The organism is Streptomyces sp. 840.1, from assembly GCF_003751445.1.
Classification (GTDB): Bacteria; Actinomycetota; Actinomycetes; order Streptomycetales; family Streptomycetaceae; genus Streptomyces.
Window position 1 is genome coordinate 3,183,870 of record NZ_RJUU01000001.1, and the last position, 114,340, is coordinate 3,298,209.

96 protein-coding genes, 2 tRNA genes, 2 pseudogenes and 1 riboswitch (1 of these 101 running past the window's edge) are annotated in these 114,340 nt (G+C 71.2%); of the genes and pseudogenes, 55 read left to right on the forward strand and 45 right to left on the reverse strand.

Annotated features, from left to right (window positions below):
• Window positions 1-339, forward strand: the 3' portion of a protein-coding gene (galE, locus tag EDD93_RS14620; protein ID WP_123525561.1) for a UDP-glucose 4-epimerase GalE. 642 nt of this gene lie to the left of the window's left edge; only the last 339 of its 981 coding nucleotides appear in the window; its start codon lies beyond the left edge, outside the window; it ends in the stop codon at window positions 337-339.
• A complete protein-coding gene (galK, locus tag EDD93_RS14625) occupies window positions 336-1,541 on the forward strand; it encodes a galactokinase (RefSeq protein ID WP_123525562.1) in 1,206 nt (401 codons plus the stop codon). Before galE ends, galK begins: the two co-directional genes overlap by 4 nt.
• A gap of 15 nt (window positions 1,542-1,556) precedes the next feature.
• Here the strand turns inward: galK and EDD93_RS14630 are convergent, their stop codons facing one another.
• Window positions 1,557-2,000: an N-acetyltransferase gene (locus EDD93_RS14630; RefSeq protein ID WP_123525563.1), complete on the reverse strand. Its 444-nt coding sequence runs from the start codon at window positions 1,998-2,000 to the stop codon at window positions 1,557-1,559.
• Between the two features lie 283 nt (window positions 2,001-2,283).
• Here EDD93_RS14630 and EDD93_RS14635 point away from each other — a divergent pair, with 283 nt between their 5' ends.
• The gene (locus EDD93_RS14635) at window positions 2,284-3,078 is read left to right on the forward strand and encodes a response regulator transcription factor (protein WP_123525564.1); all 795 of its coding nucleotides are present in this window, start codon (window positions 2,284-2,286) and stop codon (window positions 3,076-3,078) included.
• Here the strand turns inward: EDD93_RS14635 and EDD93_RS14640 are convergent.
• Genes EDD93_RS14640 through EDD93_RS14650 form a run of 3 tightly spaced genes read right to left on the reverse strand, consistent with a single transcriptional unit; the run spans window position 3,071 to window position 5,656 of the window.
• Window positions 3,071-3,685 (reverse strand): sugar O-acetyltransferase, encoded by a 615-nt coding sequence (locus EDD93_RS14640; RefSeq protein ID WP_123525565.1) that lies wholly within the window; start codon window positions 3,683-3,685, stop codon window positions 3,071-3,073. The two genes, EDD93_RS14635 and EDD93_RS14640, sit on opposite strands and share 8 nt — an antisense overlap.
• A complete protein-coding gene (locus EDD93_RS14645; RefSeq protein WP_260255737.1) occupies window positions 3,678-4,958 on the reverse strand; it encodes an RNA polymerase sigma factor in 1,281 nt (426 codons plus the stop codon). Before EDD93_RS14645 ends, EDD93_RS14640 begins: the two co-directional genes overlap by 8 nt.
• On the reverse strand, window positions 4,955-5,656 hold the full coding sequence (locus tag EDD93_RS14650) for a YciI family protein (protein WP_123525566.1): 702 nt from the start codon (window positions 5,654-5,656) through the stop codon (window positions 4,955-4,957). The genes EDD93_RS14645 and EDD93_RS14650 overlap by 4 nt, the downstream gene beginning before the upstream one ends.
• Before the next feature lie 223 nt (window positions 5,657-5,879).
• Between EDD93_RS14650 and EDD93_RS14655 the strand changes: the two genes are divergently transcribed.
• Entirely contained in the window at window positions 5,880-7,529 is a 1,650-nt protein-coding gene (locus EDD93_RS14655) for a cellulase family glycosylhydrolase (RefSeq protein WP_123525567.1), read from the forward strand.
• A 51-nt stretch (window positions 7,530-7,580) separates the two neighbouring features.
• On the opposite strand, the gene EDD93_RS14660 is transcribed toward EDD93_RS14655, so the two are convergent.
• Window positions 7,581-8,078: a MarR family winged helix-turn-helix transcriptional regulator gene (locus EDD93_RS14660; RefSeq protein ID WP_123459812.1), complete on the reverse strand. Its 498-nt coding sequence runs from the start codon at window positions 8,076-8,078 to the stop codon at window positions 7,581-7,583.
• A gap of 104 nt (window positions 8,079-8,182) precedes the next feature.
• Here EDD93_RS14660 and EDD93_RS14665 point away from each other — a divergent pair, with 104 nt between their 5' ends.
• A complete protein-coding gene (locus tag EDD93_RS14665) occupies window positions 8,183-8,983 on the forward strand; it encodes a trans-aconitate 2-methyltransferase (RefSeq protein WP_123527774.1) in 801 nt (266 codons plus the stop codon).
• A gap of 150 nt (window positions 8,984-9,133) precedes the next feature.
• On the opposite strand, the gene EDD93_RS14670 is transcribed toward EDD93_RS14665, so the two are convergent.
• The 3 genes from EDD93_RS14670 to EDD93_RS14680 form a co-directional block, all read right to left on the reverse strand.
• Window positions 9,134-10,873, reverse strand: coding sequence for an FG-GAP-like repeat-containing protein (locus EDD93_RS14670; RefSeq protein ID WP_123525568.1), 1,740 nt, complete (start codon window positions 10,871-10,873; stop codon window positions 9,134-9,136).
• Window positions 10,874-11,073: 200 nt separating this feature from the next.
• Entirely contained in the window at window positions 11,074-11,760 is a 687-nt protein-coding gene (locus EDD93_RS14675) for a TetR/AcrR family transcriptional regulator (protein ID WP_123525569.1), read from the reverse strand.
• Window positions 11,757-12,731, reverse strand: coding sequence for a fatty acid desaturase (locus tag EDD93_RS14680; RefSeq protein ID WP_123525570.1), 975 nt, complete (start codon window positions 12,729-12,731; stop codon window positions 11,757-11,759). The genes EDD93_RS14675 and EDD93_RS14680 overlap by 4 nt, the downstream gene beginning before the upstream one ends.
• Before the next feature lie 344 nt (window positions 12,732-13,075).
• Here EDD93_RS14680 and ppc point away from each other — a divergent pair, with 344 nt between their 5' ends.
• Complete coding sequence (gene ppc, locus EDD93_RS14685; protein WP_123525571.1) at window positions 13,076-15,805, forward strand: phosphoenolpyruvate carboxylase; 2,730 nt, start codon at window positions 13,076-13,078, stop codon at window positions 15,803-15,805.
• 26 nt (window positions 15,806-15,831) lie between these two features.
• On the opposite strand, the gene EDD93_RS14690 is transcribed toward ppc, so the two are convergent.
• The 6 genes from EDD93_RS14690 to EDD93_RS14715 form a co-directional block, all read right to left on the reverse strand.
• Complete coding sequence (locus EDD93_RS14690) at window positions 15,832-16,302, reverse strand: hypothetical protein (protein WP_123525572.1); 471 nt, start codon at window positions 16,300-16,302, stop codon at window positions 15,832-15,834.
• Window positions 16,303-16,424: 122 nt separating this feature from the next.
• The gene (pth, locus tag EDD93_RS14695; RefSeq protein WP_123525573.1) at window positions 16,425-17,018 is read right to left on the reverse strand and encodes an aminoacyl-tRNA hydrolase; all 594 of its coding nucleotides are present in this window, start codon (window positions 17,016-17,018) and stop codon (window positions 16,425-16,427) included.
• A gap of 114 nt (window positions 17,019-17,132) precedes the next feature.
• Window positions 17,133-17,723 (reverse strand): 50S ribosomal protein L25/general stress protein Ctc, encoded by a 591-nt coding sequence (locus EDD93_RS14700; RefSeq protein ID WP_123525574.1) that lies wholly within the window; start codon window positions 17,721-17,723, stop codon window positions 17,133-17,135.
• 197 nt (window positions 17,724-17,920) lie between these two features.
• The gene (locus EDD93_RS14705; RefSeq protein ID WP_024490433.1) at window positions 17,921-18,895 is read right to left on the reverse strand and encodes a ribose-phosphate diphosphokinase; all 975 of its coding nucleotides are present in this window, start codon (window positions 18,893-18,895) and stop codon (window positions 17,921-17,923) included.
• 120 nt (window positions 18,896-19,015) lie between these two features.
• The gene (gene glmU, locus EDD93_RS14710; protein ID WP_123525575.1) at window positions 19,016-20,464 is read right to left on the reverse strand and encodes a bifunctional UDP-N-acetylglucosamine diphosphorylase/glucosamine-1-phosphate N-acetyltransferase GlmU; all 1,449 of its coding nucleotides are present in this window, start codon (window positions 20,462-20,464) and stop codon (window positions 19,016-19,018) included.
• Between the two features lie 108 nt (window positions 20,465-20,572).
• Window positions 20,573-20,644, reverse strand: a tRNA-Gln gene (locus EDD93_RS14715).
• Window positions 20,645-20,865: 221 nt separating this feature from the next.
• On the opposite strand from EDD93_RS14715, the gene EDD93_RS14720 reads away from it, so the two are divergent.
• On the forward strand, window positions 20,866-22,194 hold the full coding sequence (locus EDD93_RS14720; RefSeq protein ID WP_123525576.1) for a sensor histidine kinase: 1,329 nt from the start codon (window positions 20,866-20,868) through the stop codon (window positions 22,192-22,194).
• 42 nt (window positions 22,195-22,236) lie between these two features.
• Here the strand turns inward: EDD93_RS14720 and EDD93_RS14725 are convergent, their stop codons facing one another.
• Complete coding sequence (locus EDD93_RS14725; RefSeq protein ID WP_123525577.1) at window positions 22,237-22,770, reverse strand: SUKH-3 domain-containing protein; 534 nt, start codon at window positions 22,768-22,770, stop codon at window positions 22,237-22,239.
• Between the two features lie 10 nt (window positions 22,771-22,780).
• On the reverse strand, window positions 22,781-23,314 hold the full coding sequence (locus EDD93_RS14730) for a YwqJ-related putative deaminase (protein WP_123525578.1): 534 nt from the start codon (window positions 23,312-23,314) through the stop codon (window positions 22,781-22,783).
• Between the two features lie 305 nt (window positions 23,315-23,619).
• Between EDD93_RS14730 and EDD93_RS14735 the strand changes: the two genes are divergently transcribed.
• From EDD93_RS14735 to EDD93_RS14745, 3 genes are all read left to right on the forward strand, one after another.
• On the forward strand, window positions 23,620-24,597 hold the full coding sequence (locus EDD93_RS14735; RefSeq protein WP_123527775.1) for an SMI1/KNR4 family protein: 978 nt from the start codon (window positions 23,620-23,622) through the stop codon (window positions 24,595-24,597).
• A 5-nt stretch (window positions 24,598-24,602) separates the two neighbouring features.
• Window positions 24,603-27,158 carry an SUKH-4 family immunity protein gene (locus EDD93_RS14740; RefSeq protein WP_123525579.1) on the forward strand — a complete coding sequence of 852 codons (2,556 nt, stop codon included), beginning with the start codon at window positions 24,603-24,605 and terminating at the stop codon, window positions 27,156-27,158.
• Window positions 27,159-27,368: 210 nt separating this feature from the next.
• Entirely contained in the window at window positions 27,369-28,262 is an 894-nt protein-coding gene (locus EDD93_RS14745) for a cellulose-binding protein (RefSeq protein ID WP_185092319.1), read from the forward strand.
• 25 nt (window positions 28,263-28,287) lie between these two features.
• On the opposite strand, the gene EDD93_RS14750 is transcribed toward EDD93_RS14745, so the two are convergent.
• On the reverse strand, window positions 28,288-28,743 hold the full coding sequence (locus EDD93_RS14750) for a MarR family winged helix-turn-helix transcriptional regulator (protein ID WP_123525580.1): 456 nt from the start codon (window positions 28,741-28,743) through the stop codon (window positions 28,288-28,290).
• 296 nt (window positions 28,744-29,039) lie between these two features.
• Between EDD93_RS14750 and EDD93_RS14755 the strand changes: the two genes are divergently transcribed.
• Complete coding sequence (locus EDD93_RS14755) at window positions 29,040-30,494, forward strand: MFS transporter (protein ID WP_123525581.1); 1,455 nt, start codon at window positions 29,040-29,042, stop codon at window positions 30,492-30,494.
• 78 nt (window positions 30,495-30,572) lie between these two features.
• Here the strand turns inward: EDD93_RS14755 and EDD93_RS14760 are convergent.
• Window positions 30,573-30,992, reverse strand: a pseudogene (locus EDD93_RS14760) (MFS transporter); the annotation flags it as partial.
• A gap of 659 nt (window positions 30,993-31,651) precedes the next feature.
• On the opposite strand from EDD93_RS14760, the gene EDD93_RS14765 reads away from it, so the two are divergent.
• From EDD93_RS14765 to mfd, 3 genes are all read left to right on the forward strand, one after another.
• Window positions 31,652-32,440: an ABC transporter ATP-binding protein gene (locus EDD93_RS14765; RefSeq protein ID WP_123525582.1), complete on the forward strand. Its 789-nt coding sequence runs from the start codon at window positions 31,652-31,654 to the stop codon at window positions 32,438-32,440.
• Complete coding sequence (locus EDD93_RS14770; RefSeq protein ID WP_123525583.1) at window positions 32,437-35,016, forward strand: ABC transporter permease; 2,580 nt, start codon at window positions 32,437-32,439, stop codon at window positions 35,014-35,016. The genes EDD93_RS14765 and EDD93_RS14770 overlap by 4 nt, the downstream gene beginning before the upstream one ends.
• 316 nt (window positions 35,017-35,332) lie before the next feature.
• Window positions 35,333-38,890, forward strand: a complete 3,558-nt coding sequence (gene mfd, locus EDD93_RS14775) for a transcription-repair coupling factor (protein WP_123525584.1) — start codon at window positions 35,333-35,335, stop codon at window positions 38,888-38,890.
• An 80-nt stretch (window positions 38,891-38,970) separates the two neighbouring features.
• Here mfd and EDD93_RS14780 read toward each other — a convergent pair whose 3' ends face one another.
• Entirely contained in the window at window positions 38,971-39,198 is a 228-nt protein-coding gene (locus EDD93_RS14780) for a hypothetical protein (RefSeq protein ID WP_123525585.1), read from the reverse strand.
• A 26-nt stretch (window positions 39,199-39,224) separates the two neighbouring features.
• Between EDD93_RS14780 and EDD93_RS14785 the strand changes: the two genes are divergently transcribed.
• Together EDD93_RS14785 and EDD93_RS14790 are read left to right on the forward strand one after the other, a co-directional pair.
• Window positions 39,225-39,941: a helix-turn-helix transcriptional regulator gene (locus tag EDD93_RS14785; RefSeq protein WP_123525586.1), complete on the forward strand. Its 717-nt coding sequence runs from the start codon at window positions 39,225-39,227 to the stop codon at window positions 39,939-39,941.
• Window positions 39,938-41,254 carry an MFS transporter gene (locus EDD93_RS14790; protein ID WP_123525587.1) on the forward strand — a complete coding sequence of 439 codons (1,317 nt, stop codon included), beginning with the start codon at window positions 39,938-39,940 and terminating at the stop codon, window positions 41,252-41,254. The genes EDD93_RS14785 and EDD93_RS14790 overlap by 4 nt, the downstream gene beginning before the upstream one ends.
• 78 nt (window positions 41,255-41,332) lie before the next feature.
• On the opposite strand, the pseudogene EDD93_RS14795 reads toward EDD93_RS14790, so the two are convergent.
• Window positions 41,333-41,722: pseudogene (locus tag EDD93_RS14795) on the reverse strand (ATP-binding protein); the annotation flags it as partial.
• 161 nt (window positions 41,723-41,883) lie between these two features.
• Here EDD93_RS14795 and EDD93_RS14800 point away from each other — a divergent pair.
• A complete protein-coding gene (locus EDD93_RS14800) occupies window positions 41,884-42,426 on the forward strand; it encodes a GntR family transcriptional regulator (RefSeq protein WP_123527777.1) in 543 nt (180 codons plus the stop codon).
• On the forward strand, window positions 42,423-43,202 hold the full coding sequence (locus EDD93_RS14805) for a GntR family transcriptional regulator (RefSeq protein WP_123525589.1): 780 nt from the start codon (window positions 42,423-42,425) through the stop codon (window positions 43,200-43,202). The genes EDD93_RS14800 and EDD93_RS14805 overlap by 4 nt, the downstream gene beginning before the upstream one ends.
• A gap of 48 nt (window positions 43,203-43,250) precedes the next feature.
• Here the strand turns inward: EDD93_RS14805 and EDD93_RS14810 are convergent, their stop codons facing one another.
• Window positions 43,251-43,826 (reverse strand): TetR/AcrR family transcriptional regulator, encoded by a 576-nt coding sequence (locus tag EDD93_RS14810; protein ID WP_123525590.1) that lies wholly within the window; start codon window positions 43,824-43,826, stop codon window positions 43,251-43,253.
• A gap of 101 nt (window positions 43,827-43,927) precedes the next feature.
• Between EDD93_RS14810 and EDD93_RS14815 the strand changes: the two genes are divergently transcribed.
• Together EDD93_RS14815 and EDD93_RS14820 are read left to right on the forward strand one after the other, a co-directional pair.
• Entirely contained in the window at window positions 43,928-44,794 is an 867-nt protein-coding gene (locus EDD93_RS14815; RefSeq protein ID WP_123525591.1) for an SCO6745 family protein, read from the forward strand.
• Between the two features lie 135 nt (window positions 44,795-44,929).
• A complete protein-coding gene (locus EDD93_RS14820) occupies window positions 44,930-45,682 on the forward strand; it encodes an HNH endonuclease family protein (protein ID WP_185092320.1) in 753 nt (250 codons plus the stop codon).
• Window positions 45,683-45,870: 188 nt separating this feature from the next.
• On the opposite strand, the gene EDD93_RS39395 is transcribed toward EDD93_RS14820, so the two are convergent.
• Window positions 45,871-46,341, reverse strand: a complete 471-nt coding sequence (locus tag EDD93_RS39395; protein ID WP_148083866.1) for a hypothetical protein — start codon at window positions 46,339-46,341, stop codon at window positions 45,871-45,873.
• Window positions 46,338-54,116: a ricin-type beta-trefoil lectin domain protein gene (locus tag EDD93_RS14825; protein WP_260255920.1), complete on the reverse strand. Its 7,779-nt coding sequence runs from the start codon at window positions 54,114-54,116 to the stop codon at window positions 46,338-46,340. Before EDD93_RS14825 ends, EDD93_RS39395 begins: the two co-directional genes overlap by 4 nt.
• Window positions 54,117-54,610: 494 nt before the next feature.
• Here EDD93_RS14825 and EDD93_RS14830 point away from each other — a divergent pair, with 494 nt between their 5' ends.
• Window positions 54,611-57,787 (forward strand): DNRLRE domain-containing protein, encoded by a 3,177-nt coding sequence (locus EDD93_RS14830; RefSeq protein WP_123525594.1) that lies wholly within the window; start codon window positions 54,611-54,613, stop codon window positions 57,785-57,787.
• 129 nt (window positions 57,788-57,916) lie between these two features.
• Here EDD93_RS14830 and EDD93_RS14835 read toward each other — a convergent pair whose 3' ends face one another.
• Window positions 57,917-58,744 carry a DUF4352 domain-containing protein gene (locus tag EDD93_RS14835; RefSeq protein WP_123525595.1) on the reverse strand — a complete coding sequence of 276 codons (828 nt, stop codon included), beginning with the start codon at window positions 58,742-58,744 and terminating at the stop codon, window positions 57,917-57,919.
• Between the two features lie 227 nt (window positions 58,745-58,971).
• On the opposite strand from EDD93_RS14835, the gene EDD93_RS14840 reads away from it, so the two are divergent.
• The 16 genes from EDD93_RS14840 (at window position 58,972) to EDD93_RS14915 (ending at window position 77,765) form a co-directional block, all read left to right on the forward strand.
• The gene (locus tag EDD93_RS14840) at window positions 58,972-61,176 is read left to right on the forward strand and encodes an N-6 DNA methylase (RefSeq protein ID WP_123525596.1); all 2,205 of its coding nucleotides are present in this window, start codon (window positions 58,972-58,974) and stop codon (window positions 61,174-61,176) included.
• A 122-nt stretch (window positions 61,177-61,298) separates the two neighbouring features.
• Entirely contained in the window at window positions 61,299-61,922 is a 624-nt protein-coding gene (locus EDD93_RS14845) for a hypothetical protein (protein WP_123525597.1), read from the forward strand.
• Window positions 61,919-63,460, forward strand: coding sequence for a serine/threonine-protein kinase (locus EDD93_RS14850; protein WP_123525598.1), 1,542 nt, complete (start codon window positions 61,919-61,921; stop codon window positions 63,458-63,460). The genes EDD93_RS14845 and EDD93_RS14850 overlap by 4 nt, the downstream gene beginning before the upstream one ends.
• A 92-nt stretch (window positions 63,461-63,552) precedes the next feature.
• Complete coding sequence (locus EDD93_RS14855) at window positions 63,553-64,521, forward strand: glycosyltransferase family 2 protein (RefSeq protein WP_123525599.1); 969 nt, start codon at window positions 63,553-63,555, stop codon at window positions 64,519-64,521.
• Window positions 64,518-64,919 carry a GtrA family protein gene (locus EDD93_RS14860; protein ID WP_123525600.1) on the forward strand — a complete coding sequence of 134 codons (402 nt, stop codon included), beginning with the start codon at window positions 64,518-64,520 and terminating at the stop codon, window positions 64,917-64,919. The genes EDD93_RS14855 and EDD93_RS14860 overlap by 4 nt, the downstream gene beginning before the upstream one ends.
• A 137-nt stretch (window positions 64,920-65,056) precedes the next feature.
• On the forward strand, window positions 65,057-65,713 hold the full coding sequence (locus EDD93_RS14865) for a SurA N-terminal domain-containing protein (RefSeq protein ID WP_123525601.1): 657 nt from the start codon (window positions 65,057-65,059) through the stop codon (window positions 65,711-65,713).
• Between the two features lie 31 nt (window positions 65,714-65,744).
• The gene (locus tag EDD93_RS14870; RefSeq protein ID WP_123525602.1) at window positions 65,745-66,713 is read left to right on the forward strand and encodes a nucleoside triphosphate pyrophosphohydrolase; all 969 of its coding nucleotides are present in this window, start codon (window positions 65,745-65,747) and stop codon (window positions 66,711-66,713) included.
• A 9-nt stretch (window positions 66,714-66,722) separates the two neighbouring features.
• Entirely contained in the window at window positions 66,723-68,036 is a 1,314-nt protein-coding gene (locus EDD93_RS14875) for a cytochrome P450 (protein WP_260255738.1), read from the forward strand.
• A 105-nt stretch (window positions 68,037-68,141) separates the two neighbouring features.
• Window positions 68,142-69,128: a transglycosylase family protein gene (locus tag EDD93_RS14880; RefSeq protein ID WP_123525603.1), complete on the forward strand. Its 987-nt coding sequence runs from the start codon at window positions 68,142-68,144 to the stop codon at window positions 69,126-69,128.
• Between the two features lie 370 nt (window positions 69,129-69,498).
• A riboswitch (cyclic di-AMP (ydaO/yuaA leader) is annotated at window positions 69,499-69,670 on the forward strand.
• A 4-nt stretch (window positions 69,671-69,674) separates the two neighbouring features.
• A complete protein-coding gene (locus EDD93_RS14885; protein WP_123525604.1) occupies window positions 69,675-70,439 on the forward strand; it encodes a transglycosylase family protein in 765 nt (254 codons plus the stop codon).
• A gap of 308 nt (window positions 70,440-70,747) precedes the next feature.
• Window positions 70,748-72,028: a phosphopyruvate hydratase gene (eno, locus tag EDD93_RS14890; RefSeq protein ID WP_024491435.1), complete on the forward strand. Its 1,281-nt coding sequence runs from the start codon at window positions 70,748-70,750 to the stop codon at window positions 72,026-72,028.
• A gap of 98 nt (window positions 72,029-72,126) precedes the next feature.
• On the forward strand, window positions 72,127-72,597 hold the full coding sequence (locus tag EDD93_RS14895) for a septum formation initiator family protein (RefSeq protein ID WP_123525605.1): 471 nt from the start codon (window positions 72,127-72,129) through the stop codon (window positions 72,595-72,597).
• An 80-nt stretch (window positions 72,598-72,677) separates the two neighbouring features.
• Window positions 72,678-73,217: a DUF501 domain-containing protein gene (locus tag EDD93_RS14900; RefSeq protein WP_123525606.1), complete on the forward strand. Its 540-nt coding sequence runs from the start codon at window positions 72,678-72,680 to the stop codon at window positions 73,215-73,217.
• A gap of 55 nt (window positions 73,218-73,272) precedes the next feature.
• Complete coding sequence (locus EDD93_RS14905; RefSeq protein ID WP_123525607.1) at window positions 73,273-74,214, forward strand: Ppx/GppA phosphatase family protein; 942 nt, start codon at window positions 73,273-73,275, stop codon at window positions 74,212-74,214.
• 496 nt (window positions 74,215-74,710) lie between these two features.
• Complete coding sequence (locus EDD93_RS14910; RefSeq protein ID WP_123525608.1) at window positions 74,711-76,096, forward strand: NAD(P)/FAD-dependent oxidoreductase; 1,386 nt, start codon at window positions 74,711-74,713, stop codon at window positions 76,094-76,096.
• A 364-nt stretch (window positions 76,097-76,460) separates the two neighbouring features.
• A complete protein-coding gene (locus EDD93_RS14915; protein WP_123525609.1) occupies window positions 76,461-77,765 on the forward strand; it encodes a cyclopropane-fatty-acyl-phospholipid synthase family protein in 1,305 nt (434 codons plus the stop codon).
• A 70-nt stretch (window positions 77,766-77,835) separates the two neighbouring features.
• Here the strand turns inward: EDD93_RS14915 and EDD93_RS14920 are convergent, their stop codons facing one another.
• Window positions 77,836-80,364: an ABC transporter permease gene (locus tag EDD93_RS14920; RefSeq protein ID WP_123525610.1), complete on the reverse strand. Its 2,529-nt coding sequence runs from the start codon at window positions 80,362-80,364 to the stop codon at window positions 77,836-77,838.
• A 107-nt stretch (window positions 80,365-80,471) separates the two neighbouring features.
• Window positions 80,472-81,242, reverse strand: a complete 771-nt coding sequence (locus EDD93_RS14925; RefSeq protein WP_123525611.1) for an ABC transporter ATP-binding protein — start codon at window positions 81,240-81,242, stop codon at window positions 80,472-80,474.
• Window positions 81,243-81,871: 629 nt separating this feature from the next.
• Between EDD93_RS14925 and EDD93_RS14930 the strand changes: the two genes are divergently transcribed.
• A tRNA-Leu gene (locus EDD93_RS14930) sits at window positions 81,872-81,954 on the forward strand.
• A gap of 1 nt (window position 81,955) precedes the next feature.
• On the opposite strand, the gene EDD93_RS14935 is transcribed toward EDD93_RS14930, so the two are convergent.
• Complete coding sequence (locus tag EDD93_RS14935; RefSeq protein WP_185092321.1) at window positions 81,956-82,696, reverse strand: hypothetical protein; 741 nt, start codon at window positions 82,694-82,696, stop codon at window positions 81,956-81,958.
• A gap of 106 nt (window positions 82,697-82,802) precedes the next feature.
• Between EDD93_RS14935 and EDD93_RS14940 the strand changes: the two genes are divergently transcribed.
• Both EDD93_RS14940 and EDD93_RS14945 read left to right on the forward strand, forming a co-directional pair.
• Window positions 82,803-83,465 carry a TetR/AcrR family transcriptional regulator gene (locus EDD93_RS14940; RefSeq protein WP_123525612.1) on the forward strand — a complete coding sequence of 221 codons (663 nt, stop codon included), beginning with the start codon at window positions 82,803-82,805 and terminating at the stop codon, window positions 83,463-83,465.
• 77 nt (window positions 83,466-83,542) lie between these two features.
• Window positions 83,543-83,740, forward strand: coding sequence for a superinfection immunity protein (locus EDD93_RS14945; protein ID WP_260255739.1), 198 nt, complete (start codon window positions 83,543-83,545; stop codon window positions 83,738-83,740).
• 242 nt (window positions 83,741-83,982) lie between these two features.
• Here the strand turns inward: EDD93_RS14945 and EDD93_RS14950 are convergent, their stop codons facing one another.
• Both EDD93_RS14950 and EDD93_RS14955 read right to left on the reverse strand, forming a co-directional pair.
• The gene (locus EDD93_RS14950; protein WP_123525614.1) at window positions 83,983-84,456 is read right to left on the reverse strand and encodes a carboxymuconolactone decarboxylase family protein; all 474 of its coding nucleotides are present in this window, start codon (window positions 84,454-84,456) and stop codon (window positions 83,983-83,985) included.
• 145 nt (window positions 84,457-84,601) lie between these two features.
• Window positions 84,602-85,249: a hypothetical protein gene (locus tag EDD93_RS14955; protein ID WP_148083867.1), complete on the reverse strand. Its 648-nt coding sequence runs from the start codon at window positions 85,247-85,249 to the stop codon at window positions 84,602-84,604.
• A gap of 116 nt (window positions 85,250-85,365) precedes the next feature.
• On the opposite strand from EDD93_RS14955, the gene EDD93_RS14960 reads away from it, so the two are divergent.
• Window positions 85,366-86,193 (forward strand): class I SAM-dependent methyltransferase, encoded by an 828-nt coding sequence (locus EDD93_RS14960; RefSeq protein ID WP_123525616.1) that lies wholly within the window; start codon window positions 85,366-85,368, stop codon window positions 86,191-86,193.
• A gap of 40 nt (window positions 86,194-86,233) precedes the next feature.
• Window positions 86,234-86,839, forward strand: a complete 606-nt coding sequence (locus tag EDD93_RS14965) for a DinB family protein (protein ID WP_123525617.1) — start codon at window positions 86,234-86,236, stop codon at window positions 86,837-86,839.
• A 36-nt stretch (window positions 86,840-86,875) separates the two neighbouring features.
• On the opposite strand, the gene EDD93_RS14970 is transcribed toward EDD93_RS14965, so the two are convergent.
• On the reverse strand, window positions 86,876-88,171 hold the full coding sequence (locus EDD93_RS14970; protein WP_123525618.1) for an MFS transporter: 1,296 nt from the start codon (window positions 88,169-88,171) through the stop codon (window positions 86,876-86,878).
• A gap of 92 nt (window positions 88,172-88,263) precedes the next feature.
• Between EDD93_RS14970 and EDD93_RS14975 the strand changes: the two genes are divergently transcribed.
• Both EDD93_RS14975 and EDD93_RS14980 read left to right on the forward strand, forming a co-directional pair.
• Window positions 88,264-89,247 carry a helix-turn-helix transcriptional regulator gene (locus EDD93_RS14975; RefSeq protein ID WP_123525619.1) on the forward strand — a complete coding sequence of 328 codons (984 nt, stop codon included), beginning with the start codon at window positions 88,264-88,266 and terminating at the stop codon, window positions 89,245-89,247.
• A 144-nt stretch (window positions 89,248-89,391) separates the two neighbouring features.
• The gene (locus EDD93_RS14980; protein WP_123525620.1) at window positions 89,392-90,252 is read left to right on the forward strand and encodes a Bax inhibitor-1/YccA family protein; all 861 of its coding nucleotides are present in this window, start codon (window positions 89,392-89,394) and stop codon (window positions 90,250-90,252) included.
• A gap of 91 nt (window positions 90,253-90,343) precedes the next feature.
• On the opposite strand, the gene EDD93_RS14985 is transcribed toward EDD93_RS14980, so the two are convergent.
• Window positions 90,344-90,571, reverse strand: a complete 228-nt coding sequence (locus EDD93_RS14985) for a DUF4287 domain-containing protein (RefSeq protein WP_123527779.1) — start codon at window positions 90,569-90,571, stop codon at window positions 90,344-90,346.
• A gap of 102 nt (window positions 90,572-90,673) precedes the next feature.
• On the opposite strand from EDD93_RS14985, the gene EDD93_RS14990 reads away from it, so the two are divergent.
• Window positions 90,674-90,991 carry a hypothetical protein gene (locus EDD93_RS14990; RefSeq protein ID WP_123525621.1) on the forward strand — a complete coding sequence of 106 codons (318 nt, stop codon included), beginning with the start codon at window positions 90,674-90,676 and terminating at the stop codon, window positions 90,989-90,991.
• Window positions 90,992-91,072: 81 nt separating this feature from the next.
• On the opposite strand, the gene EDD93_RS14995 is transcribed toward EDD93_RS14990, so the two are convergent.
• The 3 genes from EDD93_RS14995 to EDD93_RS15005 all read right to left on the reverse strand — a co-directional run bounded on the left by EDD93_RS14995 (window position 91,073) and on the right by EDD93_RS15005 (window position 94,647).
• Window positions 91,073-91,918, reverse strand: a complete 846-nt coding sequence (locus tag EDD93_RS14995) for a hypothetical protein (RefSeq protein WP_260255740.1) — start codon at window positions 91,916-91,918, stop codon at window positions 91,073-91,075.
• 276 nt (window positions 91,919-92,194) lie between these two features.
• Window positions 92,195-93,415, reverse strand: a complete 1,221-nt coding sequence (locus EDD93_RS15000; protein ID WP_073738500.1) for an acetyl-CoA C-acetyltransferase — start codon at window positions 93,413-93,415, stop codon at window positions 92,195-92,197.
• 122 nt (window positions 93,416-93,537) lie between these two features.
• Window positions 93,538-94,647, reverse strand: coding sequence for an SGNH/GDSL hydrolase family protein (locus tag EDD93_RS15005; protein ID WP_123525623.1), 1,110 nt, complete (start codon window positions 94,645-94,647; stop codon window positions 93,538-93,540).
• Window positions 94,648-94,856: 209 nt separating this feature from the next.
• Here EDD93_RS15005 and EDD93_RS15010 point away from each other — a divergent pair, with 209 nt between their 5' ends.
• Window positions 94,857-96,266 (forward strand): cystathionine beta-synthase, encoded by a 1,410-nt coding sequence (locus EDD93_RS15010; protein ID WP_123525624.1) that lies wholly within the window; start codon window positions 94,857-94,859, stop codon window positions 96,264-96,266.
• A gap of 327 nt (window positions 96,267-96,593) precedes the next feature.
• Here EDD93_RS15010 and EDD93_RS15015 read toward each other — a convergent pair whose 3' ends face one another.
• Window positions 96,594-97,424 (reverse strand): helix-turn-helix transcriptional regulator, encoded by an 831-nt coding sequence (locus EDD93_RS15015; protein WP_123525625.1) that lies wholly within the window; start codon window positions 97,422-97,424, stop codon window positions 96,594-96,596.
• A gap of 148 nt (window positions 97,425-97,572) precedes the next feature.
• On the opposite strand from EDD93_RS15015, the gene EDD93_RS15020 reads away from it, so the two are divergent.
• The gene (locus tag EDD93_RS15020; RefSeq protein WP_123525626.1) at window positions 97,573-98,334 is read left to right on the forward strand and encodes an SDR family oxidoreductase; all 762 of its coding nucleotides are present in this window, start codon (window positions 97,573-97,575) and stop codon (window positions 98,332-98,334) included.
• Between the two features lie 22 nt (window positions 98,335-98,356).
• Here the strand turns inward: EDD93_RS15020 and EDD93_RS15025 are convergent, their stop codons facing one another.
• The 3 genes from EDD93_RS15025 to EDD93_RS15035 form a co-directional block, all read right to left on the reverse strand.
• A complete protein-coding gene (locus EDD93_RS15025; RefSeq protein WP_123525627.1) occupies window positions 98,357-98,782 on the reverse strand; it encodes a hypothetical protein in 426 nt (141 codons plus the stop codon).
• A gap of 89 nt (window positions 98,783-98,871) precedes the next feature.
• Window positions 98,872-99,201: a YrdB family protein gene (locus tag EDD93_RS15030; RefSeq protein ID WP_123525628.1), complete on the reverse strand. Its 330-nt coding sequence runs from the start codon at window positions 99,199-99,201 to the stop codon at window positions 98,872-98,874.
• On the reverse strand, window positions 99,198-99,581 hold the full coding sequence (locus EDD93_RS15035; protein WP_185092322.1) for a hypothetical protein: 384 nt from the start codon (window positions 99,579-99,581) through the stop codon (window positions 99,198-99,200). The genes EDD93_RS15030 and EDD93_RS15035 overlap by 4 nt, the downstream gene beginning before the upstream one ends.
• 59 nt (window positions 99,582-99,640) lie before the next feature.
• Here EDD93_RS15035 and EDD93_RS15040 point away from each other — a divergent pair, with 59 nt between their 5' ends.
• Window positions 99,641-100,087, forward strand: a complete 447-nt coding sequence (locus tag EDD93_RS15040) for a MarR family winged helix-turn-helix transcriptional regulator (RefSeq protein WP_260255741.1) — start codon at window positions 99,641-99,643, stop codon at window positions 100,085-100,087.
• A 43-nt stretch (window positions 100,088-100,130) separates the two neighbouring features.
• Here EDD93_RS15040 and EDD93_RS15045 read toward each other — a convergent pair whose 3' ends face one another.
• Together EDD93_RS15045 and EDD93_RS15055 are read right to left on the reverse strand one after the other, a co-directional pair.
• The gene (locus EDD93_RS15045; protein ID WP_123523424.1) at window positions 100,131-101,087 is read right to left on the reverse strand and encodes an IS481 family transposase; all 957 of its coding nucleotides are present in this window, start codon (window positions 101,085-101,087) and stop codon (window positions 100,131-100,133) included.
• A 385-nt stretch (window positions 101,088-101,472) separates the two neighbouring features.
• Window positions 101,473-102,396 (reverse strand): immunity 49 family protein, encoded by a 924-nt coding sequence (locus tag EDD93_RS15055; protein WP_260255742.1) that lies wholly within the window; start codon window positions 102,394-102,396, stop codon window positions 101,473-101,475.
• Window positions 102,397-102,764: 368 nt separating this feature from the next.
• Between EDD93_RS15055 and EDD93_RS15060 the strand changes: the two genes are divergently transcribed.
• Window positions 102,765-103,610, forward strand: a complete 846-nt coding sequence (locus EDD93_RS15060) for a MurR/RpiR family transcriptional regulator (RefSeq protein ID WP_123525630.1) — start codon at window positions 102,765-102,767, stop codon at window positions 103,608-103,610.
• A gap of 70 nt (window positions 103,611-103,680) precedes the next feature.
• On the opposite strand, the gene EDD93_RS15065 is transcribed toward EDD93_RS15060, so the two are convergent.
• From EDD93_RS15065 to EDD93_RS15080, 4 genes are all read right to left on the reverse strand, one after another.
• On the reverse strand, window positions 103,681-104,055 hold the full coding sequence (locus EDD93_RS15065; RefSeq protein WP_123525631.1) for a hypothetical protein: 375 nt from the start codon (window positions 104,053-104,055) through the stop codon (window positions 103,681-103,683).
• A 70-nt stretch (window positions 104,056-104,125) separates the two neighbouring features.
• Entirely contained in the window at window positions 104,126-104,599 is a 474-nt protein-coding gene (locus tag EDD93_RS15070) for a roadblock/LC7 domain-containing protein (protein WP_123525632.1), read from the reverse strand.
• Between the two features lie 38 nt (window positions 104,600-104,637).
• Entirely contained in the window at window positions 104,638-105,435 is a 798-nt protein-coding gene (locus tag EDD93_RS15075; protein WP_123525633.1) for a transcriptional regulator, read from the reverse strand.
• On the reverse strand, window positions 105,432-105,854 hold the full coding sequence (locus EDD93_RS15080) for a hypothetical protein (protein WP_123525634.1): 423 nt from the start codon (window positions 105,852-105,854) through the stop codon (window positions 105,432-105,434). Before EDD93_RS15080 ends, EDD93_RS15075 begins: the two co-directional genes overlap by 4 nt.
• Window positions 105,855-106,153: 299 nt before the next feature.
• Here EDD93_RS15080 and hutU point away from each other — a divergent pair, with 299 nt between their 5' ends.
• From hutU to hutI, 4 genes are read left to right on the forward strand one after another with little or no spacing between them, the layout of a single operon-like run.
• A complete protein-coding gene (hutU, locus tag EDD93_RS15085) occupies window positions 106,154-107,815 on the forward strand; it encodes a urocanate hydratase (RefSeq protein ID WP_123525635.1) in 1,662 nt (553 codons plus the stop codon).
• Between the two features lie 41 nt (window positions 107,816-107,856).
• Complete coding sequence (locus EDD93_RS15090; protein ID WP_123527781.1) at window positions 107,857-109,068, forward strand: allantoate amidohydrolase; 1,212 nt, start codon at window positions 107,857-107,859, stop codon at window positions 109,066-109,068.
• A complete protein-coding gene (locus tag EDD93_RS15095; RefSeq protein ID WP_123527782.1) occupies window positions 109,065-110,468 on the forward strand; it encodes a formimidoylglutamate deiminase in 1,404 nt (467 codons plus the stop codon). Before EDD93_RS15090 ends, EDD93_RS15095 begins: the two co-directional genes overlap by 4 nt.
• A 50-nt stretch (window positions 110,469-110,518) precedes the next feature.
• A complete protein-coding gene (gene hutI, locus EDD93_RS15100) occupies window positions 110,519-111,706 on the forward strand; it encodes an imidazolonepropionase (protein ID WP_123525636.1) in 1,188 nt (395 codons plus the stop codon).
• Between the two features lie 90 nt (window positions 111,707-111,796).
• Here hutI and EDD93_RS15105 read toward each other — a convergent pair whose 3' ends face one another.
• Window positions 111,797-112,777 (reverse strand): RNA polymerase sigma factor SigF, encoded by a 981-nt coding sequence (locus EDD93_RS15105; RefSeq protein ID WP_123527783.1) that lies wholly within the window; start codon window positions 112,775-112,777, stop codon window positions 111,797-111,799.
• Between the two features lie 283 nt (window positions 112,778-113,060).
• Here EDD93_RS15105 and EDD93_RS15110 point away from each other — a divergent pair, with 283 nt between their 5' ends.
• Window positions 113,061-113,429, forward strand: coding sequence for an STAS domain-containing protein (locus EDD93_RS15110; RefSeq protein WP_123525637.1), 369 nt, complete (start codon window positions 113,061-113,063; stop codon window positions 113,427-113,429).
• Window positions 113,430-113,659: 230 nt separating this feature from the next.
• Window positions 113,660-114,208, forward strand: coding sequence for an ATP-binding protein (locus tag EDD93_RS15115; protein ID WP_123525638.1), 549 nt, complete (start codon window positions 113,660-113,662; stop codon window positions 114,206-114,208).
• Window positions 114,209-114,340: the final 132 nt, after the last annotated feature.

A 114,340-nucleotide genomic window follows, 5' to 3' on the forward strand; every position in this document is an offset into this window, starting at 1 on the left:
GACGGCACCTGCGTCCGCGACTACATCCACGTCGCCGACCTGGCCGAGGCGCACCTGCTCGCCCTCGAAGCCGCCACCGCGGGCGAGCACCTGATCTGCAACCTCGGCAACGGCAACGGCTTCTCGGTCCGCGAGGTCATCGAGACGGTCCGTGAGGTCACCGGCCACCCGGTCCCCGAGACCCCGGCCCCGCGCCGCGGCGGCGACCCGGCCGTCCTCGTCGCCTCCGCCGCCACCGCCAGGGAGCGCCTCGGCTGGCAGCCGGTCCGCGCCGACCTGGCCGGAATCGTCTCCGACGCCTGGACGTTCGCCCGCCGAGAGGAGCCCACCGCACCATGACCGACACCGCTGAGCCCACCGTCGCCACCGAGCCGGCCGAGTCATCCGCCGAGCTCACCGCCTCCTTCACCGAGCTGTACGGCACCGCCCCCGAGGGGATCTGGGCCGCCCCCGGCCGGGTCAACCTGATCGGTGAGTACACCGACTTCAACGACGGCTTCGTGATGCCGCTCGCCCTGCCGCACACCGCGCGGGCCGCCGTCGCGCGGCGCACCGACGGTGTGCTGCGGCTGCACTCCACCGATGTGCCGGGCGGCGTCGTCCAGCTCCGCGTCGACGAGCTGGCCCCGCATTCCGGCCACGGCTGGGCCGCCTACCCGGCCGGCGTGCTCTGGGCGCTGCGCGAGGCCGGCCACCCGGTCACCGGCGCCGACATCCAGCTGACCTCCACCGTCCCCACCGGCGCCGGGCTCTCCTCGTCCGCCGCCCTCGAAGTGGTCACCGGCCTCGCCCTGAACGACCTGTTCGGGCTCGGGCTCAGCCACGCCGAACTGGCGGTGCTGGCCCAGCGCGCGGAGAACGCCTTCGTCGGCGTCCCCTGCGGGGTCATGGACCAGATGGCCTCGGCCTGCTGCACCGAGGGCCACGCCCTGCACCTGGACGCCCGCGACCTCACCCAGCGCCAGATCCCCTTCGACCTGGCCGCCCACGGCCTCCAGCTCCTCGTCGTCGACACCCGCGTCAAGCACGCGCTCGGTGACGGCGCCTACGCGGAGCGGCGCGCGGCCTGCGAGGAGGGCGCCCGGCTGCTCGGCATCGGCACGCTGCGCGAGCTCCCGTACGAGGGGCTGGGCGCCGGGCTCGACACGCTGGCCGCCGCCGGCGCGGACGAGGCCGTCGTGCGCTGCGTGCGCCACGTGGTCAGCGACAACCAGCGCGTCGAGCAGGTCATCGCGCTGCTCGACGCGGGTGACGTGCGCGCGGCCGGCCCGGTCCTCACACAGGGCCACGTCTCCCTCCGGGACGATCTGCGGGTCTCCTGCGTGGAGCTGGACCTGGTGGTCGAGGCGGCGAACGCGGCCGGGGCGCTCGGTGCGCGGATGACCGGCGGCGGCTTCGGCGGCTCCGCGATCGTGCTCCTGGAGGAGGCGCAGGCGGACACCGTCACCAAGTCGGTTCAGGAGGCGTTCACTTCGGCGGGTTACGCGGCCCCCCGCGTCTTCCCCGCCGTCCCGTCGGCGGGCGCCCACCGGATCGTCTGATCCGGACGAAAGGCCTTAGCCGAGCCGCTTGGTGAGGGTGAACTCCGTGACGCCCGGCGGGTAGTCCTCGACCCGCCCGGTCACCTCGTAACCCCGCTCCCGGTAGAAGTCCGGAGCCTGGAAGTCCCAGGTCTCCAGCCGGGAGCGGGTGCAGTCCCGGTCGGTGCGGGCCACCCGTTCCGCCTCGGCGAGCAGCCGTGAACCGAGGCCGAGACCCCGGTGCTCCGCGTCGACCCAGAGCAGGTCCACATGGAGCCAGTGCGCCCAGGTCCGCCCGGTCAGCCCGGCGGCGACCTGCCCCCGCTCGTCCAGCGCCCATACCTCCAGCGGGAGTTCGCGCCCGGCGGGACCGGTGCGCAGCGCGCGGATCTCCGCGGAGCCGGCCGTGTTGTCCTCGCGGAGCCGCCTGCTCAGCAACTGACGTCGTTCCCTGTCCACTTCTGTCTCAAAACGGAACATGCACAACACCCTAGGTCTGTCTGAGCCCCCACTTCTGCGAATCGCCTCCCGCTCCGGTCGGCCGCCCGTACGCTGAGGCACAGCACCGGTGGGGGCCGGTGCTGATTCAGGGGTACGAGACAGCCGGGTGCGACACCCGGGTGGGGGGTGGCAGTCGGTGCACGGCGGCGGCCGTGGCACCGCGGTCCGGTTCCCCGTTCCGGGTGTCGCACCCGTGCCTGTCCGTCGCTGACGGGGGGCGCACGCTACGGGGCGCCCCAGAACGCACAGCATGGGGGTGCCTGTGGTCCGTATCCGGGTTCTCGTGGTCGACGACCACCGCATTTTCGCCGAATCGCTCGCCGCGGCGCTCGCTGCCGAACCCGACGTCGACGTCGCGGCGGCGGGCAGCGGCCCGGCCGCCCTGCGCTGCCTGGAGCGCGCGGCCGCCGAGGGGCGCGGGTACGACGTGATGCTGGTCGACGCCGAGCTGGGCATCCTGGCCCCGGCGGGCGGCCGCAGGACCACCGGCCCGGTGGCGGTGCCCGTCCGGGCCGCCGGGGGAGACGGGCAGGCCGACGGCATCTCGCTGGTCGCCGGGGTCCGCGCGAACCGGCCCTCGGTGCGCACGGTGGTGCTCGCGGAGAAGGACGACCCGCGCCGGGCCGCCCTCGCGCTGCAGGCCGGGGCCTGCGGCTGGGTCGCCAAGGACTGTTCGCTGCAGCGGCTGCTGGCGGTCGTCCGGGGGGTGCTGCGCGACGAGACGCATCTGCCTCCCGCGCTGCTCACCGGGGTCCTGCGGGAGCTGCTGGCCGACCGCAAGCACCGCAGCGAGAGCGAGCAGCTCGTCGAGTCGCTGACCCCGCGCGAGCGCGAGGTGCTGCGCTGCATGGTGGCCGGGCTCGGCCGCAAGGCGGTGGCGGAGCGGCTGTTCCTCTCCCCGCACACGGTCCGTACCCACATGCAGAACGTGCTGGGCAAGCTGGGGGTGCACTCGACACTGGCCGCGGTCGCGCTGGCGAGACGGGCGGGCGTGGGCCCGGCCGATCCGATGGCGCCCCAGGAGCCCGGTCCAGGGCCTGTCCAGCAGCTCATGTGACGTTTCCGGCCGGCTGCTCCTCGGTGGCGAGGTCCGCGTCCGTGATGGGCCGGACCACCCGGCAGGGCGTACCGAGCGCGACGCTCATCGCGGGGATGCTGCGGCTGACCACGCTGCCCGCGCCGATCACCGATCCGTAGCCGATCCGGACGCCGGGCAGGACCACGACGTTGCTGCCGATCCACACCTTGTCCTCGATCACGATCGGCTCGGAGAACCGGCCGAAGTCCGCCCGGCGCGCGGGGTGCAGGGGGTGTCCGGTCGTCGTCAGGGTGACGCTCGGGGCGATCATGACGTCGTTGCCGATACGGATGTCGACGTCGTCGATGAACGTCAGGTTCACGTTGCCGAAGAAGCCGTCGCCGATGTGCACGTTGCTGCCGAACGCGGCGTGGAACGGGGCCTGGAGGATGGCACGTTCGCCGACGGAGCCGAGGATCCCGGCGAGGAGCTCGCGGCGCCGCTCCTTCTGGCCGGGGGGCGTGTGGTTGTACGCGAAGATCTCGTCCGCGCGGCGGCGGGGGGCCAGGAAGCCCGCCTCGGACTCGGTGTAGACGAGCCCCTTGGCGATCCGGGCGCGTATCTCGTCGTGGTCGGCGTCAGCCATGGTGCGGTGTTCCCTTCGTCCGGTGTCCCAGCTCGGCGAGCCGGTGAGCGTACTCCTGGGCGATCGCCCCGTTCGGGGCCGCCGTCCTCGCTTCCTCGTACATCGCCGCCGCCTCCCGCGTACGGCCGAGGCGGCGCAGCGCGTCCGCGCGGACGGCGGCCAGGGCGTGGTGGCCGGCCAGTTCCCTCGGCGTACCGAGCGCGTCGACGGCGTCGAGCTGGGCCTGCGGGCCGTCGCGCCCGCCGAGGGCGACGGCCCGGTTGAGGGCGACGACCGGGTTCGTACGCAGGGCGAGGAGGCGGTCGTACAGGGCCACGATCGCCGCCCAGCCCGTCGCGGCGGCGTCCGGGGCGAGGGCGTGCTCGGCGGCGATCGCGGCCTGGAGGGCGTAGGGCCCGCCCGCCGGGAGCGCCTCGCGGGCCAGGGCCGCGCCTTCGCTGATCAGCGCGTGGTCCCACCGCGACCGGTCCTGGTGCTCCAGCGTGACCAGGCCGCCCTCCGCGTCGAGCCGGGTGGCGCGGCGGGAGTGCTGGAGCAGGAGCAGGGCGAGGAGCCCGCGCGCCTCCGGCTCGTCCGGGGCCTCGGCCGTGACCAGCCGGGCCAGCCGGATCGCCTCGTCGGCGAGCCGGTCGCGGGTGGTGCTGCCGTCGCTCGGCGCGTAGCCCTCGGTGAAGATCAGGTAGAGCACCGCGAGGACCCCGCCCAGCCGTTCGGCGCGGTCGCCGGGCGGCGGGACGCGGTACGGGATGCCGGCCGCCGCGATCTTCCGCTTGGCGCGCAGGATGCGCTGCGAGACGGTGTCGTCGCCGGCCAGGAACGCGCGGGCGATCTCGCGTGTGGTGAGCCCGCCGACCGCGCGCAGGGTGAGGGCCACCCGGGCTTCCAGCGGGAGCGCCGGGTGGCAGCAGGTGAAGATGAGCCGCAGCCGCTCGTCGCCGGGCGGCGCCGGTTCGTAACCCTCCTCCAGCGCCGCCGCCTCCACGACCCTGTCGCGCTCCGCCGTGCGGCGGCGCAGTACGTCGACGGCGCGGCGCCGGGCGGTGGTCACCAGCCACGCGCCCGGCGAGCGCGGCACCCCGTCCCGTTCCCAGGCCGGCAGGGCGCGGGCGAACGCGTCCTGCGCGCAGTCCTCGGCCAGCTCCCAGTCGCCGGTGAGGCGGACGAGCGTGCCGAAGACGACGCCCCACTCGGCGCGGTGGGCCGCGGCGAGCGCCGCGCGCACGTCCGCCGCAGCGGTGCGCCCGGCGAGCGTCTCGCCCGCCCCTTCACTCACCCGAAGTCCCTCCAGAACTCGCGCAGTTCCACCACCCCGGTCCGGGCCATCGGGCAGCGCCGGACGTACTCCAGCACCTGTTCGCGGTCGCCGTCGACGAAGGCGAGGCCCGCGACCCACTCCGGCGCCTGCGTGTACGCCCCGTCCGTGATGAGGAGTTCGCCCCCTCGTCGGCGTACGAGCGTGGCGTCCTCGACGGGGCGCAGGTGCTCGCCGCCGAGGTAGCGGCCGGACGCCAGGCCCTCGCGTACCCACTCGGCCACCGCGGCGGGTTCGGGGGTGAAGGGCGGCGCGCCCGGGTCGGTCCGCATGATCGCGAGGAAGCGGGAGGCGGGGGCGTCGCCCTCGTGCGGGAGGTTGTCCGTGCCCGGACCGTGGCCGGCCGGTTCGACCGGGCGGATCTCGATGCGCCCGGCGGTCACCATCGGGTGCGAGGCGGCGACCTCGATCGCCTCGTCCAGGTCCGCGGCCTCCAGGAGGTCGTACCCTGCGATCCACTCGGCCGTCTCGGCGAACGGGCCGTCCGTGACCAGCACGTGGTCCCCGCGGACGCGGACCGTGCGCGTCTCCTCGACCGGCTTGAGCGGCATCCCCTCCAGCCGGACGCCGCGCCCGTTCCACCTCTCGGCCCACGCCTGTGGGTTCTCGTCGGTGCGCTCTCCGTCGGGGTCCGTGGCGATGAACAACACGTACTTCATGACCGTTCTCCTTGCTGCCGTTGCGAACGTCTCATGAAGACGACGAACCGCGTCCGCCGAATCCGACAGCCCGACGGGAAGAGTTCGGGCGACAGCTCCCACTCACCCGGGTCCGCCCGCGCTCTTGACGTGCCCCTGACCGAATGGCTTCATGGATGCGCACCGGTGTGGGAGCGCTCCCACATCGGTGGTCCGCCCTCCTCCTCCCTCATCTGGAGCCGCAGTGAGTACAGCGAGACACACGGCGAAGAGTCCCGTCACCGTCATCCTCACCGTCCTGGCCACCCTGCTCGGTCTCCTCGCGCTGGGCGGCCTCGCTCCGGCGCAGGCGGCCGCCGCAGGCGCCGGCCTGCACATCAGCGACGGCCGCCTGGTCGAGGGCAACGGCGACGACTTCATCATGCGCGGGGTCAATCACGCGCACACCTGGTACCCGGGCGAGACCGGGTCGACGGCCGACATCAAGGCGACCGGCGCCAACACCGTCCGGGTCGTGCTCTCCGACGGCGACCGGTGGAGCAGGAACGGGCCCGACGACGTCGCCGCCGTCATTGCCCGGTGCAGGGCGAACCGGCTCATCTGCGTGCTGGAGGTGCACGACACCACCGGGTACGGGGAGGACTCCGCCGCCGGCACGCTGGACCACGCGGCCGACTACTGGATCGGGCTGAAGGACGTCCTCGCCGGCCAGGAGGACTACGTCGTCATCAACATCGGCAACGAGCCCTGGGGCAACACCGATCCGGCCGGCTGGACCGCCCCCACCACCGCCGCGGTCAAGAAGCTGCGCGCCGCCGGTCTCGCGCACACGATCATGGTGGACGCGCCCAACTGGGGCCAGGACTGGCAGAACGTCATGCGGGACAACGCCCAGGCGGTGTACGACGCCGACCCGGCCGGGAACCTGCTCTTCTCGATCCACATGTACAGCGTCTACAACACCGCCCAGAAGGTCACCGACTACCTGAACGCCTTCGTGGACGCCGGACTGCCCCTGGTCATCGGCGAGTTCGGCGGACCGGCCGACCAGTACGGCGACCCGGACGAGGACACCATGATGTCCGAGGCCCAGCGGCTCGGGCTCGGCTGGATCGCCTGGTCGTGGAGCGGCAACACCGACCCGGTCCTCGACCTGGCCGTCGGCTTCGACCCGGCGCGGCTCAGCCCCTGGGGCGAGCGCGTCCTCCACGGCGCCGACGGCATCGCGCAGACGTCCCGCGAGGCCGCGGTCTACGGCGGTGCCCCGTCGGACACCGAGGCCCCGACGGCTCCCGGCGCCCCGGCCGCCTCCGCCGTCACCGACACCTCGGCCACCCTGACGTGGGCCGCGTCCTCGGACAACGTGGCCGTCGCCGGCTACGACGTCGTCCGGGTCGACGGCGCCACGGAGACCGCGGCCGCCTCGTCGGCCACCGGGAGCGTCACCGTCACGGGCCTGAGCGCCGGCACCGCGTACTCCTTCGCGGTCTACGCGCGGGACGCGGCCGGCAACCGCTCGGCGCGGTCGGCCGCCGTGGGCCTCACCACGGACTCGGGCTCCACCGCACCGGCCGGCACGTGCTCGGTCGGCTACGAGGTGGTCGGCGAGTGGCAGGGCGGCTTCCAGGGCGAGATCACCATCCGCAACACCGGCACCGCCGCCATCGACGGCTGGACGCTCGGCTTCGCCTTCGCCGACGGCCAGACGATCAGCAACATGTGGGGCGGTACGCCCCGGCAGACGGGCGGCTCGGTGAGCGTCACGCCGGCCTCGTACACCTCTGCGATCGCTCCGAACGGCACGGTGACCGTGGGCTTCACCGGTAACCGGGGCGGCACGAACACGCCCCCGGCCGCGTTCACCCTCAGCGGCGCGGCCTGCGCTGCCGCGTGACACGGCGCCGGCCGGCGGGGGCTGGCGCCCCGGCCGGCCGGTGGGTGGTTCTCAGCCGGGGATGTTGTCGAAAGGGGCGGTCAACTGCCGCAGCAGCCCGGCCAGTTCGCCGCGCTGGTGGCGGGAGAGCTCGCCGAGGATGGCGCGCTCCTGGGCGAGCAGGCCGGCCAGTGACTGGTCGGCCTTGTCGCGGCCCTCGGCGGTGAGCCGGACCAGTACCCCACGGCGGTCGCTGGGGTCGGGGAGCCGCTCGACGAGGTTCTTCTTGGTCAGCCGGTCGATACGGTTGGTCATCGTGCCCGAGGTGACCAGGGTCTGGGTGAGCAGCTGGCCGGGGGAGAGCTGGTAAGGATCGCCGGCGCGGCGCAGCGACGTGAGGACGTCGAACTCCCACGGCTCCAGGCTGTGCTCGGAGAAGGCGATCCTGCGGGCCCGGTCGAGGTGGCGGGCCAGCCGGGAGACGCGACTGAGGACCTCGAGTGGTTCCACGTCGAGGTCGGGGCGCTCTCGGCGCCATGCAGCGACCAGCCGGTCGACCTCGTCCTCCATGTGGATCAGTGTAGAGGGTCTGTCGACATGAAGTCTCTTGAATTCGAGTCTCTTGAGCGCGAGTGTCTTGACATCAAGATACTTTCGGGATGATCCTGGTCCCCATGACCGCACCGATCTGGGATCCGCAGCAGTATCTGCGCCACGCGGACCACCGCACCCGCCCCTTCCACGATCTGCTGGCCCGCGTCCCCCCGCTCCCGGGCGCACCCGCCCACCGGATCGCCGACCTCGGCTGCGGAGCCGGCAACGTCACCGCCCTGCTGGCCGAACGCTGGCCCGGGGCCCGGATCACCGGCTACGACAACTCCCCGCAGATGCTGGAGCGGGCCCGAGCCCACGCCACCGGCCTGCTGGACTTCGCCGAGGCCGACGCCTCGGTCTGGACCCCCGCAGAGCCGTACGACCTCATCGTCTCCAACGCCCTGCTCCAGTGGGTGCCCCGGCACGCCGACCGCTTCCCGGTCTGGCTGGACGGCCTCGCTCCCGGCGGCACCCTCGCCCTCCAGGTCCCCGGCAACTTCGAGCAGCCCAGCCACGTCCTGATGCGCGAACTGGCCGGCTCCCCGCGCTGGCGCTCCCGGCTGGGCGGCCTGCTGCGCCACGCCGACGCCGTGCTGAGCCCGGCCGGCTACCTGGACCGGCTCACCGGCCCCGGCCGCACCGCCGACGTCTGGGAGACCACCTATCTGCACCTGCTGCCCGGCGAGGACGCCGTCCTGGACTGGGTGAAGGGCACCGGCCTGCGCCCCGTCCTCACCGCCCTCGCCGATGACGAGGAGGCACAGAGCGCGTTCCTCGCCGAGTACCGCGACCTGCTGCGCAGCGCGTACCCGGCGGGCCCGCACGGCACCGTCTTCCCGTTCCGCCGCATCTTCGCCGTCACCCACCGGGAGAACCGGTGATCGCTGCGCCCGCCCACCCGGAGACCGGCTGAAAGCCCGGGAACGGGCACGGGGGGACGCGGAAGCGCCCCGCCCCCGGGGGGGCCGGGGACGGGGCGCTTCGGTGTCTGTCGTGCGGCCGGTGCCCGTCGTGCGGACCGGGCGGGAGGCTCAGTACAGGTTGTTGTAGATGTCCCAGCCGTAGCCGATCTTGACCCGCTTGGCGATCGTCCCGGTGCCGGTGGCCATGTAGAGGTACACGTCGCCCTTGCCGTCGACGCCGATCAGGTCGGCCTTGCCGTCACCGTTGAGGTCGCCCGGCGCGACCAGCTTCTTGTAGGTGTTGAAGCCGGTGCCGATCTTGACCTGCGCCTTGAAGGGCTTGGCGGCCGAGCCGGTGCCCTTGTACAGGTAGAGCGTGCCGTCCGACTTGCGGGCCACCATGTCGGCCAGGCCGTCGCCGCTGACGTCGCCGGCGCCGATGATCGTGTACGACTTGTAGCCGTAGCCGATCTTGATCTTGGAGATGAAGCCGGTGCCCGCGCCGGTGCCCTGGTAGAGGTGCAGGTCGCCGGCGGTGTTGCGGGCGATCAGGTCGCCCTTGCCGTCGCCGCTCAGGTCGCCGGGGCCGATGAGGGTGTTGTAGGAGCTCCAGCCGCTGCTGAGGCGCGAGCCCTCGTTGTAGAGGGTGCCCTTGTAGTTCTCCAGCAGGTCCGCGTAGCCGTCGTTGTCGAGCGACGAAGGGAAGCCGATGCTGGCGCCGGCCCAGCCGCCGCTGTCACTGGCCTTGATGCGGGCGCTGAGCTTGCCGTTGTTCTTCGCGTAGTACCAGTAGAGCGTGCCGCCCGTGGTGCGGGCCATCAGCTCGTTCTTGCCGAAGTCCGGGTTGCCGCCCTGGCCGGTGAAGAGCGACACGGTGTTCCAGCCGGTGCCGATCTGGGTCCGCTTGAGGAAGGTGCCCTTGCCGGTGGCGTCGTAGGCGTACAGCGTGCCGCCCGGCGTACGGGCCATCAGGTCGCCGAGCCCGTCGCCGGTGGCGTCGTCGGTCGCGATGATCTGGTTGTACGTGTCGAAGCCGTCGGTGACCTTGACGCGTGCCCTGTACGGCGCCGAGGCGCTTCCGGTGCCCGCGTAGTAGTACAGGGCGCCGGCGGGCGTACGGGCGTAGAGGTCGCCGGTCCCGTCACCGTTCACGTCGTTCGCGCCGACGATCTGGTCGTAGGAGCCCCAGCCGTAGCCCACCTTGAGGCCGGCCTTGAAGGGGGTGCCGGTGGCGCTCCCGGTGCCCGCGTACAGGTAGATGTCGCCGGACGGGGTGCGGGCGAGCAGGTCGCCCCGGCCGTCGCCGGTCAGGTCGCCGGCGGAGAGGATCTTGTTGAACCGCTGCCAGCCGGTGCCGGACCAGACGGTGGAGCCGGCGCCGGCGGCGCTCCGCACCCGGTGGAGCGAGAGCTTGCCGGTGGCCGACAGGGTGAGCAGCTCGGGGCTGCCGTCGCCGTTCAGGTCGCCCGGCGTGATGACGTCCTTGAACTTCTCGTTCGGGTCGGCGGGGTTCAGGGCGAACTCGCGGGTGTTCCCGCCGTTCGTCGGAACGACGTAGTACTTGTCGTCGATCGCGCGGTAGAGGGTGTCGCTGTAGCCGTCGCCGTCCACGTCGAAACGCGGCCCGGCGGGTACGGCCGCGGCCTTGGCACCCGGTGCGGCAAAGGCCGGTGACTTCTTCTTGGCCGGGTGCTTCGGCAGTGTCAGCGAGGGCTGTACGTCGACGGCCGGCACGCGGGGCCCGGTGGCGCGGTGCGGCGCGGGCGACAGGTCATCGGCCGAGGCGGGAGCGGCCAGCAGCATGCCGGCCGAGAGAACGATGGCGGTGCAGGTCGCGATCCGCCGCGCGCGCTTCGAGCGCGCGGGCACGGCACGACCGGGTTCCACAGAAGACAAAGCCCCCCCAGGGGTACGTGGTGGAACCGGGAGAAACGACTTCACAGGTGCATCACACGCAGGGCGAAGTGTTCCCGGGACAGCCACAGACTCTACAACCGTGGTCCCGGGGTCTGAAGTGGTTTAGCAATGGATCAAGATTTCGGCCGGGACACCACAGCCGGCCTGCGGCGTCAGTTCTTGCGGTGGCCGATCAGCCGAGGCTTCGACTCCAGGTTCTCCAGCCCGTGCCAGGCCAGATTCACCAGATGCGCCGCCACCTCGGCCTTCTTCGGCTTGCGGGCGTTCACCCACCACTGGCCCGTCAGCGCCACCATGCCGACCAGCGCCTGCGCGTACAGCGGGGCCAGCTTCGGATCGAAGCCCCGGGCCTTGAACTCCAGCCCCAGGATGTCCTCCACCTGGGTGGCGATGTCGCTGATGAGCGAGGCGAACGTGCCGGTCGACTGGGCGACCGGCGAATCGCGCACCAGGATCCGGAACCCGTCCGTGTAGGTCTCGATGTAGTCCAGCAGCGCGAACGCCGCCTGCTCCAGCAGCTCACGCGGGTGCCCGGCCGTCAGCGCACTGGTCACCATGTCCAGGAGCTGGCGCATCTCCCGGTCCACCACCACCGCGTACAGCCCCTCCTTGCCGCCGAAGTGTTCGTAGACCACCGGTTTGGAGACCCCGGCACGGGCCGCGATCTCCTCCACCGAAGTGCCCTCGAAACCCTTGTCGGCGAAGAGGGTGCGACCGATGTCCAGCAGTTGCTCGCGGCGTTCCTTGCCCGTCATCCGCACCCGGCGGGCCCGCCGGGTGGAGGGTGCGCGGGATTTCTCGCTGCCTGTGCTTCCGTCGGTCGCCACATCGTCAATCATGCCGCGTCGGCCTCCGCCGGGTGGCGCCGGGACTCGATACGGGCGGAGTCGGGCCAGCGCACATCTGTGGCCCAGCCCAGCTTCTCGAACCAGCGGATCAGCCGCGCACTCGAATCGATCTGACCCTTCATCACGCCGTGGCGGGCGCTCGTCGGGTCCGCGTGGTGCAGGTTGTGCCAGGACTCGCCGCAGGAGAGGACCGCCAGCCACCAGACGTTGCCGGACTTGTCACGGGACTTGAACGGACGCTTGCCGACCGCGTGGCAGATCGAGTTGATCGACCACGTCACGTGGTGCAGCAGCGCGACCCGGACCAGGGAGCCCCAGAAGAACGCCGTCGCCGCACCCCACCACGACATCGTGACCAGCCCGCCGACCAGCGGCGGGATCGCCAGCGACACGATCGTGAAGGACAGGAAGTGCCGGGAGATCCCACGGATGGCGGGGTCCCTGATCAGGTCGGGCGCGTACTTCTGCTGCGGCGTCCGCTCCTCGTCGAACATCCAGGCGATATGCGCCCACCACAGGCCCTTCATCAGGGCCGGCAGCGTCTCACCGAAACGCCACGGGGAGTGCGGATCGCCCTCGGCGTCCGAGTAGCGGTGGTGCTTGCGGTGATCGGCCACCCAGCGCACCAGGGGACCCTCCACCGCGAGGGAGCCGGCCACGGCCAGGGCGATACGGAGCGGACGCTTCGCCTTGAACGAGCCATGGGTGAAGTAGCGGTGGAAGCCGATCGTGATGCCGTGGCAGCCGATGAAGTACATCGCCACCAGCAGACCCAGATCGAGCCAGCTGACACCGCGGCCCCAGGCCAGCGGCACCGCCGCGGCCAGAGCCAGGAAGGGCACGACGATGAACGCCAGGAGCGCGAACTGCTCGATCGACCGCTTGTTGTCCCCGCCGAGCGTGGCGGAGGAAGGACTGTCGGCCGCCGGAGCGGCCTCGATCACATCGGGGCTGGTCTTCATGGGGAGTCCCCTGTGGGGTGAGAACGCTAGGGAAAGCCTTGGCTACGCATCCGTAACCTACGGCGTCGTAAGTATGGCAGTGCGGAGCCCCGCCACAAGAGGGAGCGGCCGACCCGGCACGGTGTGGCGCCATACGGGGTAGGGGACACACCGCGTACCCCGGAGGCACCCGCGGCCCACGGCGGACACCTTTCGGGGCGCGAACAGCGCCGAAAGCACGGACACCTATCCTGGAGAGGTCGGACAGCGCGGTCCGCACTCTGCTTTCCCGGGGGTGGCGTGGCACCCGCTGCCAGCCGCGGGCCCCGGATCCCGTGCTCAACCACTGCAAGGAGCCGCACACTGTGAGCAGTGCCGACCAGACCCCTGCCGCCAGCCCCGAGCTGCGCGCCGACGTCCGCCGCCTCGGCGACCTGCTGGGCGAGACCCTCGTACGACAAGAGGGCCCTGAGCTTCTCGACCTCGTCGAACGGGTCCGCGCCCTGACCCGCACCGACGGCGAAGCCGCAGCCGAACTCCTCGGCGACACGGACCTGGAGACCGCCGCGCAGCTCGTGCGCGCCTTCTCCACCTACTTCCACCTCGCCAACGTGACCGAGCAGGTCCACCGCGCCCACGAGATGCGCGACCGGCGCGCCGCCGAGGGCGGGCTCCTCGCCCGCACCGCCGACCGGCTCAAGGACGCCGACCCGGAGCACCTGCGGGCCACCGTCAAGAACCTCAACGTACGGCCCGTCTTCACCGCGCACCCCACCGAGGCCGCGCGGCGCTCCGTACTGAACAAGCTCCGCCGCATCGCCGCACTGCTGGAGACCCCGGTCATCGAGGCCGACCGGCGCCGCCAGGACATCCGGCTCGCCGAGAACATCGACCTCATCTGGCAGACCGACGAGCTCCGCGTCGTGCGCCCCGAGCCCGCCGACGAAGCCCGCAACGCCATCTACTACCTCGACGAACTCCACGCCAACGCCGTGGGTGACGTCCTGGAGGACCTGGCCGCCGAACTGGAGCGCGTCGGCGTCGAACTGCCCGCCGGCACCCGCCCCCTCACCTTCGGCACCTGGATCGGCGGCGACCGCGACGGCAACCCCAACGTGACGCCCGCCGTCACCTGGGACGTGCTGATCCTCCAGCACGAGCACGGCATCACCGACGCCCTCGAACTGGTCGACCAGCTGCGCGGACTGCTCTCCAACTCGATCCGCTACACCGGAGCCACCGACGAGCTCCTCAGCTCCCTCCAGGCCGACCTGGAACGCCTCCCCGAGATCAGCCCCCGCTACAAGCGGCTGAACGCCGAGGAGCCCTACCGCCTCAAGGCCACCTGCATCCGGCAGAAGCTCGTCAACACCCGCGAGCGCCTCGCCTCCGGCACCCCGCACCGCCCCGGCTGCGACTACCTCGGCACCGCCGAGCTCATCGCCGACCTGGCCCTCATCCAGACCTCGCTGCGCGAGCACCGCGGCGGCATCGTGGCCGACGGGCGGATGGACCGCACCATCCGCACGCTGTCCGCCTTCGGCCTCCAGCTCGCCACCATGGACGTACGCGAGCACGCCGACGCCCACCACCACGCGCTCGGACAGCTCTTCGACCGCCTGGGCGAGGAGTCCTGGCGCTACGCCGACATGCCGCGCGACTACCGGCAGAAGCTCCTCGCCAAGGAGCTCCGCTCCCGCCGGCCGCTCGCCCCGACCCCGGCCCCGCTCGACGCCGCCGGCGAGAAGACCCTCGGCGTCTTCCACACCATCAGCCAGGCCTTCGAGCGCTTCGGCCCCGAAGTCATCGAGTCCTACATCATCTCGATGTGCCAGGGCGCCGACGACGTCTTCGCCGCCGCCGTCCTCGCCCGCGAGGCAGGCCTGCTCGACCTGCACAGCGGCTGGGCCAAGATCGGCATCGTCCCCCTCCTGGAGACCACCGACGAGCTCAAGGCCGCCGACGTCATCCTCGACGAGATGCTCGCCGACCCCTCCTACCGACGCCTCGTCTCACTGCGCGGCGACGTCCAGGAGGTCATGCTCGGCTACTCCGACTCCTCCAAGTTCGGCGGCATCACCACCTCGCAGTGGGAGATCCACCGCGCCCAGCGCCGGCTGCGCGACGTCGCCCACCGCTACGGCGTACGGCTGCGCCTCTTCCACGGCCGGGGCGGCACCGTCGGCCGGGGCGGCGGCCCCTCGCACGACGCGATCCTCGCGCAGCCCTGGGGCACGCTGGAGGGCGAGATCAAGGTGACCGAGCAGGGCGAGGTCATCTCCGACAAGTACCTCATCCCCGCGCTCGCCCGCGAGAACCTGGAACTGACCGTCGCGGCCACCCTCCAGGCCTCCGCCCTGCACACCGCACCCCGCCAGTCCGACGAGGCCCTGGCCCGCTGGGACGCGGCCATGGACACCGTCTCCGACGCGGCGCACAACGCCTACCGCAAGCTCGTCGAGGACCCGGACCTGCCCGCGTACTTCCTGGCCTCCACCCCCGTCGACCAGCTCGCCGACCTGCACCTGGGCTCGCGTCCCTCGCGCCGCCCCGGCTCGGGCGTCTCGCTCGACGGCCTGCGCGCCATCCCGTGGGTGTTCGGCTGGACCCAGTCCCGCCAGATCGTCCCCGGCTGGTACGGCGTCGGCTCCGGCCTCAAGGCGCTGCGCGAGGCGGGCCTGGACACCGTCCTGGACGAGATGCACGAACAGTGGCACTTCTTCCAGAACTTCCTCTCCAACGTCGAGATGACCCTGGCCAAGACCGACCTGCGCATCGCCCGCCACTACGTCGACACGCTCGTCCCCGACGAGCTCAAGCACGTGTTCGCCGAGATCGAGGCCGAACACGCGCTGACCGTCAGCGAAGTCCTCAAGATCACCGGCAACACGGAACTGCTCGGCACCAGCCCGGTGCTCCAGCAGACCTTCGCCATCCGTGACGCCTACCTGGACCCGATCTCCTACCTCCAGGTGTCCCTGCTGGCCCGCCAGCGCCAGGCCGTCGAACGCGGCGAGGAGCCCGACCCGCTGCTCGCCCGCGCCCTGCTGCTCACCGTCAACGGGGTTGCCGCCGGACTGCGCAACACCGGCTGATCACAGCCGCCGCGGGTGCGGTCCCGTCAGAGGGCGAAGAACGTCGCCACCAGCAGGACCGCACCCGCGATCCCGGCACCCCACGCGATCCGGGGCAGCCGCATCCCGCCGCCGATCACCAGCGCCGCGAGCACCAGCGCGCCGCCCAGCGGTACCCACGCGTGCAGAAAACCCGGCGTACCCGTCCGCACGACCTCGAACGTGCCCGGCTTCACGACGACGGGGAAGTGGTCACCCTTCTTCGCCGCCACGGACTTGTCGACCGACACCCGCGAACGCCCGGACCCGCCGTCGGTGGGCGCATACGGCCCCGTGCAGACCTCGTCGCCGCACCCGGTGACCGTCATCGTGCCGTGCTCGCGTCCCTTGGCCAGCACGATGTGCTGCGCCGAGTCCCACGAGGACAGCACACCCGCCACCAGCAGCAGCAGGACGACACAGCCGAGCGCGGCGGTGCGGCCGTGGTGCAGGGCACGTTGGGAGGAGCTGGGCTTCATGGGGGCCGATCCTTGGCCAGCGCCCCACGCCCGGTCAAGCCGTGGCTGAAAACAGCATGGTTACCAGCAGGTATGTCGGGATTCGCGGCCACCGGAACCCGGCTCCCGGCCCAGCGGACGGCTCAGGAGTTGTACGTGCTCTGCGCGCGCTCCAGGCCCTCCGCCAGCAGACACTCCACCGAATCCGCCGCCCGGTCCACCAGGAAACCCAGCTCCTTGCGCTCCGTGGACGAGAAGTCCTTGAGCACGAAGTCGGCGACCTGCATCCGGCCCGGCGGGCGCCCGATCCCGAACCGGATCCGGTGGTAGTCGGGACCCATCGACTTCGTCATCGACTTCAGCCCGTTGTGGCCGTTGTCGCCACCGCCCAGCTTCAGCCGCAGCGATCCGTAGTCGATGTCCAGTTCGTCATGGACCGCCACGACGTGGTCGAGCGGCACCTTGTAGAAGTCGCGCAGCGCCGTCACCGGACCACCGGACAGGTTCATGTACGACATCGGCTTCGCCAGCACCACCCGGCGACTCAGCGGTCCCGGCGGACCCATCCGGCCCTCCAGCACCTGCGCCTGGGCCTTCGACGCCCGCTTGAACTTCCCGCCGATCCGCTCCGCGAGCAGGTCAGCGACCATGAAGCCCACGTTGTGCCGGTTCGCCGCGTACTCGGGACCGGGATTGCCCAGGCCCACGATCAGCCAGGGGTCGGTGGCGTCGGACATCGCGCTGGGTCTCCTCGCGTACGGGCGGAACACAGGGGTACGGACAAGCGAAAACGGGGCAGCGGTCCCCTCCCGGAAACCGCCACCCCGTCAGTCAAGCAGGTGGGACGAGACTCAGGCCTCGGCGCCCTCGGCCTCGGCGGCGTCCGAGGACGGCTCCTCGGCCTGGGCGGCGACGACCGCGAGGACGACCGCTTCCGGGTCGGCCTCGGCCAGCACGGAGCCCTTGGGCAGCGGGATGTCCTTGGCGAGGATGGAGGCACCGGCGTCCAGGCCCGCGATGGAGACCGTCACGGAGTTCGGGATGTGGGTGGCCTCGGCCTCGACGAGCAGGGTGTTCTGGACGTACTCCAGCAGGTTGCCGCCCGGGGCCAGCTCGCCCTCGACGTGCACCGCGACCTCGACGTTGACCTTCTCGCCGCGCTTCACGGTCAGCAGGTCGACGTGCTCGATGTTGCCCTTGATGGCGTTGCGCTGTACGGCCTTCGGGATGACCAGCGCGTCCTTGCCGTCGATCTCCAGACCGATCAGCACGTTGGCGGTACGGAGCGCGAGCTGCAGCTCGTGGGCCGGCAGCGTGATGTGAACCGCTTCGGCGCCGTGGCCGTAGATGACGGCGGGGACGAGGTTGGCGCGACGGGTGCGGCGGGCAGCGCCCTTGCCGAACTCGGAACGGACCTCGGCGTTGAGCTTGATCTCGGCCATGACTGCACTCCTCGTAAGGTGACAAAACTGCGGATGGTCACCCGGCCCACGACAGGCCTGCTACGAAGAGCGCGTCGATAACGGACCGCCGTACCTATGAGTACGGCCTCCCTCGCCGAGCAACTCGCTGAGTCTACCCGGCGCGGAGGCCGCACCCAAAAGGATCTTCTGTGACGTCTTCCCCGGAGGGGAGGCGCCTACTGCTCCTCGAAGAGGCTCGTGACCGAACCGTCCTCGAAGACCTCGCGCACAGCGCGCGCGATGGTCGGCGCGATCGACAGCACCGTGATCTTGTCGAGCTCCAGTTCACCCGGGGTCGGCAGGGTGTCCGTGAACACGAACTCGCTGACCTTCGAGTTCTTCAGCCGGTCGGCGGCCGGGCCCGAGAGAACACCGTGCGTCGCCGTCACTATGACGTCCTCGGCACCGTGCGCGAACAGGGCGTCCGCTGCGGCACAGATCGTGCCACCCGTGTCGATCATGTCGTCGACCAGGACGCAGACCCGGCCCTCGACGTTGCCCACGACCTCGTGGACGCTGACCTGGTTCGGCACGTCCTTGTCGCGGCGCTTGTGCACGATCGCCAGCGGCGCGTCCAGACGGTCGCACCAGCGGTCGGCGACCCGGACCCGGCCGGCGTCCGGCGACACGATCGTCAGCTTCGAGCGGTCGACCTTCGCACCGACGTAGTCGGCCAGGATCGGCAGCGCGAAAAGGTGGTCGACCGGACCGTCGAAGAAGCCCTGGATCTGGTCGGTGTGCAGGTCGACGGTGAGGATGCGGTCCGCACCCGCCGTCTTCATCAGGTCCGCGATCAGACGGGCCGAGATCGGCTCGCGGCCGCGGTGCTTCTTGTCCTGGCGGGCGTAGCCGTAGAACGGCACGATCACCGTGATCGAACGGGCCGACGCGCGCTTCAGCGCGTCCAGCATGATCAGCTGCTCCATGATCCACTTGTTGATCGGAGCCGTGTGGCTCTGGATCAGGAAGCAGTCGGCGCCGCGAGCGGACTCCTGGAAGCGGACGTAGATCTCACCGTTGGCGAAATCGAAGGCCTTCGTCGGCACGAGGCCGACACCCAACTGGTGCGCAACCTCCTCGGCCAGCTCGGGGTGGGCGCGGCCGGAGAAGAACATCAGTTTCTTCTCGCCGGTCGTCTTGATCCCGGTCACAGCACAGTCTCCTCAGACGTGTTCCTGGCGCTGCACGCAGATGTCCCGATGTGCAACGAGCCAGCCGAAATGGGGTGAGCATCTATCACGGTACGCCGTGCGCGACGCACCTGATTCCGGTCAGCTTTCGCCGCCGGCCTCCTCCGACGCGGCCTGAGCCGCCTGTGCGGCCGCGCTGCCCGGACGCTTCCGGGCCACCCAACCCTCGATATTCCTTTGCTGGCCACGGGCCACGGCCAGCGAACCGGACGGCACGTCCTTCGTGATGACCGACCCGGCCGCGGTGTAGACACCGTCCCCGACCGTGACGGGAGCCACAAACATATTGTCCGATCCGGTACGGCAGTGAGAGCCGATCGTCGTGTGGTGCTTGGCCACACCGTCGTAGTTCACGAACACGCTCGCGGCACCGATGTTGGTGTGGTCGCCGATCGTCGCGTCACCGACGTACGACAGGTGCGGGACCTTCGTCCCCTCGCCGATCGTGGCGTTCTTCATCTCCACGTACGTACCGGCCTTGGCCTTCGCGCCCAGCTTCGTACCCGGCCGCAGATAGGCGTACGGGCCCACCAGCGCACCCGCGCCCACCTGCGCCCCGTCCGCCACGGTGTTGTCCACCCGCGCGCCCGCGTGCACGACCGTGTCCGTCAGCCGTGAGTTCGGGCCGACCTCGGCGTCCTCGCCGAGATGCGTCGCGCCCAGCAACTGCGTACCCGGGTGCACGATCGCGTCCCGCTCGTACGTCACGGTCACGTCGATCAGCGTCGACGCCGGGTCGACCACGGTGACCCCGGCCGTCATCGCGCGCTCCAGCAGCCGCTGGTTCAGCAGCCGGCGGGCCTCCGCCAGCTGCACCCGGTTGTTGATCCCGAGGATCTCCCGGTGGTCGGCGGCGACCGAGGCGCCCACGCGGTGCCCCGCCTCGCGCAGGATCGACAGCACGTCGGTGAGGTACTCCTCGCCCTGGCTGTTGTCGGTGCGGACCTTGCCGAGCGCGTCCGTCAGCAGCTGCCCGTCGAACGCGAACACCCCGGAGTTGATCTCCCGGATCGACCGCTGTGCCTCGGTGGCGTCCTTGTGCTCGACGATCTCGGTGACCGAGCCCGTCGCCGCGTCGCGCACGATCCGGCCGTAGCCGGTCGAGTCGGGGACCTCGGCGCTCAGCACGGTGACGGCGTTGCCGTCGGCGCTGTGGGTGGCGGCGAGCGCGGCCAGCGTCCCGCCGGACAGCAGCGGGGTGTCCCCGCAGACCACGATGACGGTGCCCGCGACGCTGCCGCCCAGCTCGTCGAGCCCGACGCGCACCGCGTTCCCGGTGCCCTTCTGCTCGGCCTGGAAAGCGGTGCGCACCTGGGCGTCCGCTGCGGTGAGGTGAGCGGTGACCTGCTCGCTCGCGTGGCCGACGACCACGACGAGGTGCTGGGGCTCCAGCTCACGGGAGGCGGCGACGACATGTCCGACGAGCGAGCGCCCGGAGATCTCGTGCAGAACCTTGGGGGTCTTCGACTTCATGCGGGTGCCCTCACCCGCTGCGAGGACGACGACGGCTGCCGGGCGTTCGGAGCTCACGGATATGCCCTTCGGCTTCGGGTGGTGGACATCCGCAGGATACCGGGGGGCGTTGGAGCGGGCATGAGTGCGGGCCCCGACCGGTTGGGTCGGGGCCCGTGACGTGAGCTCCCCCACCAGGACTCGAACCCGGACAAATAGCACCAAAAGCTACTGTGCTGCCAATTACACCATGGGGGATCAATCCCGACTGAACCGGACGGTGGGCCGGGTCGCCGGATCGGCACCCAACACTATGCCGTACCAAGCCCCTTCCACGCGACGGCTGTTTCACCCGCACCCGCACCCGCTCACGCGGGCGGCGCGGCGGGTGACACGGGCGTCACCGCGGGCGGACCTCTGCGCGACGTGCTGTTCAGGTCACCCGAAAATGAGGTGCGCCCGCCCGTACGCTGGATGCCATGACCGCAACGGGGGCAGACCGGGAAGCGGCGGGACCGACCACCCGCGGCTACTGGTGGTGGGAACGGCGACGGAGTGTCGCACTGGATGTGGGACTGGCGCTGTTCTCGGCGCTGGAATGTGCGTTGGAAGGGGTGGAATTCGCGGGGGACACCGGGCTGCCGGTGGCCCTGGGGGTGGTTTTCGGGTTCTTCGCGGGGGCCGTGCTGCTGGTGCGCCGGCGGTGGCCGATCGCCGTGGTGCTGGTGTCCGTCGCGACGACACCGGCCGAGATGGGCTTCCTGATGGGCCTGGTCGGCCTGTACACGCTGGCCGCGTCCGACGTGCCGCGGCGGATCACCGTGGTGCTCATGAGCATGTCGCTGGTGGGCACGTTCATCGTCACCTACGTACGGCTGCGGCAGGGCGTCTCGGCCAGCGCCGACTTCGGGCCGGGCGACTGGTACGTCCCGATGCTCTCCCTCTTCATGGCGGTGGGGCTCACCGCGCCGCCCGTGCTGTTCGGCCTCTACATAGGGGCCAGGCGCCGGCTGATGGAGAGCCTGCGGGAGCGGGCGGACTCGCTGGAGCGGGAGCTGTCGCTGCTCGCGGACCGGGCCGAGGAGCGGGCCGAGTGGGCGCGTACGGAGGAACGGACCCGGATCGCCCGCGAGATGCACGACGTGGTCGCCCACCGGGTGAGCCTGATGGTGGTCCACGCCGCGGCGCTCCAGGCCGTCGCGCCCAAGGACCCGGCGAAGGCGGTGCGCAACGCGGCGCTGGTCGGTGACATGGGGCGCCAGGCGCTGACCGAGCTGCGCGAGATGCTCGGGGTGCTGCGCACCGGGGAGCCGATGGTGGCGCGGGTGACGAAGGTGCCGCTGGCCTCGGTCGGCCGGGTCGCCGTGGTCGCCACGGAGGACGGGCCCCGGCTGCACGAGGTGGAGACGCTGGTGGGGGAGTCGCGGGCGGCGGGGATGACGGTCGAGCTCTCGGTGGAGGGCGAGACGCGTCCGTACCCGCCCGAGGTCGAGCAGACGGCGTACCGGGTCGTGCAGGAGGCCCTCACCAACGTGCACAAGCACGCGGCCGGGGCGAAGACGTGGGTGCGGCTGGCGCACCGGGGCGCGGAGGTCGCCATGCAGGTGGAGAACGGCCCCTCGGACTCGGCCACGGCGGACGCCGGGCTGCCCAGCGGCGGCAACGGGCTGGTGGGCATGCGCGAGCGGGTGCTCGGTCTGGGCGGGGTCTTCGTCTCCGGGCCGACGGACGCGGGCGGCTTCCGGGTGTCGGCGGTGCTGCCGCGCGCCGGGGCGCCGGCGGCGGACTCCGGCCCGCCCGGGGTCTGAGGAGTCCGAGGACGGGCCCGCCGGAACGGGCCCGTGCCCGGGTCAGGCCGAGGTGAGGCGTTCCGGCTGGGCGCCCGTGACCAGCGTGGACAGGGCCTGGTCGATGTCCGGTCCGAGGTACCAGTCGCCGGTGTGGTCGATGCTGTAGACCCGTCCCTCGGTGTCGATCGCGAGCACCGCCTGCCCGTCCCCCTCCTCACCGAGCGGGGCCACCTCGGTCTCCAGGGCGCGCCCCAGATCCGCCAGCGTCCTGGCCAGGTGCAGCCCGCGCAGGGGGTCGATGCGTACGGTCGCCGGCGTGATCTGGCGGCCGGGCGCGGTGGGGGCGAGGTGCAGCCCGCCGAACTCGGCCCAGGCCTCCACGGCCGCCGGGAAGACGGCGTGCAGGTGGCCGGCCGGTGAGGCGTGGGAGCGCAGCGCGTCGGCCCACTCCTCGGCCTGCCGGATGTCCCAGCGGCCGGGCTGCCAGCCGGCGGTGCGCAGGGCGGCGTCGACGGCGACGGGGAAGCGGGTGGACGTCTGGCGGTCGTGGTTCGCCGGGCCCGTCTGTTCGGGGAGGTCGTGTCGGTCGGCCATGGGGGCGCGGTCAGCCCTTCTCGGCGGCGGTCGCCGTTCCGGTCGTGGTGAGGTCGACGGGTCGTACGCCGAAGTGGGCGAGCATCACCGAGCAGGATCGGCAGGGCGGTGCGTAGCTGCCGTGCATGGGGTCGCCGTCCTCGCGGATGCGGCGTGCGGTGATGCGGGCGTGCTTGAGCGCGCGACGGGCCTCGCCGTTGGTGAGGGGCTTGCGCTGGGCGCGCTTGGAGCGGCCGGTCTCGGCGGCGGTGAGGTGCCGGGAGAGCAGTATCGCTTCGGGGCAGCGGCCGGTGAAGCGTTCCCGCTGCCCGCTGGTGAGGGTGTCGAGGAAGTCCTGGACGAGGTGGTGCAGTACGGGGGGCTGGTCGCCCTTGCCCGCGGTGCAGGTGAGGGTCTCACCGCGGACGGACAGGGCTGCGGCCACGGCGGGCAGGATGCCGTCGCGGCGGTGGGTGAGGCGAGGTGCCTGGCTGGTTTCGGTGCTGCTCCAGCTGAGTCGTGGGTCCCCGGATGTGACGGTGTGTGCAGAGTGTGCGGTGTGCATGGTGCGTTGTCCCTCCCGTGCCCGCAGCGGCCGCTGCCGAATGTGCACGCCCCCCGTGTATGCGGGTGACAGCCTGCCAAATGTGTCGGGTCGTGTGAAAGCTGGGTCGGGAAAAGGTGTGTGCGTGTCGCCCGATGGTGGCGTGACCGTCGCTCATCCGGCACCGCGTTGTGACGGTTCGTGACGGAAGTGGCCGGGTGCCGGTGGGGCGGGACCCGGCCTTGCGGCACCGCATAGGCTGTGGCTGGACCGCCCCCATGGGCAGGTCGGTCCTCATCAGCCAGACGCAGCAGGGGGCAACCGCCATGACGACAGGTCGGCTCGGGCAGCAAGCCGCGCCACCGAACGGGGCCTACGCCGGGCAGCTCGTGCACTTCCCGGATCCTGTCCGGGCGTCCCGCCACCCCAGAGGTGTGCGCATGGACGGGAACGGCTGTCCGGAGTTCGGGCCGTACGCGCGCGCCGCCGCGGAGATCGCCGAACCCCCGCAGGGTTTCGGCGTCGACGAACTGCGGCTCACGGACTACGTGTCGGCGAACGCGGCGCTGGCGGCCACCGGCCATGAGCTGTGGGACACGATTCCGGCGGTGGCCACCCCGCACGGCTGGACCTGGCACCACGTGCCGGGCGGCCGGCGGATGGAGCTGGTCCCGGTCGAGGTGAAGGCGCTGCTGCGGCATCACGGCGGGCTGGCGACGACCGCGGTGGACCAGAACAAGAGGGGTACGCGGCCGCTGCAGGAGACCAGGCCCGCGCACTTCCGGCTCCCGAAGGGGGCCGTGGCGGTGAGCGAGCAGCAGATTCAGGGCGTCGAGGAGGATCTCGGCTACCGGCTGCCGGGCGCCTACCGTTCGTTCCTGAAGGCTGCCGGTGGCTCGGCCCCGGTGGGTGCGGCGCTCGACGCGGAGTTGGGGCTGCTGGTCGACCAGCCGTTCTTCACGGTGCGGGACGAGGCCGCCGTGAACGACCTGGTCTACGTGAACAAGTGCCTGCGGGACCATCTGACCAAGGACTACCTGGGCGTCGGTTTCGTCCAGGGCGGCATCCTCGCGGTGAAGGTCCGCGGCCAGGGCATCGGTTCGGTCTGGTTCTGCGCGTACGACGACGCGCGGGACCAGGACGGCTGGAGCGTCCAGGAGCGGGTGGACCGGCTGCTGCTGCCGTGCGGTGCGGACTTCGATGCCTTTCTGCAGCGTCTCGCGGGCAATCCGCCGGAGCTGGAGACGGTGGCGAACCTGATGGTGGACGGCGGCTTCGCGCGCGCTGTCCCGGTGGAGGGGTGAGCGCGATGGTGACCTTTGCGCAGGCGCAGGAGCGCGCGGACGAGTGGGTCAACGGCGACGTTCCGGGCTATCAGCACCGTGAGGTGCGGGTGCGTGAGTTCGAGCTGGGTTTCGTGGTGTGGGCCGAGGACCGGGCGAACGGTCCCGTGTCGGACGGCGGCCGGCAGCGGCTGGTGATCGCCCGGGACAGCGGTGAGGCGACGCTGTGGCCCGGCCTGCCGGTCGGCGAGGTGATCCGGCGGTACGAGGAGGAGTACGGCGCCACGGACGTGGCGCAGGCCGCCCCGGAGCCGCCGCAGCGCATCGATCTGAATCAGACGTCGTTCCTGTTGAGCCCGCCGGAGTGGCTCCAGGACGCGGCGGACAAGCTCGGCATTCCCGACCGGCGTGCGGAAGGTGCCGGGGACCGGGTGGAGCCGCAGGCGGCCGCCCCCGCGCCTCCTTCCCCTTCTGCTCCGACGCCCGCTCCTTCTCCTTCTGCCGCTCCCTCCCCTTCTTCTCCGTCGGACGGGCGGGGCGCGTACGAGCCCACCGCGTATTCGGGGGTTCCGGCGTCCTCGCCGCAGCCGCCGGTGGGGGCCACCCCATGGGCCGGGACCGATACCAACGCCGGGTCCGACGAGGGGGAGGTGGCGCTGCCCGCCACGGTGTTCGCGCCGCCGCTCTCGGGTGCGGACGACGAGGAGGAGCCGCCCAGGGTGGTGTCGGCCGAGGCGCCGACCGCGCTGATGTCCGGGGGCAGCCGGCTGCCCCGGACGGCGATCGTGCCCGGTCTCGACCCGCAGAGCTCCGCGCCCCAGGGGCCTGGCGCTCCGGGCGCTCCCCGTACTCCGGGTGTGCCCGGCGTGCCCGGTGCGGCGGACATCTCGCAGGAGGCGACCAGCAAGGCGGCCGTCTCGCCGCGCGGTGCGCGCGGTGGGGGTTCGACGACCCCGCCGCCGCCCGGTGCCCCCGGTGTTCCGGGTGCGCAGTTTCCGCCGCCCTCGGGACCGGGTGCGCCCGGCGCCCCGGCGGGCGGGTACATGCCGACGCAGCTCGCGCCGCAGCAGGGCCCGCCCGGTGCTCCGCAGCCTCCCGGCCCTCCCGGCCCGCCCGCTCCGCCCGGGGCGACGCCGCCGCCCGGCGGTGACGTGCATCAGGCGGCCACGATGTTCGCGTCCCCGGGACAGGTGGGTCCGCCGGTCCCGCAGCCGCCGGGTCCGCCCGGCGTTCCCGGCGCGCCGCAGCCCCCCGGCCCGCCCGGTCCTCCTGGTGCGACGCCGCCGCCCGGTGCCGGTGCGCATCACGCGGCGACGATGCTCGCGGGCCCGGCGCAGATGGGCCCGCCCGGTGCTCCGCAGCCGCCCGGTCCGCCCGGTGCGCCCGGTCCGCCCGGTCCTCCTGGTGCGACGCCGCCGCCCGGTGCCGGTGTGCACCACGCGGCGACGATGCTGGCGGGTCCGGCGCAGATGGGCCCGTCCGCTCCGCGGCCGCCGGGTCCGCCCGGTCCGCCCGGCGGTTCGATGGGGGGCGTCCCCGGCCAGCTCCCGCCGCCCGGTCACACCCCGCCGCCGGCGGCGTACGGGTATCCGCAGGCGCCGGCCGGGCAGCCGACCGTGGGCCCCGGCTACCAGGCCGTGCTTCGCTACCGGGGTCCGGACGGCAGCGAGCAGCAGCTGATCCGCCGGTCGGCACCGGGCACCCCGCACCCGGAGTGGCAGATGCTGCACGAGCTGCGGGCGATGAACGTACCGCCGCAGCAGGTCATCGAGCTGCACACGGAGCTGGAGTCCTGTGAGCTGCCCGGTGGTTACTGTGCCCGGATGATCCGGGAGACCTGGCCGCAGGTGCGGATCACGAGCGTCGCCCCGTACGGCACCGATCACGCGAGCCGGCAGCAGGGCATGCAGCATCTGCTCACCCATCAGGGCGAGCTGCACCAGGTCGCGGACGGTCCGGCGCGGCCGGCGCCGGTCCGGGCGCCGTTGCCGCAGCTGCCGCCGGCGATGCCGGTGCCGCCGGAGGCCGTGGCGGAGGAGCTGCTGCAGACCTTCGGCCCGCAGGGGGTGCTGCGCTTCGATCAGCGTGCGGTGTCCCGGCAGGGGGTGCCCGAGGTCGTGGCACGGACCCTGGTCTGGGCGGGGCTGCCCGCCGACTTCGGGCCGTTCTTCTGGGCGCAGCCGGGTCAGCCCGTGGTGCCGACGCTGGCCGAGCTGGCCGCGCAGCGTCAGGTGCAGCCCGCGTCCGACGCGGGCTCGTACCTCGTGATGGGTTCGGACTTCGGCCGGGCGATCTGTGTGCAGTACGGGACGGCGAACATCGTGGCCGTGCCGGTGGAGGCGGGGCCCGGCGGTCAGTCGGTCGCGCCGCAGTTCGTGAACACCGGGCTGCCGGAGTTCACCCGGTCGCTGGCCCTGCTGGGCCGGATGTGGCGGCTGCGGTACGGGCTCAATCCGGAGCAGGCCGGCCGGTGGACGGTCGACTTCCAGGCGCAGCTCGTCGCACTGGACCCGGCGGCGCTCGCGTCGCCGGAGAGCTGGTGGTCGGTGCTGCTGGAGCAGATGTGGGACGGCTTGATCTGATCGTCGAACATCCGTAGTGCGTCATGGGGCGTGGTGCCCCGCTCCCGGCAGGATCCCTGCTGGGAGCGGGACACCACGCCTTCGTCGTCTGTGATGCCCATCGCTTCCGTCCGGAAAGCGTCGAAAGGATTCCGACTTCTCAGCCAATTGCCGCATCCTTGACCTATTGCTCGATGGTCGGGCCCGGAGAGTCGGAAAGAGGCGTCAAGGATGAGTTCTGCACCGGTGTCCGCGCACGGTTTCGTCGGCGTGCGCGGACGTGGCTACCGTCCGGAGCAGGTGGACCGCATGGTGGCGGAGCTGTCCGCCGAGCGGGACGGGGCCCAGGAGCAGGTGGCGCGGCTGACGGCGCTGGCGGAGGCGCTCATCGCGGAGTCCGCCCGGCTGGACGAGGCCGTCGCCGCGCTGGCGCCGCAGGACTACGCGTCGCTGGGCGAGCGGGCGCAGCAGATCCTGGCGCTCGCCGAGGGCGAGGCGGAGACGGTGCGGGGGGCCGCGCTGGAGGAATCGCACTCCTCGTGGGACGCGGCGGACGCGGCGGCGCGGGCCCTGCGCGAGTCGGCCCGTGCGGACGCGGAGGCGATGCGGGCGGCCGCGGTGGAGTACGCGGAGCGGGTGATCACGCAGGCGGAGGGTGCGGCCGGTGAGGCGCTCGCGGCGGCCCGGCTGGAGGCGGCGGGGGTGCGCGAGGAGGCGGATGCCGCGATGGAGGCGACCCGCAGCCGGACGGCCAGTGTGCTGGCGCATCAGGAGCAGGAGCACGCGGAGCGGTGGAAGGCGGCCGGGCAGGAGCTCGCGGACGCCGAGGCGGAGCAGTCGGCGCGGCACACGGAGCTGACCGGGCGGGCGGACGCCGTGCTTTCCGAGGCGCGGCGGGCGCTGGCCGAGGAGGAGGAGGCCGCGAGGCACGGTCAGGAGGACGCCGAGGCCCGGGGCGCCGAGCTGGTCGCGGCCGCCCGGGTCCGCGCGGAGCGGGTGGCGCGGGAGACGGAGCGGGTGCTGCGCGAGCACGAGGAGGGCCGCGAGGAGGTGCAGGCGCACATGGCGCACGTACGTAATTCGCTGGCGGCGCTCACCGGGCGGGTGACCCCGGCGGGGGACTGAGGGGCTTTGCTCGGGCCGGGCCCGTTCAGGGGCGCGGCCAGGGCTGTTTGGAGAGGTTCTCGATACCGCTGTTGAAGCGTTTGAGGTAGCCGGCGAAGGCCGCGATGTCCTCGTCCGGCCAGTCGTCCATGATCTGGTCCAGGGCGCGTACGACCCGTTCGCGCTCCTGGTCCAGGAGGGCGGCGCCCTTGTCGGTGATCCGGAATTTGCGGGCCATGCCGCCGTCGGGGTCGGCGATGCGTTCGGCCAGTCCGGCGCGGGTGGCCGCCGCGGTCTGGCGGTTGAGGGTCGATGTGTCGAGGCCGAAGGCCTCGCTCAGTTCGCCGTTGGACATGGGGCCCTGGATCCGGATGCGGCTCAGCAGGATGTAGGCGCTGCGCTCCATGAGGGCGTATTTGTGCCGTCCGCCCCGGTGGTGGGCGAGGTCGTGCCGCGCGAGCAGCATCTGCTCGTACTCCACTTCGTCCGTGGGCCTGGCCATGTCGCTGCGGCCTCCTGTTCTCCTGTGCCGGGGTCGGTTCGCGGGCCGGATACAGCTCGCGCTCAAGCGGCGTGCGCTCGGATGTCGTACGCACGAACGGTGGGCGCCGGCTCATGTTCTCATGCGGCATGCATCTAACACGTAGTGTGTATGACACATTAGGCATGTACGATGCACATCGTTATCAGGCGGACTGTCCGGCGAACTGTCCGGCGGGCCGTCCTGCGCACAGTCCAGTGAACTGTCCGGCGAACAGCCCGGCGGACCGGACGACGACCCCCTAGGAGTTCCTCCTCATGGATGCCCCCCAGCCGACAGCCAGAACGGGCGGTGTGGTCGCGACGCTCGCGTTCGCCGGCACCGTGGCGGCGGTCATGCAGACCCTGGTCACGCCGCTCATCGCGGAGCTGCCGCAGCTCCTCAACACGTCCTCCTCCAACGCCACTTGGGTGATCACCGTCACCCTGCTGGTCTCGGCGGTGTGCGTGCCGGTCTCCGGACGGCTGGGCGACCTGCTGGGCAAGCGCCGGATGCTGCTGGTGTGCGCGGTGCCGCTGTTCGTCGGCTCCGTGGTGTGTGCCCTCGCGTCCTCCGTCGTACCGATGATCATCGGGCGCGGTCTGCAGGGGGTGGGCATGGGCATGGTGCCGCTCGGCATCGCCCTGCTGCGTGACGTGGTGCCGAAGGAGAAGCTGAGCTCCTCCATCGCCCTGGTGAGCGCCTCGCTCGGCATCGGCGGCGCCCTCGGCCTGCCGATCGCCTCGGCGGTCGCCCAGTACGCGAGCTGGCGGGTGCTGTTCTGGGGCTCCGCGGTGCTGGCCCTCGCCATCTCCGCACTGATCTGGTTCCTGATCCCGGACGTCCCGGCCGGTGCCAAGGGCCAGCGCTTCGACGTGCCCGGCGCCCTCGGCCTGGCGGTCGGCCTGGTCTGCCTGCTCCTCGCCGTCTCCAAGGGCGCCGAGTGGGGCTGGACCTCCACGACGACGGTCGGTCTCTTCGTCGCCGCCGTCGTCGTTCTCATCGGCTGGGGCTTCTGGGAACTGCGGACCAAGGACCCGCTGGTCGACCTGCGCACCACCGCCCGCCCCCGGGTGCTCATCACCAACCTCGCCTCGCTCTTCGTCGGTTTCGGCATGTACGCGGGCATGCTGATCGCGCCTCAGCTGCTGCAGTTCCCCGAGGCCACCGGCTACGGGCTCGGCCAGTCGATGCTCGCGGCGGGCCTGTGGATGGCGCCCGGCGGCGTCATGATGATGATCGTGTCCCCGTTCGGCGGGAAGCTCACCGACGCGCGCGGCCCCAAGTTCACCCTGATCTCCGGAGTTGTGGTCATCGCCGCGGCCTACGGCCTGGGCATCCTCCTGATGGGCTCCGCCTGGGGTCTGATGCTCTTCCTGATGGTCAGCAGCAGCGGTGTCGGCCTCGCCTACGGCGCGATGCCCGCGCTGATCATGAGCGCTGTCCCGGCGTCCGAGACCGCCGCCGCCAACGGGTTCAACACCCTCATGCGCGCGCTCGGCACCTCGATCGGCGCCGCGGTCATCGGCGCGGTCCTCTCGCAGATGACGACGGAGGCGGGCGGCTTCAGCTTCACCTCCGAGGCCGGGTTCCGTACCGGCCTGATGTTCGGCTGCGGTGTCGCCGTCGTCGCCGCGGTGATCTCGGCGTTCATCCCGGCCGTTCGCGGCCCGGCCGCCGGCGAGAAGGCCGACGCGGTCGCCGCGCCCGAGGTGGCGCCGGCCAGGGGCTGACCCCGGCACAGCCGTCCGGGAGCCCGCCCCAGGGGCTGACCCCGGCACAGCCGTCCGGGGGCCCGCCGCACGCCCGGCTCACCGAGGAGCGCCGTCCGGCTCCTCGGTGAGGACCGGGAAGCGGCGCGGGGCCACGAACACCAGGACCAGCGGGGCGACGACGGCGGCGGCCGCCGCACCGGGGCAGACCCGGTCCACCGCGGCGTCGACCGCCCGCCGCAGGCAGTCCGTCGCCGCCGCGCCCATCGCCCCCGGGTCGTCCGGGGCATGCGAGACGGAGTCCAGGCCGCCGGGCAGTCCGGGGACGGGCGCCGCGGCGAGCCGGGCGGCCAGAACGCCGTTGGCCACCGCCCCGAAGAGCGCGGCGCCGATGCTCTGGCCCAGCTGCCGGCAGAAGAGCACGGACGCCGTCGTCGTACCGCGTTCGGCCCAGCCGGCGGTCGACTGGACGCCGACGATCAGCGGGAGCCGGAAGAGACCGAGCGCGGCGCCCAGGGCCTGTCTTCGGACTGCCGTCTGCAGGGCGACGCCATGCACGCACTCTCGCCGCACCGGCCCCACGTCCAGTCCATGGGGCCTGAGGCCGCCCCGCCGAGAGCACGCACCTGACACCGCGCGGCCGCCCGTCGGGCGCCAACGCACAGCATCAGGGCCGCGACGACGGGGCCGCGTCCGCGCGGTCTCGCGGGGGAGGGCCCGGAGCCGCCCCGCCCCGGCCCCGATATCGCTTCCGTGCCGCCACCCGCGCCGCTCACCAGGTTCCCTTCCCCATGCACGTACATTCCGACGCTGTCTCACCTGCGGCGTCCCCCCGGGCAGAGGGCAACAGCCCGGCATGCGCGGGCCGGTGGCCTCCACCCGGAGGCGTGGACCCGTGGGCGGGGCCCCTGAGAGACCTCTCCACCCGGGGGCCGAGACCCCTAGGGGGAGCTCCCTACTTCTGTGCAGGGACCGTTCCTCCCGGCGGACGACGTGCCCGGCCGGGCCCTCTCCGTAGCGTGTTTCACACACCGCGGGGGCGGTTGGCCGCAGGGGGCGGGGTGGGGAAAACCCCACCCGAAGACTGCGCTGGGCACCAGCGCGCCGGACCCCCTCGGGCCGACAGACTTCAGGGCAGACAGCGACCGTTCGGCGCTGACCGACATAGGAGATAAACCGTGACAACGGCTGTGACCATTCCCAGGCACGAAGGCACTGGAGGGCGTACGGCTGTTGCTGCGCGGGCGCGGCAGGTCGTCAAGGCGTACGGGGCCGGAGAGACCCGGGTCGTCGCCCTCGACCACGTCGATGTGGACATCGCACGCGGCCAGTTCACCGCGATCATGGGCCCGTCCGGCTCCGGCAAGTCGACGCTGATGCACTGCCTGGCCGGTCTGGACACCGTGACCTCCGGGCAGATCCACCTCTCGGAGACCGAGATCACCGGCCTCAAGGACAAGAAGCTCACCCAGCTCCGGCGGGACCGGATCGGGTTCATCTTCCAGGCCTTCAACCTCCTGCCGACGCTGAACGCGCTGGAGAACATCACGCTGCCGATGGACATCGCCGGCCGCAAGCCGGACGCCGCCTGGCTGCGCCAGGTCGTGGAGACCGTGGGCCTCTCCGAGCGGCTCAAGCACCGGCCGACCGAGCTCTCCGGCGGCCAGCAGCAGCGCGTCGCGGTGGCGCGGGCACTCGCCGCCCAGCCGGAGATCATCTTCGGTGACGAGCCGACCGGGAACCTGGACTCGCGGGCCGGCGCCGAGGTGCTCGACTTCCTGCGCAAGTCCGTGGACGAGCTCGGCCAGACCATCGTCATGGTCACCCACGACCCGGTCGCCGCCTCCTACGCGGACCGGGTGCTCTATCTCGCCGACGGACGCATCGTCGACGAGATGCTCAACCCCACCGCCGACCAGGTGCTGGACCGGATGAAGGACTTCGACGCGCGCGGGCGGACCTCATGACCGTCTGGAAGACCTCGATGCGCAACTTCTTCGCGCACAAGGGGCGGATGGCGCTCTCCGCCGTAGCCGTCCTGCTCTCGGTGGCGTTCGTGTGCGGCACGCTCGTCTTCACCGACACGATGAACACCACGTTCGACAAGCTCTTCGCCGCGACATCGGCCGACGTCACCGTCAGCCCCAAGACCGCCAAGGTCGACGACACCCCCGAGAACGGCAAGCCCGAATCACTGCCCGCCTCCGTCGTCGCGCGGGTCGCGAAGGCCGACGGGGTGAAGGAGGCCGAGGGCGCCGTCTCCAGCATGGCCGTCACGGTCGTCGACAGCCACAACAAGAACATGGGCTCCGACGGCGGCGCCCCCACCATCGCCGGCAACTGGACGCGCAACGACCTGCGTTCCATGGAGATCACCTCCGGCCACGCACCGCGCGGCCCGACCGAGGTGATGGTCGACGCCGATACCGCGGACAAGCACCACCTGAAGATCGGTGACGAGCTGCGCACCATCGCCGTCACCGGCGACGTCCGGGCCAGGATCAGCGGCATCGCCGCCTTCAAGGTCACCAACCCCGGTGCGGCGATCGTCTACCTCGACACCGCCACCGCCCAGCAGAAGCTGCTCGGCGCCCGCGACGTCTTCACCCAGATCTCCGTCACCGCCGAACCGGGCGTCAACGACACCCGGTTGAAGCAGAATGTCGCCACCGCCCTGAACGGTTCGGCCGCTTACAAGCTCCAGACCCAGAAGGAGGCCGCGGATTCCAACAAGGACTCCATGGGCTCGTTCCTCGACGTCATGAAGTACGCGATGCTCGGCTTCGCCGGGATCGCCTTCCTCGTCGGCATCTTCCTGATCGTCAACACCTTCTCGATGCTGGTGGCCCAGCGCACCCGCGAGATCGGCCTGATGCGGGCCATCGGCTCCAGCCGCAAGCAGGTCAACCGCTCCGTGCTCCTGGAGGCGGTGCTGCTCGGCATCGTCGGCTCGGTCCTCGGCGTCGCCGCCGGGGTCGGCCTCGCCGTCGGCCTGATGAAGGTCATGGGCGCGGTGGGCATGGAGCTGTCCACCCAGGACCTCACCATCGCCTGGACCACCCCGGTGACCGGCCTCGCGCTCGGCATCATCGTCACCGTGTTCGCCGCCTACATCCCGGCCCGCCGGGCCGGCAAGGTCTCCCCGATGGCCGCCCTGCGCGACTCCGGGACCCCGGCCGACGCCAAGTCCGGCTGGATCAGGGCCGGCATCGGCCTGGTCCTCACCGGCGGGGGCGCGGCGGCGCTGTGGGCGACCACCCAGGCGGACAAGTCGAGCGACGGCTCGCTCCTCCTCGGCCTGGGCGTGGTCCTCACCCTCATCGGCTTCATCGTGATCGGCCCGCTGCTCGCCGGTGTCGTGGTGCGCGCGCTCGGCGTCGTCGTACTGCGGCTGTTCGGCCCGGTCGGCCGGCTGGCGGAGCGCAACGCGCTGCGCAACCCGCGCCGCACCGGAGCCACCGGCGCCGCCCTGATGATCGGCCTCGCCCTGGTGGCCTGCCTCTCGGTGGTGGGCTCCTCCATGGTCGCCTCGGCCACCGACGAGCTGGACAAGTCCGTGGGCGCCGACTTCATCGTGAAGTCCTCCACCGGCCAGCTGATCGTCCCGCAGGCCGCGAAGGCCCTGACGACCGCACCCGGCATCGAGCACGTCACGAACTACAAGGTCCTCGGCGCGAAGCTCACCAACCCCGACGGTTCGACGACGGACGAGCACGTCACCGCCGCCGACCCGACGTACCCGCAGGACCTGCGGCGCGAGACCGTCGCCGGTGAGCTGTCCGCGGCCTACGGCAGGAACGCGATGTCGGTCGGGGACGAGTACGCCACCGCCCACGGCATCAAGGTCGGCGACACGATCACCGTCGCGTTCAAGGCAGGCGAACCGGCGAAGCTGAAGGTCGCCGCGATCACCTCGGACGACACGAGCGTGGACCAGGGCGCGATGTACATGAACACCGCGACGGCCCAGCGGTACGTCCCCGCCGACAAGATGCCCAAGAACGTGATCATGTTCGCCAAGGCGCAGGACGGCAAGGAGAAGGAGGCCTACGCCGCCCTCAAGACCTCGCTCGCCCAGTACCCGCAGTACAAGGTGCAGAACCAGGCCGACTTCAAGCAGGACCTGAAGGACCAGATCGGCCAGCTCCTGAACATCGTGTACGGCCTGCTCGCCCTGGCGATCATCGTCGCGGTCCTCGGTGTCGTGAACACCCTGGCCCTCTCGGTCGTCGAGCGGACCCGCGAGATCGGCCTGATGCGCGCCATCGGCCTCTCCCGCCGCCAGCTGCGCCGGATGATCAGACTGGAATCCGTGGTCATCGCCCTGTTCGGCGCCCTGCTCGGCCTCGGGCTCGGGATGGGCTGGGGCACCTCGGCCCAGAAGCTGCTGGCCCTGGAGGGCCTCGGCGTCCTGGAGATCCCGTGGCCGACCATCATCACGGTCTTCGTCGCCTCGGCCTTCGTCGGACTGTTCGCCGCCCTGGTCCCCGCGTTCCGGGCCGGCCGGATGAACGTCCTGAACGCCATCGCCACGGACGGGTGAGGAGGAGCTCACCCCGCACTGAGACACCGCCGGCCCCGGGACGCTCCTCCAGCGCCCCGGGGCCGGACCCGTCTCCACGGCCGCCGCGCGCGGCCCGTCCCGGGCACGGAATCAGGCCGTACGGGGCGCTCCGCACCGATCGCGGGAGCGGCTGTCCGAGCGGAGTCGTACGCTGGAGAGCACCCCGGCCCGCCCGGGGGGCGGTTCCTGGATCAGCCCGGAATCCACCCCCCGCACGTGTCGGGCCCTTCGCGTTGCCCCCTGGCAGCAGCCGGCTGCCGGACCCTCGCCCTCGTTACCCGGACGGAAGCCCTTCATGAGCCTGCACGGTCTGCTGGATGTCGTCGTACGTGACCCGGCACTGTCCGAAGCGGTGCAGGCCGCCGGCGACGGCCACCGGATGCACATCGACCTGGTGGGACCGCCGGCCGCCAGGCCCTTCGCGGTCGCCGCGCTGGCCAGGGACGCCGGACGGACCGTGCTCGCCGTCACCGCGACCGGACGCGAGGCCGAGGACCTCGCGGCGGCGCTGCGCACGCTGCTGCCGCCGGACACGGTCGCGGAGTACCCGTCCTGGGAGACGCTGCCCCACGAGCGGCTCTCGCCGCGCTCCGACACCGTGGGGCGCCGCCTCGCCGTGCTGCGGCGCCTGGCGCACCCCAGGCAGGACGACCCGGAGACCGGGCCGGTCTCCGTCGTCGTCGCGCCGGTGCGTTCCGTGCTCCAGCCGCAGGTCAAGGGGCTCGGTGACCTGGAGCCCGTGGCGCTGCGGATCGGCCAGAGCGCCGACCTGGGGGAGACGGTCGAGGCGCTCGCCGCCGCCGCGTACTCCCGGGTCGAGCTGGTCGAGAAGCGCGGCGAGTTCGCGGTGCGCGGCGGCATCCTGGACGTCTTCCCGCCGACCGAGGAACACCCGCTCCGGGTGGAGTTCTGGGGCGACGACGTCGAGGAGATCCGCTACTTCAAGATCGCCGACCAGCGGTCCCTGGAGATCGCCGACCACGGGCTGTGGGCGCCGCCCTGCCGCGAGCTGCTGCTGACCGACCAGGTCCGCGAGCGGGCCGCCGCACTCGCGGAGCAACACCCCGAGCTGGGCGAACTCCTCAACAAGATCGCCGAGGGCATCGCGGTGGAGGGCATGGAATCGCTCGCCCCGGTCCTCGTCGACGACATGGAACTGCTGATCGACGTGCTGCCCGAGGGCTCGATGGCCGTGGTCTGCGACCCCGAGCGGGTCCGCACCCGGGCCGCGGACCTGGTCGCCACCAGCCAGGAGTTCCTGGAGGCCTCCTGGGCGGCCACCGCGGGCGGCGGCGAGGCCCCGATCGACGTCGGCGCGGCCTCGCTGCGCGGCATCGCGGACGTCCGCGACCGGGCCCGCGAGCTGGAGATGATGTGGTGGTCGATCTCCCCGTTCGCCGCCGACGAGGACCTGACGCAGACATATGCCGCCGGCACGGCGGGGGACACCCTCAAGCTCCGGATGCACGCCCCGGAGGCGTACCGGGGCGACACCGCCCGCGCCCTCGCGGACACCAAGGGCTGGCTGGCCGACGGCTGGCGCACGGTGTACGTCACCGAGGGCCAGGGCCTCGCCTCGCGCACGGTGGAGGTGCTGGGCGGCGAGGGCATCCCGGCCCGTCTGGACGCCGACCTGGGCGAGATCTCGCCGTCCCTGGTCCACGTCTCCTGCGGCGCCATCGACCACGGGCTCGTCGACCCGGAACTGAAGCTCGCCGTCCTGACCGAGACGGACCTGACCGGCCAGCGCACCGCCATCAAGGACCTGGGCCGGATGCCGGCCCGCCGCCGCAAGAGCATCGACCCGCTGACGCTGGAGACGGGCGACTACATCGTCCACGAGCAGCACGGCGTGGGCCGCTACATCGAGATGGTGCAGCGCACGGTGCAGGGCGCCACCCGCGAGTACCTCCTGGTCGAGTACGCCCCCGCCAAGCGCGGCCAGCCCGGCGACCGGCTCTACATCCCGACCGACCAGCTGGAACAGGTCACCAAGTACGTCGGCGGTGAGGCGCCCACGCTGCACCGGCTCGGCGGCGCCGACTGGACCAAGACGAAGGCCCGCGCCAAGAAGGCCGTCAAGGAGATCGCCGGCGACCTGATCAAGCTCTACGCGGCCCGGATGGCGGCCCCCGGTCACGTCTTCGGCCCGGACACCCCCTGGCAGCGCGAACTGGAGGACGCCTTCCCGCACGCGGAGACGCCCGACCAGCTCTCCACCATCGCCGAGGTCAAGGAGGACATGGAGAAGTCCGTCCCCATGGACCGGCTGATCTGCGGCGACGTCGGCTACGGCAAGACGGAGATCGCGGTGCGCGCGGCCTTCAAGGCGGTCCAGGACGGCAAGCAGGTCGCCGTCCTCGTCCCCACGACCCTCCTGGTCCAGCAGCACTTCGGCACGTTCACCGAGCGGTACGCCCAGTTCCCCGTCAACGTGCGGGCGCTGAGCCGCTTCCAGTCCGAGGCCCAGTCCAAGTCGACGCTCGAAGGGCTGCGCGAGGGCTCCGTCGACCTGGTCATCGGCACCCACCGGCTGTTCTCCTCCGAGACGAAGTTCAAGGACCTCGGCCTGGTCATCGTTGACGAGGAACAGCGCTTCGGCGTCGAGCACAAGGAGCAGCTGAAGAAGCTCCGCGCCAACGTGGACGTCCTCACCATGTCCGCGACGCCCATCCCCCGTACGCTCGAAATGGCGGTGACCGGCATCCGCGAGATGTCGACGATCACCACCCCGCCCGAGGAGCGCCACCCCGTCCTCACCTTCGTCGGCCCCTACGAGGAGAAGCAGATCGGCGCGGCCATCCGCCGCGAACTGCTCCGCGAGGGCCAGGCGTTCTACATCCACAACCGCGTCGAGTCGATCGACCGGGCCGCCGCCCGGCTGCGCGAGATCGTCCCCGAGGCGCGGATCGCCACAGCACATGGTCAGATGTCCGAACAGGCCCTGGAGCAGGTGGTGGTGGACTTCTGGGAGAAGAAGTTCGACGTCCTGGTCTCCACCACGATCGTCGAGTCCGGCATCGACATCTCCAACGCCAACACCCTGATCGTGGAGCGCGGCGACAACTTCGGCCTTTCCCAGCTCCACCAGCTGCGCGGCCGGGTGGGCCGGGGCCGGGACCGCGGCTACGCCTACTTCCTCTACCCGCCGGAGAAGCCGCTCACCGAGACGGCCCACGAGCGCCTCGCCACGATCGCCCAGCACACCGAGATGGGCGCGGGCATGTACGTGGCCATGAAGGACCTGGAGATCCGCGGCGCCGGAAACCTCCTGGGCGGCGAGCAGTCGGGCCACATCGCGGGCGTCGGCTTCGACCTGTACATCCGCATGGTCGGCGAGGCGGTCGCCGGCTACCGGACCGCGCTGGAGGGCGGCGGCGAGGAGGAGGAAGCGCCGCTGGAGGTCAAGATCGAGCTCCCGGTCGACGCGCACATCCCGCACGACTACGCCCCGGGCGAGCGGCTCCGCCTGCAGGCCTACCGCTCGATCGCCTCGGCCACCTCGGAGGAGGACATCCGGGCGGTCCGCGAGGAGCTCACCGACCGCTACGGCAAGCTCCCGGAAGCGGTCGAGAACCTCCTCCTGGTGGCCGGCCTGCGCATGCTGGCCCGCGCCTGCGGCGTCAGCGACATCGTGCTCCAGGGCCAGAACATCCGCTTCGCCCCGGTGGAACTGCGCGAGTCGCAGGAGCTCCGCCTGAAGCGCCTCCACCCCAAGACGATCATCAAGCCGGCCCTCCACCAGATCCTGGTCCCGCGCCCGACGGCCGGCCGGATCGGCGGCAAGCCGGTGGTGGGCCGCGAACTCCTGGCGTGGACGGGGGAGTTCCTGACGACGATCCTGGGGTCGTGAGGGGGCGGGCCGCGGGGCGGGAGTCCCGGAGGGGGTTCCTCAGGTGCGCCGGGCGGCCGGCAGATCCGCAGGAGTGAGCGTCAGGTCCGGGCGCGGGCGCCCTCTTCGGCGCCCGCCGGGCACACGGCCGGCACAGGGGCCGCCGGCGTACCCGGCACGGCTGTCCGGGCCTCGGCGAGCCCGGACAGCTCACGGTCGCTGAAGCGCTTGGCCTCACGCCACTTGACGGAGCCGAGAGGGAGCACGCGCTTCCCCGATGCGGCGGGGGTGACGATGCCGTACTCAGCGATGTGAGAGTTGACTCTCACACATTGTGAGAGGATGCTCTCACGTCATGGACTCCAGTAACCGCATGGGCGATATCGAGATCACCGACCCGCAGGCGATGCGGGCACTGGCGCATCCGGTGCGGCTGGCGATCCTCGATCACCTACGCCGGGACGGGCCGGCCACCGCGACCGAACTCGCACCGGACGTGGGGGCGACCCCGTCGGTGACCAGCTGGCATCTGCGCCACCTCGCGAGCTTCGGGCTGGTCCGCGACGCCGAACCCGGCCCGGACCGCCGGCAGCGACGATGGGAGGCGGTGGCGCGGGGCTTCCGGTTCGAGGAGCCGCAGGACCCGGCGGACGTCGAGGGCCGGTCGGCGGCGCGCGAACTGTCGCGGCAGATGTTTCTGCGTCACGCGGACGCCCCGGCCCGCTGGGTCGATGAGGTCGAGCCCGTACTCGATCCGGCGTGGCGCGGTCCGGCCGGGCTGGCCGACACCCGTGTCACGGTCTCGGCCGAGGAACTCGCGGCCATCCAGGACGGGATCGAGCGGATTCTCGCGCCGTACGTCACGCGCGACCCGGCCGACCGGCCCGCCGGAAGCCGTGGCGTACGGCTGATGCGCTACGTCCTGCCGGAAGCAGCCGGAGAGCAGAGCCAGGCGGAGGCGGACCGGCAGGTGGACCACGGAGAGGTACGGCAGGCGGACCGCCGGACACAGGGAGCGGACCGCCGGGAAGAGCGGCAGGCGGACCGCCGGGCAGGGCGGCGGAAGCCATGAGCGACGAGGGCCTGCCGCCCGCGATATCCCTGTGGCGCGATCGCCGGTTCGCCCGCTTCTGGGCCGGCAACTCGGTCTCGCAGTTCGGCGACCGGATCACCGAGCTGGCCCTGCCCCTGATCGCGATCGGCGCGCTGGACGCCTCGGCCAACCAGGTGGCGTGGCTGACCGCGCTCATCTGGACCCCCAACCTGCTCGCGATCCTCCTGGGCGCCTGGGTGGACCACCAGGCACACAAACGCCGCCTGATGATCCTCGCCGACCTCGTGCGCGCCGCGGTGCTGCTGAGCCTGCCGGCGGCTCAGCTGCTGGGGGCGGTGACGCTCACGCACCTGTATGCCGCGGCCTTGCTGACGGGCGCCGCCGGGGTGCTGTTCAACACCGCCTATCCGCCGTTCTTCGTGCGGCTCGTGCCGCGCGCCTCCTATGTGGACGCGAACAGCAAGCTCAGCGCCAGCCGTTCGGCCTCCTACGTCGCAGGTCCCGCGATCGGCGGCGCGCTGGTCCAGGCGCTTACCGCACCCGTCGCCCTCGTGGTGGACGCCCTGACCTTCCTGGTGTCGGCGGTCCTGATCGGCCGGGTCCGGGTCGAGGAACCGCCGGCGGCCACCCGGGGCGCATCCGGGACCTCCCTGCTGCGGCGGTCCAGGGAGGGCCTGGCGTTCGTCGTCCGTCACCCGGTGCTGCGGGCGAGCCTCGGCTGCGCGGCCACCGTCAACTTCTTCACCTTCGTCGGAGGCAGCGGCCTGCTCGTGCTGTTCGCCAGCCGGAGCCTCGGACTGTCGGCAGGCGTGATCGGCCTCGCCCTCGGGGCCGGCGCGACCGGAGGCCTGCTCGGCGCGGTGTGTGCACCCGCGATCTCACGACGGCTCGGCATGGGGCGCAGCATCGCCGTGGGCGCCGTGCTCTTCCCCGCACCGATCGCCATCGCCGCCGCGGCGGACGGCCCGCTCTGGCTCCGCGCGGGGGCGCTCGCCGCGTCGCAGTTCCTCGCCGGCTTCGGCGTCATGCTGTTCGACGTCAACCTCAACTCCCTCCAGGCCGCAGTCATCCCCGATCACATGCGCAGCCGGGTCGCGGGTGCGTACAGCACGGTCAATTACGGGACGCGCCCCGTCGGCGCCATCGTCGGCGGCGTGCTCGCCACGCTCGTCGGGTTGCGACCGACACTCCTGGTGGCCGCCGTCGGGGGAGCCCTGTCGCTGCTCTGGCTGCTGCCGTCCCCGATCCCCCGGATCCGTTCACTGGACCCGGGGGCGCTTGCGGGCGTGATCGGGAACGCGGATGACGGCAGCCGGCGGGCGTCCCCTTGAGCCACCGGTCACGGGGCCTGCCGACTGCGGGTCCGGCTCCGGTCGCAGGCCCGCCGGCTCGGTGCGGGGGCTTGGCCCCGGCGCGGGCGGGGTCTTGAAGGCCAGCCACACGGTCTTGCCGACGATGTGATCAACGACGCCGAAGTCATCGGCGAGACCGCGCACGAGGTGTAACCCGCGCCCTGAGCAGGAGTCGTCGTCGGGGTGCTGCACCACCGGACGGCCGGGCCCGCTGTCGCGGACCTCCAGCCGCACCAGTTCCTCGGTCCGGTGGATTTCGACGCTGAACTCGCGGCCGGCCGGTGCCCCGTGAAGCAACGCGTTGGTGGCGAGCTCTGACACGCACAGCCGTATGTCCTCGACCAAGGGGCGGAGATCCCACTGGAGAAGGACGCCGGTGACGAAGTCGCGTGAGGCACCAACGGAGGTGCGCCTGCGGGAAAAGCGTCGTTGCTGAGACAGGGACACGGTGTTTCACCGCCTTGCTCGCGGAACGTAACGTAGCGGTGACTGTACTGCTATTCATGAAAAGCGGCAAGATTTGACTGGTGCCGGGAGCGCCCGAGTCGCCTACCGTGTGATGCGGCAGGCCGGTGTTGGCGTTGGTGATGGCTGCGGAGGAGAACGGCATGGGCGACAGTGAATGGATCAGCGCTTCGGTGCCCTACCTCGCCGCGACTTCCGGGGCTCCAGGTGACGCGTGGGGTGCGGAGGCCGCCGCCGAGGGGCGTCGTGGCAGCCAGCGCATTGTTCAGGCGGGCGAAGTGGAGGCACCGGAACATGTCGCTGAGCTGCTGGGGCTGCCCGCCGGGCAGCGCGTCGTCGCCCGGCGCAGGATCATGTATCTCGACGGTGAGCCGTGCGAGTTGACGGACACGTACTATCCCGTGGACATCGCGGGCGGCACGGGTCTGGCCGGCGTCCGGAAGATCGCGGGCGGGGCGATCAGGCTGCTCGCGGACCTGGGTCACGTGGGAGTCCGCGTGCGAGAGGAAGTGACCGCGCGCCCGGCGACCGGGCAGGAGCGGGAACAACTGTGCCTGGCGGAAGGGGAACCCGTGCTGCAACTCACCCGGCTCACTCTGGACGACTCTGGCAGGGCCATTCAGGCAGACGTCATGGCGATGCCGCCGCGACGCCAGAAGCTGCGGTACGAGATCAGGATCGGATGACTGTGCCCAGAACCGAAGCGGATGCCGTCGACCGCCGTTCACTGCACGAACGGATCGCGGCCGACCTCAGGGACCAGATCATGGGCGGAGATCTCGCTCCCGGCGCCCGCCTGCCGTCCACCGTGCACCTCAAGGAACGGTTCAACGCCTCGAACGCCACCGTGCAGAAGGCCCTGCTGCTACTCAAAGAAGAACAATTGGTAATCGGCAAGGCCGGTGCCGCGGTAACGGTCCGCGAGCATCGCCAGCGAACCGTCCGCCCGGCCTCGTACATGGCACCGGCAGGTTCGGGGGAGCCGTACCGCTGGCTGGCCGAGGCGACCAGGGCGGGCTCCCGTGCGCACAGCACACTGCTTGAGGTGGCCGAGTGCGAACCTCCCGCAGATGTTGCGGAGGCCCTTCGCCTGCCGGAGGGCGGCACCGCGCTCCTGCGGCGTCAGCTCCTCGTGGTCGACGGCGAACCGGTCGAACTCGTGGCGTCGTACTACCCGCTGGACATCGTCGCCGGCACGGCGATGACGGTGCGCCGGAAGATCCCGGGCGGGACACCCACGCTGCTCGCGGAGCTGGGCCACCCGCCGCGGCTCAGCGTGGACCGGGTCTCGGCGCGGGTGCCTACGCAGGATCAGTACCAGGCGCTCCGGCTGCCCGGTGGGCTCCCGGTCCTGCGAACGCTGCGCGTTGTCTACAGCGAGGCCGCACGGCCCATCGAAGTGACCGTCATGGTGAAGGCCGGCCATCTGTACGAGCTGCAGTACGAGTTCACGGCGGAGTGAGCGGGGCCGGCTTGCCGATGAGGGGCAGGGGCTCTTCCCGGGCGGGAGTCAGCCGGCCCCGTCCGCCTCGAACATCGACGCGGCCAGCGACCGGAACACCTCCTCCGGGTCCCGGTCGCCCACCGCGCCGCCCAGGTTGCCGCTCAGCAGCAGGGTTGCGAAGCCGTGGGCCAGGGACCAGGCGGCGGTGCCCGTGAGCCGGGGGTCCCCGCCGCGGCGGGCGGCGGGGAGTGTGCTGACGCCCGTTCGCAGTTCGACCGAGGCCCGGAGCTTCGCGGCCACCAGGTCCGGGTCGTCCTCGCGGCAGAGCTCCGGCTGGAACATGACCTGGAAGTGCGCCGGGTGCCCGGTGGCGAACCGCACGTACCGCACCCCGCGCTCGCGCAGGTCCGGGGCGTCGGCCAGGGCGTCGGCGAAGAGCTCGTAGCCCTCGGCGGCGATGGCGGTGAGCAGGCCCGTGCGGTCCTTGAAGTGGTGGGCGGGGGCGGCGTGGGAGACGCCGGCCCGGCGGGCCAGGTCGCGCAGGCTCAGCGCGCCGGGGCCCTCGGTGCGGATGACGTCGAGCGCGGCGGTGAGGACGGCCCGCCGCAGATCGCCGTGGTGATAGGTGCCGGTGCTCGTCATGACAGCAGATTACGCGGAATCTAGGCATTGACAAGTTAGGGGGCGGGGCGCACTGTGGGCATCTAGTCACTGGCAAGATTCGTGTCACGGAAGGCGGAGACATGTCCGACGAGCTGGGTCGCGCACGGCAGATGTGGCACCTCCTGGAGCCCCTGCACGCTGTTGTCTACTACGCGCCGGAGGCCTTCGAGGAGGCCGCCGCGCTCGGCTACCGGACCGACGAGCGCTGGCCGAGCTACTTCGCCTGGCGGGCCGCGCCGCTCGGGGACGCGGACGCGGCCCGGGTCGCCGGGACCTTCTACAGCTTCAGCCCGGCCATGGTGGACGAATACGTGCCCGCCGTCTGGTCCGTCGCCCCGTCCGCCGCCGTGCTCGCGGCCCGCACCAGGGCCGTCGACCGCACGTACCGGACCCTGCTGGGGGAGGCGTGCGACGCTCCGGACACCGTCGAGGCCGTCGAGCTCCTGCGCCGCGTCACGGACGCCGCCGACACGACGGGCCGCCCGCTCGCCGCGGCCAACGCCGCCCTGCCCCGGCCGGACGAACCCCACCTCGCGCTCTGGCGTGCGGCGACCGTCCTGCGCGAGCACCGCGGCGACGGCCACCTCGCGGCGCTCGCCGGCGCCGGGCTCGACCCGGTCGAGTTACTGGTCTCCTTCGCGGCTGTCGGCGCGGCGGCACCCGAGGTGTTCGCGAGCCGGGGGTGGAGCGATCAGGAGTGGGAGGCGGCCCGTCAGAGGCTTCTGAAGCGGGGGCTGTTGACGCCTGACGGTACGGCTACGGAGGCGGGACGGGCGCTGCGCGGCGAGGTCGAGCGGCGTACGGACGAGGCGGCCGCCGCCCCCTGGCGGGTGCTCGGGAGTCAGGAGCGGGAGCGGCTCGTGGAGTTGCTCGGCCCGTTGTGGGTGGCGGCGATCGGGTCTGGGATGCTGCCCTCCGAGACGACGCTGGGCATCGGGAAGGTGTGATCCGGAGCGCATCCGGGGCGCAGGGCGGTCATGAACACGTCCTAGCGGGGAATACATCCGTAGAATAACCGAGTTGATTCGGCTTTCTCCCCGTCAGGACGGCTTCGAGTGATATCTCCCCGCACATACCGAGTGATGGTGCCCGCCCTCGGAGTGGCCGCCGTGCTGGCCCTGGCGGGCTGCGACCCCGAGAAGGTCACGTCCGGTGCCGAGTCGCCGGGCGCCGGCTCGAACGGCGGCGGCCCGGTCACCGCCTTCGGCGCCAGGCCGCTCGACAACGCCGACGGCACGAAGGCCGGCCTGGCGCCCCTCACCTCCGACAAGGACCGGGCGGCGGCCCGCAAGGTCATCGAGAAGGTCGCCACCAAGGGGCGCGGCCCGAAGACCGGCTACGAGCGCGACAAGTTCGGGTACGCCTGGAAGGACTCCGTCGACCACGTGCCGCTGTCCCACAACGGCTGCGACACCCGCAACGACCTGCTGGCCCGGGACGGCAAGAAGGTCGAGTTCAGGTCGGGTTCGAAGTGCGTGGTCGCCTCGATGACCCTCAAGGACCCGTACACCGGCAAGACCATCGAGTGGCGCAAGCAGCAGGCCACCAAGGTCCAGATCGACCACGTCATGCCGCTGTCGTACGACTGGCAGATGGGCGCCGCCCACTGGAACGAGTCCAAGCGGCAGCAGATCGCCAACGACCCGCTCAACCTCATCCCGGTGGACGGCCCGGCCAACAACGCCAAGCGCGACTCGGGCCCGGCGTCCTGGCTGCCGCCGTACAAGCCGGTGCGATGCTCGTACGCGCTGCGGTTCGCGCAGGTCTCGCTGAAGTACGAACTCCCGGTCACCACCGCCGACAAGAAGGTCATGCTGGAGCTGTGCGGCGGCTGAGGGCCGTGCGAAAACCTCTGGGCGAAAGCTCGGCGGCCCCACCGGATCTGATTCCTGTGGGGCCGCCGGGGCGCTGTGCGGATTTTCCTACCTGGCGGATACTTCGTTCACTTCGGGCCGCCTGGCGGGTGGCAATATCTGCCCACCTCGATTTCCGGAAATGTAAAGCGCCTCATCTGAATCATGCCTCAATGGTCTTCATCCGAGGTCATGGATCTCTCTGCTGCGGGTCGCAGCGCGTGGATCAGGGCACACACGTTATCGGAAATTCTCTTCCAGGAATCCCCTTCTCCCAGAAAGTGCACGCTTGGATTGGTGAAGGATCCCCTGTAATCCAGCACGAAGGGAAGATCGGGTCCGAGGTTCCCGATTATTACAGTATTCAGCCGCGACATGGTGCCTGGCATCGGGCGCGCCTCGGATGTGCCGAGATAGCATTGCAAAGTCTCTTCATCGAGCTCTTCGCGCCACCATGTGGTCATCCCGGTCATCTGGGAAATCGAATGGAAGCGGGGGCGGACGGGGGCCTGGCCAAACACCGCCTCGATTCGTGGGGAGTTGGCCAGATCCGCCCAGCTGCCATTCTTGATTGATTCGACCAGGCAGGCAGGGAGAGGCAGGCTGAATACCGACTCGCTGAATTCTGCTTCGCCGTTCATCTGGACCTCACCTGCCTGCCCGTGGCGCCGGCTATCGCATCCATTATCGCCTGTCTTCCCTCGAGAGGGGCCACGGGATCGCCATGGTTTCTTCGATTCACACTTCGTGAGAACCAGGCCACGGATATGCCGTCCTCCTCAAGGAATATATTGAATGCGACCGTGTCCCTGGAGCCCCTGAAGTGCCAGAAGTTGACTTCCCCGTGCCCTCCTTGCGACAGGACGGCATTCGGGAATCTCGAGGGATCCTTGTCGTCAATGCTCAGGCGGGCATAAAACACTCCGTCATTTGGGTCGTAGACTCCACTGTAAACGTCCCCTGTTGCAGCCTGGGAGAGTTCTGCCGAGTTATCGAACCCGTCCGCGTTGGAGATTATGTTCTCGTTGCAGTTGTGAACGAGGATCGATGTGGCCCTCGCCACAACATAGTAGGTGTGGACGTTGCCGACGGTCATGTTGTGGACGGTGGTGTCCTGGACCGTCCAGCGGGCGATCGCCGTGATCTGGACGTGCGTCCCCGCGCTGGTGCGGAGCCATTCGCCGGGCTTGAGGTCCGTGGCCTTGATCCAGGCGTTCAGTTCGGGGACCCAGAAGGGGTGGCCGTCGGTCGCGGTGACCTGGGCCGTTCTGGTGCCCTTCTTGCCGTCGGTGTCGATCGTGACCCTGACCAGGTGCTTCAGGCCCTGGCCCTTGATCTCGGCCGTGACCGTCTCGGTCCGGGTCTCACCGGTTGCCGGGTCGGTCGTGACGACCTTGTCGCCGGCCCTGACCTTCTCGATCGGCTTCGTCGAGCCGTCGGCCATCAGGACCTTGGTCCCCGGCACGAAGCTGTTGCACGTCCCGCCGGACTCGCCCGATGCCTCGGCCTTGCCCGAGCCGCCGCCGCCACTGGATCCGCCGCTGCTCTTGGTGGATCCGCCGGACTTGCCGCCCGGCTTCGAGCCGCCGCTGCCACCGCCGCCCTTGCCACCGCCGCCGCCGTGGGCCGACACCTTCGGGGCAGCCTTGGCCTGGGCCCTCTTCTGGACCGGGTTGCCGGTCTTCTTCGCGGCCGCGAGTGCCTTGTCGGCGGTTCTCTTCGCCGCCTCGGCCGCCTTCTTCTTGGCTCGCTGCGCCGCCAGCTTCTTGGCCCGCTCGATCGCCAGCTTCTTCGCCCGTAGCGCCGCCGCCTCGGCGGCCTTCGCCGCCTTGAGGACGATCTGGGCTGCCTTCTTCGCCGCCTGGAACGACTCGACGGCCTTGATCGTGCGCTTGACCGCCTTGATCACCGAGGGGATCTTGCCGAGCTTCGTCCAGGGGATGGCGTCGACCGCGATGCTGACGCACGACCACATGTCACCGCCGAAGCAGGCCATGGCGTCGTTGATGCCGATGAAGTCCTTCAGCGTCTCCCATGCCACGGCGAGGATCACCGAGGTCATGGACTTGCCCATCATCGACTGCGCCTGCGCGACCTGTGCCGCTGACAGGCCCGCGCCGGCCAGCGCCGCGGCCCGTTCGGTCGCCGAGAGAGAGATGGCCAGACCCGTGGGGTCGGACATCGTCACCGGGTTGTTGTGCGCGTAGGCGTACCCGTTGGACTGCAGTACGTCGTTGAGGTCCACCACCGGGTCGGCGGACAGGAAGCGTCCCACCACCGGGTCGTAGAGGCGGGCGCCCAGTGGGACGAAGCCGGACGCGTTGTCCTCGGAGGCGCCCAGGAAGCCGGTGTGCGCCCGGAGGCCGGCGCCGACCGTGTCCGCGCCGCGCTGGTTGCCGAACGGGTCCTGTTTGCGGATCCGTACCTGCATTCCGCCGTCCAGGGCGACCTCGGCATAGGTGCTGCCCTGGTGGTCACCGGTCTGGGCGACGAGCCGGTCGGCGCTGTGGCCGTTGGCGTAGCGCATGACCGCGCCGCCGGGAGCGGCGTAGGTGCGCTGGGTGGTGACCAGGACGCCGCCCTGCTGGACGGTGACCTCGGCCTCGCCCAGGTACAGCGTGGCCTGCTTCCCCTTGATCGTCAGCAGGCGGGAGCCGTCGGGGCCGTAGATGTGACGGGTGTCGTTCTGCGGCGCCCACAGCTGTTCGGCCTTCGTGCTGTCGCAGGAGGCCAGTACGACGGCGGTGGTATCGGCCGAGTCGGCGTTCTTGACGGACAGGCACAGTGCCGAGGCGACGTGGATGAGCTGGCCGGAGGCGTTCCGCTTCAGTTCCTGGCCGGCCGAGCCGTCGCACTTCTGGATCTGGACCGCGGACCCGGCGGTGGTGCCGGTGGGCTGGACACACCACTTGCCGTAGATGTCGAGCGTGCCCCGGTCGGGGTCGGTCGGTGCCTTCCCCGGGGTGGGGGTGAAGCGCCAGTCCTGCGCCTGGGAGGAGTTGCAGGAGTACAACTCGACCGGCGTCCCCGCCACCGCGGCACTGTTGGTGAGGTCGAGACACTTGTCGGCGAGGCCCACGTACGGGGTCTTGCCGCCGGCGCCCGCGCCCTTGATGCGGTCGACCTTGCCGTCGTACGTCCAGGTCAGGTCCTGCTTGTCACCGTTCTCCAGGGACGTGACGGACTTGGTCTCACCGGTCAGCTCGTACAGCCGCTCCGCCTCGGCCTTGACCTGGGCGCCGGCCGGTGTGGTGTAGGTCTTCGACACCTTGGCCAGCGTGTGCGGCTGGGTGCCGTCCGCCTTGCCGTAGGTATAGGTGCTGGTGGCGTCCTTGCCGGTGTCGCCGGTGAGGTCCTTCTCGGTCAGCTTGGTGCGGTTGCCGAGCAGGTCGTACTCGTACTCCTGCCAGTAGCCGGAACCGTCCTTGCCGGCGGCCACGGCGACCGATCCGGCGCTGTCCTTCGGGCCGGTGCAGGCGCTCTGGTCCTTGGCGGTCCAGGCGGTCTTCAGCTGGCCCAGCGGGTCGTAGACGAAGCACTGCCGTTCGTCGATGCCGGTCGCCGCCTCCTGGATCGAGGTGACGTTTCCGGCCGGGTCGTAGGTGTACGAGCGCTTGGAGACGAGATTGCCGGGGACCACCGACTGGTCGCCGCTCTGCTCGCGGTAGACCTGCTGGTCCTTCAGCTCGCCACTCGACTCGTCGAACGTCGACTGCGTCCACACCCGGTAGGGCTGGGCGCCAAGCGTGGAGCGCAGCACCTGGCCGTAGGGGTCGTAGACCGTTTCGGCGCCGTACCAGTCCTTGCCGGAGACCGACAGCGGCTTGCCGTCCTCGTTGTAGCGGACGACGAGCTTCTCCGCGTCGAACGCGCCGACCTTCGGCAGCGTGGAGCTCTCCAGTACGCCGTCGGCGGCGTAGTCGTAGGAGTACGTGTACGACTTGTCCAGGCCCCACGTGTCGGCCAGCGTGGCCGGCAGGCTCAGCGTGGTGGACGTCGGCTGGTAGTCCTTGGTGTAGCCGTCGACCTTCTGCGTGTAGGCCTGGCCGTCGGTGTAGCGGGTGGCGGTGGAGGGCAGGCCCTTGCCGCCGGGGGCCAGGTCGTAGCCGTAGTCGGCCAGGAGGGTGCCGCTCGCGTCGTTCAGCCGCTGCTGGGTGGGCCGCGACAACTGGTCGTAGCCGTTCCAGACGGTGATGCCGCGGGCGTTCTTCGTGGTGAGGACGCGGTCGTGGTTGTCGTAGGTGTTCCGCGTCGTGCCCGTGTCCGGGTCGGTGGCGGTCTCCTGACGGCCCCGGCTGTCGTACGTCCAGGTCCACGGGTGGGCGGTGTCGGCGGAGTTGACCGCCTGGACCAGCTGTCCGCGGGTGTCGTACCGGTAGCGCATCGACGTCATGCCGTCGGGCGCGGCCGGGTTGAGGGTGTCCACGCGGGACGTGCGGCCGAGGGCGTCGGTGTAGACCTGGTAGGACGAGGCGCCCTGCGGGTTGATGACCTTCGACCAGTCCAGGCCGTACTCGTAGCGGGTGGCCCGCTCCTCGACCGGCTGGGACGACGACTCGTGGGTCAGCGGGTCCTCGACCTTGAGGAAGGGCGTCTCCTTGAGCACGCGGCCGGAACCGTCGTAGGCGTAGCGCGTGATGTTCGGGATGGCTGTGTCGCTGACCGGGGTGAACAGCTCGCCCGCTGTGGCCTCGTTGGTCAGGTAGGCGTTGTTGGTCTGCCACACCTCACCGGAGCTGTTGTACAGCGTGTCGGTGATGAGCCGTCCGCCGCCGTCCGCCTGCTCCTGCGTCTGCCGCTCGCGGCCGAGGCCGTCGTAGAGCGTGACGGAGGTCTCGATGCGGTTGTCGTGGCCACGCGTGTAGGTGGTGACGTAGGAGGGCTTGCGGTCCTCGCCCGCCTTGTACTCCGGTACCGAGTAGACCGCCCTGAAGTCCGGCACGGCCGTGTCGGAGGGGGTCCGGTCGGCGGCCCAGGCCTTCTCGAGCCGGCCCAGTGGGTCGAACTCGGCCTGGCTGACGTGGTTGTTCGCGTCGGTCGTCTTCAGGGTGGTACCGCGACCGGGCTCGACCTCACGGATCTCGGAGTGTCCTGCGGCGTTGGTCTGGGTGACCTTGAAGACCTGGCCGGTGTCCGGCTCGTAGGTGATCGAGCCGGCGGGCTTGTCGTCCTGGTCGGTCGCGCTCACCACACGGCCGACCGCGTCGAACGCGGTGCTGCCGTCGGACTGCCAGCCGGTTCCGGTGCCGTTGACCGACCAGGTCCGGGACGCCTCGCCCTTCGTGGTGGACGCGAGCGCCGCACCGTAGGCCTGGCCGTCGTACGCGGTCCTGGTGCCGCCGTTCAGCGTCGACAGGGTGGCGAAGTCGGCCGCGGCGCAGGTGGTCGGGGAGATCAGGACCTGCTTGGACAGGCCGATGAGGTTCTTCGCGGTGTTGTGGACGTACTCCGACTTGGTGCAGGACTCGTCGCCGGACTTGCCCGTGTCGCCGAGCGACTCCACCTGGACGGGCAGGCCGTAGACCGAATCGTAGGTCGTGTGCGTCTTCACCGTCCGCTCGGTGCGGGGGTCGTCACTGTTCTTGCCGGAGGACCTGGTGTACGCGATCTCGTCGGGTTCGGTCACCCGCCAGGCGCGCAGCGGGTCCAGGCCGTCGTCGCGGTTGCGGTGGGCGAGTTCGGTGGCGGCCGGGACGGTGAGGGAGCGGGACACCCAGTCCGTGTCGGCGTCGTCCGCCTCCTCGTAGTCGAGTTCCTCGGCGATACGGCCGGCGAACGGTTCTCTGTCCTTGGCGATCTCGGCGCCCTCGATGTCCTTCACCGAGACGTCGTCACCCATGCCGCGGAAGAAGCGGGTGACGGACTTGGAGCGCGTGGAGCCGATCGTCTTGTCGTCGGCACCGGTGATCACCGAGGTCTGCTCGAACCCGGCGAACTGCGAGTAGGTGCGGGTGGACTTCTTGGTGAACTCGCCCTCGGCGAGCTTCCAGCCCGCGTTCTTGTACTGGTACTCGGTCTGCGTCGTGTACGCCCCGTTGACGTTGGGGAGTTCCTCGATCGTTCCCACCACGTACTTGTGGAACCAGTCGATGTCCTCGACCTCGGGGTCGGGATGCCAGAACGACGGGTAGCACAGACGGGTGTTGGACTTCAGCGCCGTCTTGTCGGACTTGCCGGGCAGGCCGGTTCCGGTGGCGCAGTCACCGGCGGGCTCCTTGTAGGTGACGACGGTCTCGCCGCCGTACTCGTTGATGACGCGCCCGATGCGCAGCCGCGAGAAGCCTGGCCGCGGGTCGTTCGGGCGCTTCACCCGGTTCGGCATGTCCTCGGCGTTGGACTCGAAGCGCACCGCGTTCATGGGGACGTTCTTGTCGGTGCTGCCGTTGCGGGCGTATCCGGTGCGCTGCACCGACTCCAGCCACAGGGCCGTGTTCGGGCCGGTCTTCAGGACCGGGAAGTTCTGCGTCAGCGTGAACCGGTCGACCACCTGACGCGCGGTGGTGTCCGTCCGGCGCTGCGCCGAGGTCTGGATCTGCACCAGGCGCTTGCGGCTCCAGAAGGAGGGCCCGGCGTTCCAGCATTTCGTCTTGTAACTGGAGGTGACCTTCCGGCAGTCCAGGTCGGCCGGCGTGTCGTACCAGATGCGGTACTTGCCCGGGTCCTTGTCCTCGAAGTTCGCGTCCGAGCAGGTCAGACTGCCTTCGGCGAGGCAGCGCTCGGTGACGGTGAAGTTGACGCGGGCCGGGGCGACGGCCGTGAACAGGGTGTTCTTGCGCTGGCCGTAGTCGATGTGGTCGAGCCAGCCGTCGCGGTCGTAGACGACCGGGGCCTTGAAGTCGAAGTTGCGGGCGTAGTAGTTCTGCGCCTTCTTCCACCAGAAGGACATGGCGTTCTCATGGATGTCCTCGACGTAGTCGAGGCTCCAGCGCCAGCCCTGGGTGCACGAGGAGTGGGCCCAGTCGCCGGCCTTGTAGCAGTCCTCGCCCGCGTGGTTGCCGTACACGGGGACGGTCAGCACCGAGTCGGTGACCGGCTGGCCGGAGGTCCAGCCGGGCAGCTTGTTCCGGCCGAACCAGTAGCGGGTGCCGTCACGTGTGGTGACGACCCAGTACTCGCCGTCCTTGGCGCCGTTGGCGTTGTCCGCGTCGGTCAGCCGCTCCACCCGGGAGCCGTCGCCGTTGGCCGTGAACCACGTGCCCTGGTCCTTGTCCCAGACCAGCTCGGTGGTCATGCCGCCGAGCGACAGGGTGGCGTTGTCGGAGCCCCAGCACAGGTCCGCGGTGCGGTGCGTCTTGTTGTTGGAGCCCTCCTTCTTGGAGTCCTCGCGGCAGTTGGCGTACGTCCGGGTGATCGATCCCGGGTTGTAGTCCCAGCCGTCGCCGATCCAGGAGGCCTGGTTGTTGGTGGAGGACGTGCGTCCGTCGACCGACTGCGAGGAGTAGCCCAGGGAGATCTTGGGCGACAGCCCGCCGGCGCTCTCCGGCACCTGTACGTCGTAGGAGTACGTGAAGGCGCCCGAGGAGGAACCGGCCGACCAGGCGCCGGACGACAGCAGCGGGGTAGCGGTGAAGTCGCCCGAGGCCGAGGCGCCGGTGTCCATCGCGCCGATGACCTGCGGGCCGGAGGCGTCCACGGCCGGCAGGACGTCGCTGTCGCGGTAGGACGCGGAGCGGACGCTCGCGCCCGACGTCGTCGAACCCGCGTCACCGCCCAGCAGGCCGGAGACCGGGACGGAGCCGGTGAGGATCTTGCGGGTGGCCGACTTCTTCGCTGCCCCGGTCCGGGTGGGCGCCTTCGCGGCGGGGACCACCTCGACCGAACTGCGCAGCCGCTCGGGCTGCTTGTCGGCCTGGCCGGACATGGTCGTCACGCCGTCGTCGGTGGCGCAGTCGCCGGTGTCGGGTGCGTCGAGGACGCAGTCCGGCAGCAGGACCAGGCCGAAGCGGTCGGCGGCCTGCGGGCCGTAGAGGTCGGCGAATCCGGTGGTGTCGACGGCGATGGAGACCTGCGCCGCGGGGTCGGCACCGGCCGGCGGCGTGACCCTCATGATCATTCCGGAGACGCCCGCGTCCTGGGACGTGCTCGGCGCTGCCAGGCCGACCTTCCAGTCGCCGGCGATCGCGGCCGGGTCGGTGCCCTCGGGCACGCCGACGGCGATGGGGAGGTCGTCGACGGCGACCGTCGTACCGGGCGCGGTGTCCGCTGTCAGCGTGGCGACACCCTCGTCGGGCGACCAGGGTGTGACGGCGGTCGGCTGGTACGGATCGACGGGTACTTCGTCCGCGGTGGTGAGGTTCTTCTCGGCTTCCTCGTCCCCATCGAGCGCGGTGCTCTCGGGGAGGTCGGGGAGCTTGACCTCCTCGCGGCTCATGCCGGGGCCGGGTATCGCCCATGCCTCGGCGCTGAGGCTGCCCATCGAAAGGGACAGCGCCAGAAGTAGGACGGTGGCCACTCGGCTCTGCCGGTGGCGACGTCGTTGTGACTTCGTCCCGACCGGGCGTGAGCGCCCCAGCCACGACGGCGGACTTTGAGCACGCATACGCGTCGACCCCACCCAAGGCATGCGAAGAACAACAGATAGCGCCCGAACCCTCTGTCATGAACCCCGCAGATTTCAAGATCGGCCGAGAGGGGTGCGAACGGGTCCGTGTGATCTGCGTCATGCGTCATGCACTGACATACCGTCAACGTTGCGGATAAGTCGATAAAATGTCGAGAAGCCCTGCCTACCGCCTCACTTCGGGTGATCAAAAGCCGCACATCACGCACGGTCAAAGGCCGGTCACGTGCGCACCATTCATTCGTCACGACTTCATAAATTCTCCATATGTAGATCGCATATGGATTTCGTGTGATGGTGTGCGCGCCCATGCCCGTTCACCTGGTCCCACACGGGAGTAGACCGCCGCCGTGTCCGCGCCGCATCGTTTCCTCAGCCCCTTCGTGCGCACGCGCACCAGGTTGTCCCTCACACTCGGCCTCGTCCTCGTCGCCCTGACCGCCGCACTGTTGCCGTGGTGGAGCGCTGACGAGGCCTCACCGCCTCTGTCGAAGAAGGCCACTCAGGCACGGAAGGTGTCGACCGGCCCACGCGATGAGGCCGCCGCCCAGGCGGAGGCCGTGCGCACCCACAAGCAAGTGCTCGTGGACACGGCCACCACTGCCACCTCCCAGACCTGGGCCCGGCCGGACGGCCTGCTGCGCACCCGCACGACCGCGCTCCCGTCCCGGGCGAAGACCGCCACCGGCGCCTGGGCCCCGGTCGACAACCGGCTGCGGCGGGTGAAGGGCGCCGCCCGCGGGCTGGGCGTCCAGCCGGTCAACCCCGCGCAGCCCGTCCGCTTCTCCGGCGGCACGCCGGGCCACGGGGCCGACCGTGCCGACCGCTCCCTCACCCGGCTGTCGCCGGCCGAGGGCCCTGAGGCGTCGTCGGAGACGGTGCTGGCCGAGGTGGACATCGACGGGCACACCGTGGCCTACACCTGGCCCGGCCCGTTGCCCGAGCCGGTGCTCGACGGTCCGCGCGCGCTGTACCCCGAAGTGCTGCCGGGCGTAGACCTGTTGCTGGTCGCCCGCGAGGACGGGGGCTTCGCCCAGTTGCTGATCGTCAAGAACCGCGAGGCCGCGCAGAGCAAGGCGCTGGCCACGGTGGCGTACGGGCTGCGCTCGAAGACCGCGGTGTTCCATCACGACGAGGACAGCGGACGCGTGGTCGTCCAGGACCGCTCCGGCAAGGAGGTCGGCTCGATTCCGACGCCCTTCGCCTGGGACTCCGACGGCCGTGACCCGGAGCTGGGCGACGGCCGCTCCACGACGCGCACCTCGGTCGACACGCCGGCGGACGTGCTGAAGCTGTCCGGGCTGAGCGGCATCGAGCCGGGTGCGCACCAGGCCCCGATGCCGGTCGAGTTGAAGGGCGACGGAACCGGCGCTGCCCGGCTCGACCTGCACGCTGCGCGGGCCGGACTGTTCACCGACCCCGATGTGCGCTACCCGGTGTATGTCGACCCGACGCTCAACAGCGGCTGGCTGGCGTGGACCGTCGCCTACAAGCCGCACCCGAACACCAGCTTCTGGAACGGCACCAACTTCAGCTCCGGCACCTCGGACGCCCGCGTCGGCCACGAAAGCGAAACCAACGGCACGGCCCGCTCCTTCTGGCGGATGAACTACAGCGCCAGTCTGAAGGGCGCGACCATCACCTCGGCGAGCTTCAAGGTGCTCAACAACCACTCCTGGTCCTGCACCACCCGTGAGTTCCAGTTCTGGCTGACGGGGGGGATCTCCTCCGGCACGACATGGAACAAGCAGCCGAGCTGGGCGACGGAGATCCAGCGCAAGTCGTTCGCCCACGGATGGTCCTCGTCCTCCTGCCCGGACGACTACGAGGCGTTCGACGTCAAGTCGGCCGCTCAGAAGGGCGCGGACAGCGGCTGGTCGAACATCACCTTCGGCATGCGCGCGACCAGCGAGTCCGACAGTCAGACGTGGCGCAAGTTCAAGGCCACCAGCGCCGCGATGGAAGTGGTCTACAACCGGCCGCCCACCACACCTTCCGGCGTCTCCAGCATTCCGGGCGGCACCTGCAACCAGGCCACGGCCGGTGCCACGATCGGCAAGACGAACCTGGTCCTGTCGGCGAAGTCCACCGACCCCGACGGCAACCTCAAGGGCCTGCGGTTCCGGTTCTGGAAGAAGGGCGCCACCACCCCGTCGGGCACTCTGGTCACCAGCCTCTCCAGCGGCAAGGCCACACTCACCGTCGCCGCGACCACCTTGGTGGACAAGGGCGTCTACTACTGGGACGTGCGTGCGGAGGACTCCGGCGGCAAGGTATCGGCGTACTACCCGACCAGCGGCAACCGCTGCACCCTGACCGTCGACGGCTCGGGGCCGCCGCCGCCCACCGTGGAGAGCGACGTCTTTCCCGAGGCCACGCCCGACGGCCAGACCTGGGCCACGGTCAACTTCGGCAAGACCGGCCCCGTCACCTTCACCTCCGAAGGGGCCGCCAAGTTCCGGTGGTCCATAGAGGGGGTGAACCCCAAGGACGTGACCGCCACCAACGGCACCTACACACTCACCGGCTTCGCCCCGTCCCACGCCGGTCCCAACTGGCTCCAGGTGTACGCCTACGACGCGCTCGGCAACCCGAGCATGCGCACCGACTACAACTTCTACGTCCCGCCGCGGGACAAGGCGGACGGCCCCTTCGATACGGGCGGCGACGGCATCCCCGACCTGTTGATCGTGGATGCCAACGGCAACCTCCGTAACTGCGTCGGCGGACCCGAGGGTGACCTGTACGGCTGTCTGGCCGCCTCCTACGACGCGGACAAGAAGCCCGATCCGCAGGGCCACTGGTACGACCCGGCCACCGGCAAGGCGGCGCTGATCAGCCACTACCAGGACACCTACCCGGGCGACGGTTCCACCGACCTGTTCGCGGTCAATCCGGACGGCCGCTTCCGGCTCTACCCGGGCGACGGCTACGGCAGCTTCGACGTCACCCGGCGCCTGGAGGTCCGCCTGCCCTCGAACACTCCGGCGCCGTCGACCTGGACGCAGATCAGGGCCATCGGCGACATCACCGGTGACAAGCTGCCCGACCTGGTGCTGCGCTCCGGTACCCAGTTCTGGCTCCTGTCCGGCTACACCGGCGCCACGTTCCGGACGGCCACGCTGATGAACGACGACGCGTGGGGCCGCCGCGACATCGTCAACGTCACCGACATCAGCGGCGACAAGACGCCCGACCTGCTGTGGCGCAACCTGGACAACGGCAACATGTACCTCCGCCAGGGGAGGCCCGGCACGGTCGCCGGCAGTGTGGACGTGGCGTCGTTGAAGGTGGCGGCCGACTCCCTCACCGGGAAGGACGAGCCGTACGGCACGAGTTGGACGGAGGCGAACGTCGCGACCGCGATCGGCATCCCCGACGTCAGCGGCGACGGCATCCCCGACATCTGGTCCCGCTCCGGCGCCGACGGGCAGACGCGGATCTACTTCCCGTCCCGGACCAACACCAACGCGCCGGTCAGGGTGGTCCTGTCGGTGGACTGGAGAACACTGAAGGCGCTGGGCTGACCTACCGGTCACCAGCCGCGACCCACCGGTCAACAGCCATAGGGCTCCGGCCACCCCCCCCAGGGGTGGCCGGAGCCCTATGGCTGTTCAGCAGGCCCTGCCGGTGTCCTGCGGGTGCTTCGGCGCGAGTCAGAGCTTCAGGTCCCACTGGGTGGCGTCGTACGTGAAGCCGGGGTTGACCTCCACGGTCAGGCTCTTCGCGTCCGCAGGGGCGTCGAAGGCGTAGAGGACCGTGACCTTCTTGCCCGGCAGGACCGTACCGCTGAAGCCCTCGCCGACCTTGTCGTCGAAGATCTGCTCGGCGTCGACCCCGTCCTTCCCGGCGCGCGCCTCGACGCTGACGAGCGCGGAGTCGAACTTGTCCTTGCCCGCGTTCTCGATGACGACGGCCACGCGGTAGGCCTTGTTGCCCCTGGTGTGACCGGCGGCGAACGAGCTCGCGGAGTACGAGGTCGCGTCGCCGACCGTGACCGTGAGGTCGTCGTCGTAGACCGCCGAGTCGCCGGCCTCCAGGGCCCCGGCGGTGCCCTCCTTCTTGCCCTGGGCCCCGGTGTCCGCGTTCTTGCCGGTGTCCCCGCCCGCCTTCGGCTTCGCTGAGGCCGTTGTGTCCGACACCGCCTTGTTCAGGTCGCTCACCGCGTCGTCGACCGCCTTGAACGTGATCACGGCGCCGACCACCGAGAGGATCAGCGCGATCAGGCCGAGGGCCGCGCCGAACGTGGCCATGCGCTTGTTCGTCGCCTCGCCCCTCTTGGCGCGACCGCGGCCCACCAGGCCCAGGATCAGCGCGATCAGGCCGAGGATGCCTGCCAGCCAGAAGAGGAACGGGATCAGACCCGAGACCGCGCCGATGAGACCGAGGATCAGCGCCGCGACGCCGAGCCCGTTGCGTGCGGGGCGCAGACCGGGTGTCTGGGCGGGGATGTACGGCTGCTGCGGCTGGGTGTACTGGGACATGGCTGTGCCCTTCGGCAGGTGCGGAGTTGAGTGGTGAGCGGTTCCACGCGCCGCCTTGTGCAGCGACAGGTCAATGACATCATCTCCTGTGAACCGAGTCAACATGGTTTACGCGGTTCAAAAGAGTTTGCACTGTGAATCGGGTGGTGTGAACAGGTCGGTATGCTCGCCGACACAACAGGGGGCACGGGCGGGCAGCAGCGGTACGAGCACCAGGGAGACAGCAAGTGCCGGAGAACGTGACAGAGGTGACCGCCGCAGGCATCGCCCGGCTGGCAGGGGTGGGGCGCGCCGCCGTCAGTAACTGGCGCCGTCGGCACGCCGACTTCCCCAAGCCCGTGGGCGGCACCGAGACGAGTCCGTCGTTCGCCCTGCCCGAGGTTGAACAGTGGCTGCGCGACCAGGGCAAACTCGCCGAGGTCCCGCTCCGCGAGCGCGTCTGGCAACAACTGGCCGGACACCCCGCCGGAGCCGTCCCCGCCCTGTTCCACGTCGGATGCGCCCTGCTCCTCGTGCGCGAGCGGCCCTCCGCCTGGCGGGAGATCACGGGGGTGTCCGACGCGCGGATGGCGGGCGTGCTCTCCCTCGCCCTGAACGAGGTGCTCGCCGCCCGGTTCGGACCGGCTTCCGAGGCCGGCCGCGCGGTTCACAGCCCGGACGGCTCCGAGCTCCTGCCGTCCGTCCCGCTGCTGCGGGGCGCCGCGGAGCTCGCTGCTGCCGCCGGGGTCAGGGAGACGTTCGAGTTCCTGCTCGGGCGCCAGCTCGACGCCAACCCGCGCCAGTACACGCTCACCCCGCCCGGCCTCGCGGAGCTGATGGCCGCGCTGGCGGGCACCGGCGGCCGGCCCGCGCGCACCGTCCTCGATCCGGCGGCGGGCACCGGGGCCCTGCTGGGCGCCGTCTCGCGGCCGGACGCGCTGTACGCGCAGGAGAGCGATCCGGACCTCGCGGCACTCACCGCACTCCGGCTCGCCCTGCACACCGATTCCGCCGGGTGCGCGCTCGCCGTGCGAACCGGCGACACCCTGCGCGCCGACGCCTTTCCCGGCCTCACCGTCGACGCCGTGCTCTGCCATCCGCCGTTCAACGAGCGCAACTGGGGGCACGACGAGCTCGCCTACGACCCGCGCTGGGAGTACGGCTTCCCCGCCCGCACGGAGTCCGAACTCGCCTGGGTGCAGCATGCGCTGGCCCATCTGCGCGAGGGTGGCACCGCGGTCCTGCTGATGCCGCCCGCCGCCGCGTCACGCCGCTCCGGCCGCCGCATCCGCGCCGATCTGCTGCGGCGCGGCGCCCTGCGGGCCGTCATCGCGCTGCCGGCCGGCGCCGCACCCCCCTACGGCATCCCGCTCCACCTGTGGGTCCTGCGCAAGCCGGACGCCGGGCCGCACCCCACGCCCGAAATCCTCCTGGTCGACACCGCCGACACCGCCGAACCTGCCTCCTCCCAGAGCGGCCGCGACCGGCTCGACTGGCCGGCCCTGCACGCCGCCGTGCTCGACGCCTGGCGACCGTTCAGCGGTGAGCCAGGTGAAAGCGGTGAGACCAGTGAGACCAATGGAGCTGGTAAGGCCAATGCAGCTGGTGAGACCGATGGGGCCAGTGAGACCAGTGGGCCCAGTGAGACCGGCGGGACCGGGGAAACCGGTGCGACAGGGGAGAGCGTCCGCTTCCGGCTCGGCACCAGCCGCGTCGTCCCGGTCATCGAACTCCTCGACGACGACATCGACCTGGCTCCCGCCCGCCATCTGCCCGCCGCGGCCGCGGCTGACGGACCCGCCGAGCTGATCGGCGTACGGGATCGGCTGACGAAGAGTCTGGTGCTCGCGGGCCGCCTCACCCCGCCGCCCGTCGAGGTCTCCGCCCCCGCCCGCTGGCCGCTCACCACCGTGGGCGAACTCGCCCGTGCCGGCGCCCTCCAGCTCCGCACCGGCGGCTCCGGCACCGGCACCGGGCCCGTGCTCACCGAGTACGACGTCCTCGGCTCCACCGCCCCGTCGGGGAGCCTGCCCGCCGACGGGCCGCACGAGGAGCCCGTGCTCGTCGAACCGGGGGACGTCGTCGTCCCCGTACTCGGCGGCGGCTCCGTCGCCCGCGTCATCGACGACGCCACGGCGGGCGCCGCACTCGGCCGGAACCTCCAGCTGCTGCGCCCCGATCCGGCCGCACTCGACCCCTGGTTCCTCGCCGGCTTCCTGCGCGGCACCGCCAACAACCGTCAGGCCAGTAGCCACGCCTCCACCGCGACCCGGCTCGACGCCCGACGCCTCCAACTGCCCCGGCTGCCGCTGGCCGAGCAGCAGCGGTACGGCGAACGCTTCCGCGCACTGTCCGCCTTCGAGGACGCGCTACGCCTCGCCGGCCAACTCGGCGGACGGCTCGTCCAGGGGATGTACGACGGACTGACGGATGGAACGGTCACACCGAAGTGAGCGGAACGACAACGGTTCCGTACAACTCGGGGCCCCTTGCCGGTGCCGCCCCTTACGCTCGGTTCTGCGCGCACGTCCAGGTGCGCGCGGATGTCCCATGACCAGGTATTCCAGGAGCAGCCATGTACGCCCCGGGCCAACCGCCGACGGCGCCGCGCACAGTCCCCAGCAGGGCCTGGATCGTCTCGATGCGCGTGCTGTTCAGCGTGCTCTCGGTGTTCTCCTGCGGCCTGCTCCTGTGGACGCCTCTGCTCCGGCTGGCGATCGTGCGCCGCAGGGCCTTCGACTGGTGGACGGCCGGGGCCGGCTTCGTGCTCGTCTGCGTGCTGCTGCCGATCATCGGCAGGGACGGCAGCGACACCGACGCCCACGGCGTCGACTACGTCCTCATCCCGCTGCTGCTGCTCGCCATGGTGGCCGCCCCCACGCACTTCATCGTCGCGGACATCCGCCACTACGCGCGGCAGAACGGCATGAACGGCGCCATGCCGCCCATGCCCGGCTACCCGTACGCGCCCACGGTGCCCATGCAGACACCGGTGCGGGCACCGATGCAGCCGACCGGACAGCAGCCCCCGGCCCCGCAGTCCTACCCGCCGCAGCCGTACCAGCAGCCCCACCGCGCACCGCAGCCGTCCACCCCCCAGCCGCACCGGACACCCCACGCCCACCCCCAGCGCATCGACCAGGTCCGCGCCGAACTGGACGAGCTCAGCGACTACCTGCGCAAGGAGGAAGGCCGGTGAACGGCCGCCTCATCGACGGGCGATACCAACTGGCCACGATCCTCGGCCAGGGCGGCATGGGCCAGGTCTGGACGGCCTACGACCAGCGCCTGGACCGCCGCGTCGCGGTCAAGCTGGTGCGCCCCGACAAGGTCACCGGCCCCATGGGCAGCGACGCGGCAGGCGAACTGCGGCGCCGCTTCGTCCGCGAGTGCCGCGTCACCGCCCAGGTCGACCACCCCGGCCTGGTCACCGTCCACGACGCGGGCAGCGACGGCGACGAACTCTTCCTCGTCATGCAGTACGTCGAGGGCGCCGACCTCGCCGACCACCTCACCGAGCACACCCCGTACCCCTGGCAGTGGTCCGTCGCCGTCGCCGCCCAGCTCTGCGCCGTCCTGAGCGCCGTCCACGCGGTGCCGATCGTCCACCGCGACCTGAAGCCCCGCAACGTGATGGTGCGCCCCGAAGGCACCGTCCTCGTCCTGGACCTCGGAGTCGCCTCCGTCCTGGACACCGACACCACCCGCCTCACCCACACCGGCACACCCATCGGCTCACCCGCCTACATGGCCCCCGAGCAGGCCATGGGCGGCGCCGTCGGCCCGTACACCGACCTGTACGCACTCGGCATCCTGCTGCACGAACTCCTCAGCGGAGACGTCCCGTTCGCCGGCTCCACCGCGCTCGGCGTACTGCACCGCCACCTCTACGAGGCACCCGTGCCCGTCCGGCAGATCCGGGGCGACATCCCCGAGGCGCTCGAGGCGCTCGTACTGCGGCTGCTCGCCAAGGACCCGCAGCACCGCCCCTCCGGCGCCCAGGAGGTCTACGAGAGCCTCGCCCCCCTGCTCCCCGCCCGAGGTGCCGGACTGCCCGGCGGACCGCTCGACCCGACCCGCCCCTTCCTGCGCCCCCACGCCCCGTGGCCCGACCGCGTGACCACCCCGCCCGCCGCCCGGCCCGCACCGGTGCCCGCACTGCCCGCCCGGCCCGATGTCGCCGCCGCCGTCGACGAGGTCAAGAAGCTGCTCGGCGAAGGCCGGATCACCCACGCCGTCGACCTCCTCGGCGGCATCCTGCCCGCCGCCGCCGAACAGCACGGCGAGAGCTCCCCCGTCGTCCGCATCCTGCGCAAGCAGTACGCCGCCACGCTCATGGACGACGGCCAGTACCGCCGCGCCCTGCCCGAGCTGCGCCGGCTCGCCGACGACCGCGCGGCCGAGGCCGGACCGGCCGACCCGCAGACCCTCCAGTTCCGCCAGGACACCGCACAGTGCCTGGAGCAACTGGGCGAGCCCGCCGCCGCGCTCGCGGAGTACCGCGCCGTCCTCCCGTACTACGAGAACCGGTACGCCACCGGCGACGACCCGGCCCGCTCCTTCGAGATCCGCCACCGCATCGGCCAGCTCCTGCTCGCCCTCGGCGACCACACCGCGGCCATCGCCGGGCTGCGGTCACTGCTGTACGACACCGAGCACAGATACGGGCCGCACCACCCGCTGCCCGTCGAACTCCGCCGCCAGCTGGCACGCCAGCTGCAGGTCCGCGGCGGCTGAACCCCGGCGGTCACGGGCCAGTTCACCCAATGGTCGCCCACCGGCCACACCCGGCATCCGCTCCCGACATATTGACCGGCTGATGTACATTCGTGCTGATCTCGCTGGTGGTGCCTTGCTTCAACGAGCAAGAGATACTCGAACGCTTCCATGAACGCGTGACGGATGAGATGACCCGGCTGGGTCATGACTTCCAGCTCGTGTACGTCGACGACGGGAGCGCGGACCGGACCCTGCCGATCCTGCGGCAGCTCGCCGCCGCCGACCCACGGGCCCGCTACGTCTCCTTCAGCCGCAACTTCGGCAAGGAGGCCGCCATGCTGGCCGGCCTCCAGCACGCCGAGGGCGACGCCGTCGTCATCATGGACGCCGACCTCCAGCACCCGCCGGAACTCGTCGGCCGCATGCTCGAAGAGCACGCGCACGGCTACGACCAGGTCATCGCCCGGCGCACCCGCAAGGGCGACCGCGTCACCCGGACGCTCACCGCGCGCGCCTACTACTGGCTGATCAACCGCCTCGTCGACGTCGAACTCGTCGACGGCGTAGGAGACTTCCGGCTGCTCTCCCGCCTGGCCGCCGACGCCGTACTCGAACTCACCGAGTACAACCGGTTCTCCAAAGGACTCTTCGCCTGGGTCGGCTTCCCCACCACCACCTTCAGCTACGAGAACGCCGTCCGCGAAGAGGGCCGGTCCGCCTGGACCTTCGGGAAACTCCTCAACTACGGGCTCGACGGACTCCTCTCCTTCAACAACAAGCCCCTGCGCGCCGCGCTCTACCTCGGCCTGCTGCTGCTGTCCCTCGCCCTCGTCTACTCCGGCTGGATCGTCGGCGTCGCCCTGGTGAAGGGCGTCGACACCCCCGGATACGTCACCCTCCTCGTCGTCGTCACCGCACTCGCCGGCGTCCAGATGGTGATGGTCGGGGTGGTCGGGGAGTACGTCGGCCGGATCTACTACGAGGTGAAGCGCCGCCCGCACTACCTGGTGCAGGACACCAACACCCGGCTCCGCCGCCCGGAAGCGGCACCGGAACCCCTGGAGTTCGTACGCCGATGACGGTCAAAGGACAGCTGGTCCGCTTCGCCCTCGTGGGCGTCGTGAACACCGGCACGTACTACGGCTGCTACCTCGCCCTGCTCACCCGGCTCCCCTACATAGCCGCGCACGCGGTCGCCTTCGCGCTCAGCATGGCCGGTTCGTTCTTCCTCAACTCCTGGTTCACCTACCGGACCAGACCCACCTGGCGGAAGTTCCTGCTCTTCCCGCTCACCAACGCCGCCAACTTCGTCATCACCACCGGCGGCGTCTACCTGCTGGTCGACCTGGCCGGCTTCAGCAGCCGCTACGCCCCGCTGGTCGCGGCGGCGGCCGCCATCCCGATCACCTTCGTGGTCTCGCGCACGATCATGCTGCGACCGGACACACCACCGAAACCCCCCGTACCGGTGCGCTGACAGGCCGGCCCGGGACCCCACATCCCCAACTCCTCCCGACTCGTTGGTCGAATCAGTGGCCCAGACCCGTTCCACTGCCTAACATCGATCACCGCAAGGCTTTGTGCATCGCCGCACAATCTCCTCGGGAGGCTCCTTTGCACCGCCGCCGTCGCACCGCGCTCACCGTCTCCGCCGTGACCCTCGTCGCAGCGCCCCTCCTCTCCGCCTGCGGCAGCCAGGCCCACCCCGGCGCTGCAGCCGTCGTGGGCGGCGACCGGATCGCGGTGTCCACCGTGCAGGCCCAGGTGGCGGACGTGCGCGACGCGCAGGGCAACTCCGCGCAGGCGGTGCAGGCCACCGACCAGTCCGGCCAGCTCGTCCGCGCCAAGCTGCACGGGATCATCCTGGACCGGGTCCTGGACCGGGCCTCGGCGGACGCCGGGGTCACCGTCAGCCGCGCGGAGATCCAGCAGATGCGCCAGTCGGCCGTCGCCCAGTACAAGGGGGAGAAGGGGCTGCAGGCCGCGGTGCTCCAGGAGCGCTGGCTCGCGCCCGGCCAGATCGACGCCTTCCTGCGCGAGCAGATCCAGCTGACCAAGCTCTCCCAGGCACTCGGCGCGGACCCGTCGACCCCGGCCGGCACGAAGGTACTCGGCGACACCCTGACGAAGGCCTCCAAGGCCCTCGCGGTCGACGTCAACCCGCGCTACGGCAGCTGGGACAACAAGCAGATCCAGCTCGGCGACTACAAGGCCCCCTGGATCAACCAGGTGACCAAGCCCGAGCCGACCACGGCGGAGGCCGGGGCGTAACAGCGGCCGCGCGGCCGGGTAGATTCGCAGCGTGAACGCTGAAGACCCCGGCCGTATCGTCCTGCTCACCGCCAGCCACCGCGTCGCGCCCGGACTGCTGTCCTGGCCCGCCTGGCAGACGCTGCACGCCGCCGACCGGGTGCTCTGCGGGGAGCCCGGCCAGCCGCAGCTGCCGTACCTGCGCGAGGCGGGCATCACCGTCGAGCCGGCCGTTCCCGACGCCGAGGAGCTCGTCGCCTCCTGCGCGGGGGGCCGGACCGTGGTGGTCCTCACCGGCGGCGAGGGCAACCAGCCGCTGACCGACGGGCTGGCACGGCTGGCCGGTTCGGGGCGGGTGCAGATGCCGGACCTGGAGCTGCTGCCCGGTTCCTACGACCTGCCGGGCGCACGCCTCCTCGATCTCGTCCAGGTCATGGACCGGATCCGGATCGAGTGCCCCTGGACCTCGCAGAAGACCCACAAGGGCCTCGCCAAGTACGCCATCGAGGAGGCGTACGAGCTCGTCGAGGCGATCGAGGACGGCGACCGCGAGGAGCTGCGCGAGGAGCTCGGCGACGTACTGCTCCAGGTCGTCTTCCACGCGCGCATCGCCGAGGAGGACGAGCAGGAGCCGTTCTCGGTGGACGACGTCGCCGCCACCCTCGTCGAGAAGCTGATCCACCGCCACCCGCACGTCTTCGGCGACGAGACCGCCGAGACCCCGGAGGACGTCCACGCACACTGGCTGCGGACCAAGGCGATCGAGAAGCAGCGCGAGTCCGTCACCGACGGCGTCCCCCTCGGCCAGCCCGCCCTGGCACTCGCCGCGAAGCTGGCCGGCCGCGCCGCCACCGCCGGACTCGACGTGCCGCTCCCCGAGGGCGAGGCCGGCGACATCGGCTACCGCCTCCTCGCCCTGGCCGTCCGCGCCCAGGAGGACGGCACCGACCCGGAAGCCGCCCTGCGCGCCGCCGGCCGCGCCTACCGGGACGCCATCAGGACGGCGGAGGGCAACGGATAACGTCGGGGGGTGAACGACAGCCCCGCCGACACCGGCCCCGCCCACCCGGCCGACGCCGTGCCGCCCGCCCCCGAACTCTTCACGTGGGAGTTCGCCACCGACCCGTACCCCGCGTACGCCTGGCTGCGCGAGCACAGCCCCGTCCACCGCACCACGCTGCCCAGCGGGGTCGAGGCCTGGCTGGTGACGCGGTACGCGGACGCCAGGCAGGCCCTCGCCGACGCCCGGCTGTCCAAGAACCCGGCCCACCACGCCGAGTCCGCGCACGCCAAGGGGAAGACGGGGATCCCGGGCGAGCGCAAGGCGGAGCTGATGACGCATCTGCTGAACATCGACCCGCCCGACCACACCCGGCTGCGGCGTCTGGTGTCCAAGGCGTTCACGCCCCGGCGCATCGCGGAGTTCGCGCCGCGCGTGCAGGAGCTGACGGACCGCCTCATCGACTCCTTCGCCGAGAAGGGGGAGGCGGACCTCATCCACGAGTTCGCCTTCCCTCTCCCCATCTACGCGATCTGCGACCTGCTGGGCGTCCCGCCCGAGGACCAGGACGACTTCCGGGACTGGGCGGGCATGATGATCCGCCACGGCGGCGGCCCGCGCGGCGGGGTGGCCCGCTCCGTGAAGAAGATGCGCGGATATCTGCTCGAACTCATCCACCGCAAGCGCGAGAACCCCGGGGACGACCTGATCTCGGGGCTCATCCGGGCGAGCGACCACGGTGAGCACCTGACCGAGAACGAGGCCGCCGCGATGGCCTTTATCATCCTGTTTGCCGGTTTTGAGACGACAGTGAACCTCATCGGCAACGGCGTACACACCCTGCTGGGTCACCCGGAGCAGCGCGAGCGGCTCCAGCGGTCCCTGGCCGAGGGGGAGACGGGGCTGCTGGCCACCGGGGTCGAGGAACTGCTGCGGTTCGACGGCCCGGTGGAGCTCGCGACCTGGCGCTACGCCACGGAGCCGCTGACCATCGGCGGGCAGCGGGTCGACGCGGGCGACCCCGTGCTCGTGGTGCTCGCCGCCGCCGACCGGGACCCGGAGCGCTTCGACGGCCCGGACACGCTCGACCTCTCACGGCGTGACAATCAGCACCTCGGCTACGGACACGGCATCCATTACTGCCTGGGAGCACCGCTCGCCCGGCTGGAGGGACAGGCCGCGCTGGCCACGCTGTTGAAACGCCTTCCGGACCTGCGACTTGCGGGGGAAGCTGCCGATTTGCGCTGGCGTGGCGGGCTCATCATGCGTGGACTGCGCACGCTCCCGGTGGAGTTCACCCCCGGGGCCGTCGCCGGTGAAGGTGACACTCTGTCAACATTGTGACTTTCGCGTGATCTCCGCTGCATCGACTTGTGACACACGTTCGAGTCCCGCTAGGTTCACCGTTCGACTCACCAGTCACTTGTCAGTCACACGGAAGGCATTCCCATGGGCTCCGCGAACGGCAGACACCGTCGCCCTCGGCAGGCACCCGCGATCATCGTCGCCGCAGGCGTGACCGGATCGGCCATCGCCATCCCGCTGCTCGGTGCGGCAGGTGCGCACGCCGCCGACGCCTCGACCTGGGACCGGGTCGCGGAGTGCGAGAGCGGCGGCATGTGGAGTGCCGACCTCGGCAACGGTTTCTACGGCGGCCTGCAGTTCTCGCAGGAGGTCTGGAAGTCCTACGGCGGCGATGCGTACGCCCCGCGCGCGGACCTCGCCAGCCGCTCGCAGCAGATCGCCGTGGCGGAGAAGGTGCTGGACGACCAGGGGCCGAAGGCGTGGCCCAGCTGCGCCGTCCTCTCCGGCCTCGCCGCGGACGGATCCATGCCGGGCGTCGACCCGGGCGTCGATCCGGCCGCCACCCCGGCCGCCGACCCGTCAAAGAGCGCGGACCCGTCCGCGAGTGCCGACCCGTCGAAGAGTGCTGACCCGTCGAAGAGCGCCGACCCGTCGGACGACGCGGCCGAGGACAGGACGAAGGCCCCGTCGGACGACACCACGGCCGACCCGGCCGGCAGCAAGGACCGCAAGCCGGACGCCTCGGCCTCCCCGGACGCCACGCCTCCGGCTTCCGGCTCCTCCGGCTCCTCCGGCGCGACCGGCCCCGCAGACGGCCGGGACGAGGCCTCCCCGGACGCCGAGGCGGGCGGCAAGCACCGCGGCGCCCCGGCCCCGGAGCGGACCGGCGACGGGCGGGACTCGGGGCGGCACGCCTCGCGCGGCGAGGGTGCCGGGCGCGCCGAGGGTGCGCCTGCCGCCGACGGCACCTACACCGTCCGGCCCGGCGACAACCTCTGGGCGATCGCCGACGCGCAGGAGCTGCCCGGCGGCTGGACCGGGCTGTACGAGGCCAACAAGGCGGCCGTCGGCTCCGACCCGGACCTCATCCTGCCCGGTCAGCACCTCGACCTCGGCGTGAAGACCGGCTGAAAGCGGCTGGGGGCGACCGGCTGAGGCCCAGTCAGGGCCGCCCTGGGAGCCGTCGCGGAAACGACCGTGGGAACGGTCTGATCAACAGCTGAAAACACCTCGGATCCGGGGTACTTAAGAGGCCTATGTCCCACTTTGAACTAAGTGAGACATGGGTCTCTTTGCGTGAACTGGCGCGTCTTGTCCGTGAGCTCCCTCCGCATCCGTTCCGACCTGCGCAAACAGGCGTTTATCCGATGCAAGGAAGGGCTGTTTATCCGGTATGTCCTTCTTTGAATGTAGGGGTTGCGTGTGTTTACGGTCAGAACCGCTCGCACCGCGGGCCCCGTCGACCGTCACGCCGAATCCTGCCGTCGGTCGAAGGGAACAGACGCGTAAAGCGCCGTAGGCAGGAGCGGGGGACCCAGGTAAGTGCCGGGCCCGATCGTCGCAGGACGGATCAGGACCGGCTTGGGGTTAAGTCGTGCGCTAGGACGCGCGACCGGGCAACTCACTTGGCCCGAACCCGACAGCTCACCTCGCAGGCGTCGGTGAGGAGAAGTCTCGATGCTGCTTAACAGCAAGGGCAACAAGCACCGCCGCCCGTCCAAGGCCGTCCGTATCGCCACCCTCGCCGGTGTGACCGGTGCCGCCATCGCCGTGCCCCTGATGGGTGCCACCGGCGCCTCCGCCGCCTCCGTCTCCACGTGGGACGCGGTCGCCCAGTGCGAGTCCGGCGGCAACTGGTCCATCAACACCGGCAACGGCTACTACGGCGGTCTGCAGTTCTCGCAGTCCAGCTGGGCCGCCGCCGGCGGTACGCAGTACGCGGCCCGCGCCGACCTCGCCAGCAAGTCCCAGCAGATCGCCGTGGCCGAGAAGCTCCTCGACATGCAGGGACCGGGCGCCTGGTCCTGCGCCGGTGCCGGCAACCTGAGCAACGACGGTGTGGACCCGGGCGTCGACACCGGCTCCGCCGCCCCCAAGCAGGAGTCCGCCCCCAAGCAGGAGTCCGCTCCCAAGCAGGAGTCCGCCCCGGCCCAGCAGGCCGAGCCGAAGAAGGCCGAGCGCACCGAGGCCCCGGCCACCAACCGCTCGGAGCGCTCGACCGCCCCCAAGGCCGAGCAGAAGAAGACCGTGACCACCCCGACCGGCGAGAAGGTCAAGAAGGGTGACGGCGAGTACAAGGTCGTCACCGGCGACTCGCTGAGCAAGATCGCGGCCGACCACGACGTCAAGGGCGGCTGGGAGCAGCTGTTCAAGCTGAACAAGGACATCGTCAAGGACGCCGACATGATCTTCCCGGGTCAGCAGCTGCACCTGGTGAAGTAGTTCGGCACTCTCCTCGCCGATCGCCCGGCCCGGCCCGCGTCTTCCCCTCCACGCGTGCCGGGCCGGGGTCCGTCGGTCGCCGGTCCGCGGGCTCGGCGGCCCGGGAATCTCCGGGCCGATTGTTCAACTGTTGTAGTTACTGGTCAGTAAATTTCTGGCTGTTCGCCCCGCTATGACCGCTCTTGGGTCCTTTTTCGTCCCAGGGGACGGGCGGGCGGCCGACTGAGACGGCCGGGCCGGTTAGGCTCTTGTCGCAAGGCCAAAGTGACCCTGCACAACCAGCGTCATATCCCAGAAGGAGATGCCTCGTGCCGTCCATCGACGTCGTCGTAGCCCGGGAAATCCTCGACTCCCGGGGCAACCCCACGGTCGAGGTCGAGGTTGGCCTCGACGACGGCAGCACGGGTCGTGCTGCCGTTCCGTCCGGAGCCTCCACCGGTGCGTTCGAGGCCATTGAGCTTCGCGACGGTGACCCCAACCGCTACCACGGGAAGGGCGTCGAGAAGGCGGTCCTCGCCGTGATCGAGCAGATCGGCCCGGAGCTCGTCGGCTACGACGCGACCGAGCAGCGGCTGATCGACCAGGCCATGTTCGACCTGGACGCCACCGAGAACAAGGGCTCGCTCGGCGCCAACGCCATCCTCGGCGTCTCGCTCGCCGTCGCCCACGCCGCGTCCGAGGCCTCGGACCTGCCGCTGTTCCGCTACCTCGGTGGCCCGAACGCGCACCTGCTGCCCGTCCCGATGATGAACATCCTCAACGGTGGGTCGCACGCCGACTCCAACGTGGACATCCAGGAGTTCATGATCGCCCCGATCGGCGCGGAGTCCTTCTCCGAGGCCCTGCGCTGGGGCGCCGAGGTCTACCACACCCTGAAGAAGGTCCTGAAGACCAAGGGCCTGTCCACCGGACTCGGTGACGAGGGCGGCTTCGCGCCGAACCTGGAGTCCAACCGCGCCGCGCTCGACCTCATCGTCGAGGCGATCAAGGAAGCCGGTTACGCCCCCGGCAAGGACATCGCGCTCGCGCTCGACGTCGCCGCGTCCGAGTTCTACAAGGACGGCACGTACGAGTTCGAGGGCAAGTCCCGCTCGGCCGCCGAGATGACCGAGTACTACGAGGAGCTCGTCTCCGCGTACCCGCTGGTCTCCATCGAGGACCCGCTGTACGAGGACGACTGGGCCGGCTGGAAGGTCATCACCGACAAGATCGGCGCCAAGGTGCAGATCGTCGGCGACGACCTCTTCGTCACCAACCCGGAGCGCCTGGCCCGGGGCATCGAGGAGGGCTCGGCCAACGCCCTGCTCGTCAAGGTCAACCAGATCGGTTCGCTGACCGAGACCCTGGACGCCGTCGAGCTGGCCCAGCGCAACGGCTTCAAGTGCATGATGTCCCACCGCTCCGGCGAGACCGAGGACGTCACCATCGCCGACCTCGCGGTCGCCGTGAACTGCGGCCAGATCAAGACCGGCGCCCCGGCCCGCTCGGACCGTGTCGCCAAGTACAACCAGCTGCTGCGCATCGAGGAGATCCTCGACGACGCCGCGGTGTACGCGGGCCGCTCGGCGTTCCCGCGGTTCAAGGGCTGACAAGCCCGACCGGGTCCAGCGACCCGGCCTCCGTCCGTCCCCGCACTCGGTCCCGTACCGTGTGCGGGGACGGACGTGCGTAATGGGGAGGCGGAGACATGGCCGCGAAGGACCGGGACCGGTTCTCCACCGCGACCCGGCTGAGGCTGCTCGGTGAGCAGACCGCAGCCCGCGTCTACCGTTCCCAGAGCAAGCGCCAGGCCCGCCGCTCCCGCCTCACCGGCCGGGCGGCCTTCCTGGCCCTGGTCGTCTGCTCCCTGATCGTCGCCCTCGCGTACCCGATGCGGCAGTACGTGTCGCAGCGCGACGAGATCGCGGATCAGGAGCGGCTCGCGCAGGAGGCCGAGGCACGCACCGAGGAGCTGCGCGACGAGAAGGCGCGCCTCCAGGACGACGCCTACATCAAGCGGCTGGCCCGTGAGCACCTGCACTACCTTCTTCCGGGGGAGACCGGCTACACCGTGGTCGATCCCGACGCGGTCAAGGAGCGCAACGGAGAGCCGGACGAGTCCGGCCGACCGTGGCACTCCAACCTGTGGGACGGCGTCGACAGCGCCGACCGTGGCTGACCCGCGTTCCCGTCATTTCGCATTTCCCCGTTCGTCTGCGGTACCGCAGTTCAAGGGGCCCGATCAGAACCTAGGCAGGCATGGAAACGCCCCCTCCCCAGACCGAGTCCACCGCGCCCACCGACGCGGACATCGCCGCGTTCCAGCAGCAGCTGGGGCGCCCGCCGCGTGGGCTGCGCGCCATCGCGCACCGCTGCCCGTGCGGCAACCCGGACGTGGTCGAGACGCAGCCCCGGCTGGAGGACGGTACGCCGTTCCCCACGACGTACTACCTGACGTGCCCGCGTGCGGCGTCCGCGATCGGCACGCTGGAGGCGAACGGGGTCATGCGGGAGATGACCGAGCGCCTCGGTACGGATCCCGCGCTGGCGGCCGCGTACCGGGCCGCGCACGAGGACTACATCGCGCGGCGTGACGCCATCGAGGTGTTGGAGGGCTTCCCGAGCGCGGGGGGCATGCCGGACCGGGTGAAGTGCCTGCACGTGCTCGTGGGGCACTCGCTGGCCGCGGGGCCGGGGGTGAACCCGCTGGGGGACGAGGCGATCGCGATGCTGCCGGAGTGGTGGCGCAAGGGCCCGTGCGTGTCGCCGTGCGGCGGGCCGGACTCGGACGAGGGCTGACCCGGGGGCTCCGCCCCCGTACCCCGATCCTCAAACGCCGGAGAGGCTTGAAGACATGACGCGTGTGGCCGCCATCGACTGCGGTACCAACTCGATCCGTCTGCTGGTGGCGGACGCCGACCCCGCAACCGGGGAGTTCACCGAGCTCGACCGGCGGATGGAGATCGTCCGGCTCGGCCAGGGCGTCGACCGGACCGGGCGGCTCGCCCCCGAGGCGCTGGAGCGGACGTTCGCCGCGTGCCGGCAGTACGCGGCGGTGATCAAGGAGCACGGCGCCGAGAGGGTCCGCTTCGTCGCCACCTCGGCCTCCCGGGACGCGGAGAACCGGGACGACTTCGTCCGGGGGGTGCTGGACATCCTGGGCGTCGAGCCCGAGGTGATCAGTGGTGACCAGGAGGCGGAGTTCTCCTTCGACGGGGCCACCAAGGAGCTCGCCGGGCGCGACGACCTGGCGAAGCCGTACCTCGTCGTGGACATCGGCGGCGGCTCGACCGAGTTCGTCGTCGGCGACGACCGGGTGCGGGCGGCCCGGTCCGTGGACATCGGCTGCGTGCGGATGACCGAGCGCCATCTCTCGCGGGACGGCGCGGTCGTCGACCCGCCCACGCCGGAGGCGGCCGACGCGATCCGCGCGGACGTCGCCGCCGCGCTGGACCTGGCCGGGCGCAGCGTCCCGCTCACCGGGGCCGGCACGCTCGTGGGCCTGGCCGGCACGGTCACCACGGTGGCCGCGATCGCACTGGGCCTGGAGGAGTACGACTCGGCGGCGATCCACCACTCACGGGTCTCCCTGGAGCAGGTCCGGGAGATCACCGGGCGGCTGCTCTCCTCGACCCACGCCGAGCGTGCCGCGATCGGCGCGATGCACCCGGGACGGGTCGACGTGATCGCCTCCGGGGCGCTGATCCTGCTGGCCGTCATGGAGCGGACCGGGGCCCACGAGGTGGTCGTCAGCGAGCACGACATCCTCGACGGGATCGGCTGGTCCGTCGCGTAGGGCCTGTCCGGCGGGCGGGCCGCTGAGCGCCCTCCTGAGGCCTGCGCGCGGGGCCTGGGAGGGCGGGGTGCCGGTGGGTGCACAAACCTTGCTCATACGCATTCCTGCCTGCACCTTTGAGCCGCTGAGGGTCACCCCGGGGAGCCCTTCGGGGACACGCCGCGACGAACTTCGTGAACTTCTTCACAAGGAATTGGGTCCGTGGGGGCGGACTTCTGCTCCGGACGGGCCCGCAGGAGCGTGTGCGGGGTCACTCGCGGCGTGAACGGAGTGGTTCCGGGAGTGTTGCGGGAGTGTGAACCGGGCGGGTGGTCCACCTCGCCCGGTGACTCAAGGGCCAGCTCACAAGCGGTGAACAACGTTCGCCACGGCGCTGTGGTTCCCTGCCGGGGCCATGACCTGGGTCACGTGGGCGGCGAAGTGTAGCAGAGGGTGGGCCATACCTTGTGAAGGGGCTCACGAGCTCGCCCCCCGGGAGGGGTGGATACTCGATGGCATGAGCACCACGGAGCGTCCCAGGATCCTCGTAGTAGGCGGTGGGTACGTAGGCCTGTACGCAGCTCGGCGCATTCTGAAGAAGATGCGCTACGGAGAGGCGACCGTCACGGTCGTCGACCCCCGGTCGTACATGACCTACCAGCCCTTCCTCCCCGAAGCTGCTGCCGGCAGCATCTCGCCCCGGCACGTCGTCGTCCCGCTGCGACGCGTGCTGCCGAAGGCCGAGGTTCTCACCGGCCGCGTCACGACCATTGACCAGGACCGCAAGGTCGCCACGGTCGCGCCGCTCGTCGGCGAGGCCTACGAGCTGCCCTTCGACTACCTGGTCATCGCGATGGGCGCCGTCTCGCGCACCTTCCCGATCCCCGGCCTGGCCGAACAGGGCATCGGCATGAAGGGCATCGAGGAGGCCATCGGCCTGCGCAACCACGTACTGGAGCAGCTGGACAAGGCTGACTCGACGACCGATGAGGATGTCCGCCGCAGGGCGCTCACCTTCGTCTTCGTGGGCGGCGGCTTCGCCGGTGCGGAGACCATCGGCGAGGTCGAGGACATGGCCCGCGACGCGGCGAAGTACTACACGAACGTGAAGCGCGAGGACATGCGCTTCGTGCTCGTCGACGCCGCCGACAAGATCCTTCCCGAGGTCGGTCCGAAGCTGGGCACCTGGGGCCGGGAGCACCTGGAGTCCCGTGGTGTCGAGGTCTTCCTCTCGACCTCCATGGACTCCTGCGTCGACGGTCACGTGGTGCTGAAGAACGGCCTCGAGGTCGACTCCAACACCATCGTGTGGACGGCCGGCGTGAAGCCGAACCCGGCGCTGGCCCGCTTCGGCCTGCCGCTCGGTCCGCGCGGTCACGTGGACACCACCGAGAAGCTCCAGGTGCAGGGCACCGACTACATCTGGGCCGCGGGCGACAACGCCCAGGTCCCGGACATGGTCGGCCGCAAGGCCGGCAACCCGAACGCCTGGTGCCCGCCGAACGCCCAGCACGCGCTGCGTCAGGCCAAGGTCCTCGGCGACAACGTCATCTCCGGGATGCGCGGCTTCCCGCAGGGCGAGTACAGCCACGCCAACAAGGGTGCGGTCGCCGGTCTGGGCCTGCACAAGGGCGTCGCGATGATCGTCGTGGGCAAGGTGAAGATCAAGCTCAAGGGCCGTCTCGCCTGGTACATGCACCGTGGCTACCACGGCGTGGCGATGCCGACCTGGAACCGCAAGATCCGGATCTTCGCCGACTGGACCCTGGCGATGTTCCTCAAGCGCGAGGTCGTCTCGCTCGGCGCCATGGAGACTCCGCGCGAGGAGTTCTACGAGGCCGCCAAGCCGGCCCCGGCCCCCGCCGCCGCCCAGCCGGTGGGCGAGAAGGCCAAGGCCTCCTAGCGCACCCCGGGCCGGGGGCCCAGTACCTCCCGGTCCGCGTGCGGATACCCGTATCCGCACGGAACGCAGTCGTACGACGCCCGAAGGGGCCGTCCGCCATCCGTGGTGCGGGCGGCCCCTTCGGCGTATCGGCACGGGGCGGGGCGGGGCACCGTACAGGGGGAGCGGGGCCAGTGACCCGGCGGATGCATGGTTCATACAGGTATTTTGCCGTTCCATTGCGCGGTAGCGGGATGGCACGGCCGCCGGAAACTGTTGAGGGGGGTGTACCTCGTCACGGCGCCAACGGGTGCCGCGGCGTGGTCCGAGACATGTGTGGGCATGTCTGGGCACGTTGGGAAACACCATCACGGAGGTGTGCGCCATGGCAGACGCCGCGTTGCGGCTGACCGCTCTCGCCCAGGAGTTGCTGGGAGAACCCCTACCGGTCCGGATCCGGGCCTGGGACGGCAGCGAATCCGGACCGCCCGAGGCCCCCGCCCTCGTCATCAGGAGCCGTCGCGCCCTGCGCCGGCTGCTGTGGAAGCCGGGCGAACTGGGCCTCGCCCGCGCCTGGGTGGCCGGGGAACTCGACATCGAAGGCGATCTGTACGAGGCCCTGGACCTGGTGGCCGGGCTGATCTGGGACCGCGGGGCGGAGGCGAAGGACAGCATCCACCCGGTCCGCGACCCGAAGATCCGGGCGGCCGCCAAGGGGCTGCTGCAGCTCGCCGGCCCCTGGCCGCCGCCCCCGCCGCCACCGGAGGAGGTGCGCCGCCGCACCGGGGCCCTGCACACCAAGCGCCGCGACAAGGAGGCCATCAGCCACCACTACGACGTGGGCAATGACTTCTACGAACTGGTCCTCGGCCCGTCCATGGTCTACTCCTGCGCCTACTGGGAGGACGGCGGAACCCTTGAGGACGCCCAGCGCGACAAGCTCGACCTGGTCTGCCGCAAGCTCGCCCTGAAGGAGGGGGACCGCCTCCTGGACGTCGGCTGCGGCTGGGGGTCCATGGCGATCCACGCGGCCCGCGAGTACGGCGCCCGGGTCACCGGTGTGACCCTCTCCACCGAACAGGCGGCCTTCGCCAGGAAGCGCATCGCCGAGGAGGGCCTGACCGACCGGATCGAGATCCGGGTCCAGGACTACCGGGACGTCAGGGACGGCCCGTACGACGCCATCTCCTCCATCGGGATGGCGGAACACGTCGGATCGGTCCGCTACCGCGAGTACGCCGACGACGTCTACGCACTCCTCAAGCCCGGCGGGCGCCTCCTCAACCACCAGATCGCCCGCCGCCCGGAGAAGGACGAGTCCGCCTACCACGTGGACGAGTTCATCGACGCCTACGTCTTCCCGGACGGTGAGCTGGCGCCGCTGGGCCGGACCGTCGCGACCCTTGAGGAAGCCGGTTTCGAGGCCCGCGACGTCGAGTCGCTCCGCGAGCACTACGCGCTGACCCTGCGCCGCTGGGTCGCCAACCTGGAGAAGGACTGGAACCTCGCGGTGAGGATGACCTCGCCCGGCCGGGCCAGGGTCTGGCGCCTGTACATGGCCGCCTCCGCGCTCTCCTTCGAGCACAACAAGATCGGTGTCAACCAGATCCTGGCCGTCCGGCCGGCGGAGGGCGGAACCGCCCGGATGCCGCTGCGCGCCCGGGACTGGAAGGCGTCCGCGACCGGCTGAACCGTGCACACGTGAGAGGGCCGGTGTCCGTGACCACGGACACCGGCCCTCTCACGTGTGCCGTCCGGCGCTACTCGGTCTTGATCGCCGTCAGCATGTTGAGCTTCGCGGCGTTGCGGGCCGGCCACATCGCGGCCAGCACCCCCACCAGTGCGGCCAGCAGCAGGAAGAGCGCGATCCTGCCCCACGGCACGACCAGGGCGTACTGCGGGATCTGGGACGAGGCCGCCTGGCCGATCGCCCAGCCCAGGAACAGGCCCAGCCCGATCCCGACCAGCGCGCCGAACACCGAGATGACCACGGCCTCCAGACGGATCATGCGCTTGACCTTGCGCCGGTCCAGGCCGATCGCCCGCAGCATGCCGATCTCCTGCTGCCGCTCGAACACCGACATGGCCAGCGTGTTGACGACGCCGAGCACCGCGATGATCAGGGCCATCCCCAGCAGCCCGTACATGATGTTCATCATCAGGTTGATGGTGCCGCCGAACATGTCCCGGATGTCCTGGCGGTCCATGACGCTCATGCCCGGGTTGTCACCGAGGGCGTTCACCACGGCCTGCTCGTTGGCCGTGCTCGAACCGCCGTCCGTCTTGACCCAGATCTCGCGGATGTCCGCACGGCCCTCGTGCGGGGCCACCTTGTCGCGGGGGATCACGACCGGCGACAGGAACTCGTTGTCCTTGTAGAGCGCCCCGATCCTCAGGTTCTCCTTCTTGTCGTCCTCGTAGGTGACCGGGACGCTGTCCCCGGTCTTCCAGCCGTTGGACTTCGCGGTCTTTTCCGAGACGGCGATCGCGCCGCTGCCCAGGGAGTCCATCGAGCCCGAGAGGGTGTCGACGCTGAGGACCTTCTGCACGTCGCCGGGGGTGACGCCGGACGCCGACAGGTTCGCCTTCCCGACCGACAGCCAGACGGACTGCGTGGGTGAGACGGCGGTGACGCCGTCGGCCTTCTCCAGGGCCGTGAGCGCCGACTCGTCGAGCGAGTCCCCGCTCGCCATCGACACCATGTAGTCGGCCTTGATGTTGTCCGTGGTCATCCGGTCGACCGCCTGGCCGAGGGTGACGCCCAGGACCGAGATGCCGGTGACGAGGGTGAGACCGATCGCCAGCGCCGAGGCGGTGGCGCCGGTACGCCGGGGGTTGCGCACCGCGTTCTGCGCGGCCAGCTTGCCGGAGACCCCGAACAGCCTCTGCAGCATCGGGCGGAGCAGGGCGATCACCGGGCGGGACAGCAGCGGGATGAGGATGATGATGCCGATCAGTGCCAGGAAGGCACCGGCCGCGATGGCCGCCTGGGCAGAGTTTCCGGACCGTGCCGCACCGGCCACGACCGTCGCCGCGCCGAGCAGCGTGATGACCGCGCCGATCGAGTTGCGCACCACCAGGGACTTCACGGAGGCCACCGAGTACATGCTGTTCATCGCCGCGACCGGCGGGATCTTCGCGGCCCGGCGGGCGGGCAGCCAGGCGGCCAGCACGGTGATCAGGACGCCGACCGCGAGGGCGGCGATGATCGTGGTCGGCGCGACCACCAGCGGACCGGCCGGGATCTTGCCGCCGATCAGGCTCATCGCGGAGCGCAGCCCGACGGCCAGACCGAGGCCCACCGCGAAGCCGATGACGGAGGCGACCAGACCGACCACGGCGGCTTCGAGCAGCACCGAGCGCTTGACCTGGCGGCGCGAGGCGCCGACGGCACGCAGCAGCGCCAGCTCCTTGGTGCGCTGCGCGACCAGCATGGTGAAGGTGTTGGCGATCAGGAAGACGCCGACGAAGAGGGCGATTCCCGCGAAGGCGAGCAGCAGCTTGTTGAGGCTGCCCAGGCTGGACTCGATCTGCTTGGCCTGCTCGTCGGCGCGGACCTTGCCGGTCTTGGCCTCCGCGTCCTTGGGCAGCAGCGGCTTCACCGCGGCCAGCACCTGCTGGTCGGAGGTGCCGGGTGCGGCGGTGACGGAGACGTCCTGGAACTCGCCGGGCCGCAGGAACAGCTTCTGGGCGACGTCGGAGTCGAAGAGCACCAGGCTGCCGCCGGCGTTGACCGCGCCGTCCTCGGTGGTGAAGACCCCGGACAGGGTGTACTCCTTCACCGGTCCGTTCGTGGCGACCCGTACCTTGTCGCCGACCTTGTACTCGCCCTTCTCCGCGGTGTCCCGGTCCAGGGCGATCCGGCCGTCGGCGGTGGGGCCCGTGCCGTCGGTGAAGTCGTACTGCGCGTCCTTGCCGCCCTTGCCCGGGGCGAAGTTGCCGCCGGTGTTGGTCCAGCCGTTGCCGATCAGCTTGCCGTCCGTGCCGGCGACCCCGGCGAAGCCGGAGACCCGGCCGGTGGCGCTCGCCACCCCGTCCAGGGCGCGGATCTTCTTCAGGGTGGCGGCGTCGACGCCGGGCGTCTCGGCGTCGCGCTGGTCGGCGTAGGTGGTGACCGCGACGGCGACGTCGTCGTAGTTCTTCGCCGACTGGTTGCGGAAGGCGTTTCCGAGGGTGTCGGTGAAGACCAGAGTGCCGGAGACGAAGGCCACGCCGAGCATCACGGCGAGGACGGTCATCAGCAGCCTGGCCTTGTGCGAGAGCACATTGCGCAGGGCGGTACGGAACATGGCTGTGTCCTGGAGGGGAGGGGGTTCCGGAAAGAGGCATGGATCGGGCGTCGCGCGGCACGGGGCGGCGCGACGCAGGGGCCGGGGCGGCGGCCTGGGGGCTCGGCTCAGCTGGTGCGGCCCTTGGCGTCGAATGCCTTCATCCGGTCCAGCACCCCGTCCGCGGTGGGGTGCATCATCTGGTCCACGATCGCCCCGTCCGCGAGGAAGATGACCCGGTCCGCGTAGGAGGCGGCCGCCGGGTCGTGGGTCACCATGACCACGGTCTGGCCCAGCTCGCGCACCGAGTTGCGGAGGAAGCCGAGGACCTCGGCGCCGGAGCGCGAGTCCAGGTTGCCGGTCGGCTCGTCACCGAAGATGATCTCCGGCTGCGAGGCCAGGGCGCGAGCCACCGCGACGCGCTGCTGCTGGCCGCCGGAGAGCTCCGTGGGCCGGTGCTTCAGGCGGTCGGTGAGGCCCACCATCTCGATGACCTTGTGCAGCCACGCCTGGTCGGGCTTGCGGCCGGCGATGTCCATCGGCAGCGTGATGTTCTCCAGCGCCGTCAGCGTCGGCAGCAGGTTGAACGCCTGGAAGATGAATCCGATCTTGTCCCGTCGCAACTGGGTGAGCTGCTTGTCCTTGAGGGAGCCCAGCTCCGTCTCCCCGATCCGCACCGAGCCGCTGCTGAAGCTGTCGAGACCGGCCACGCAGTGCATCAGCGTGGACTTGCCGGAACCCGACGGGCCCATGATCGCGGTGAACTCGCCCTGCGGGAAGTCCACGGTGACCCGGTCCAGCGCGGTCACCTTGGTCTCGCCCTCTCCGTAGACCTTCGACAGTTCCGTGGCGCGTGCAGCCACCGCGGTGGCGCGGTGAGCGGTGGTCATGGTGGTCACGGGAGGCTCCAGGGTCGGGTTCGTACGGGGCGGGAGGACCTTCGGGTCCGCCGGCAGGAGGGCGCCGCATGACGCGGCGTCCTCCTCGACGGCACTGCTCCATCGTCTCCGCCGATCCGCCGCGGATCGTCAGTCCCGGTGCCCGTTCCCGGGGCCGCCTTGAGTCGCACCGACGGGCGCTCGCGTCCTCCTGCGGTATGACACCGCCCCCGAGACGGCTGACGCCGCCCGTGGTCCGCCCGGCCTTGCGCGGCCGCCGTGTTCGTGCCCTCGCTGCCAGGGGAAACGCCCCGTGTTCATGATCACAGGCGCGGTCCTGGCGCCCCGGAGAACCCGGTCGGGCAGCCGGTTTTGGGCCGGGCTGACGGCTCCGTCGGCCGGCAGGGGTGGCGCGCCCCTGGCGATCCGTGGCGCGCCCCTGGCGAATCGGCTGTGTGGGTGCGGCGAATTCACGTCAATTCGGATTGCCGCTTGTCACGCCCACAACCCTGTCAGGCGTGTGACTATGCCTCTCGGGTGTGCTGACGCACCCTCAAGCGGTCAATAAAATAAGACAACATCGAGCCACTGTTCGGCCGATCGGGGGAGCCCCCCGGATAGGGTCATGTGCCAACGCGGAGCCGCGCCAAGCCCGGATGGTGGAATGCAGACACGGCGAGCTTAAACCTCGCTGCCCCTCGGGGGCGTACCGGTTCAAGTCCGGTTCCGGGCACTCAATCCGCGACATGGATCGAGTGCCGACGCGGCCGATTCGGCAGGTCCCCCGCGAGGGCGTCGGGTGCGGGGCGGTCCGGGGCGCGGCGGGTGAGTGCGTGGACGGCGCAGCCCAGGACGAAACCGTAGACGGACACCAGGCCGTGGCCGTTCGACTGGGCGAACCAGACCACCAGGCCGAGCACGGGCACGCCGGCCGCCAGCAGGATCTCCTTCGGGCGCTCCCGGCCGGGCCGGCGTGTGTGCAGTGTGCGCAGGAGCAGCGCCGCCGACAGGGTCGCGGCGAGGAAGTACGTGGCGCCGGAGCTTCCGGCGAAGTTGCGGGGGTCGGTGCTGTGCCCGTGCTCGCCGAACAGCGCGTCGACGTAGCCGGGCAGGAGGATGCCGGCGAGGAACAGGCCCAGCGTGAGGGGCGCGCCCCAGAACCAGTTGGCCAGGGCGGCGATGACGGCGAGGGTGGCGAGGTTCCACGCCCCGCCGAGCGGGCCGCCGTTCTGCAGGAACGTCGAGGTGAGGGTCCGCCACCAGCCGGACCTGGCCGGGTCGCTGTCGAGGGCGTCCATCGCGCCCGACCAGCAGAGCTGGGTGACCACCCCGGCGACGGCGAGCGAGGTCAGCCCCACCGCCGCCCACGGGACGCGCCGCCCTCGCAGGGTGTCCTGGCCGAGCAGGGTCAGTCCGCCGTTGAGCATCAACATCATCAGTGCCGCCGTGGTCACGTTGAACAGCAGTCCGCCCATCGTCACCACCCCCCTTCAAACGCTGTTTGAATCCCGTCGGTGACGACAGTAGACGCGTCTGCCGCAGTTTTCAAACGGTGTTTGAAAGTCGGCTACAGTGGGGCCCATGAAGCTGAGCACGGACCGGATCATCGACGCGGGCATGGCGGTGTTCGCCGAAGCGGGCTACCACGGGCTGTCCATGCGCCAGGTGGCGAAGCGGCTCGACGCGCACGCCGGCAGCATGTACTACCACGTGCCCAACAAGAGCGCCCTGCTCCAGCTGATGGCCGACCGGCTGGCTCAGCAGGCGTACGACGCGGGCACGGCCGCCCTGGCCGCCCTGCCCGACGCGGCCGGCTGGCCGGAGCGGGTCGAGGCCCAGGCCGTCTCGCTCCGGCGGAGCCTGCTGAGGCACCCCGGCGGCGCGGTCATGTTCGCCGACAGCCCGAAGGTGCTCAGCACCGGAGCGCTGTCCCTGATGGAGCGGCTGCTGCGGACGCTGAAGGACACCGGCGTCCGGGACGAGCACCTGGGCATCGCCGGTGACACGGTGCTCAGCCACATCACCGGCTACGTGCTCCAGGAGCAGGGCGAGCCCCCCGCCGTCGAGGCCGACGCCGAGGACGTCGCCGAGCTCCACCGGCGCTTCCCGCTCACCGTGGCCGCGGCGTCCGGGCAGGACCAGGACGAGAAGTTCGTCCGCAGCGTCCGGCTGCTCTGCGCCGGAATCGGGGCGCTCGACGAAGCCGGGGCCCGGCGTCGGTCACCCTCCGATGATCTTGACTGACGCACTGTGGACATCGAAGGGCGGCTGTGGAGAATTGACCTCCACATCTGTTCGTACTGGGGGGCTGCATGAGCGTTATGTCAATCGGCTGGTTAGCACTGATAGTCGTCATCCTGCTGGCCTATTTCCTGCCGACCATCGTCGCCTTCGCGCGAGGGGTGTCGAACAGCGGCTCCGTACTCGTGCTGAATCTGTTTCTCGGCTGGACCCTGGTGGGCTGGGTCGTGGCACTGGCGATGGCGTCGCGCAGTACCGCGCCGCGCCCGGGGATGTAAGTCGTCCGGCCGTGTGCTGATTTCCCGACCGGGGAATCCGTGAACACGTCCTGCCTGCTCATCGGTGTGTTCGCCCTGGTGGCACTCAGTCCGCTGGGGCGGACCGCCCGGCAACCGCGCGGAGCGCGCTCTGGCGGCTCCGCGCCGCGTCCGGGTGTGCGGCTTCCCGGAGAACCCGTTCTCCTGACGGGCGCGGAAGGCCCGGGGGCCTCCCGCGCCCGCGCGCCGGACGGTGCCTGCCGCTATCCGTGCATGCCGACCTGGTAGTCGCCGGCGGGCTGCTGGACGATCACGTTCAGGCGGTTGAAGGTGTTGATCACGGCGATGGCGCACACCAGGGCGGCGAGCTGGTCGTCGTCGTAGTACTTGGCGGCGTTCGCCCAGACCTCGTCCGGGACGCCGCCGGCCGCGTCCGCGATACGGGTGCCCTGCTCGGTCAGCTCCAGGGCGGCGCGCTCGGCGTCGGTGAAGACGGTGGCCTCCCGCCAGGTCGCGACCAGGTTGATGCGCACCGCGCTCTCCCCGGCGTGCGCGGCCTCCTTGGTGTGCATGTCGAGGCAGCCGGCGCAGCCGTTGATCTGGCTGGCGCGGATCCTGACCAGCTCCTGCGTCGCGAGCGGCAGCGTCGACTCCTTGAGCGCGTTGCCTGCCGCGATGATGTGCTTGAGGGACTTGGCCGCGACCGGGCTGTCGAAGGGCTTCAAGCGGGCGTTCATGGTGCACTCCCTTGAGGTTTCGGTGCCTGTATCTCTCTGACCGATCAGGCCGGCAAAATGTGACAGCCCTGGATGTGACCCGCGTCTCACTGTCGCGGCTCGCGCTCCCACCCGCCTCCCGGCCCCCGTTTCGCGACGCGGTCGCTCACTCACCGGGGCGTCGGGGAGCGCCCGCCGTCCCGGCTCTCACCTCGTCCATCAGCTCGTCCAGGGCCTCTCGCGCGAGGGGGACAAAGCGCCGCTGCATGGCCTCCACGAGGCGGCCCGTCTCCGCCGCGGCGGAGCGGTAGCGCTCCGTCCGCTCCTCGCTCGGCGGTCCCTCGCCCAGTTCCATCAGGTACTCGATGGGCGGGTGAATGTGCCCGTCCACGGCCTCGGCCCAGTCGGCGGCCGCTTGCGCCACCGGGGCGGGACCTTCGAGCTGGACCCGGTTGGCCGCCTGCCGAGTGGCCCGTACGGCGTCGATGGCGAGGCCGCGTCTGGTGTCGTACCGATGCCGGTCGTAGGGGTCCGACGTCAGCCGGGCCAGCTGCCAGACCGCCCCGTGCGCCTCGTACGCGGCGTCCATCAGCCCCTGGTAGGCGGCCTGCCTGCTGTCCCTGCGCCATTTACGGTGCTCGACCCGCAGATCGCGGCGCCGGGCGCGGTCGTCCGCGGCCTCCTGGCGCTGCTGCTGCCGCCCCAGTGCCTCGTCCTTGCGGCGCTCGGTCCGCGCGGCCGCGAGCGCCGTCAGTCCGCTGCCGAGCAGGGTGCCGCCGACCGCGACGGCTGTGGTCATCCAGGTGCTCTCCATGGCGGGAGATTGTGCGCCGGTGCGGCGGCGGGCAGGAAGGGCCCGTGGTCGCGGACCGGGCCGGACGTCACAACGGCCTTTCTGAAGAGGGGAGTTACGCACGGTACTGTCGCGCCATGTCTCAGTCGTCGTCGCCACGGGTACCGGCACGGTCATCGGCATCGGCCTCTGCACCGTCATCGGCATCGGTGGCCGACTTCTACGACGCACTGGCCGGCGACTACCACCTCGTCTACGCGGACTGGGACGCCGGCATCCGCCGCCAGGGCGCCGCCCTGGACGCGTTGATCGGCCGGGAGCGGGCCGAGGTGCTCGACTGCTCCTGCGGCATCGGCACCCAGGCCATCGGCCTCGCGCTGCGCGGGCACGACGTCACCGGGACCGACCTCAGCCCCCGCGCCGCCGCACGCGCCGCCCGTGAGGCCGAGCGCCGAGGGCTCGGCCTGCGTACGGCCGCCGCCGACATGCGGTGCCTGCCGTTTCCCGACGGCCGGTTCGACGTCGTCGTCTGCGCCGACAACTCACTGCCGCACCTGCTGACCGCGCAGGACGTGCACGCCGCGCTGGCGGAGATGCGCCGCGTGCTGCGGCCGGGCGGTCTGCTGCTGGTCAGCACCCGCCCCTACGACGAACTGCTGCGCGAGCGCCCCGTTTCCACGGCTCCCCAGGCCCACCCCGCCGACGACGACGAGGAACGGAACGTCACCTTCCAGCTCTGGCACTGGCACGAGGACGGCGAGCACTACGACCTCGAGCACTTCCAGCTCCTGGCGGCGGCCCCGCAGGCGGAGTGGCGCGTCCGGGTCCGCCGCGCCACCTACTGGGCGCTGGGCAGGGACCGGCTCGCCTCGTTCGCCGCCGGGGCCGGGTTCGCCGGGCCGCAGTGGCGGATGCCCGACGAGTCCGGTTTCTTCCAGCCGCTGCTCGTGGCCCGCGCGCGATAAGCCGTTGGACGCGGGGCGCGCGCCTGACAGATTCGGGTTCATGACCGCGACCACGACCGGCCACAAGCGAGACCTCCGCCTCTATCTGCAGGATGCCCGCGACACCTTCCTCTGGAAGCTCGAAGGAGCGTCCGAGTACGACATCCGGCGCCCGCTGACCCCGACCGGCACCAACCTGCTGGGGCTGGTCAAGCACGTGACCGGAGCCGAGGCGTTCTACTTCGGCGCCGCCTTCGGGCGGCCCGTCGAGGCGCCGGATCTCTGGATCGCCGGGGACGCCGAGCCGAACGCGGACCTGTGGGCCACCGCCGACGAGACACGTGCGGAGATCGTCGCCGGGTACCGCCGGGTGTGGGCCCACTCGGACGCGACGATCGACGCGCTGGACCTGGACGCCGTCGGCCGGCTCCCCGGGGAAGCGGGGACCGAGCTGACGCTCCACCGGATCCTCGTCCACATGGTCGCCGAGACCCAACGGCACGCCGGGCACGCCGACATCGTCCGGGAACTCGTCGACGGGACCACGGGCCTGCGGGCCGGGAGCGACAACATGGCCTCCGGCGACGCGGCCTGGTGGGCGAGCCACCGGGACCGGGTGGAGCGCGCGGCCCGGGAGGCCCCGGACGCGTTGACGCCGCGCCCGTGACTACGCCTCGCCCGTGACTACGCCGCGCGCCCCTGCCTACGCCGCGCCCCGCGCCCCCGGAGCAGGAGTCGGACCCGGCCCCGAGGCCGCAGCCGCAGCGGGAACCGGCCCTGCGGCGTGGGGCAGGCGGCGTACGGCGCGGGAGGCCAGGGGGAGCGTGGCCGCGGCCGCCGAGATCACCCCGGCGGCCGCCGCGACGCGGAACGCGCCGTACGCCTGGGCCAGCGGGCCGACGCACAGCTGGCCGGCCGGGATCGCGATGTACGAGAGCAGCTCGTCGTACGAAGCGACGCGCGAGAGCACCTGTGGCGGAACGTGCTCCTGCATCGAGGTGTCCCAGGCGACGGCCGTGACGGCGGAGCCCAGCCCCGCGACGAACGCGGCGGCCAGCAGCCACGGGATGTGCAGACGGGCGCCCAGGGCGAGCAGCGGGAGCGCGGCGAGGGCGCTCGTCAGCTGTCCGAGGCGGAGCAGGTGCCGTACGACCAGCCGGTACATCAGCAGGCCGGACACCAGCAGCCCGATGCCACGGGCGCTGAGCACCAGGCCCCAGGCCGCCTCACCGCTGAGCTGCCGGGTGAGCTGGGGGCCCAGGATCTGCCAGGTGCCGGTCAGGGCCAGATTCATCAGGCAGAACGACAGCGTGCCGATCCACACCCAGCGGATCGCGCGGAACTCGGTCCACCCGTCGCGGATGTCGGCGGCCAGGGTGGTCGTCCGCCGGGGTGCGTCCGGGGCGCCGGCGAACGTGAGCCGCGCGAGGAAACCCGCCGCCAGCAGGTAGGTGAACGCGTCGAAGGCGATGGCCGGGCCGCTGCCCGCCGCCACGACGAGCACACCGGCCAGGCTCGGCCCGAGGATCTTCGTGGCGTTGCGGGCCGTGCCCAGCAGGGAGTTCGCCTGCTTGAGCCGGGCCCGGTCGACCAGCTGCGGCAGGACCCCGCGCAGGGCCGGGGCCGTGAACGCGCCCAGCGCGCCGTTCAGGAACTCCAGCACGGCCACCGGGGCCGGCGCGTAGTGGCCGGTCAGCAGGAGCGCCGCGACCCCGCCCTGGGTGAGCGCCGCGCCCAGATGGACGGCGACCAGTACGTTGCGGCGCGAGGCGCGGTCGGCCACCGCCCCGCCCACCAGGAGCAGCGCCAGCAGCGGCAGCATGCGGGCGGCCAGCACGAAGCCGAGGTCCCCGGTGCTGCCGGAGGCGTCCAGGACCGCGAAGGCCAGCGCGACCGGGGCCATCGAGCTGCCGAGCAGCGACACCAGCCGCCCGGCGTAGAACGCGCGGAACCCCGGCTGCCGGAGAAGGGACGGAGTGGCGGACGGAGTAGCGGACAAAGGGGGCGGCGGAGGCGCGGGAGGTGGGTGCACCGGCAGGATTCTGCGGAGACGGCCCCGGTGCGCGCTAACGTTTCGGCAGGAGGCGAAAGATGGTGATGCTGCGGCTGAGCTCGATGGCCCTGTCCCGGTCCAGGTTCGCGCTGTCGCCGCTGGCCGAGACGCTGGGGTCGATGAGCGTGCTGGTCAAGCCGTGCTCCGATCCGTGGCTCGGTCCCTGGTACGGCCGGCACCGCGCCGCCTTCCTCGCCGTCCTCGACGCCGATTCCTTCGCCAGGGGCCTGGTCGAGCTGATCTCCTCGACCAAGTACCTCCCCGGCTACATCACCCTGCCGCCGTCCGGCGGGATGCGTACCGCCCTGGACGACGAGCTGGCCCCCGTCGCCGCCGCCTCCGACGCGGCCGTGCGCGCCGACCTCGAAGCAGCGGTGGCGCACAGCTGGAAGCGGCACGACCTGGGGTGGCTGACCGGGCACGGCTGGGGAGCCCGTACGGCCGGTCTGTTCCGGTACACGTGGGAGGCGCACATCCTCGCGGACTGGCCGCGCCGCCGGGCGCTGCTGGAGCGGGACGTCAGCCACCGGGCGGGACTGCTGGCCGCCTACGGCTGGCCCCGCGCCCTCCAGCAGATGAACCGCCGGAGCGCCTGGGTCGGCGCGGACGCGATCCGCTTCAGCCACCAGCCGGGACCGGACCGTGTCGTCGGCGAGGACGGAATGCTGTTCGTGCCGGTCTGTGTGACGAGCGGCACCTGGCTCGCCGAGGAACCCCCCGCCCGGTACGCCCTGGTCTATCCGGCGCGCGGGTCCGCCGCCGAAGCCACCGGCGGACCCAGGCCCGCCCGCGCGCTGGAGCGGCTGATCGGCACCGGCCGCGCCGCCGTGCTCCACGAACTGGAACGTCCCGCCACCAGCACCGAACTCGCCCGCCACTTCGGCCAGTCGCTCGGCACTGTCGGCGGGCATCTGGCGGTCCTGCGCGACGCGGGCCTGGTCACGGGCACGAGGGTCGGCCGGCGGGTCGTCTACCGGCGTACCGGGGCCGGCGACGCCCTCGCCGGGGACGCACCTGCCTGACGGCTGCCGCGGCGGCCAACGGAATCAGTGTGACCGCCGCGACAGTACGGGCGCCGAAAGATCCTCCCCTGGCACTAGGGAGTTTGTTTTGCCTACCCATTACTCTTGTTCCAAGGCCGCGCTGGGTGGCCATGGAGGAGTGAGATGAGGAGCAGCAACCCGGTCTTCTCGCGACGGGGCTTCAGCCGCGACAACGGTTACGCGAACGTCAACGCGGCACCGCAGGCCGGGGCCCCCGTAGCGGGTGCCAACCCGTACGCCACCAACCCCTATGCCCAGCCGGACGCCCAGTACGGCGCCCCGCAGGCGCCGGCGCGTTCCGGTGTGATGACGATCGACGATGTCGTCACCCGTACGGCGCTGACGCTGGGCACGGTCGTGGCGGGTGCCGCGGTCGCCTGGGCCCTGCTCCCGGTCGACGAGGCGAACCTCAACAAGTCGTACGGCATCGCGATCGGCGCCGCGCTGATCGCCTTCGTGCTGTCGCTCGTCCAGTCCTTCAAGCGCAAGCCGGTTCCCGCGCTGATCATCGCGTACGCGGCCTTCGAGGGTGTCTTCCTCGGGGTCATCTCCAGCGCGGTGAGCACGTACATCTCACCGGGTGTCGTGATGCAGGCGGTGATGGGCACCATGTGTGTCTTCGCCGGTGTGCTGTTCGCGTACAAGATGCGCTGGATCCGCGTCACCCGCCGGTTCTACGGCTTCGTGATGGCCGCCGCCATGGGCTTCATGCTCCTGATGGTGGTCAACCTGCTGTTCGCAGCCTTCGGTGGCGGTGACGGCCTCGGCTTCCGCAGCGGTGGCCTCGGCATCCTCTTTGGTGTCGTCGGCATCATCCTCGGCGCCTGCTTCCTGGCCCTGGACTTCAAGCAGGTCGAGGACGGCGTCGCGTTCGGCGCTCCCCGCGAGGAGTCCTGGCTGGCGGCCTTCGGCCTCACCATGACCCTGGTGTGGATCTACCTGGAGATGCTGCGTCTGCTCTCGATCCTGAGCGGCGACGACTAGGACGGCTGAACACCGGTCGGCAGAACGGCCCGCAGGCTCCTTCGCAGGAGCCTGCGGGCCGTTTCCGTGCTTCCGCGGGGACGGGGCGGGGCTACAGGAGCTTGCGGGCTGCTCTTCGCAGGTCGTACTCGTGGATGAGCGCCTTCGCGTGCCCGTAGGCGAGGTCGTGCTCGCTCCGCAGCCAGCTGACCTTCTCCTCGAAGCGGAGAGCGGGGCCGTCCTCGACGGTGCGGAGCCAGTCGGAGATCTCACGACCGGTGCAGTGCGGGATTCTGGCGAGCAGATTGCGGTGGGTCTCTTCGGACAGGACTTGGGACATGGCGCCTCCGACGCGTTGTGCGCGGTACTGGTCCTTCCCGACACCGTGCCTGAGGGCCGGGCCGTTGGCAACCATCCGGGCGGGGGCGCGTAGGGTCGCGGGGTGCTCGATACGACGCCCCTGATCATCGCCGTGGACCGATTCGCCGACCGGCTGCGTGCCGCCCCGCAGAGCAGACTGCAGCGGGGAGCGGCGGCCGAGGGACTGGCCGTGGCCAGGCAGTTGGCGGTGCGGGCCCAGCGCGTCGAGGCGCCGGACCGGGAGCCGAGGACCATGCCGGACGCCGGGCTCTTCGCGATCGGTGACCAACTCGCGGTCGCGGGGCGGGATCTGGCCGTGGCACTGGAAACGGCCCCGTCGGCTGAGCTGGACGAGGCCGTGCGATTCGTCGAGGAAGCGACCGTCCGGGCCTTCGCCTAGGCGGTACGCGCGCGGCAGCGGCCGGCGAGGGCCGCTGTGCCGTGGGGGCGTGGGGGAGGGGCCGGACGACCGGTCCGCGGGCTAGAAGCTCGCGATGACGCGGTCGGCCAGTATGTACACGTTCTCCCGGCCGCACGAGAACGTCAGCGCGTACGCACCGGAGACGCCGGAGCCGCCCAGCAGCACCGGGTGCTCACCGGACCGCAGGGACTCGGCCAGCCGCTCCGCCGTCTCGCGGTGGCCGGGCGTCATGCAGAGCGTGGTGCCGTCGGCGAAGACGTAGACGTCGAGCGTGCCGAGCGGGCCGGGTCGCACGTCGGAGAGTTCCGTACGGCTGTCGGCCAGCTCCTCCAGGCGGTTCACCGTGCGCTCGTGGTCGGTGACGACGGGTGTCTGCACCGGCACGAAGTCGGGGTGCGAGGGGTGGCGGCGACGGGCCGCGGCCAGCTCGGGGGAGTCCTCCGCGAACTCCGCGATCTCCGGGAGCTCGGTGATGTCGGCGAGCTCGGCCAGTTCCGTCAGCTCCTCCAGCGCCTCGGTGGCGTCGAGGTCCATCGCCTCCAGGCCGGCGAAATCGGCCTGGCGCGGCATGAAGAACGGGGCGTCCTCGCCGACCCCGGCCAGCCCGCCCAGCAGGGACGGGGCATCGGCGGCGTCGCGCGCTTCCTGCGTGGCCCAGAAGGCCCGCGCCTCGGCGAGTTCGCGTTCCCGCTCCTCGGCCAGCGCCTCGGCCACCGCCGCGCGTATCTCCGCGGCAGGTGTGGCGTCGTTACGGCTCTGGGCGGGGACCGTGGCGGCCTGGGCGCGGCCGTCGGCCAGCTCCCTTCGAAGGGCCGATACCTGCTTACGCAGCCCGTGAGCGGCGTGCAGAGCAGCAGCGCCCACGGCCGTGGCAGCGGCGGTGGTCAGCAACAGGGCAAGAGGCATGGCGCTCACTGACTTACTCCCGATTTCAATCGATCCCCCGACTTCCTACATCAGCTTGGCCTCTACCGGCACCATGTGTCAGTGCATTACGTCACGAATTGGACAGGTCTTTGTGCCCGGGGTTTAACCCTGATGCTGGTGTGACCTGCGGGAATGACTCTCCCCCAGGAGATAGGTCACATCCTGGGGGAGATTCGGTCACGGTCGGGGCTCGGAACCGGCCACCGGGCCCGCCCCGAGGGCCTCGGGACGGGGCGCGGAGGGGCCGGTTCCGGCTCAGCTCAGGCGCTCGATGACCATCGCCATGCCCTGGCCGCCGCCCACGCACATCGTCTCCAGGCCGAACTGCTTGTCGTGGAACTGGAGGCTGTTGATCAGCGTGCCGGTGATCCGCGCGCCGGTCATGCCGAAGGGGTGGCCCACCGCGATGGCGCCGCCGTTGACGTTGACCTTGTCCAGCGGCAGGCCGAGGTCCCGGTAGGACGGGATCACCTGGGCGGCGAAGGCCTCGTTGATCTCGGCCAGGTCGATGTCGCCGACGCTCAGCCCGGCGCGCTTCAGCGCCTGCTTGCTCGCCTCGACGGGTCCGTAGCCCATGATCTCGGGGGAGAGGCCACTGACGCCGGTGGAGACGATCCGGGCCAGCGGGGTCAGGCCCAGCTCGCGCGCCTTGGTGTCGGACATGATCACGAGCGCCGCGGCGCCGTCGTTGAGCGGGCAGCAGTTGCCCGCGGTGACCAGGCCGTCGGGGCGGAAGACCGGCTTCAGGCCCTGCACGCCCTCCAGGGTGACGCCCGCACGCGGACCGTCGTCCTTGGCGACCACGGTGCCGTCAGGCGTCGTCACCGGGGTGATCTCGCGCTCCCAGAAGCCGTTCTTGAGGGCTTCCTCGGCGAGGTTCTGCGACCGGACGCCGAACTCGTCCATGTCCTGGCGGGTGACCCCCTTGGTCCGGGCCAGGTTCTCCGCGGTCTGCCCCATCGAGATGTACGCGTCCGGCACCAGGCCGTCCTCGCGCGGGTCGTGCCAGCTCGCACCGGACTCCTCGGCGCGGGCCGCGGTGCGGGCCTCGGCGTCCGCGAACAGCGGGTTGTGGGTGTCCGGCCAGCTGTCGGAGTTGCCCTTGGCGAACCGGGACACCATCTCGACGCCGGCCGAGATGAAGACGTCGCCCTCGCCGGCCTTGATGGCGTGCAGCGCCATGCGGCTGGTCTGCAGGGACGAGGAGCAGTAGCGGGTGACCGTACAGCCGGGAAGGTGGTCCATCCCCATCTGTACGGCGATGATGCGGCCCAGGTTGTTGCCCTGCTCGCCGCCGGGCAGGCCGCAGCCGAGCATCAGGTCGTCGATGTCCCTGGGGTCCAGCTCGGGGACCTTGGCCAGTGCGGTCTGGATGATCGTGGCGGTCAGGTCGTCCGCCCGCAGGTCCTTCAGCGAGCCCTTGAAGGCCCGGCCGATGGGGGAACGGGCAGCAGAGACGATCACGGCTTCGGGCATCACGCGGCTCCATGAGGGCTGGAAGGCTGGCTGGCGGACTGCTCTGGAAGTTACCCGGACGTACTGCTGAGGTCACCCGGACCGGCATGTGATGCGGGCCTCTTTTCTAAGCGACCGCTCAGTCAGCCGGCGGCCGGGGTGCCCGTGTCGGTGCCCGGACGCCGCTCCACCCGGGTGGAGCCACCCTGCTCCCGGTGTTCCCCCTGTTCTCCCTGCTCCCCGTGGCCGCCGTGACGCGGATGACGGTGCCGGTGCGGATGGGGGTGCGGATGCGGCTCCGTGGCCGCGGGCAGGCGCCGCCGCCTGCGGTGCTTGAGGAGTGCCCAGGGCGCGCGGGCCCCGGTGACCTCCGTACCGGCCTCCCTGGCCGCCTGGGAGGCCGCCTTGGCCACCGGCAGCATGTCCTCGCGCCGGGCGCCGTCCAGATGGTCGGACTCCGGCCACAGCCCCAGCACCGCGCAGAGCGTCGGCAGCACCGCCATCGCCGCGGTCGCGTACCCCTCGGCCGAGGGGTGGTAGTTGTCCGGTCCGAACAGCTCCCGCGGGTTCGCCTCGAACTCCGGGCCCAGCAGGTCGCCCAACGACACCGTGCGCCCGCCCTGCTCCACCGAACCGATCGTCTGCGCCGCCGCCAGCTGGCGGCTCACCCGCCGGGCCAGCCACCGCAGCGGCTGGTACACCGGCTCGATCGTGCCCAGGTCCGGGCAGGTGCCGACCACCACCTCGGCGCCCGCCGTCCGCAGCCTGCGCACCGCCGTGGTCAGACAGCGCACCGACTGGGTCGCGGGCATCCGGTGCGTCACATCGTTCGCCCCGATCATGATCACGCAGACGTCCGGGGCCCCGGACGGGTCCGCGAGCAGCAGCGAGACCTGCCGCTCCAGATCGTCCGACCTGGCCCCCGGCTGCGCGACATTGCGCAGGTCCACCGGCCGCTCCGAGACCGCCGCCAGCCCCGAGGCCAGCAGCGCGCCCGGGGTCTGTCCGGCCCGCCGCACGCCCTGCCCGGCCGCCGTGGAATCCCCCAGCAGCCCCAGCCGCAGCGGGTCCGACGGCCCGGCGAACGCCACCCCGTACCGCCCGTCCGCGCTCGGCGGGACCGGGGCGACCCCGCCGCCCACCAGCCGCTTCGCCAGCTGGACCTCCGCCAGCAGGACGCCTACCGCCGCGGCGCCCAGCAGTCCGACGCTGCCGCCGCCGTAGGCCGCGCCCGCCGCGATCCGCCGTGCCACCCTCGCTCTCGACACAGTCCGGTCCACCTCCTCGTTGCCTTCACGCCCCGTCCGCGGCGGCCGGCGGTGTCGCGGGCCGTCGCGGTGAGGTCGTCACCGCCGTACACAGAGCTAACTGCCCCCAAGAGGGCGTCGTTCAATCGCTTCGCCCAATCCGGTCCCCGTGCGCATACTCTTGCCGCACCATCACGGAGACCCCGGAGTACACGGTGCAATTCCACGATTCGATGATCAGCCTCGTTGGCAACACCCCGCTGGTGAGGCTGCGCAGTGTGACGGCCGGCATCCAGGCGACGGTCCTGGCCAAGGTCGAGTACTTCAACCCCGGCGGCTCGGTCAAGGACCGGATCGCCCTTCGCATGATCGAGGCCGCCGAACAGAGCGGTGAGCTGCTGCCCGGCGGCACGATCGTCGAGCCGACGAGCGGCAACACGGGCGTGGGCCTGGCGATCGTCGCGCAGCAGAAGGGCTACAAGTGCATCTTCGTCTGCCCGGACAAGGTGTCCACGGACAAGATCAACGTGCTGCGCGCCTACGGCGCCGAGGTCGTCGTCTGCCCGACGGCGGTCGACCCCGAACACCCGGACTCCTACTACAACGTCTCCGACCGGCTGGTCCGTGAGACGCCCGGAGCGTGGAAGCCCGACCAGTACTCCAACCCGAACAACCCGCGCTCCCACTACGAGACCACCGGTCCCGAACTGTGGGAGCAGACGGACGGGAAGATCACCCATTTCGTGGCGGGCGTCGGCACCGGCGGGACGATCAGCGGCACCGGCCGCTATCTGAAGGACGTCAGCGAGGGCGCCGTCAGGATCATCGGCGCGGACCCGGAGGGCTCGGTCTACTCGGGCGGCTCGGGGCGGCCGTATCTGGTCGAGGGCGTCGGCGAGGACTTCTGGCCGACGGCGTACGACCGTGCGGTCACCGACGAGATCGTCGCCGTGTCCGACAAGGACTCCTTCCAGATGACCCGCCGGCTCGCCAAGGAGGAGGGCCTGCTGGTCGGCGGCTCCTGCGGGATGGCGGTCGTGGGCGCCCTGGAGGTCGCGAAGCAGCTGGGCCCGGACGACGTGGTCGTCGTCCTGCTCCCGGACAGCGGGCGCGGCTACCTGAGCAAGATCTTCAACGACGAGTGGATGGCGGACTACGGCTTCCTGGAGAACACCGGTCCCTCCGCACGCGTCGCGGACGTCCTCGACTACAAGGAGGGCCCGATCCCGACGCTCGTCCACATGCACCCGGAGGAGACCGTCGGCGAGGCGATCGACGTCCTGCGCGAGTACGGCGTCTCGCAGATGCCGATCGTGAAGCCGGGCGCCGGCCACCCGGACGTGATGGCCGCCGAGGTCATCGGCTCGGTGGTCGAGCGCGAGCTGCTGAACGCGCTCTTCGCCCAGCGCGCCTCGCTCTCCGACCCGCTGGAGAAGCACATGTCGTCGCCGCTGCCGCAGGTCGGCTCCGGCGAACCGGTCGAGGACCTGATGGCGGTGCTCGGCGGCGCCGGCGCGGCGGACGCGGCGATTGTGCTGGTCGAGGGCAAGCCCAAGGGCGTGGTCAGCAGGCAGGACCTGCTGGCGTTCCTCGCCAAGGACGCGGCGGCGGTCACCAAGCCGTAGCCACCCGGACGAGCCGTGGCCACCCGGACCGGCCCGAACCGGACCGGACCGGGGGCTTCGCGAAAACGGTACGAGCGCGACACGTACCCGCAGCACCGGCTTAACACGGGTCGGGCAGATTGATGGGTGTCGGCAGGGAAACCCGCCGGCACCGAAACGGCGACACGGACTACGGAGCGGCTCCCGGACCTCCACTGTCGTCAGGATGCGCGACCGGCCCTGACCCGGACCGCGTCCTTCGCGGGGACCGCCGTCGTCCCGCCCTCCGGGCAACCGGGGGTGCGGCGGTCCCCGCGACATACCTGTGCGCGGGCCCCCGACGGCCGCTCAGCCGGCCGGTGCGACGGCCCCCGCCGTCAGCAGCGCGAGGCGCTCCGCCGACTCCGTACCCGGCTCCGGGGTGTAGACCACGAGGCACTGATCGGGATCCCCGGGCACGTCGAGCGTCTCGTACGGGAGCGTCAGCGCGCCTGCGGCCGGGTGGTCGATCCGCTTGACGCCGTACGCCTTCGCCTTCACCTGGTGGTCCGCCCACAGCCGGCGGAAGTCCTCGCTGCTCATCGACAACTCGCCCACCAGTGCCGCCAGTTGCTTGTCGTGCGGGTGGAGGCCCGCGTCCAGGCGCAGGTGGGCGACCGTCTCCGTGGCCACGGCCGCCCAGTCCGGGTAGAACGCGCGGGCACCGGGGTCCAGGAACACCTGGCGCGGGACGTTGCGCGCGTCCGGGGCGAGCTCCGAGAAGCCGAGGACGGCGTCCGCCGCCGCGTTCCACGCGAGTACGTCCATCCGGCGGCCCAGGACGAACGCCGGTGCCCCGCCCAGGGTGTCCAGCAGCAGCCGCAGCCCCGGCCGCACCCGCTGGGCGGCCGCCGGGGCGGCCGTGCGCGGCTTCGGGCGGGCCACCGTGCGCAGATGGGCGTGTTCCGTCTCGTCCAGCCCGAGTACCCGGGCCACCGCGTCCAGCACGGCGTCCGAGACGCTCGGGCCGCGCCCCTGTTCCAGCCGGATGTAGTAGTCCACGCTCACCCCCGCGAGCTGCGCCACCTCCTCGCGCCGCAGGCCCGGAACGCGCCTGCGGCCGTACGAGTTCAGCCCGACGTCACCGGGCTGTATGCGGGCACGTCGTGAGCGGAGGAAGTCTCCGAGGTCGCCGTCCATGCCGCGATGGTAGAAGACCCCGGCCGCCGCCCAGCCTGGTACTGGCGGACCCAGGAAAGACGCATCCCTGGGTAACGGCCTTCCGCGGCGGCAGAGTCGTTCCCGAGCCGGGGAGACGCCCCGGCCCGCAGAACCAGGGAGTACGGACATGTCGTACGGGACACTCGCAGGCCGCACCGCAGTCGTCACCGGAGCCGCCAGCGGCATGGGCGAGGCCACCGCCCGGCTGCTCGCCGCCCAGGGGGTCAGGGTGGCGCTGCTGGCCCGCCGGGGGGAGCGGCTGGCGGAGCTGGCCGGCAGGATCACCGCCGACGGCGGCCAGGCACTCGCCGTCGTCGCCGACGTCACCGACCAGGCGTCCGTGGACGCCGCCGCCGAGCGGGTGCACGCCGGGTTCGGCCGGGTGGACCTGGTGGTCAACGCCGCCGGAGTGATGCTGCCCAACCCGGTGGACGAGGGCCGTACCGACGAGTGGCAGCGGATGCTGGACACCAACGTGTCGGGCGTCCTGCGCATCATCCGGGCCTTCACCGCGGACCTGGTGGCGGCCGCCGCCGAGGGCCGGACCGCCGACCTGGTCAACATCTCCTCGATCGGCGCGCACATCACGTTCCCCAACTACGCGGTGTACGGCGCGACGAAGGCCGCGCTCACCTACCTCTCGGCCTCGCTGCGCACCGAACTCGGCCCGCGCGACGTCCGCGTCACGAACATCGAGCCGGGCCTCACCGACTCGGAACTGGCGGGGCACGTCGACAACGCGGCGCTCAGCGGCGAGCTCGACGGCATGTTCGACGCGCTCGGCGGCCTCTCCAGCGACGAGATCGCCGACCTCATCGCGTACACGACCAGCCGCGCCCGCCACATCAACCTGCGCCAGCTGGTCGTGCTGCCGACCCGTCAGGCGTGAGGCCCCGCCCGGGTGGCGTCGTTCAGTCCTCCCAGTCGGACTTCTGGCGCTCGTCCTCCCGGCGCCGGAAGAGGCGCCCTCCGCGGGCGGCCTGGAAGGCGTTGACGCCGACGATCCCGAGCCAGGCCACGACCAGCCCCTGGATGCCCGCGTTCGCCACCCCGATGGCGGACAGCGGGATGGCCAGGACCAGCGAGACGATCGCGAATCCGTACTGCTCGGCGAAGTGCCCGGGAGCACGCTCCGGCGGGCGTGCCCCCCTGGCGACGACGATCTGCTGCTCCGCGAGATGACGCCTGACCCGCCGGTCGAGCGTGCCGTCGAGCCGCTGCTCGACCTTCTCCAGAAACGACTCGACGAGCGCGGACTCGTACTCGGTGCCCAGCTCGCTGCGGGCCTGAAGGGTGGCGTCGAGCTCCTTCTTGAGCTCCGTGTCGGGTGCGTCCATGGTCCTACGTTACGAAGCCGGGGCGGCCGGGTCAGTGGGGCTAACCCCCCTGTTTCACACGGCGGACGGGCGCCGGGACCGCGCCGCCCTCACTGGCGCCAGGCCACCGCGAGGCCCTTGCTGAGCGCCATGACGCCGGCGAGGACCAGGGCCGCAACGACGTAGCCGGCCAGCGCCAGGGCCACGGCACCCGCACCGAACCAGCAGGCCTCGAAGGCCACCCGTATCGCGCCGTGCACCTTGTGGGGTGCGTCCGGCGCCCCGAACAGCCACCACAGCGCGATCATCACGACCGGTCCGCCGATGCCCGCGAGCAGCCGCAGCGTCCACCCCGTGCCGAGAGTGAAACCCCAGGTGCCCACGGATGCGATGACGGCGAGCTCCGACAGGAAGACGACCAGCAGGTTGACCGACTTCATGCCGCCTCCCCCGGGACGGGCGCGCCGGTGCGGCGCACCAGGAACCAGGCGGTGCCGAGGTGGGTGGCCGCCGCGAGCGTCCCGCCGACCGCCATGCCGGTGACCCCCCGGCTGACGCCGATGCACGCGTCGCCCAGCTGCGCCGCCCCGGCCACCGCCAGGACCGGTACCAGCGCGCGGTGTTCCCGCTTCAGCAGGTACACCAGCGCGGCGGCGAGCGGGACCGCGCGGACCGCGTACGCCTCGGCGTACACCTGGAGCCCGGCCGTCGGACCGGTGCCGGCCGGCAGCAGGAGCGTGGGGCGTGCCACCGCGATCACGGCCGCGACCGCCGAGCCCGCCGCCATGGCCACGTTGATTCCGGCCAGTGAGCGTCGCATTTCGTCACCTCGTGAATCATTAACACTCTGAATGATTTGCTGATGATACGGTGCCGAACGTGAAGGATGTCAAGCAGGAAACGCTCACCGGCACCACGGCCTTCCGGCTCGGCACGCTCGGCGCGATCACCGCCGAACTGTTCGCCGAGCGGCTCGCCGTCCACGAGCTGAAGCCCAAGCACGCCGGGCTGCTCGCTCTGCTGGCCAGTGGCGCGGCGGCCTCGCAGCAGGACATCGCCCGCACGATGCGGGTGACGCCGAGCCTGGTGGTCGGCCTCGCCGATCACCTGGAGGAGCTGGGCGCGGTCGGCCGGGAGCGCGACCCCGCCGACCGCCGCCGCCAGATCCTCACCCTCACCGACCGGGGCCGCGAACTGCTCGCCCTCTGTACGCAGACGGCGGACGCCATCGACGAGGAGCTGACGGCCGGGCTCGACGACACCTTCCGCGCGAACCTGCGCCAGACCCTCGCCGTACTGGCCGCGCGGGCGGGGCTGCCCGGATAGCCGGATAGCCGGATAGCCGGATAGCCGGACAGCCGGACAGGCCTTAGGTGTATTGACCCGCAGCGTTGTTGACACGGCTGATCGGGGGCTGGCCTCCGAGGGCGGTGTGGCAGCGGTGGTGGTTGTAGGTGTGGAGGAAGTCTGCCAGGGCGGCTGTTCGCTCGTCGTTGGAGGTGTAGGGCCGCAGGTAGGCCCACTCGTCGGCGAGGGTGCGGTTGAAGCGTTCGACTTTGCCGTTGGTCTGTGGTCGGTAGGGGCGGGTGAGTTTGCCGGTCGCGCCGATGTCGCCCAAGGCCTGTTTCCAGGCCAGCCCCTTGCGGTAGGCCCAGGCGTTGTCCGTCAGCACGCGTTCGATCCGGGTGATGCCCAGGTCGGCGAAGAACGCGGCGGCCCGGGTCAGGAAGGCTGCGCAGGTCGCGACCCTCTCGTCGCCATGGATTTCCGTGTAGGCGAGGCGGGAGTGGTCGTCGACCGCGGAGTGGAGGTAGTCGAAGCCCATGTTGCTGCGGGTGGCGCGGCCGGCCTGGCGGCCCAGGACCTTGTGGCCGCCGCCGTCGGGTATCCGGCCCAGTTTCTTGACGTCGACGTGGACGAGCTCACCGGGACGCTCGCGTTCGTAGCGGCGGATCACCGAGCCGGTTGGCCGGTCCATCCAGGCGAGGCGGTTCAGTCCGTGACGGGTCAGGATCCGGTGGACGGTTGAGGCGGGAAGGCCGAGGACCGGGCCGATCCGTGCGGGTCCGAGTTTGCGGGACCGGCGCAGGTCGCAGACGCGGGCCTCGATCGCGGCCGGAGTGCGGTGCGGTGTCGTCCCTGGCCTGCTGGAGCGGTCGGCCAGGCCCGCCTCGCCCTCGGCCCGCCACCGCCGCACCCACTTATGGGCGGTCGCCCTCGAGATGCCCATCTCGGCAGCGACATGGGCGACGGGACGGCCGGACGTGACTCGTTCGACCAGCAGACGCCTCCCGAAGACCGTCAGCCGGGCATTACGGTGGGACACGAAGACCTCCGTGTGGTGTGTTCCTAGACAGCTCCACCACACCGGAGGTCTTCGCCTTTGATCAAGACCCCCGTGTCAACAACGCTCGTGATCAATACACTTAGGGCCGGCGGCGCAGCATGTTCATGATGGTCATCGTCAGCACCGTCTCGCCGTGCTGGTTGAGCACCTCCACACCGGTGTGCACCAGCCCGCGGTCGGGCTTGGAGCGCGAGACGCGGGCCCCGGTGACCGTGGCCCGGACCGACGTGCGTCCGCCCTGTCCAGGGTCGTGATTGCCGTCAGTCTCCGAGGCTCGCGAGGCACTCAGGGCAAAGTGAGTGTGGGCGAGACGTTCGTGACTGCGGGCCGCACCAGGCCGGCGTCGGCGCGGGCCGCCGGCCGTTTACTGCTGCGCGACGCTCACCAGCGTTTCAGGCAGATAGGCGGACCGGGTGCCCAACTCCCAGCCGTGCGCCTGACAGGCGAGGCTGGCCAGCGTGGCGGCCCCCACGGGCAGCAGGCTCCTGGCCGCCGGGTCGGATCCGACGCTCTCGCGATGCGCCACGAGTCGTTCCTGAAGGGCCTGCTCGAACGCGGCCTGGTCGTCGTCGAGCAGGACGCGCAACAGCCGCTGGTCCGGCGTCAGCGTCCCGGCCGTATCGAACTGCTCGGCCGTACGCGCCCTCTCGGCGGTGTCCGGCTTACCGAGCGGCACCGGGCCGGCGAGTACGCCGGGATAGTGCCCCTGGACGACGGTCAGGTAGCCGCACAACGCGTCCATCTCTGCGATGTCGGCCGGGTCGGACACCGACCTCCGCTTCGAGTACGGAACGCCGTCACCGATGGCGGGTGCATAGTCCTCGCGCAGCAGAGGGCCAATGACCCGGTTCCGATCCCATATCAGTCCGCTGATCACGCACCATGCGAACGCTTCCGTCCACGTCCGCGCCGAGGTCACCGGGTTGGTCGGCTCCCCCGTCTCCTCGTAGTCCAGCTCCTCGCTGCTGAGCGTCTCCATCACGAGCGGGAGGGATACCGAAAAGTCACCGTCGGGAAAGCATGCGAGGCTCAGCACGCCCATGGCGCACTCAGCGGCTGTGATCAGTGCGGTGCGCGAGTCGGGCGTACGCAGGGCGGGGTCAGGCACAGTACGCGCGGCGACGTGGTCGGCCAACTCCTCGCCGAGTTCCCTGAGCCCGCGGCGCAGCGGCATGTCGCCGTAGCGCATGTCGTGCCACCGGCCGAAGGCCCGACCCCACATGTCCTCAAGGGCCTGCTCGATCCGCTGTTCGGCGACTGCGTGACGTGTCACTTCCTTGATCGTCATGCCCGCCATCCTGGCAGTGCCCACCGGCAGTGCGGTCCCACGCGCCTCCCCAGCCACGTATCGCGCCAGCCAGCCGGCCGGTCGTCATTCACAGATAACGGCGCAGGCCAGTGACGTACTCGCTCTGCTTCACTGCGAGAGGTCACCGTGTTCGGCGAGGCTCTGTGGACGGGAACTGGACGGGAATGGGACGGAGACCAAACGAAAACTGGACGGGGAGGCGGACAGGAATACGCGAACCGTAGTGGACCGCCGCGTCCGCAGGGGTGGCCGACGACGCATCTGCATATGGACATGCAGACGCCTTGCTGGCTGAATGGATTCGTCGGTGCCGGACCGCGCCGCGACGGATCTACCGAGGGGACAGGATGAGCGGGAGCAGCCCGGCCGCCAGGTTGCAGCAGCTGTTCGAGGGGCGCAGGCTCACCCCCACCCAGCGGCGCATCGCGCACTCGATGGTGCGCAGGGCCGGGGACGCGCCGTTCCTGTCCAGCGTCGAACTGGCCGAACTGGCCGGAGTGAGCCAGCCCTCCGTCACCCGGTTCGCCGTGGCGCTGGGCTTCGACGGCTACCCCGCGCTGCGCAGACACCTGCGCGAGGTCTCCCCGTCCGGGTCCGCCGCGGGAGACGGGGACGACACGTACAACGAGTACCAGCAGGCGGTGCTCGGCGAGATCGAGAACCTGCGTCACCTCGCGGAGCTGCTCGCGGACCCGGGCCCCGTCGAGCGGGCCGGGCGACTGCTCGCCGCCTCGCGCCCGCTGCCCGTGCTCGGGCTGCGCGCCGCATCCTCGCAGGCCCGGGGCTTCGGGTACTTCGCCGCCAAGGTCCACCCCGATGTCCGGGTGCTCGACGAGGGCGGCAGCATGCTGCACGACCGGATCGACGCCGCCCGCCGGGCCGGGGCCACCGCACTGATCTGCTTCGCGCTGCCGCGCCACCCCCGGGAGGTCGTGGACGCGCTCGCGTACGCGCGGGAGCAGGGGCTGACCGTGGTGTCGGTCGCGGACTCCGCGTTCGCCCCGGTGGCCGCCCACAGCGATCTGCTGATCCCGGCCGCCGTCGGGACCGGGCTCGCCTTCGACACGGCGTGCGCGCCGATGCTGCTCGGGCGGGTGCTCCTGGAGTCGATGTGCGACGCCCTGCCGGACGCACAGGCGCGCCTGGAGGAGTTCGACGCGAGGGCGGCGGCGCGGAGCCTCTTCGTGGAGTGACGGCGGCCGGGGCCGGTGAGGACGCAACCCCGCACCCAGTGGGCGCGGGGCTCCGTCGGCCGGCCGGTCCTCAGACCTCCAGCTCCGCCTCGATCCTCTTCAGCTGATGGCGGGCCATGGCCAGGTTGGCGCGGCTGGAGTCCAGCACCAGGTAGAGGAACAGGCCGTTGTTGCCACGGGTCCTGAGCAGCCGGATCAGGTGGTACTGGGTGCCCAGGGTGATCAGGATGTCCTCGATCTCGTCCTGGATGCCCAGGTGTTCCATGGTGCGGAGCTTGGCCCGTACGACGTCGGTGTTGCCCGCCGCCGCGACCTCCAGGTTGAACTCCTTGCCGCCGCCGAGGGTGCCCAGCGCCATGCCGCTCGTGTAGTCGACGAGGGCGACACCGGTGGTGCCCTCGATGGACGTCATCGCTTCCTTCAGTGACGCTTCGGTGTTCGCCATGAGTGCTTGTTTCCTTTCCCTGACCGGCCGCGACGGCCGGTTCCGTTTCCTGGGTGCGAGAGCTGGGGGGTCATGTCGAGCGGTGGGGCAGCGGACCGGGCTGCTGCGGGGGGCGCGGCGCGGGTGAGCGCGCGCCGGGAGCGGGCTGCTGCGGGGTGCGTTCCAGCGCGTCGTCGACGAGACGGCCGATCCTGGCACCGGCACGGCGGCCCTCCAGATGGAGCCTGCCGACGTTGATCCGGTCCTCGGCCAGCAGGGTCAGGACGGCCGACGACCCTGCGGCGTACGCCGCGATGTAGCCCGTCTCGCCCCGGACGAGGAGTTCCCGGAAGCCGCCCCGGCCGGTCGCCTCCGTCATCCGGATCGAGACGCCGAGCGCGGCCGCGGTCAGTGCGGCGACGCCCTCGGCCTCCACCCCCGGGGTGTCATGGGCGAGAACGAGGCCGTCGGTGCTGGCCGCGAGGGCGCCGGCGAGAAGCGGTACCCGCGCCCGCAGCCGCTGGAGTTCGGCCAGGACGTCACGCACTTCGGCCTCGGGCACCATCAGCTGTCTCCTCCCGGCACGCTGTCTGAGCGCGCGTATCACAGGGCCTCCAATGCGTCTCGGAGCCGGCGCAACAGGGCGACGTCGGGGTCGGCCGTGACCTCGGGCAGCTCGATCCGGGGGCTCGCGGAGGCGGCCGGACCCGTCGGCTGCGGGCCGGCCGCCTCCACCAGTCCGGAGGCGGCCAGCCGGCGCAGGTCGACCAGGGTGTGGAACGCCGAGCGGCCCAGCTCCTGGGCGATGTCCGTCGCGGTGCGCACCCCGTCCACCTGCTCCAGCACCCGCTGCTGGCGCGGCGGCACGGGGGCGTCGACCGGGCGGCCGGTCCGTAACAGCGGGGCGCTGTCGCCCGCCGCCTCGGGCCAGATCCGGTCCAGCAGCTCCCGGCGCCGCAGCGTCTCGCGCTGCACGGCGTGCACGGGCACCGGGCGGACCGGGCCGATCCAGTGGGCGACCCCGTAACGGAAGCGGGCCGGGGTCCGGGTCGGGGCGAGGGCGAAGAACGCCGCGTCGTACAACGCCCCCAGGTGGCACAGCTCCAGCGCGCCGCCCGCCACCCGGCCGCTGTCCACGAGGTAGCGGCCCACCCGCCGGTGGGCGCCCGCCTGGGCGACCGCGTCCCACCAGCCGTCGCGGTGCAGCGCGCCGCCCCGGGTGAGCAGGACGTCGATCCCGGGCGTGGCCGGGCTCTCGGCGTGCACCACCTCGCCGTCCGCGAGGTAGAGGGTGCCCCGGTCGCGCATCAGGGCGCCGGTGGCCCGTTCGGCCGCGAGGCGCTGAAGCATCGGCGAGAGCGCGGCGGCGGGGGAGGGGGCGGGCGCGGGGGCGGTCGTCATGCCAGGACCAGCCGCTCGGCCATCTCGCCCAGCCGTATCCGGGCCAGGGCGAGATTCCCCTCCGCCCGGTCCAGCCACAGGTGGAGGAAGACGCTGCTGTCGAAGTCCGTCTCGACGAACCGGAGGATGTGGTACCCGGCCCGGGTGGTGACGATGACGTCCTCGACCGGCGACTCGGTACCCGTGACTCCCGTGCCGTCGGCCGTGGCCGGCGGCCGGGGCGCGCCGGAGGCGAAGGCGGGCTGTTCGGCCGCCATCCGGGCCACCTCGGCCGTTTCGGCGGCGGTGGCCTCGTGATCGCCGTTGGGCGAGTCGCCGATGGTGCCGAGGGCGAGACCGCTGGTCCAGTCGACCACGGCGGCACCACGGGCACCGGGCAGTCTCATCACATCGAGCAGGCACTCGTCGATTCCGGGCACGCGGACTCCCTTCCGACGCTGCGTGCGGCTGTGACCCAGAGGTTACGCAACGTGCTCAGGCCTGGTGGAGGTTCTGGCATTTTCCACAGGTACATGCAGGTGGCCGGTGGAAAATGCCCCGCCGCACACCGGACGGAGACCCTCCGGACGCCGGATACGGGCCTCCGGGCGCCGGGTCCGGGTCCCTGGGGCGCGGGGCGGCGGGGCCCGCGAAGACCGGCCGCGTCCCGCTGTTGACTGGAGCTATTCAGCCGATCAATATGTGAATAGAAAATTCACAGTCGCGAGGAGGCATTGCCATGTCAGGACCCCGCCCCGTACGGGCACCGCGCGGTACCGAGCTGAGCGCCCTGGGATGGCAGCAGGAAGCCGCGCTGCGGATGCTGCAGAACAACCTGGACCCCGAGGTCGCCGAGCACCCCGACAAGCTCGTCGTCTACGGCGGCACGGGCAAGGCGGCCCGCGACTGGCGCTCGTTCGACGCGATGGTGCGCACGCTGCGGACGCTCAAACAGGACGAGACGATGCTCGTGCAGTCCGGGCGGCCGGTCGGCGTCATGCAGACGCACGAGTGGGCTCCGCGCGTGCTCATCGCCAACTCCAACCTGGTGGGCGACTGGGCGAACTGGGAGGAGTTTCGCCGCCTGGAGGCGCTCGGGCTCACCATGTACGGCCAGATGACCGCCGGATCGTGGATCTACATCGGCACCCAGGGCATCCTTCAGGGCACCTACGAGACCTTCGCCGCGGTCGCCGCCAAGAAGTTCGGCGGCACGCTGGCCGGGACGATCACGCTGACCGCCGGACTCGGCGGCATGGGAGGCGCCCAGCCGCTCGCCGTCACGATGAACGACGGCGTCGCGATCTGTATCGACGTGGACCCGCGCGCCATCGAGCGCCGCATCGAGCACCGCTTCCTGGACGTGCGCGCCGACTCGCTGGAGCACGCGCTGCAGCTCGCCGTCGAGGCGCGGGACGCCCGCAAGCCGCTCTCCATCGGCCTGCTCGGCAACGCCGCGGAGCTGCTGCCCCGGATGCTCGCGGAGGGCGCCCCGGTCGACATCGTCACCGACCAGACCAGCGCGCACGACCCCCTCGCCTACCTGCCGGCCGGGGTCGACTTCGACGACATGGCCCACTACGCCGCCGAGAAGCCCGCCGACTTCACCGTGCGCGCCCGTGAGTCGATGGCGAAGCACGTCGAGGCGATGGTCGGCTTCATGGACGCGGGCGCCGAGGTCTTCGACTACGGCAACTCGATCCGGGGCGAGGCCCAGCTCGCGGGCTACGGGCGGGCCTTCGACTTCCCGGGCTTCGTGCCCGCGTACATCCGGCCGCTCTTCTGCGAGGGCAAGGGCCCGTTCCGCTGGGCCGCGCTGTCCGGCGAGGCCTCCGACATCCGCAAGACCGACAAGGCGCTGCTCGAACTCTTCCCGGAGAACGAGTCGCTGCACCGCTGGATCAAGATGGCCGGCGAGCGCGTCCAGTTCCAGGGGCTGCCCGCCCGCATCTGCTGGCTCGGCTACGGCGAGCGGGACCGGGCCGGCGAGCGGTTCAACGACATGGTGGCGAGCGGTGAGCTGGCCGCGCCGCTGGCCATCGGCCGCGACCACCTGGACTGCGGCTCGGTGGCCTCCCCGTACCGGGAGACCGAGGCGATGCTCGACGGCTCCGACGCGATCGCGGACTGGCCGCTGCTGAACGCGATGGTGAACGTGGCGTCCGGCGCCTCCTGGGTCTCCATCCACCACGGCGGCGGCGTGGGCATGGGCCGCTCCATCCACGCGGGCCAGGTGTCGGTGGCCGACGGTACGAAGCTGGCCGGCGAGAAGATCCGGCGGGTGCTGACGAACGACCCGGGCATGGGCGTCATCCGGCACGTGGACGCGGGGTACGACATCGCGGATTCGGTCGCCTCGGACAAGGGCGTGCGGGTGCCGATGCGGGAGGGCGAGGCGTGACGGCCACGGGCGGACCTCGGCCCACCCTGTCCTTCCAGGACATGTGGCGGGAGCTCGCTCCGATCGGACGGCACCCGGACAGCGGCGGCTACCGCCGTTACGCCTGGACCGCCGCCGACACCGACTGCCGCGCGTGGTTCCGGGCGCAGGCCGAGGCCCGCGGGCTGGCCCTGGAGACCGACCGCAACGGCAACCAGTGGGCCTGGCTCGGCGACCCGCTGGCCGGGGACGCCGTCGTCACCGGCTCGCACCTCGACTCGGTACCGGACGGCGGCGCCTTCGACGGACCCCTCGGCGTCGTCTCCTCCTTCGCCGCGCTCGATGAACTCCGCGACAGGGGTGTGGAGTTCACCCGGCCGCTGGCCATCACCAACTTCGGTGACGAGGAGGGCGCCCGGTTCGGCCTCGCCTGCGTCGGCTCCCGGCTCGCCGCCGGACAGCTGACCGTCGAGGCCGCGCACCGGCTCCGGGACGGGGACGGCGTCACACTCCCGCAGGCCATGGAGGCGGCCGGACACGACCCCGACGCCATCGGCCCCGACCCCGAACGGCTCGCCCGTATCGGCGCGTTCGTCGAACTCCACGTCGAGCAGGGCCGCGCCCTGGACCTCACCGGTGACCCCGTCGGCATCGCCTCCGCGATCTGGCCGCACGGCCGCTGGCGGTTCGACTTCCGGGGCGAGGCCAACCACGCGGGCACCACCCGGCTCGCCGACCGGCGCGACCCGATGCTCACGTACGCCGAGACGGTGCTCGCCGCCCGCCGGGAGGCGGAGCTGGCCGGCGCCCTCGCCACCTTCGGCAAGATCGCCGTCGAGCCGAACGGCGTCAACGCCATCCCCTCCCTCGTGCGCGGCTGGCTCGACTCCCGGGCCGCCGACCAGGACACCCTGGACACCGTCGTCACCGGGATCGAACGGGCGGCCCGGGAACACGCCGAACGGGCCGGAATCGATCTCGACGTCGTACGGGAGTCCTTCACGCCCGTGGTGGAGTTCCAGCACGCCCTGCGCGACGAACTGGGCACGATCCTGAAGGGCGCCGCCCGGGGCAACGGCGGCGCCGCCCCCGTGCTCGGCACCGGAGCGGGACACGATGCGGGTATTTTGTCCGCTTCGGCCCCTACCGCCATGCTGTTCGTCCGCAACCCCACCGGGATCTCGCACTCGCCGGCCGAGTACGCCGCCGAGGACGACTGCGTGGCCGGGGTGATCGCACTCGCCGATGTACTGGAAGGTCTCGCGTGCCGATGACGACGGAGTCCACGACGCAGCCCACTGCGCAGCCGACGGGCCGGCCCGTCACCGCGACGTACTGGCTCTCGCACGCCTGGCTCGGCACGCATGTCGAGCCGGGCGTGGTCCTGGAGGTGTCCGACGGCCTGATCGCCGGGGTGCGGACGGGAGTCGACTCCCCGCCGCCCGGCGCCACCGTGCTGCGCGGCCTCACCCTGCCCGGTCTCGCCAACACCCACTCGCACGCCTTCCACCGCGCCCTGCGCTCGACCGTCCAGGTCGGCTCCGGCACCTTCTGGACCTGGCGCGAGACCATGTACCAGGTAGCGGCCCGGCTCACCCCCGAGACGTACTACGAACTGGCCCGCGCGGTGTACGCCGAAATGGCGCTGGCAGGCATCACCGCGGTCGGTGAATTCCACTATCTGCACCACGCGCCCGGCGGCACCCCCTACAGCGACCCGAACGCGATGGGCGTGGCCCTGATCGAGGCCGCGCGCGAGGCGGGCATCCGAATCACCTTGCTGGACACCGCCTACCTCGCCGCCGGGTTCGGCCGCCGCCCCTCCCAGTACCTGAAGCCGGACCGGCACCAACTGCGCTTCTCCGACACCACCGCCGATGCCTGGGCCGAGCGCGCCTCCCTCCTCAAGGGCGACGAACACGCCCTGATCGGGGCGGCCGTCCACTCCGTGCGCGCCGTGCCCGCCGACCAGCTCGCCACCGTCGCGGCCTGGGCCCAGGAGAGGCGGGCGCCCCTCCATGTCCACCTCTCCGAGCAGACCGCGGAGAACGACGCCTGCCTCGCCGCCCACGGCCGCACCCCCACCCGGCTCCTCGCCGACCACGGGGTGCTCGGCCCGCGCACCACCGGCGTGCACAACACCCACCTCACCGACGAGGACATCGCGCTGATCGGCTCCACGGCCACCGGCACCTGCATGTGCCCGACCACCGAACGCGACCTCGCCGACGGCATCGGCCCCGCCGTCGCCCTCCAGCGCGCCGGCTCCCCGCTCTCGCTCGGCAGCGACAGTCATGCCGTGATCGACCTCTTCGAGGAGGCCCGCGCGATGGAACTCAACGAACGGCTGCGCACCCGGACCCGCGGCCACTGGACCGCGGCCGCGCTGCTGCGGGCCGCCTCCGCCGACGGCCACGCCGCCCTCGGCCGGCCCGAGGCGGGCATCCTCGAACCGGGCGCGCCCGCAGATCTGGCGACCGTCGCCCTGGACTCCGTCAGAACAGCGGGGCCGGTGCCGAGGCTGGCTGCCGAGACGGCCGTATTCGCCGCCTCCGCGGCCGATGTGCGCCATACGGTGGTCGCCGGCCGTCACATCGTGCGCGACGGACACCACACGCTGGTCGACGACGTACCCGGAGCGCTCGCGAAAGCCGTCGCGGCCCTGCACCACTGAGCAGCGCGGCGCGCAGCACCCCGCCCCCACGCAAGGAGAGCAGCCCCCCGATGACGACGACCGCCCTCACCCACATCTCCGCACTGGTCACCAACGACCCCTCCCTCGGTGACGGTTCCCCCCTCGGACTGATCCAGGACGCGGCCGTCGTCATCGAGGGCGACCGGGTCGTCTGGACCGGTGAATCCAGCAAAGCACCCGCCACTGACAACGCCGTCGACGCGGCCGGCCGGGCCGTGATCCCCGGCTTCGTCGACTCCCACTCGCACCTCCTCTTCGCGGGCGACCGGACCCAGGAGTTCAACGCCCGGATGTCAGGGCGGGCCTACAGCGCGGGCGGCATCCGCACCACCGTCGCCGCCACCCGCGCCGCCACCGACGAGGAACTCGACGCCAACGTCGCCCGCTACCTCGCCGAGGCGCTGCGCCAGGGCACCACGACCTTCGAGACCAAGTCCGGCTACGGCCTCACCGTCGAGGACGAGGCCCGCGCCCTGCGCATCGCGGCCCGCCACACCGACGAGGTCACCTTCCTGGGCGCCCACATCGTCTCCCCGGACTACGCCGACGACCCGGCCGGCTACGTCGACCTGGTCACCGGCCCGATGCTCGACGCCTGCGCTCCGTACGCCCGCTGGATCGACGTCTTCTGCGAGCGGGGCGCCTTCGACGGCGACCAGGCCCGAGCCGTCCTCACCGCCGGCCGCGCCAAGGGCCTGCACCCCCGCGTCCACGCCAACCAGCTCGGCCACGGACCGGGTGTCCAGCTCGCGGTGGAACTCGACGCGGCCTCCGCCGACCACTGCACCCACCTCACCGACGCGGACATCGACGCCCTGGCCCAGTCCGCCACCGTCGCCACGCTGCTGCCCGGCGCCGAGTTCTCCACCCGCGCCGCCTGGCCCGACGCGCGCCGCATCCTCGACGCGGGCGCCACCGTCGCCCTCTCCACGGACTGCAACCCGGGCTCCTCGTTCACCTCGTCCATGCCGTTCTGCGTCGCGCTCGCCGTGCGCGACATGGGCATGACCCCCGACGAGGCCCTCTGGTCGGCCACCGCGGGCGGTGCCGCGGCCCTGCGGCGTACCGACATCGGGCGCATCGTCCCCGGGGCCCGCGCGGACCTGGTGGTGCTGGACGCGCCCAGCCACGTCCACCTCGCCTACCGGCCCGGCGTGCCGCTGGTGCACCAGGTCTGGCGGCGCGGCGAGCGCACCGGCCCGCGCCACGCCGGCTGATACGGGCTCAGCAACGCGGAAGGACCTGCCCCTTGACCGGGGCAGGTCCTTTGTCCGGCAGTCCTCACGGGCGCGCCGTGAGGTGCCCGCTCATTCCTCCAGGGTCAGGCCCTTGCGGAGCTTGACCAGGGTGCGGGAGAGCAGCCGCGAGACGTGCATCTGCGAGATGCCGAGCTCCTCGCCGATCTCCGACTGCGTCATGTTGGCGACGAACCGGAGCGAGAGGATGGTCCGGTCGCGGCCGGGCAGCGAGGCGATCAGCGGCTTCAGGGACTCGACGTACTCGATGCCTTCGAGTCCGTGGTCCTCGTAACCGATCCGGTCGGCCAGCGCGCCGTCGTTCTCGTCCTCCTCGGGCTTGGCGTCCAGCGAGCTCGCGGTGTACGCGTTGCTCGCGGCCATGCCCTCGACGACTTCTTCGTTGCTGATGCCCAGGCGGTCGGCGAGCTCGCCCACGGTGGGCGCTCGGTCCAGCTGCTGGGCGAGCTCGTCGCCCGCCTTGGCCAGGTCGAGCCGCAGCTCCTGCAGGCGGCGCGGCACGCGCACGGACCAGCTGGTGTCGCGGAAGAAGCGCTTGATCTCACCGACGATCGTCGGCATCGCGAAGGTCGGGAACTCGACGCCCCGGCTCAGCTCGAAGCGGTCGATCGCCTTGATCAGGCCGATGGTGCCGACCTGGACGATGTCCTCCATCGGTTCGCTGCGGGAGCGGAACCGGGAGGCGGCGAACTTGACCAGGGCCATGTTCAGCTCGACGAGCGTGTTGCGTACGTAGGAGTACTCGTGGGTGCCCTCTTCGAGGGACTCGAGCCGGGCGAAGAGCGTCTTGGAGAGCGCCCTGGCGTCCAGCGCGCCCATCTCGGATGCGGGCGGGATCTCGGGAAGGTCCACGAGTCCGCCGGTGGTGCTCCCGGTAACGCCGTACTCACTGCGGGTGGTGCTGGTGGTGCGGGTGGTGCTCGAGCGCGTGCCGTCCGGGACGGCCGCGGCAGGGGAGTCGGATTCGGTCAGTCCCTGAGGACATGCTGACGTCGCGTTGCGGGTACGCGGTTCGTCGAGCCGGGGTGACATGGTCTCCTCCATCGTTCTCGGCATATGGCTGCCGATGCCCATACGTGTTCCTGCGGTGAAGCGGCGCCTCCAAAGCCGGCCATGTTTTTTGGTGTCCCCTACCCTTACCCGGTCCGTATGGGTCGTTACAAGCTCCAATTACCGCTAAATGTCCGGTTTGTTGAGGTCTTCGGCTACCGCGTGGCGCACGGAACGCGTACTGTTTCAAGAACGTCAGCGACAGCTGCAACGCATCTGCATGCACATTGATGCAGACAGTGACGATCGGTAAAGAGGGACGGGCATGGACCGCGGGACGGTCGGCAGTGCGAACCGGGGTCGGCTTCAGGTCGATGCCCGCACGGTGGGCCGCAGTGAGGTTGTGACGCCGGTGGGTGAGCTCGATCACCACACGGCCGACCTGCTGCGCGAGCCCCTGGAGAGCGCGGTCGAGCAAGGGCGCGCGCGCCTGGTGGTGGACTGCTCGGGACTCGATTTCTGTGATTCCACCGGGCTGAACGTGCTGCTCGGTGCCCGCCTCAAGGCGGAGGCGGCCGGGGGAGGGGTCCATTTGGCCGGAATGCAGCCGGTGGTGGCGCGCGTATTCGAGATCACCGGGGCCGAGGCGGTTTTCACCGTTCACGGCTCCCTCGAAGAGGCCCTGGAAGACTGACCGCGGTGCGTTTCGACTCCCCGTACGTCCCGCGTGTTGCTCGTGTCACGCGATCCGCGTAGCCGAAGTGGGTGTTGTCACGATTCCCCCGGGCAGGAGACACCCCGGTGAGTCATCCCGGCGAACCACACGTTCCGTGTCCGTATCGGCGTCTCTGTCTGAGTTCGTATGTGTATTCGTATCTGTATCTGTTCAATGGCGACATGGTGAATCGGTGAGGTGAAGCGCTGATGAGCACCACCCGGCAGCATCCGCCGGGCGACCTCGGCCGCGAGCCGGAGGGCGCCGGCGAGGGTGCGCGTGCCGACGCGGGCTCCCGTGCGGACGAGGGCGTCGGCGCTTCCTCCGAGGGCGCGGCCCGTCCGGGCGAGCGGCAGTGGCGCACGCTGTCCCTGCGGCAGGTCAGCGGCATCGTGCCGACGGCCCGCGATTTCGCCCGTACGGCGCTCCAGGAATGGGGCTGGCTGCCCGCATCGAGCGCCGACCGCCGGGCGGCCGCCGAGGACGTCCTGCTGGTCGTCTCCGAGCTGGTCACCAACGCGTGCCTGCACGCGGAGGGCCCCGACGAGCTGCGTATCGGCTGCACGCCCAAGGCGTTGCGCGTCGAGGTCGTCGACGGCGGCGCGGGACAGCCCGCCCCGCGCACCCCGCACCGGGCCGGCCGGCCCGGCGGGCACGGCATGTTCATCGTGCAGCGGCTCTGCCTGGACTGGGGAGTCGTACGGGTGCCGGGCGAACCCGGCAAGACCGTCTGGGCGGAGCTGGCCGCCCCCGCATAGCCGACGCGGGTCTCCCCGTCCGCCCAGGGCTGTACCCCCTGGGCCCCACGCACCTCGAAGAGCGCGCCGGATCGGCGCGCTCTTTGTCTTCCCTCCACAAGGCCCCGGGCGTACCTTGAGCGCCAAATCTGA

Bases quoted from the DNA above. Each gene is read 5' to 3' on its own strand.
- EDD93_RS14995 (WP_260255740.1), bottom strand. From the start codon at position 91,918: ATGCCTCTTGCCCTGTTGCTGACCACCGCCGCTGCCACGGCCGTGGGC.
- EDD93_RS14680 (WP_123525570.1), bottom strand. From the start codon at position 12,731: ATGAAGACCAGCCCCGATGTGATCGAGGCCGCTCCGGCGGCCGACAGT.
- EDD93_RS15075 (WP_123525633.1), bottom strand. From the start codon at position 105,435: ATGACGACCGCCCCCGCGCCCGCCCCCTCCCCCGCCGCCGCGCTCTCG.
- EDD93_RS14880 (WP_123525603.1), top strand. From the start codon at position 68,142: ATGGGCTCCGCGAACGGCAGACACCGTCGCCCTCGGCAGGCACCCGCG.
- EDD93_RS14845 (WP_123525597.1), top strand. From the start codon at position 61,299: ATGTACGCCCCGGGCCAACCGCCGACGGCGCCGCGCACAGTCCCCAGC.
- EDD93_RS14900 (WP_123525606.1), top strand. From the start codon at position 72,678: ATGGAAACGCCCCCTCCCCAGACCGAGTCCACCGCGCCCACCGACGCG.
- EDD93_RS15110 (WP_123525637.1), top strand. From the start codon at position 113,061: ATGGACCGCGGGACGGTCGGCAGTGCGAACCGGGGTCGGCTTCAGGTC.
- EDD93_RS14700 (WP_123525574.1), bottom strand. From the start codon at position 17,723: ATGGCCGAGATCAAGCTCAACGCCGAGGTCCGTTCCGAGTTCGGCAAG.
- mfd (WP_123525584.1), top strand. From the start codon at position 35,333: ATGAGCCTGCACGGTCTGCTGGATGTCGTCGTACGTGACCCGGCACTG.
- EDD93_RS14785 (WP_123525586.1), top strand. From the start codon at position 39,225: ATGGACTCCAGTAACCGCATGGGCGATATCGAGATCACCGACCCGCAG.
- EDD93_RS14940 (WP_123525612.1), top strand. From the start codon at position 82,803: ATGAAGCTGAGCACGGACCGGATCATCGACGCGGGCATGGCGGTGTTC.
- EDD93_RS15030 (WP_123525628.1), bottom strand. From the start codon at position 99,201: ATGAAGTCGGTCAACCTGCTGGTCGTCTTCCTGTCGGAGCTCGCCGTC.
- EDD93_RS14905 (WP_123525607.1), top strand. From the start codon at position 73,273: ATGACGCGTGTGGCCGCCATCGACTGCGGTACCAACTCGATCCGTCTG.
- EDD93_RS14740 (WP_123525579.1), top strand. From the start codon at position 24,603: ATGGTGACCTTTGCGCAGGCGCAGGAGCGCGCGGACGAGTGGGTCAAC.
- EDD93_RS14915 (WP_123525609.1), top strand. From the start codon at position 76,461: ATGGCAGACGCCGCGTTGCGGCTGACCGCTCTCGCCCAGGAGTTGCTG.
- EDD93_RS14985 (WP_123527779.1), bottom strand. From the start codon at position 90,571: ATGTCCCAAGTCCTGTCCGAAGAGACCCACCGCAATCTGCTCGCCAGA.
- EDD93_RS14690 (WP_123525572.1), bottom strand. From the start codon at position 16,302: ATGAAGCCCAGCTCCTCCCAACGTGCCCTGCACCACGGCCGCACCGCC.
- EDD93_RS14725 (WP_123525577.1), bottom strand. From the start codon at position 22,770: ATGGCCGACCGACACGACCTCCCCGAACAGACGGGCCCGGCGAACCAC.
- EDD93_RS14640 (WP_123525565.1), bottom strand. From the start codon at position 3,685: ATGGCTGACGCCGACCACGACGAGATACGCGCCCGGATCGCCAAGGGG.
- EDD93_RS14650 (WP_123525566.1), bottom strand. From the start codon at position 5,656: ATGAAGTACGTGTTGTTCATCGCCACGGACCCCGACGGAGAGCGCACC.
- EDD93_RS14755 (WP_123525581.1), top strand. From the start codon at position 29,040: ATGGATGCCCCCCAGCCGACAGCCAGAACGGGCGGTGTGGTCGCGACG.
- hutI (WP_123525636.1), top strand. From the start codon at position 110,519: ATGACGACGACCGCCCTCACCCACATCTCCGCACTGGTCACCAACGAC.
- EDD93_RS14735 (WP_123527775.1), top strand. From the start codon at position 23,620: ATGACGACAGGTCGGCTCGGGCAGCAAGCCGCGCCACCGAACGGGGCC.
- EDD93_RS14815 (WP_123525591.1), top strand. From the start codon at position 43,928: ATGTCCGACGAGCTGGGTCGCGCACGGCAGATGTGGCACCTCCTGGAG.
- EDD93_RS15000 (WP_073738500.1), bottom strand. From the start codon at position 93,415: ATGCCCGAAGCCGTGATCGTCTCTGCTGCCCGTTCCCCCATCGGCCGG.
- EDD93_RS15095 (WP_123527782.1), top strand. From the start codon at position 109,065: ATGACGACGGAGTCCACGACGCAGCCCACTGCGCAGCCGACGGGCCGG.
- EDD93_RS15015 (WP_123525625.1), bottom strand. From the start codon at position 97,424: ATGGACGGCGACCTCGGAGACTTCCTCCGCTCACGACGTGCCCGCATA.
- EDD93_RS15025 (WP_123525627.1), bottom strand. From the start codon at position 98,782: ATGGACGCACCCGACACGGAGCTCAAGAAGGAGCTCGACGCCACCCTT.
- EDD93_RS14835 (WP_123525595.1), bottom strand. From the start codon at position 58,744: ATGTCCCAGTACACCCAGCCGCAGCAGCCGTACATCCCCGCCCAGACA.
- EDD93_RS15090 (WP_123527781.1), top strand. From the start codon at position 107,857: ATGTGGCGGGAGCTCGCTCCGATCGGACGGCACCCGGACAGCGGCGGC.
- EDD93_RS14975 (WP_123525619.1), top strand. From the start codon at position 88,264: ATGGTGATGCTGCGGCTGAGCTCGATGGCCCTGTCCCGGTCCAGGTTC.
- EDD93_RS14660 (WP_123459812.1), bottom strand. From the start codon at position 8,078: ATGGAGGACGAGGTCGACCGGCTGGTCGCTGCATGGCGCCGAGAGCGC.
- EDD93_RS15035 (WP_185092322.1), bottom strand. From the start codon at position 99,581: ATGCGACGCTCACTGGCCGGAATCAACGTGGCCATGGCGGCGGGCTCG.
- EDD93_RS14825 (WP_260255920.1), bottom strand. From the start codon at position 54,116: ATGGGCAGCCTCAGCGCCGAGGCATGGGCGATACCCGGCCCCGGCATG.
- EDD93_RS14820 (WP_185092320.1), top strand. From the start codon at position 44,930: ATGGTGCCCGCCCTCGGAGTGGCCGCCGTGCTGGCCCTGGCGGGCTGC.
- pth (WP_123525573.1), bottom strand. From the start codon at position 17,018: ATGTCCGACGCCACCGACCCCTGGCTGATCGTGGGCCTGGGCAATCCC.
- EDD93_RS14965 (WP_123525617.1), top strand. From the start codon at position 86,234: ATGACCGCGACCACGACCGGCCACAAGCGAGACCTCCGCCTCTATCTG.
- EDD93_RS14945 (WP_260255739.1), top strand. From the start codon at position 83,543: ATGTCAATCGGCTGGTTAGCACTGATAGTCGTCATCCTGCTGGCCTAT.
- EDD93_RS39395 (WP_148083866.1), bottom strand. From the start codon at position 46,341: ATGAACGGCGAAGCAGAATTCAGCGAGTCGGTATTCAGCCTGCCTCTC.
- EDD93_RS15115 (WP_123525638.1), top strand. From the start codon at position 113,660: ATGAGCACCACCCGGCAGCATCCGCCGGGCGACCTCGGCCGCGAGCCG.
- EDD93_RS14860 (WP_123525600.1), top strand. From the start codon at position 64,518: ATGACGGTCAAAGGACAGCTGGTCCGCTTCGCCCTCGTGGGCGTCGTG.
- EDD93_RS14800 (WP_123527777.1), top strand. From the start codon at position 41,884: ATGGGCGACAGTGAATGGATCAGCGCTTCGGTGCCCTACCTCGCCGCG.
- EDD93_RS14770 (WP_123525583.1), top strand. From the start codon at position 32,437: ATGACCGTCTGGAAGACCTCGATGCGCAACTTCTTCGCGCACAAGGGG.
- EDD93_RS15105 (WP_123527783.1), bottom strand. From the start codon at position 112,777: ATGTCACCCCGGCTCGACGAACCGCGTACCCGCAACGCGACGTCAGCA.
- EDD93_RS15070 (WP_123525632.1), bottom strand. From the start codon at position 104,599: ATGGTGCCCGAGGCCGAAGTGCGTGACGTCCTGGCCGAACTCCAGCGG.
- EDD93_RS15020 (WP_123525626.1), top strand. From the start codon at position 97,573: ATGTCGTACGGGACACTCGCAGGCCGCACCGCAGTCGTCACCGGAGCC.
- EDD93_RS15055 (WP_260255742.1), bottom strand. From the start codon at position 102,396: ATGACGATCAAGGAAGTGACACGTCACGCAGTCGCCGAACAGCGGATC.
- EDD93_RS14750 (WP_123525580.1), bottom strand. From the start codon at position 28,743: ATGGCCAGGCCCACGGACGAAGTGGAGTACGAGCAGATGCTGCTCGCG.
- EDD93_RS14745 (WP_185092319.1), top strand. From the start codon at position 27,369: ATGAGTTCTGCACCGGTGTCCGCGCACGGTTTCGTCGGCGTGCGCGGA.
- EDD93_RS14805 (WP_123525589.1), top strand. From the start codon at position 42,423: ATGACTGTGCCCAGAACCGAAGCGGATGCCGTCGACCGCCGTTCACTG.
- EDD93_RS14920 (WP_123525610.1), bottom strand. From the start codon at position 80,364: ATGTTCCGTACCGCCCTGCGCAATGTGCTCTCGCACAAGGCCAGGCTG.
- EDD93_RS14720 (WP_123525576.1), top strand. From the start codon at position 20,866: ATGACCGCAACGGGGGCAGACCGGGAAGCGGCGGGACCGACCACCCGC.
- galK (WP_123525562.1), top strand. From the start codon at position 336: ATGACCGACACCGCTGAGCCCACCGTCGCCACCGAGCCGGCCGAGTCA.
- EDD93_RS14980 (WP_123525620.1), top strand. From the start codon at position 89,392: ATGAGGAGCAGCAACCCGGTCTTCTCGCGACGGGGCTTCAGCCGCGAC.
- EDD93_RS14960 (WP_123525616.1), top strand. From the start codon at position 85,366: ATGTCTCAGTCGTCGTCGCCACGGGTACCGGCACGGTCATCGGCATCG.
- hutU (WP_123525635.1), top strand. From the start codon at position 106,154: ATGTCAGGACCCCGCCCCGTACGGGCACCGCGCGGTACCGAGCTGAGC.
- EDD93_RS14955 (WP_148083867.1), bottom strand. From the start codon at position 85,249: ATGGAGAGCACCTGGATGACCACAGCCGTCGCGGTCGGCGGCACCCTG.
- EDD93_RS14730 (WP_123525578.1), bottom strand. From the start codon at position 23,314: ATGCACACCGCACACTCTGCACACACCGTCACATCCGGGGACCCACGA.
- EDD93_RS14810 (WP_123525590.1), bottom strand. From the start codon at position 43,826: ATGACGAGCACCGGCACCTATCACCACGGCGATCTGCGGCGGGCCGTC.
- EDD93_RS14935 (WP_185092321.1), bottom strand. From the start codon at position 82,696: ATGGGCGGACTGCTGTTCAACGTGACCACGGCGGCACTGATGATGTTG.
- EDD93_RS14885 (WP_123525604.1), top strand. From the start codon at position 69,675: ATGCTGCTTAACAGCAAGGGCAACAAGCACCGCCGCCCGTCCAAGGCC.
- EDD93_RS14675 (WP_123525569.1), bottom strand. From the start codon at position 11,760: ATGATTGACGATGTGGCGACCGACGGAAGCACAGGCAGCGAGAAATCC.
- EDD93_RS14910 (WP_123525608.1), top strand. From the start codon at position 74,711: ATGAGCACCACGGAGCGTCCCAGGATCCTCGTAGTAGGCGGTGGGTAC.
- EDD93_RS15065 (WP_123525631.1), bottom strand. From the start codon at position 104,055: ATGGCGAACACCGAAGCGTCACTGAAGGAAGCGATGACGTCCATCGAG.
- EDD93_RS14950 (WP_123525614.1), bottom strand. From the start codon at position 84,456: ATGAACGCCCGCTTGAAGCCCTTCGACAGCCCGGTCGCGGCCAAGTCC.
- EDD93_RS15060 (WP_123525630.1), top strand. From the start codon at position 102,765: ATGAGCGGGAGCAGCCCGGCCGCCAGGTTGCAGCAGCTGTTCGAGGGG.
- EDD93_RS14665 (WP_123527774.1), top strand. From the start codon at position 8,183: ATGACCGCACCGATCTGGGATCCGCAGCAGTATCTGCGCCACGCGGAC.
- EDD93_RS14895 (WP_123525605.1), top strand. From the start codon at position 72,127: ATGGCCGCGAAGGACCGGGACCGGTTCTCCACCGCGACCCGGCTGAGG.
- EDD93_RS14790 (WP_123525587.1), top strand. From the start codon at position 39,938: ATGAGCGACGAGGGCCTGCCGCCCGCGATATCCCTGTGGCGCGATCGC.
- EDD93_RS14630 (WP_123525563.1), bottom strand. From the start codon at position 2,000: ATGTTCCGTTTTGAGACAGAAGTGGACAGGGAACGACGTCAGTTGCTG.